The following is a 114675-nucleotide window of genomic DNA, read 5'->3' on the forward strand; positions in this document are numbered from 1 at the left end:
GTCGGACCCGGCTGCTGCGGCGGCAAAGCCTCACCAAACTTGTTCTCGTACTCCCCCAAATACGAATTCAACTCCTCATAAAACCTGTTCACCGCCTCCGCGGCGTCATCACACGTCTGCGTGAAAGTCTCATACAAAGAATCATGCAAATCAACATTAAACGAATCACGAATCCACGCCTTACACTCCCGCCGCACATACTCCTTGTTCTCATCATTCAAATCACAGTCATCCGAACGAATCCGCCCCTCCAAATCCGTCCCACACTGCGAATCCACCCACGCCGCAACCTCAAGCACCCGATCATGATCATCCTCACCAAGATCAGCACTCGCCAACTCCACAACCTTACGAGCCATATCCGGCGTCGCACTACCCACCGTCGGCGAATACAACCCCATCACCGTATCCGCCTTCGCCTTACACTCAGCGAACACATTCTCCACCAACGCCGTAATCATCCCCGGCGCCGCCGACAAAAAATCAACCAAATCCGACGAATTCGGATCAATCTCCTGCGAATAAAACCGATACGACGCATTCGCCGCCGGACCCGACCACGACCCATACACCGTGTTCAACTCCGACTCCGTCGACGACCGCAACCCCGACAACACCCCATGCGCCGCCCGCAACCGCTCCGCATCCTCCAAAAACTTCCGAAACCCAATCCCCAACTGCTCATCAAACCGAGTACGAACATCCTCCATACTAATCCGACCATGCCGACCCAAAGAATCCCCCGGCACCACATCATTCACCGGAATAAAATTCTCAAACACCCGCAACGCCGGACGCGCCAACTCAAACAACTCATCCGACTTCTCCACCCCAGCAGAAGACGACGTCGGCGCACTCAACCCATCCAAATCCGCCGTATTCCGATCCAACTCATCCTGAACCAGCCGATGACTGTAACCACCCTCCTCAGACTCCGCCTGCGCATCCGCATACACATCGTCGAGGGACCCCATCGGAACAAACTCACCACGATCCAAATACTGATCGTGGTACCCCCGCATCTCCTCAGGCATATCCTCCGCGTCGGCATACCCGAGCCCGCCATACCCATTGTCCTGCAAATAGGCCGCATACAACCGCTGCTTCGTGTCCGCATCGACGAACGGATCGTCCAGCAGCGCCCTGACCTCGTCCCACGACCTGTCGCTCATCGAACTCCCCTAACACCGAGCAGCCGAACCACCACGGAACCGACCATGCCGTCCCGATCCACGGCGGTGGCCACGGCCACCCGCCCGTGCGCGTCGTCGGACCGCTCCGCGAGCGCGAACAGCCCGGTCAGCCCGAACACGCCGCCGACAGCGCCGGTGTCCCCGACGAGCCGCCCCGGCGCGACCACCCGGTCTATCCGCGTTCCCAACACCTCTCGCACCGCGTCGCTCTCCATCGTGTCCATCCCGGACACCGCGAGCCCCCACACCTCGTCCGGCGCCACCCCGACCAACGTCTGCCGCAGGCACTCGACCAGCGCGCGCCGGACCTCCCCGTCCGCCGCGAGCCGCGTGCCCGTGGCTACGACCTCCGCCACCGCCGATCGGTTCCCGTTCGACGCCGGTCGCAGGAACAACACCGCGGCGCCCTCGCCCAACCGGGCGGTGTTACCCACCTCGCGTTCCAGCAGCGCACGGGCCCCGCTGTGCTCCTCGACCGCGCCGGCGAACACCCCGCTCGCCCGGCGGGCTCGCAGCAACCGTCCGGCGTATCGCAGCACCGCGACGCCCGACAGCCTGCCGGCGGCCAGCGTCGTGTTCGGACCGGTCAACCCGTGCCAGCCGGCGCTGCGCGCGGCGGCGGAGTTCATCAGCGCGAACGGCATCTGCGCCGGGTTCACGAAGTACGGCCTGCGCCGGGTCAGCGAGTCCGCGGTGAAGCCGAACTGGGTGAGCGTGCTCCCGCTGGTGGTGCCGAGCACGACGCCGGTGCGCCCGTCGGCTCCGACCTCCGCGCGCAGCAGCCCGACCGTGTGCACGGCGAGCGCGGTACCGCGGTCCATCGAGCCGGTTCCCTTGCGCCCCAACACGTCCTCGATGTCGAAGTCGGGCACCAGGTGCGCCGGTTCCGGCTCGGGGAACCAGTCGTCCGCGCCGCGGACCGCCGGAGCGGGCACACCAGAGCGCACGCCGTCGGCGAACGCGCCGGCGCCGCGCCCGTACGGGGAGGTCGTGGCCCAGCCGGTGATGATCACGGTGCCCTGCCGAACAGCACGACCGAGTTGTTGCCGCCGAACGCGAGCGCGTTGTTTTGCACCACCCGCAGGTCGGCCGCCACCGCCTCGTTCGGCACGCAGTCGACGCCGCACTCCGGGTCGGTCTCGACGTGGTTGATCGTCGGCGGCACGAACCCCTCGGCCAACGCGATCGAGCACGCGGCGGCCGACAGCGCGCTGGCCGCGCCCATCGTGTGCCCCAGCATCGACTTGACCGACACCGTGCGCGGCGGCGTCGCCCCGAACACGTCGCGGATCGCACCGCACTCGGTGACGTCGTTGGCCTTCGTCCCGGTGCCGTGCGCGGAGACCAGGTCGACCTCGCCCGGTTCCACCCCGGCGTCGTCAAGCGCGAGACGCATGCACCTGGCGACCGAGCTGCGGTCCGGCGCGACCGGGTGTCCGGCGTCGCAGTTCAGCCCGTACCCCAGCACCTCGGCATAGATCCGGGCCCCTCGGGCGAGCGCGGTGTCGAGCGGTTCGAGCACCAGCACGCCCGCGCCCTCGCCGGTCAGGATGCCCTGGCGGTGCGTGTCGAAGGGCCGGCACCGCTCCGGGTCGACCGCGCCGAGCCGGTAGAAGCCGGTGAACGTCATCCGGCACATGGCGTCCGCGCCCCCGCACAGCGCCACGTCCACGTCCCCGGCGGCGACCGCGTCGAACCCGTCGCCGATCGCGTAGTTCCCCGCGGCGCACGCCGTGGCCACAGTGGACACCTCGGCGCCGGCCAGTCCCAGTTCCCGGGCGACGCCCACCGACAGCAGCGCCGCCGGCACCCGCGCGGCCTCGCCCGCCGGCACACCCGCACCCCGCACGACGGCCTCCGCGATCCGCTCGCCGCGGTCGCCGCCGCCGTCCGTGGTGCCGACGGAGACCATGGTGCGGGCGTCACCGAGCCCGTCCAGGCCGGCGTCGCGCACCGCCATCGTCGCGGCCGCGACCGCGAACTGTCCCGCACGCGGCAGGGTCTCCGGCCGGGTCAGCCACCGCTCCGGCTCGAACCCGACGACCTCACAGCCCGTGGCGTGCGCGAACCCGGTGGTGTCGAACGCACCGATCGGCCGGGCCCCGCTGCGCCCGGCCCGCAACCCGGCGGCGAACTCACGCGCGCCGACCCCGATGCTCGACACGACGCCGAGCCCGGTGACCGCCACCCGCCGCACGCCGTCACCCGTCCAGCGCGTTGCTCAACACGTCGTAGACGCCGTCGAGGGAGACGAGCCGCTCGAACTCGGCGGAGTCCACCTCGACGTCGAACTCGATCTCCAGGTTCGCGAGCAGTTCGATGAGCTTCATGGAGTCGGCGCCGAGGTCGTCGACGAAGTGGTCGGCCGGCCCGACCGCGTCCTCGTCGACCTCCAGCACCCGGGCGACCACGGCCTTGATCTCGGCGGCCCGCGCGGCGATCAGCGCGTTCACTGCCGGTTCATCCAACTCGACTGGTTGGAGAAGTCGTCCTCGTCGTCGAGCACCTCGGTCGGACGGGCCGGACGACGCACCGGTGGCGGCGGCTGGACGGGCTTCTGCACCGGCTTCGGCGGTTCCGGGGCCGGCGCGGGCGTGTCGTCCTCGATGGCGCCGAGCCCGCCGGGCGGCGGCTCCTCGCGCGGCCGGGTTGCCCGGAACACGAACTCCGGTTTGGCCTCGGCGTCCTCGCCGCCGAAGCCCATGATGTAGTCCTTGTCCCGCTCGGTGCTCTCGGTGGCCCAGCCACCGGCCTGCGCGCGACGGCGGCCGAGCTCACCCATGTGCTTGGCGACCTGCTCGGCGACGGGGCCCTGCTTGCTCAGGGCCTCGGCGGCGCGTTCGCGGGCCGCGCGGGCGTTGCGGGTGCGCAGCGCGCGGCGTTCGGCCATCTCCCGGCGGACCTGATCCATCCGCGCCCGCGCCTTGGCGGCCTTGTCGTGAGCGCTCATCTTTCCTTCCCTCCTACCGGCCGCCCTCGCCGAAGGCGCTGCGGACCTGGGCGTCGGTGACGTCGTCGAACAGGTCGCCGGTGGTGCGCCACTGGGAGCCGGCTCGTTCCTGGTCGCCGCCACCCGCGCCACCGCCGCCGGCCCCACCGGCCATCATCGGCATGCCGCCGGCCATGCCGTGCTGGCTTTGTCCGCCGCCGCCGCTGCCGCCGCCGTCGCTGGTGTCACCACCGTCGCCCCCGTCCGCGGCGGACGCGAGCCCCGCTTCGCCCGGAGCGTCGGACGGGGTGCCGGTGTAGTTGCTGGAGTCGGGAAGGCCGAAGGAGCCGGCCTCACCGGTGGCATCACTCGGATCGGCGAAGAACGAGCCACCGGCGACACTGGACTGGGCGGAGGTGCCGCCGTGCTCGGGGTTGACGGCGAACTGGCCCTGCGGGTCGGGCAGGTTCCCCGGACCGAACTGCTCACCAGGAGCGAACTGACCACGCGGATCCGGCAAGCCACCCGGACCACCGAACTGCTCACCAGGAGCGAACTGACCACGCGGATCCGGCAAGCCACCCGGACCACCGAACTGCTCACCAGGAGCGAACTGACCACGCGGATCCGGCAGGCCTCCCGGACCACCGGCGGGTGCCTCGCCCGGCGCGAACTGACCTCGAGGATCCGGCAGGCCTCCGGGACCACCGAGTTGCTCACCGGGAGCGAACTGTCCACGCGGGTCAGGCGGACCACCTGGCCCACCACCCATCTGCTCGCCAGGGGCGAACTGACCACGCGGATCGGGCAGGCCTCCCGGACCACCGAACTGCTCACCAGGAGCGAATTGACCACGCGGATCCGGCGGACCACCTGGCCCACCACCCATCTGCTCACCCGGAGCGAACTGACCACGCGGATCCGGCAAACCGCCCGGGCCACCGCCCACCTGGTCACCCGGGACGAACTGACCATGCGGGTCGTTGCCGACGAGGCCCGCCGGTGTGGCCGGCGCTTCGGCGGGTAGGGGGCGCGGCTGGGGAGTGGCGGTGGGGCCCTCCTCGCCGGAGTAGTCGAGGTCGTAGGTGACGGGTTCGCCGGTGCCGTCGTCGACGGTGACCACGACGGTGTCGGTGGAGCCCTCGGGACGCTCGGCGGTGATGGTCAGGTCGCCGTCCTCGATGACGCAGGTGCCGTCGGGGCCCGCTTGGATCGGCTGACCCGGTTGGTTCGGCTGACCCGGTTGGTTCGGCTGGCCGGGCTGGCCGGGCTGGGTCGGTGAGGTGGGCTGGGTACCGTCGGCGCCGGGGCCGGTGGGGGTGGCTTCGTCGAAGTTCAGCGTGTACGTCTTCGGCTGGCCCGAGCCGTCGTCGACGGTGACCGTCACCTGGCCCTGGCCGTCCGGGCTGGTCACCGAGATCGAGCGCTCGCCGTCGTCGATCGTGACGGTTTCCTGTTCGCCCGGGGTGTTCGGGAGCAGGTTGCTCTGGTCGCCCGGGGTGGGCGCGTCCGGGAGTGGGGTGTCCTCCGGACCCGGCATCTCGGGCACTGAGGGTGGCGGGGGCGGAGCGGGCGGGGGCGGCATGGACGGGCCCCCGGGTCCACCGGGGCCGCTCGGACCACCGGGGCTTCCCGGGCCGGTCGGGCCGGGACCCGAGGGACCGGGACCGGTCGGACCTGGGCCAGTCGGGCCGGGACCGGTCGGACCCGGCTGCTGCGGCGGCAAAGCCTCACCAAACTTGTTCTCGTACTCCCCCAAATACGAATTCAACTCCTCATAAAACCTGTTCACCGCCTCCGCGGCGTCATCACACGTCTGCGTGAAAGTCTCATACAAAGAATCATGCAAATCAACATTAAACGAATCACGAATCCACGCCTTACACTCCCGCCGCACATACTCCTTGTTCTCATCATTCAAATCACAGTCATCCGAACGAATCCGCCCCTCCAAATCCGTCCCACACTGCGAATCCACCCACGCCGCAACCTCAAGCACCCGATCATGATCATCCTCACCAAGATCAGCACTCGCCAACTCCACAACCTTACGAGCCATATCCGGCGTCGCACTACCCACCGTCGGCGAATACAACCCCATCACCGTATCCGCCTTCGCCTTACACTCAGCGAACACATTCTCCACCAACGCCGTAATCATCCCCGGCGCCGCCGACAAAAAATCAACCAAATCCGACGAATTCGGATCAATCTCCTGCGAATAAAACCGATACGACGCATTCGCCGCCGGACCCGACCACGACCCATACACCGTGTTCAACTCCGACTCCGTCGACGACCGCAACCCCGACAACACCCCATGCGCCGCCCGCAACCGCTCCGCATCCTCCAAAAACTTCCGAAACCCAATCCCCAACTGCTCATCAAACCGAGTACGAACATCCTCCATACTAATCCGACCATGCCGACCCAAAGAATCCCCCGGCACCACATCATTCACCGGAATAAAATTCTCAAACACCCGCAACGCCGGACGCGCCAACTCAAACAACTCATCCGACTTCTCCACCCCAGCAGAAGACGACGTCGGCGCACTCAACCCATCCAAATCCGCCGTATTCCGATCCAACTCATCCTGAACCAGCCGATGACTGTAACCACCCTCCTCAGACTCCGCCTGCGCATCCGCATACACATCGTCGAGGGACCCCATCGGAACAAACTCACCACGATCCAAATACTGATCGTGGTACCCCCGCATCTCCTCAGGCATATCCTCCGCGTCGGCATACCCGAGCCCGCCATACCCATTGTCCTGCAAATAGGCCGCATACAACCGCTGCTTCGTGTCCGCATCGACGAACGGATCGTCGAGGAGGGTTTTTACCTCGTTCCAGGAATGGCTCACAGCCCACTCCCGGGCGTGGTCACCGTGCTGGTGGCACCCGTGTCCGTGCTCTCGTAGGACTGCCCGGCGCCCCCGAGCTGGCCGGCGAAGGACATGATGTTGGTGCACATCGCGGTGGCGCCGGCGCCGATCTGCTCCATGGCGGTGGAGTAGTCGGCATGCCATTCGGTGTGCGCCTTGCCGAAGTCGGCGGCGGCGACCTCGGTCGTCTGGAGGTCGTCGACCTCGCCCTGCGCGTCCTCGGCGGCGTTGCTGATGTTGCGGCCGGACGTGGACATCTGGCCGGTATCGGTGGTGTAGCCGTCAGGAGGCGCGACCCCGCTGGACCCCGGATCGTTGGTGGTGTTCGAGGTGGTGCTGGGCGGTGGCGTGGTCATGGTCCGAAATCCCCCTTTTGGAGCAAGAGGCCACTGGAGTGCGTGACTCCCCGTTAGGACGCACCGAGGCGACGGCCGGTGCCAACCAGAATGTACCTATCCGCAGGTGACGGCGGTGCGGGCACCAGGAATTTGCTTCCCCAAACGTTGCGCGGCTCGCAACTTCAGCGCAGCCAGGAGCTGCCGGAGAGGTCGTCGGGTTCGTCGGTGGGCGAGGTCGGGCGGCGGGGCGGGGCCTGGCGAGGTTGGGGTTCGGGGGTTGCCTCGCGGTCCTCGGGTGCGCCCAGCTTGAGGGTCTTCCGCGGGGCGGGACGGGACGGCGGCTGCGAGGTCCTGCCGGCCGCGGATGCTGTGTCACCGGCGGGTCGTGGCGGGTTCGGCTCAGCACGCCGAGGCTCGTCGGACTGTGACCGTGTGGGTTGCCGGCGCTGGTCGGCCCGCGCGGTCCGGTCGGCCTGCACGGTCGGGGACTGCCGCTCGGCCCGATCGCCGGGTGAGCGCGCGAACCGCCGACTCTGCTCGGCTCGATCGACCGGTGACTTCAGGGTCTGGCTGCTCCGCTCGACCCGGTCAGCCTCCGCACTCGTGAACGGCCGGCTCTGGCCAGCGGGCTCACCTCGGCCAACCTGTGAAGGCCCTAGCTGACCACTCCGCTCGACCCGGTCAGCCGCCGCATTCGTGAACGGCCGGCTCTGGCCAGGACGCTCGCCCCGGGCAGCCTCCGCGCTCGTGAACGGCCGGCTCTGGCCAACACGCTCGACCCGATCAGCCTCCGCAGAGGATTGCCGACTCTGGGCGGCACGTGCGGCTCGGTCAACCTGTGCGTTCATCGGCTGGCGGCTCTGCTCAGCACGCTGGGATCGGGCGGCTTGGGGCTGCACGGGCTGTCGGTTTCGTGCGCTTTGCCCGTCTGTCGAGTCCTGGCCGGGCCAGATGCCTTGCCCGCCGGTGACACCTCGCCGGGTCTGCCCGTCCAGATGGCCGGCGGCCCCCGACTCGCCGCTGCGCGCACCGGACGGAGTGGCGCGCGCGGGCGCGGAGCGCTCGACCGGCCTGCCTCGCCGGTCGGGCTCGCGGGTCGTCCGGAACTCGTCGGCGCCGAGGGCGAGGGTGGCGGGTTTCGGGGGGACGCGGGTGGGTGGCTCCGGCTCGGCGGGTTTGGCCTGGGCGATGCGCTCGTCCATCGCCTGCTTTTCGCGTTCGCGGCGTTCGAGCAGGTCCTTGACCTGCTTGTCGATCGCCTCGGAGCGGGTGGCGGTCTCGCCCAGTGCGCGCAGGCCCGCGGCGGCGGTGGCCTCGATGCGGCGGCGGGTCGCGTCGGGATCGAGCTCGTACAGGGACACGCTCACCTCACTGGGACTTGAGATCGTCCTCGCCGAGCACGCCGTGCATGCTGTGGACGGGATCGCCGGAGTCGAAGAGGTCGCCGTGCACGCTCCAGCCGGTGCCGGCGCGGCCGACGGTCTCGGTGTCGCCGTTGACTCCGGAGCCGGCCGCGCCCGCCGCGGCCATCACCGGCACGGCGGAACCGGTCGCGCCGGCCGGCTCGCCGTCGGCGGCGCTGGCCAGGCCCGCCTCGCCGGGCTCGGGCGGGTCGGACAGCAGTACGCCGGACAGGCGGCCGCTGGGGTCACTCTGGGTGGCGGTTGCCTCAGCGGTGCTCGAGTTGGCGGGGGCTGTCGTGTTGACCGGCGGCGAGTCGGGAGCGGGTGGATCGGAGACGTCGGTGGGCGACGTCTCGGCGGGGTTCGCGGGTTCCGTGGGCGCGGAGCGTGCGGGGTCGGGGTCGGGGTCGGTGGAATTCCTGGCGTCGGGTGTGGAGTCGGGGGAATCCGGATCCGCGGACCGCGGCGCGCCGGGAACGGGGTCTACGGCATCCGGAACAGCGGACTCCACCGCGCCGGGCACGGAACTCTCGGCATCCGGAACCGCGGGCTCCACCGCGCCGGGCACGGAACTCTCGGCATCCGGAACAGCGGACTCCACCGGGCCACGCACGGAACTCTCGGCATCCGGAACAGCGGACTCCGCCGAGCCCGGAACCTCCACGGGCTCCTCCGAGACAGGTGCGGAACCCGTGGCCCTCGAGTCGGGAGCGGAGTCCGCGGAGGCCGGTGGCTCGGGCTCGGCGGTGAAGTCGACTGTGTACGTGGTCGGCTTGCTGGTGCCGTCGCCGACGGTGACGGTGATGGTGTCGGCGTCGAACAGGGACCGTTCGGCGATGATGGTGACCTGGCCGTCCCGGATGACGCACTTGCCGTTGGTTCCGGCGGGAACATGCTCGGTGTCGGGGAGCGGCTCGGCCGCGGGCGTCAGGCCACTCGCGGCGTCGAAGTCGAGCGTGTAGGACCTGGTCTCGCCCGCCGGGGTGTCGACCGTGATCTTGATCTGGCCCTCATCGGTGGGGTTGTTCACCGCGATGGTTCGGTCGGCGTGCTTGATCTCCACCGACTCGGGCTTCGGTTCGGGAGCCTCGGACGCGGGCGACGGGACTGGTTCGGGAGCCGACTCGGGTGCTGGTGGCGGGGCGGACGGGATCGGGGCCTGGCTCGGGGTCGCCGGAGCGCCACCGGCGGGCGGGCCGGCGTCCACTATCGACAGCGTCTGGAACGGCTTGGTCTCGGCGATGATCCGCAGGGTGTCCAGGGCGTCGGCGAGGAGCTTGTCCACATCGGAACGGAGCTGGTCGGTCGCCTCGTACCAGTTGTTGATCTTGCCGCTGATCGCCGAGCGTTCCTCGTCCGCCCAGCGGGTGATCTGCTGGTACTGGCCGATGACCAGGCCGGCGTTGTCCTGGCAGAGCCAGCCGGCCACGTCGTCGTAGTTCTGCTGGGTGATGATCCGGCCGACGATGTACGACTTCTGCTCGTCGTTGTTCTTCAGGCACCCCGAGGCGAACCCGTGCAGGGTCTCGTCGCAGCGGTCGGCGAAGTGTTCCACGTCGGCGTCGTCGACCTTGCGCCACGAACCCGGCTCGGTGAGGCCGGTGAACTTCAGGTGGGTGTTCACCGCGTCGTCCCGGTACGTCGCGTACTCGGTGCGGATGGCGGACAGCGCCGCCTCCAGGTTGCCGGCCGCGCCCCGTACGGCACCCGCGTAGTCGTCGAGGGTGCGCTCCACCTTCTCGATCGACGTGCGGAACGCGTCGTACGCCTCGCCCTTCCAGTCGTGGGCGAGACGCTCCCGGCCGGCCCGCACCACACCGGCCACGTTCTCGATCGCCGCCGCAAGGCCGTGGAGGCGGGCGGCGTCCTTGCCGATCCTGCCCCAGTGCAGGCCGGCGACCTCCAAGCGCTTGTCCTCGGGGGCGGGCGCCAGGTCCAGCTCGAGCTTGCGGCCGTACTCGGGCGCCACCTCGCCCACGGCGTGGTCCAGCGGCGCGCCGATGACGTCCCACGCCTCGCCGTCGGCACCGGCGGCGGCCACCTTCTCGTTCATCGCGGAGGTGGCGTCGGGGAGCTCGAACCTCATGCGCCGGTCGCCTTCAGGTCGCCCAGCGCCGTGGTGTCGGCGGTGACGATCAGGTCCGTGCCCTGGTTCAGCTTGCCCGCCACCTCGGCCAGGCCGGTCGTCAGGTTGCCCAGGTCCTCGGCCAGCGCCGCGATGTACGACTCGAAGTCACTGCCGTGCTCGGCCCAGGAGGTGCCGAAGTCGGCCCGCTTCGCGCTGGTGTCGGCCAGGGTCGCCGTCACCCGCTCGAGCTGGGTACTCGCCTGCTCGAAGACCTCGGCGTAGGCCCGGATGGCCTCCGGGTCGTACTCGAACCCTGCCGGCATTACCGACCCCCTGGCTAGTCAGCGCTGAAACACAGACACGGATCGTACGCCCGGGATGACCCCCCGTCAGCCCGCCGTGGCGACGATTCCAGCGAGCCGCCGCACCGCCGCCTCGGCCTCCTCCTGCGACGGGGCCTCCACCATCACCCGCACCAGCTGCTCGGTCCCGGACGGGCGGAGCAGCACCCGGCCGGTGTCGCCGAGTTCCGCCTCCACCGCGGCCACCGCCTCGTTGACCGTCACCGACGTCGCCACCGCGGCCTTGTCGCCCACCTTCACGTTCACCAGCACCTGCGGCAGCCTGGTCATCACGGCCGCCAGGTCCGCCAGCGACCGGCCGCTCGACGCCATCCGCGACATCAGGCGCATCGCGGTCAGCAGGCCGTCGCCGGTGGTGGCGTGCGCGGGGAGCACCAGGTGGCCGGACTGCTCGCCGCCCAGCGACAGGCCGCCCGCGCGCAGCTCCTCCAGCACGTACCGGTCGCCGACCGCCGTGGTCCGCAGGGTCACGCCGTGCTCGCGCATCGCCAGGTGCAGGCCCAGGTTGCTCATCACGGTCGCGACCAGCGTGTCCTCGGCGAGCTCCCCGGACTCCTTCATCGCCAGCGCCAGCACCGCCATGATCTGGTCGCCGTCGACGACCTCGCCCGACGCGTCCACCGCCAGGCACCGGTCGGCGTCGCCGTCGTGCGCGATGCCCAGGTCGGCGCGCTCGGCCAGCACCGCCTCGCGCAGGGCGTCGAGGTGGGTGGAGCCGCAGCCGTCGTTGATGTTCTCGCCGTCCGGCAGCGCATGGATCGCGATGACCTCGGCGCCCGCCTCCCGGTACACCTGGGGTGCGGCCGCCCACGCTGCGCCGTTCGCGCAGTCGACCACCACGCGGAGGCCGTCGAGCCGGTGCGGCAGGGCCTTGAGCAGGTGCGCGATGTACCGGTCGAGCGCGTCGGAGATGTCGTAGACGCGGCCGATGCCGGCACCGGTCGGGCGGTCGGCCACCACGCCCACGGCGGCCTCGATCTCGTCCTCGATGGTGTCCGGCAGCTTGTGCCCGCCCGAGGCGAACAGCTTGATGCCGTTGTCCGGCATGGGGTTGTGCGACGCGGAGATCATCACGCCGAAGTCCGCGTTCAGCTCGCCGACCAGGTGCGCGACCGCCGGCGTCGGCAGCACGCCGACCTGCATGACGTCGGCGCCGGCCGAGGTGAGCCCGGCCGCGACGGCCGCCTGCAGCATCTCCCCGCTCGCGCGCGGGTCGCGGCCGACGACCGCGACCGGCCGGTGCGAGCTGTCGTGCTCGGCCAGCACGCGGGCGGCAGCGGCGGCGACGGACAGGGCCACCTCGGGACCGAGGTCGCCGTTGGCGAGTCCGCGAACTCCGTCGGTGCCGAACAGGCGCGCCATCGTGGGGAACCTCCAAAAGGGGGGGCGAAAAGCAGCGAACGCCACGCCCCGTGCATCGTTCGCACAGAGCGTGGCGTTCACCGCACTGGATTCAGCGCTTGCTGTACTGAGGCGCCTTCCGGGCCTTCTTGAGGCCGTACTTCTTGCGCTCCTTGACCCGCGGGTCGCGGGTGAGGAAGCCGGCCTTCTTCAGCGTCGGCCGGTCCTCGGAGTCGATGTCAATGAGCGCGCGGGCGATCGCCAGGCGCAGCGCACCGGCCTGGCCGGTGGTGCCGCCGCCCTTCAGGTTCGCGCGGATGTCGAACGACTCGGGCTTCTCGAGCATGACGAGCGGCTCGCGGACGAGCTGCTGGTGCACCTTGTTCGGGAAGTACTCCTCGAGCGACTTTCCGTTCAGCACGAACTTGCCGGTGCCCGCCACCAGGCGGACGCGGACGACCGCTTCCTTGCGGCGGCCGACGGTCTGGGCGGTCTCCCCGGTCACGCGCGGCGTGGCGGGCTGGGCCACCGGCTCGGCGGCGTCGGTCTCAGGGGTAGTCAATGGTCCTCAATTCGTGCTGGTGGCTGGCCTGTTAGCGGCTGACCTTGGCGATCTCGAACGGCTTCGGCTGCTGGGCGGCGTGCGGGTGGTCGGGACCCGCGTAGACCTTGAGCTTCTTGCCCTGGGCGCGGCCGAGCTTGTTCTTCGGGAGCATGCCCTTGACGACCTTCTCCAGCAGCCGCTCCGGCTTGGTCTCCAGCAGCTCACCGAAGGACTGCTTGCGCAGACCGCCCGGGTAGCCGCTGTGCCGGTAGGCGAAGGCCTGGTCGCGCTTGTTGCCGGTCAGCACGACCTTCTCGGCGTTGACGATGACCACGAAGTCGCCGGTGTCCACGTGCGGCGCGAAGGTTGGCTTGTGCTTGCCGCGCAGCAGCGTGGCGACGTTCGACGCGAGCCGGCCGAGCACCACGTCCTCGGCATCGATGACATGCCAGGTGCGGTCGACCTCGCCGGGCTTCGGGCTGTACGTGCGCACGGATCTACCTCGTCGTCAATCGTCTGGGTGCCTGCGCGGGCGTCAGCGGGCAGCAGCCCGCGCCGCGCAACAACACAGAAAGATACCCGCCGCCCACGAGCAGGGTCAAAGCGGCCCCCCACACACCCGGGACGCTACCGTGCACGCGGGTTATCAGGAGGGTGCGATGGCGATCCGACGAGTCATCGCCGGCCTGCTCGCCGTGGGCGTGCTGGCCGGTTGCGCGCGACCGACGGCCGGGACGCCGTCGCCGGACCGGGCCGAGGCCGACCGGATCGCGCGGGAGACCGCGATCACCGCGTTCCAGGAGCACTTCAAGAACCTGGGCGACGAGCACGCGCGGGTCCACAACTTCCTCAACCACGGCGACACCCGGATCACCACGGTGCACGAGTCGTACAAGTACGGCGACCCGCCGATCACGCTGCTGATGCGCCAGCAGGACGAGGACGCCGACCAGTCGGCGATCCTGCACCCGCCGGACTCGCCGCTGGACTACGTGCGGCTCGACGAGCGGCACGCGGACCTGGCGCCGACGCCGTGGGTGTCGGTGCCGACCCTGTACCAGGGCGGGTTCAACACCTGCTTCCTGCTGACCGCGTGGGTGGCCTGCCACCTGGACAACGCGCTGGCGCAGACGAAGCTCGAGGCACCGGACCGGCTGCCGAACGAGGTCGTGCGGACCGACGACGGCGTCGAGGTGACGACCGGCGCGCTGCTCGGGCTGATGATCGACGAGGGCTTCATCTCGATCCCGGAGGAGCAGCGGGACGAGGTCACCGACGACATGCTCGACCAGGTGGTGCCGGTGACGATCCAGCTGGACCGGAACATGGACTTCACCGGGTTCGAGATCCGGGGCAAGGTCTCCGACGGCGAGGCGACGCCGCTGGAGCTGCAGATCGGCTACGAGGTGCTCGGCGAGGCGACCGAGGAGGACTTCCCGGAGGTCCCCGAGGCGGACGACCTGACCGACATCACCGACCCGGCGAAGGTGGACGCGTTCTGGGCGGCGTTCAACTCCAGAGACACGGACGAGTAGCGAAGACAGCGGCGGGGCCCGGGAATCGATCTCCCGGGCCCCGCCGCTCGTGTTCGCTGTGGCGCGTCAGCTCACCAGCGGCCGGCGTTGTTGCGCTCGCCGTCGCGGTAGTCGTCGGCGGCGCGCTGCACGGCGGTACCGATCGCGGCCAGGACCTGCTGCAGGTCGGCGGCGGCGGTGTCCCACTGGCGCTGGTGGTTCTGGTAGGCCTCGGACGCCTCACCGGTCCAGGTGGCGACCAGCGGCTGCAGGTACGACTTCAGGTCGTCCAGCGAACCCTGGACCTTCTGGGCGTTCGACGTGATGCTCGCCGAGGCGGCCTCGAGGCCACCGAATGTAACCTTGATCTCCGACATTTCAATCCCCTTGGTGCTTGGTCTTCAGGTGGTCAGTGGAAAGAAGCGCGCTCAGCCGTCCAGCTGCGCGGACAGACCGCCGAAGACGTCCTGCTGCGAGGCTTCCTTCTCGTCGTAGGTGGAGCCCGCGGCCATCAGCTGCTCGGCGATCGCCTCGAGGGCGGCGTTGAGGTTCTTGGCGTTGTTGTCGAACCGCGTCATCATGTTCGTGAACGCGGTGGCCGCCTGGCCCTTCCACTGCCCCTGCAGGCCCATGACCGTGTCCCACACCTGCTTGAGGGTCGCCTCGACGTCCTCCTTGACACCCACGGTCTTCTGGTGGGCGTTGGTGAACTCTGCAACTGTCCCTGTGTAACCGTCAGCCATTGGGAGTTGCCCCCTTCTTGTCTTTGGATCGAGCCGTACGTTTCTTGGTTCGTACGCCTCCTGCGACGTAGACCCTGCCATGTCCGGTTCCGCGTTGTCGCCACCTGATCAGAGGTCGTTGCTAGCGTGAACGCCTCCGTTGCTAGCGCAACCCTGGCGAATGCGTGACTACCTGGGGTTTTCCGGTTCCGGGAGCTCGAAGATGCCGGTTCCCAACGATTCCGGGCGGTAGTGCTCGTCCGTCACGTCGAACAGAACTCGCTGCCGGGAGAAGTCCTCGTCGTCGCGGGTCGGGGCGGTTTCCGGCTCGGGTTCCGGTTCCGGTTCCGTCCGGTCGGGTTCCGGTTCCTCGCGCGGCGCGGCGTCGACCATGATCTGGTGCTGGGAGAAGTCCTCGTCCTCCGGCTCCGGAACGGGCGCCGGCTCCGGCTCGCGTGGGCGGCCGGAACGCGCCCGCTCGGCGAGTTCGGCGGTGTCGCGGCGGAACTCCCCGGACTGGGCTCTGGCCTCGCTGGCCGCGCGCCGGGCTCTGGTCAGCGCGGCCTCCACCTCAGCCGAAAAACGCGCCGCCGCCCCGCGGAAACCGTCCTGCCCGGTCATGTCGGCCACCTCCGGGCCCGAGCGTATCGGCGAAGGTCAGCCGATGACGGTCAAACTGCGCACAACGGTCTCGCACGCGGCGTCGACCGGCTCGCGCCTGCCGTCGGTGCCGTACTGGCAGCCGACACTCACCTGTGCGCGACCGTCGAAGATCACGTACCAGCGCACGAGGGCGTCGGACAGCTGCTCGCGGTAGTGGATCACGTCCCGGCCGGCGAACCGCGCGTCCTCGTCGAAGCCGGTGAACCGGCCGTCGGACCGCTCGTAGTCGGCGCGCAGCCCGCCGACCGCGCGGGCCCGGTCCTCGGTGCTGTCGAACGCGAGCCGCTTCTGCTCGACCAGCAGCCGGTCGGCCTCGCGTTCGCGGCCGACCGGTTTGAGCTCGGTGCGCAGCAGGTCGCCGTCGCCGCCGGTCTGCCGCCAGCCGTCGGGCAGCGCGAACTGGTACTCGTACTGCGCGATCACCCGGCTCGGCCGCTGCGGCGGCTGCGTGGAGGTGGTCGGCGTGGCTCGCCGGACCGGGTCGTCGTCGCTGGTGAGCGCCAGCACCGCCACGGCGACCGTGGCCGCGACGACCAGCAGGGCGCCGGCGGCCAACAGGCGGCGGACGCGCGGGGTCGGGCCGGGTGGCGGCGGTGGCGGAGCGGGCGCGGGAGGCGGCGGCGGGGGTGGTCTCGTCGGTCGGGCCGGCTCGGCGGGCGCCGAGGTGTCGGCCGTGGCGCGCAGGGCGCCTCTGGCCACCACCGTCTCCGGCTGGTCGAGCGTGGTCGGCACGACGCCGGTGCGCTGGTGCACCAGGCGCGACACCAGCGGGATCCGGCTCGATCCGCCGACCAGGAAGATCCCGGCGAGGTCGGGCGGCCGCACCCCGGACTCGCGGATCGTGGCCGCGGTCAGCTCGGCCGCCCGGTCGACCGACGGGCCGATGAGCCGCTCCAGGTCGTCCCGGGTGACGTGCACGTCCGGGAACGGCGGCGGCATCGGGACGTCGGTGTAGGCGTGCCGGGACAGGGTCTCCTTGGCGCCGCGCACGTCCTGGTGGATCACCCGCCGCCGGCGCCGGTCGGGCAGCTCGCGGCCCTCGATGAGCGCCCGCCACGCGTCGTCGTCGACGCCGCCGACCACCGAGCCGACGTGGTCGAGGAGCAGCTGGTCGACGTCCGCGCCGCCGAAGTGGGGGTCGCCGCGGGTGGCGAGCACCTGGAACGCCGGCGTCCGGGTCGCGCCGGGCGGGCGGGGGACGGCGCGGACCACGGAGACGTCGACGGTGCCGCCGCCGACGTCGAGCACGGCGAGCGCGAACGGGGGACTCGCGGGACGGGAACGTACGACTCGCGGGTCGGGAGCGTACGACTCGCGCGACGGGAAGGTACGGCTCGCGGTGTGGAAGACGGTGTGGAAGACGGCGGCGGCCACGGGTTCGGGGATGAGGGTGGTGCGGTGGGCCAGGGCGACGGCGGACTGGCGGAGGACCTGGGTGCGGACGCCGCCCCAGTCGGCGGGGTGGGTGAGGACGAGCTGGTCGACCTCGGCGCCGCCGGCGAACCGGCGGGCCTCGGCGACGGCACGGGTGAGTACGGCGCGGATCGCGTCGCGGGCCGGGACGACGCTGGCGCCGAGCAGGAGCTCCCGCTCGTCGATCCGCCGCTTCGGGTGCGGCTCGTAGCGGGACGGGTCGACCGCGGCGTGCCGGTCGGCCTCCTGCCCGACGAACAGCGTGCCGTCGACGTCCGCGTACACCGCCGAGGACATCAGCGGGTGGCCGTCGACCGCCACGACCTGCGGGTCGCGGCCGTGTACCGAGACCGCGACACAGGTGCTGGACGTGCCGAAGTCGACGGCCACCCGCAGTGTCATGTCGCCGTCATGTCACTCTGGCTGGATCCAGGCCACCTGCATCAGCTGCTGGCCCGACTTGCGGCTGACCAGGGTGCCCCGGCCGGGCGGCAGCACCTTCGGCCGGACGGTGCCGATCAGGACGCCCTCGTCCTTGCTGCCGGAGCCCTGCAGCGCGGGGCTCGCGATCTCCTTCAGCTTGCCGAGCACCGGGTCGTACATCGCGCGGCCGGCACCACCGGTACGCCGGGTGGCGACGATGTGCAGGCCGACGTCCTTGGCCTGCGGGATGAACTCGGCGAGCGGCTGGAGCGGGTTGTTGCCCTGCGGACAGACCAGGTCGTAGTCGTCGACGACGACGAACAGCTCCGGGCCCTTCCACCAGGACCGGTTGCGCAGCTCCTCCTGGGTGACGTCCGGGCCGGGCAGGCGCTTGCGCATCGACCCGGTGATCTCCTTGACCATCCCGCCGAGCTGGTTGCTGGACACCGCGTAGCCGAGCAGGTGGTCGGTCTTGATGAAGCCCAGCATCGTGCGCCGGTAGTCGATCAGCAGGATCAGGGCTTCCTTCTTCGTGTACCGGTCGCAGATGCCCTGCACGATCGTGCGCAGCAGGTTCGTCTTGCCGGACTCGCCGTCCATCAGCGCGAAGAAGTGCGGGTCGGCGTCGAAGTCGAGGTACACCGGTGCCAGCGCGTCCTCGTTGACCCCGATCGGCACCCGCCGGGTGCCCCGCTGGTCGTCCTGGGCGATCAGCTCCTCGTAGGGCAGCGTGTCCGGCAGCAGCCGCACCTGCGGCGCTCGCCTGCCCCGCCACGCGCCGCCGACCTTCGCGATCGCGTCCTGCACGCCGGCGGCGACGTCCTGGTCGTTGCTGGAGCCGTCGATGCGCGGCAGGCCGACGAGGAAGTGCAGCTTGTCCCTGGACAGGCCGCGGCCTGGCTGGCCGGCCGGCACGTTGACCGCGACGCGGCGGTCGACCTCGGACTCGCTCGGGTCACCGAGACGCAGCTCGAACCGGGTGCCGAGCAGGTCCTTGAGCGCCGGGCGGATCTCCGCCCACCGGTTGGCCGACACCACGAGGTGCACGCCGTAGGACAGGCCCTGCGCGGCGAGGTTGAGCACCTGCGGCTCGACGGCCTCGAACTCCTGGCGGAAGTTCAGCCAGCCGTCGACGATCAGGAAGACGTCACCCCACTTGTCCTCCTGCAGCTCGCCGCGCCGCTTGCGGTTGCGGAAGTCGGTCATCGAGTCGATGCCCTTGTCCCGGAACAGCTGTTCGCGCTCGGTCATCAGCGCGGAGACCTCGGCGACCATGCGGCGCACCTTGTCCGGGTCGAGCCGGCCGGCGACGCCACCGACGTGCGGCAGGCCCTGCAGCGACGCCATGGTGCCACCGCCGAGGTCGATGCAGTAGAACTGCACCTCCTCCGCGGTGTGCGTGAGCGCCATCGACATGATCAGCGTGCGCAGCAGCATCGACTTGCCGGACTGCGGACCGCCGGCGACCGCGGCGTGGCCCGCGGCACCGGAGAAGTCGGCCCACAGCAGGTCGCGGCGCTGCTCGAACGGCTTGTCGATCAGGCCGAGCGGCGGCTGCAGGCGGCCGTTGCCGAAGAAGCCGACCGGCGAGAGGCCGCGGTCCTCGGTGGGCTGCAGCGGCGGCAGCAGGGTGTCCAGCGAGTTCGGGGTGTCCAGCGGCGGCAGCCACACCTCGTGCGCGGGCGGGCCCTGACCGATCAGCCTGCTGACGATGACGTCGAGCTCGCTCGGTTCGGTCGGGTTGTTGCCCTCCGGCTTCGGCGCCTCCTTGGGCTGCTCGACCGGCTTCTCCGGCTCCTTGGGGATCTCCACGAAGTCGGGCACGAACAACTTCGCGCGCCGGTCGCCGCTGATCGGCGCGGCCGGGCCGACCGCGGCCTGGATGCCGGCCGGGCGGTAGGCGCCGGAGACGTAGGACGCCTTGAACCGGACCATCGTCGAGGTGTCGAACTTGAGGTAGCCGGAACCGGGGATGGACGGCAGCTCGAACGCGTCCGGCACGCCGATGGCCGCGCGGGACTCGGCGGCGGAGAACGTCTTCAGACCGATCCGGTAGGACAGGTGCGAGTCCAGGCCGCGCAGCTTGCCCTCCTCGAGCCGCTGCGAGGCGAGCAGCATGTGCATCTGCAGCGAGCGGCCGAGTCGGCCGATGGCGACGAACAGGTCGATGAAGTCCGGCTTGGCCGACAGCAGCTCGGAGAACTCGTCGACCACGATGAACAACGCGGGCAGCGGGTCGAGGTCGGCGCCGTTCTCGCGGGCCTTCTCGTACTCCCAGACGTTCTTGAAGTTGCCGCCGTTCTTGAGCGCCTCCTGGCGCCGGTTCATCTCGCCGGCCAGGGCGTCCTTCATGCGGTCGACCAGGGTCAGCTGGTCCTGCAGGTTGGTGATGGTCGCGGCCACGTGCGGCGCGGAGTCCAGTCCGAGGAACGTCGCGCCACCCTTGAAGTCGACGAGCACGAAGTTCAGCGTCGACGACGAGTGCGTGGCCAGCATGCCCAGCACGAGCGTGCGCAGGAACTCGGACTTACCGGAACCGGTGGCGCCGATGCACAGGCCGTGCGGGCCCATGCCCTCCATCGCGGCTTCCTTGATGTCCAGCTCGACCGGCTGACCGAACTCGCCGACACCGAACGGCACCCGGTAGCGGTCGCGGATCGGCCGGGGCCGCCACGCCTGCTGCACGTCGAAGGTCATCGGGTCGCCGGGGATGCCGAGCAGCTCAAGCAGCGTCGGGTTGGACAGCAGCGGCTCGTCGCCGCCCTCGTCGGCGGACGCCGCGCCGAGCCGGTACGGCGAGAGCTTGCGGGCCAGCGCCTCGGCCTCGGCGATCGTCATCGTGTCCGGCTTGGCGAACCACTCGACGCCGCTGGCGCTGCGGGCACCGAGCCGGTCCCGTTCGACGACCAGCCGCAGGCCGCGGCGGGCGGTGAGGTTGCCGAGGCTCTCGGACAGGTCCATCAGCGTGACGCCGACCAGACCCTCCTCCAGGATGATCTGCTCCTCGCGGGTGACCTCGCCGTCGTCGAGGACGATCAGCACCTGCGGCTGGTCGGGCTGCGGCGGGGCGTTGCGGGTGAACCGCTGCCGGTCGCGCAGCTCCTCGTCGAGCCAGGCCTCCACCTGGGCGAGCGAGCCGGCCATCATCCGCAGCGCGCCGATGCCGTCGACCATCGTCGGGTGCTGGGTGTGCGGGAGCCACTTGGCCCACTCCCACTCCTCCTTGGCCCGGCCGGAGGTGACGACCGCGATCAGCACGTCGTCGGGGGTGTGGAAGGTGACCAGCTGGGCGATCAGCGCCCTGGCCAGGCCGCGGGTCAGCTCCTTCTCGCCGGTCAGGCCGACCGCGGCGAACCCGCGGACGGCGACCTGGATCGGCAGCTCGGGCACGATCGAGTGGGCGCGGACGAACCGGCGCAGCGCCAGCGTGGCGATCGGCTCCAGCTCGTCGACCGGGCCGGTCTGCGGCGGCACCAGGCGGGTGGCGAGGCGCTGGGAGCCCCGGCCGGCGCGCAGGTGGCAGAAGTCGGGGTCGGACTGGCGGCGCTCCCACATCCGGCGGCTGGTGGCGATCGACCACAGCGCCTGCGGGTCGGGGTGCACCCACTCCAGGGCGGCGCGCTGGTCGAGGGAGGCCTCGCGGGCGCGGTCGCGCATCTGGCCGAGGTAACGCAGGTAGTCCTTGCGGTCCTCGTTCATCTCGGCCTTCTTCTGGCCGCCGCCGCGGTTCTGGCCCATCATGCCGACCATCGAGAACATCATCATCATGGGGAACAGCAGCGTCATCGGGCTCCGGCCGATCGCGCCGCCCGCGGTGAACAGCAGCGCCATCATGCCGAGCATCGCCACGACCATCACGACCGGCATCAGCTTCATCAGGATGTTGCCGGGGATGACGCGGGGTACCTCGGGCGGCGGCTCGAGGTGGACCTCGCCGCCGGGCTGGCGAGGCGCCGCCAACCGCGGTGACCGCTTGAACTGAAGCGTGCTCACAGGTCCGCCTCCCCGGAATCAACCCTGTCCGCCTCGCAGGCTCGGTGTCGCCGCTCGCGGTCGCCCTGCGTCAGTGGTTCGCTCGCAAGCGCGCTCACCTTAATGTGCCCCCGTACGTCTTCAGACCGTTTCTTGCGGAACCCGCGCACGCGCCGGAACCGGTACGGCCATACTAGGGGCCGCCACCGACGGCAAGAGGTGGTTATCGAAGTACGGGACAGTGAGGGGGCTCGCGGTGGCAACCGGGACGACGGTGTTCAGCCGAGTGACGGTGGTGGCGCCGAGAACACGGATCGACGTCGCGCTGCCCGCCGGGGTCGCGGTGGCCGACCTGCTGCCGATGCTGCTGGAGATGGCCAAGGAGACCACCCCGGACGGCGGCGCGCGGCACGGGGGCTGGTGCCTGGCCAAGCTGGGCGACAACCCGCTGGACCCGAGCCGGACGCTGGCCTCGCTCGGTGTGGTCGACGGCGAGCTGCTGCAGCTGCGCAAGCGCGCCGAGAACCCGCCGCCGCCGCTGTACGACGACGTGGTGGACGCGATCGCGGAGTCCTCTCCGGACAGCTACCGGCCGTGGACCAAGCAGACCGCGAACCGCATCGGCTACATCGCCGGGGCGCTCGCGCTGGTGGTGGCCGCGGTCACGGTGCTGATGGCCGGCCCGATGTTCGGCGGCTCACATGTCGGCGCCGCGGTCGCCGCGGGGGCGACGGCCGTGGTCGCGGTCGCGCTCGGTGCGGTGATCGCCCGCGCGTACCAGGCCCAGACCGCGGGCGTGCTGATCGCCGCGGCGGGCGGACTGCCGATGGCGTTCGTCTCCGGCCTCTACATCGTGCCCGGCGCGACCGGACGGGCGAGCCTGCTGCTCGCGAGCGCGCTGGTGCTGATCGTGGCCTCCGCGTCGATCATGGTGATCGGCGCCGGGGTGACCGCGTTCGTCGCCGCCGGAACGGCCGCGCTGATCGGGGTGATCGCCTTCGCGATCGCGACCCTGATCGCGCACCCGGCACCGGGCATCGCCGCCGGCACCACCGCGGTCGCGCTCGCCGGGTTGTCGGTGCTGCCCCGGCTGACCATCCAGCTGGCCAGACTGCCGCTGCCGAACGTGCCGGGCAGCGCCGAGGACCTCAAGGAGGACACCGGCTTCCCGGACTACCGCTCGATCGAGCGGCGTGCGGGCCTCGCGCACGAGTACATGACCGGAATGATCATCGGCTGCGGCACGGCCTCGGCCATCGGCGCGATCATCACCGCCGGCAAGGGCGACTTCTGGGCGATCGCGATGGCGATCGCGGCCACCCTGGTGCTGTTGCTGCGGGCCCGCACCTACGCCAACGGCAGCCAGGCGATCGCGCTGCTGGCGACCGGCATGTTGTCCGCGGCCGGCATCCTGGTCGGCTGGATCCTCAGCATGGACACCGTCGGGCGGCTGCTGTGGGTGTTCGGCACGCTGGTGCTGATCGGGGCCGCGGCCCTGGTGCTCGGCGTGATCTTCCCCGAGCAGCGGTTCTCGCCGCCGCTGCGCCGCACGGTGGAGATCATCGAGGCCATCTGCATCGCGGTGCTGCTCCCGCTCGCGCTGGCGGTGATGAACCTCTACGCCGTGCTGCGCAGCGTCAACATCCTGCCGAGCCAGTGATGGCACGGGGCCGACTGACCGCCCGCCTGCTCGCGGCCGCGCTGCTGGCCGTGCTGGTGCCGGCCGCCCCGGTGGCGAACGCGCAGCCGGACGACGCCACCGACCCGACCCCGGCCGGCCCGCAGCCCCCGCCGCTCGGCGACGACCGCGCGGTTCCCGACGACGACGGCAAGCCCGACCTCACCTACACCAGGACCGACGAGGGCTGTGTGCAGGCCCTGGACGGCAGCGTGGAGTTGGAGGACAAGGCCTGGGGCCAGGACGTGCTGCAGTTCGGGGAACTGCAGCAGTTCGCGACCGGCGCGGGCCAGACCGTCGCGGTGATCGACACCGGGGTGAACGCGCACGACTACCTGGCCGGCCGGCTCAAGGGCGGCGGCGACTACGTGGCGGACGGCGGCGACGGGCTGGACGACTGCGACGGCCACGGCACCCAGGTCGCCGGGATCATCGCCGCCAAGCCGACCTCCGACAACATCGGCTTCCGGGGCATCGCGCCGGACGCGACGATCCTGAGCATCCGGCAGTCCAGCGAGTACTACGAGTTCAAGCCGCCGGAGGGCTCCAACCTGCCGGAGAAGCCGTCGGCCGGCAGCCTGAAGACGCTGGCCAAGGCCGTGGTTTCGGCCGCGAACCAGGGCGCCGACGTGATCAACATGTCGGTGGACAGCTGCCGCCCGGCGACCGCGCCGATCACCGAGGACGAGCGCAACCTCCAGCGCGCGCTGCGGTACGCGGTCGAGGACCAGAACGCCGTGGTCGTCTCGTCGGCCGGCAACATCCCCTCCAAGGACTGCCCCGACCAGAACAGCTCCGACCCGACGAACCCGGACTACATCGTCACCCCGCCGTGGTTCTCCGAGTACGTGCTCTCGGTGGCCGCCGTGGACAAGCAGGGCAACCCGGCCGACTTCTCCATGCACGGGCCGTGGGTGAGCGTGGCCGCGCCGGGCACCGAGATCATCTCGCTGAACCCGGGCGACCCCCGCGGACTGGTCAACGTGACCGCGGGAGCGGGCGGCCAACAGCCGAGCCTCATCCGAGGCACGAGCTTCGCCGCGCCCTACGTGGCGGGGCTCGCGGCACTGGTCGCGGAGCGGTTCGAGAAGCTCGGCGAGCCGCTGACCGCGAAGCAGATCATGGATCGGATCAAGGCCACCGCGGCCCACCCGGCGGCCGAGGGCGGGCGCAACGTCCAGATCGGCTACGGCATGGTCGACCCGGTCGCCGCGCTGACCAGGATGCTTCCGTCCGAGGAGGGCATCCCGGCGGACGAGGCCATCGAGGTGCCGTTCCAGATGCCGCCGCCGCACGAGCGGAACTGGGTGCCGGTGCAGGTCGCGGTGATCGGCGCCGCGGGCGGGGTCGGGCTGCTGCTGCTGACGCTGTTCATCGTGCACACCGTCCGCCGCCAGCGGCGCGACCCCTCGGACATGATGTAGGGCTCAGCGGCTCCGCGCCGCCAGTCGCCGGAGTTCGGCGCGGAGGGCGGCGTGGGGCAGCGGGTTCACGCTGACCCAGTCCGCGTCGGCGGTCAGCCGCAGCCGGCCGTGTCCGGTGTCGAGCCAGCGCAGCTCGTCGCCGTCCCGCCGCCACTGGGCCGAGGAGTCGTCGCGGCGGGCGTTGCCGGCCTGGCCGTTGCCGAGCACGGACCCGAGCAGCGAGACCATCCGTCGGGCGACCCGGTCGTCGACCTCCTCTTCGCCGTCGAGCGCGCGCCGGGGCAGGTGCGACGGCGCGGTCGTCGGCGCGTCCAACCGGGGAACCAGGGTCGTGAGGTCGTCGGCCGCGCCCATCCGCAGCACCCGGTCGGGGCCGGCGAGGTCCTGGGTGGCCGCTGGTCAGGGCGCCGATGGCCGCGCCGAGGCCGCCGCCGGTCACCAGCCCGGCCGCGGCGGCCGCGCTCGCGGTGACGAGCAGGTCGAGCGCCGGCACGCCGGGCATCGTGGTGCGCGCGGACTGCAGGGCGCCGCCGGCGTCCTGGACCGGCTCGGCCGTCTGGCCAGCGGTGGCGGCGAGCTCGTCGATCCTGGTCACGGCGTCCTCGACCGCCAGCACCGCGCGGTCGGCGGGGGAGCCGGACCAGTACCCGGTCAGGGTCGCGAGCGAGTGGCGCAGGTCCTCGGCGAGGCGGGTGAGGGAGCTGGCGCGGTGGGTCCACTCGTCGGCGAGCGCGTCGAGCTGGGCCGGGTCGGCGTGCTCGACGACCATGACGATCAGGGTGTCGAGGGGGTAACCGGCGCAGTGGACGCCGCCGGTGACGTAGCGGTCGTGCTGCACGGATTCGGCGTTAGGGACGGCGGTCCTGCGCGGGCAGGGGAAGTTTCCTCAGGCGCGGAGCGCTCCGGCCAGGCGGCGCAGGGCGGTGGCGAGGTCGGCGGCGTGCATCGGGTTGACGCTGGTCCACTCGGCGTCCTCGCCGGCGACGAGCTGGAGGCGGCCGCGTTCGGTGTCCAGCCAACGGATTTCGTCGCCGGCGCGCTGCCAGGCGTTGGCGTAGCCACCTCGGGTGGCGAGGCCGGCCTGCCCGTTGCCGACGACGGGCTGGAGGTGGGTGACGAGCCGGCGGGCGAGCCGGTCGGTGACGCCGTGCGCGGCGAGCAGTTCGTCCCACGCGGTGGGGCGGCGGCGGGCGTCCTGGTAGACGCGGCCGAGCAGCCCGGTGGGGAGGGAGAACGGGGAGGTCAACGCGGCCTCGCGCGGGGGGACGACGGCGATCAGCTCGTCCACGGCGTCGTCGAGGGGAAGCTCGGCCATGGCGACGGTGTCGTCGTCGCCGGTCAGCCGCTGGGTGACGAGGACGGCCAGGTCCCGCCGGGCGAGGAGGACGACGGCGAGCACGTCGGTGCCGGTGGACAGGAGCAGGTCGAGAACCCGCGCGGAGTCCTGCAGCAGGTAGGCGAAGGCCTCGGCGACGCCCAACGGGCCGCGTTCGTCGGCGAGGCCGCGGGCGGCGAGCTGCTCGCCGGCCTGACGGAGCACGACCCGCCGCTCGGCGACGCTCGTGCCGTGGGTGGGGACGCGGAGGGGGTAGGGCGGCGAGGAGTCGGCGGTCGCGCAGAGCAGGTCGACCTCGGCCACGGTCAACGGCACCGCGGAACGAGCGCTGATGGACATCTACGCGGGCTGGCCTTCGGTGGCACGTCCCAGCTCGGACTCCTGGTCGCGGTCGCCGGAGCGCTCGTTGCCGGGCTGGCCCCCTGGCTCGCCGCCGGCTTGACTCTCGTCGGGCCGCTGGTCCGGGCGCTCGTCCGGGTCCTCACCCGGCCACGGGCCGTGGTTCTCGCCGGGGTTCTGGCCCTCGTCCGGGTGTTCGCCCGGTGGATCGTCGCCGTCGCCGCCCGGTCCTGTGCCACGGCCCTGGTCGTGGCTCTGGTCGTGGCCACCGTCCTGGCCACCGTCCTGGCCACCGTCCTGGCCACCGTGGCCGTCGTGCGGCCGGTCCTCGTGGCCCTCGCCCGGCTTGTCGTCCTGGCCGCCGTCGTGGTCGCCGTCCTGGCCGTTCCCGTGGCCGCCGTCCTGGCCGCCCTCGTGACCGGACTCGTGGCCGCCCTCGTGGCCACCGTCCTGGCCGTTCCCGTGGCCGCCGTCGTGGTCGCCATGGCCACCGTCGTGGTCGTCGTGGTGGTCCTCGTCGTTGTCGTCGTGATGATCGCCGTGGCCATGATCATCACGATGGTCGTCGTCCCAGTCGTGGTCCCAATCGTGGTCCCAATCGTGGTCGTCGTCGCCGTACCTGCCGTAGTCGTCGTACCGGTAGTCGTCCTTCTCCGGCTCCTCGGCGGAGTCCGGGGAGTCCGGGGAATCCGGCGCGTCCGAGGAGTCCGGGGAGTCCGGTGAGTCGGGCTTGTCCGGCTTGTCCGGGGAGCCGCCCAGTCCCAGGCCCGATCCGATCTCGCTGACCACGTCCGTCAACAGCCCCCCGACGTCCGGGAGGATGCCGTCGTAGGACGCCCGCGCGGTCTCGTCCATCTCCTCGTACGACCGCGCCGCCGCCTCCGCGCTCGCCACGAAGGTCTGCATCCGGCGCATGGCCTCCTCGAGCATCGCCCGCAGGCCGTACGCGGAGTTGAGCCGGTCGTCGAACTTCTTGGCCAGCTGCTGGCCCACCGGGCTCGTGCCGAGCTGCGGAGTGAGCTCCGCGCCCTGCATCCGCTCCACCTTCATCTGCACGGCGTCCAGGTACGACCGCGCCCTGGTGACCGCGTCGGCGAACGCGCGTACCCGGTCGGTGTCCACGGCCCAGCCGTAGGACGGCTCGGACGGCTCGGCCGGAGCCGCCATCGCCGTCGGCATCGCCTCCGGCATCGGTGGCGGCGGCACCGTGGCCTGGGTGAGCTGCTCCTGCTCCATGACGCTCCCTTGGTCCCGCGCTGCGGCTCAGCTGGTCAGAGGCCGATCACCGGTGGCGACGCCTTCTGCCCGGTGTCGAACGGGTCGTCGGCGTCGAAGGGGAACCTTCTGCGGTGCGGCTGGGTCGCGTTGCCCATACCCATTCCGGCTCCCATCGGCGCGGCCATCGGACCGTAGTGCCCGCCGGCCGAGCCGCCGCCCGGGCCGCCGATCACCGCGCCGGCCGGACTGGTCGGCATCCCCCGGCCGGGCAACCCGCCCAGCTCGGGCCGGCCGCCGGTGCGCAGGCCGGTCCGGCCGCTCCCCGGGCTCATCGGGAGCGCGCCGACCCCGACGCCGCCGCCCGATCCCGTCCCGCCGAGGCCGCCGCTGCCGTACGAGCCGTAGCCACCGCTGCCGTCGAAGCCGCCGGTGAAGCCGCCGCCCGGGTACGGGGCGCCGCTGCTCGGGTCGGTCACGCCGGTGAGCAGCTGCCAGCGCAGGTCGACGCCGGAGGTCTGGCTGATCGTGCTGATCCAGACCGACTCGCTCGGCTCCACCTCGACGTCGTCCGGGTCGGGCCGCAGCTCGGTGTCCTGCCCGAGGAACCGCGGCGTGGTGCGGTCGATGCCGACCGCGGCGGTCTCGAACCGCTGCATGGTCTCCACCGCGATCCGCTTGAGCTCCTCCTGCCGCGCCTGGGCGGTCAGCCCGCTGCTGGTGCCCTCCGCCGACGCCGCGATGGCTGCGCCGAGCGGGCTGCCGGTCAGCTGCGACATGTCGGCGGCGGCCCGCGGCGCGGCGCCGGGGACGAACGCGGCTGTCTCGGCCGGGGTGTCGGTGGGGAGCGGGGGCATCGCCTCCTGGGCGGCCTTTAGCGCGCCGGCGGCCTCCTCGATCGGACCGGACATCTCGCGTGCGGTGGTGCCGAGGTCGGACACCCACTGGGCGTTGAGCGCGACGACGTGCCTGGCCTTGTCCGCCGAGGTGCCGGTCCAGTAGTTCATCAGGTCGTCGAGCGCGTCGGCGAGGTAGTCGGACGCGGCGACCACGCCCTCGCCGGTCTCCCGCCAGTCCTGTGCGAGACGTTCGAGCTGCGGCACGCTCGCCTGGTTGTCGACCATCGCCACCAGCTCGGCGAGGGTGAAGCCGGCCCAGTTGACTCCGCCGCTGACGTAGTAGTCACTGGAGTCGCTCGTCTGCCCCACCATTCGTGTCAGCGCTCCCTCTGCATCCCCGACAGTCGTACCTGAGGGTAATGGGTGACGCCTGGCAACGGCACTAGCCCGAGTGGACGCCTGTATGCGCTGCCATTGGCCGCGTCCGATCGGGCCGTACGCTTGCCGGTGTGCGCAAGGTGCTCACCGTCGCGGACGAGATCGTCGACTCGTTGTGGACCGACTGGATCCACAAGCGGGCCGGCGACGTCGACCTGGTGCTCGCGGCCGGCGACCTGCCGTTCGACTACCTCGAGCACCTGTCCGACGCGCTGGACCGGCCGTGTGTGTTCGTGCCGGGCAACCACGACGTCGACCTGTCCGGCTACTCCCGCTCGCGGGGGTTGTCGGTGCGGGACGGGCTGCCGGCGGAGTACCCGGGCCCGGCGGGCTGGGTGAACGCGGACGGCCGGGTGGTCGACGTGGCGGGTGTGCGGATCGCCGGGCTGGGCGGTTCGATCCGGTACAACGACGGCCCGAACCAGTGGACCGAGCGGCAGCAGGCCCGGCGCGCGGCGAAGGTGACACGGTCGGCGGCCCGGCGCGCGCGCCGCGACGGCCGGCGGGTGGACGTGCTGCTCACCCATTCCCCACCGCTCGACCTCGGTGACCGGGACGACCCGCCGCACCGCGGCTTCGCCTGCCTGCGTACCGCGATCGAGCGGATGCGGCCCGGCCTGATGCTGCACGGGCACATCCATCCGCACGGCCAGCCGGTGCCCGACCGCGTGCTCGGCGACACTCGGATCGTGAACACCGTCGGGCACCGGATCCTGGAACTGCCGGGAGGAGGCGACGATGAACCGTGACACCGGGTTCCCGCGCGCGGACGCGGAGAACGACTTCCTGCGCGCCCGCCGCCAGCAGGTGCTGTCCCGGCTGGCCGGGTGGATGCGGCGCGCGCCGGACGACGTGAACATCATGCTGCCGTTCGACGAGGTGGTGGCCGCGCTCGGCCGCGCGGGCGAACGACGGCTCGGCCTCGAGGTGATCGCGCTGGACTCGATCGTCGGCAGCGTGGACCGCGACCGCGAGTTCGACCGCCGGTTCCGGCCGACCTCCGGGCAGGTCCGGGAGCGGTGGCAGCGGCTGGCGCTGGCGCAACGCCGCGGCGAGTCCATTCCCCCGATCGAGGTATATCGAGTGGGTGACATGCACTTCGTGCTGGACGGGCACCACCGGGTGTCGGTCGCGCTCGCGCTCGGCCTGCGGACGATCGACGCCTTCGTCACCGAGGTGCTGACCCGGCTGTCCCCCGAGGGCGTGCGCTACCGGGGCGACCTGCTGGTCAAGGACTACCGGCGGATCTTCCTGGAGCGGGTTCCGCTGACCGGCGACGCGCGCCGGGCGATCATGCTGACCGAGCCGGAGAACTACGGCGAACTCGCGGAGGCCGTCGAGGCGTGGGGCTTCCGGCTGATGCAGGACGAGGGCGTTTTCCTGGACCGGGCGACGGTGGCGCGGCGCTGGTACGAGGAGGAGTTCGTGCCGGTGGTGCGGATGCTGCGGCAGGCGGCGCTGATCGAGACCCAGACCGAGGCGAAGGCGTACATGTCGGTGGCGTGCGAGCGCTACCGGCTGATCCGCAGCCACCGCTGGGACGACGACGTGATCAACACGATCCAGGAGACGAAGCGCAGATAGCAAGCCCGTCCCGCCGATCTGTGGACAACTCCCCCTCCCGCACTGCCTGTGGACAACTGGTTGGCTCCCCTCGCGCCTTCCCACGATCCTCGAAGCAGCCGGCCAACAGGGCCGACACTTCGAGGAAAGGAAAGCACGATGTGGAGCACCGTCCTGCGGGCACTCGGAATCGCCGCCGTCGTCGCCGCGCTCGTCGGCGCGGCCGGAGTGGCCGGAGCCGAGCCCGAAACCCGGAGACCGTGCGAACGGGGAGAGTTCTGTCTCTGGCCGGCCGAGCACTACGAGGGCGACGTGTACCGGGTGGCGCTGGAGAACACGAACCCCGGCGAGTGCGCGCCGTTGCCGGACGGGTTCGACGCGCGGTCGTTCGTCAACCGGTCGACCCGTCCGGTCACCGTCTACCAGGGGCGTGGCTGCGCCACCGAGGGCGAGTTCGACACCTATCCCGGCGGCGGCACGTTCGTGCCGGCCGCGCCGTACGTGGTCCGGGGGGTGCAGATCTGGGCATACTGAGGCCCCTCTCAGCTCCGGTGCGGGAATCTGTTGCCGGTCTCGGACGTTGACCGGTCACGAGGCGAACCGGTTGGGGAGCGATGGGCGGGGTTGGTGACGGCGTTCCGGGTGTCCCGGGTTTCGTGCGGCGCGCGCTGGACGGACTTGAGATCCTGGTGAGGAAGGCCCGCGCAGTAGGCCGCCTGCGGGGCGCCTTGCTACTGCCCGACCCGTCCCACCCGCCCTACGACGCCCGTGACCGTCCGCGGCCAGTGAGAGCCGAGGTCACCTGATGGTCGCGCTCGCCATTACGTTCGCCGTGCTCGGTGCGTTGTGCAGTGCGATCGGCGCGCAGCTCCAGCACCAGGGCGTCCAGACCGAGACGAAGGACCGCGACCTCGGCCTGCGTGGGATCGGCCGGCTGGTGCACAACCGCAAGTGGCTGCTGGGCGTCGGCGTGCTGACCGCGTGCGCGATCCTGCAGATCCTGGCGCTGGCGCTGGCCCCGGTGACCGTGGTGGCGCCGATCGTGGTGCTCGCGCTGCCGGCGGTGGCGCTGCTCAACGCGCGGGCGTCCGGCACCAGGCTCGACACCCCCGCCACGATCGCGGTCGTGGCGAGCACCCTGGGCGTCGCGGTGTTCGTGGCCCTGGCGTCCGGTCCGGCGACCGCGGTGGCGTTTCCCGACTCGTCGATCCTGCTGGCCTGCCAGCTGGTGGGTGGGGTGGTGCTGCTGTTCGGGATCGTCGGTGCGCTGCGCAGCGGCATCGTGCGCTGCGTGGTGCTCGCCACCGGCGCGGGTGCCGCGTACGGCCTGGTGTCGATCCTGGTCCGGGACGTGACGTACACGTTCCAGACCTCGGGTTTCGCCGGCGTCTCCCCGCTGTCGGCGACGGGTTTGGTGGCCACGTTCGCGGTCGGTTCGTGGTTCATCCAGCTCGCCTACGCCAGCGGACCCCCGGACGTCGTGGTCGGCTGCCAAACGGTCCTGAGCCCCATGGTCGCCACCGCGATCGCCATCGGCCTGCTCGACGAGACCGAGGAAGCGGGTGGCTGGATCGGCCTGGGCCTGGTGGCGGGTGCCCTGACAGCCGTCGTCGGCGTGCTCCTCCTGGCCCGCCACCATCCGGAGGCCACGTCCCGGGCGACGCCACACTCCGCGGAGCGTCGCCTGTTCCGCACCGCCTCGCGTCACTGACCCCGGACGACCGGAGTGGCCCGGAGCCGTAGCGGCGCGGTCGCGGCTTGGTAGCGTCGGAAGCCGAACGCGAGAAGGAGCGCCGGGTGGACTTCCGGATCCTCGGCCCGCTCGAGGTGTGGCACGACGGAGCACACGTGCCGGTCACCGCGCCGATGCAGCGGGCCGTGCTCGCCACCCTGTTGGTCCGCCCGGGACACACCGTGTCGGTCGACTCGATCGTCGATCAGTTGTGGGGGCCGCAGCCGCCGCATACGGCGCAGGTCACCATTCGCAACTACGTTCAGCGGCTGCGGCGCGTGCTGCCCGAGCCGGTGCTGGAGACCGTGGCTCCGGGCTACCGGTTGGCCGTGCTACCGGACCAGGTCGACGCGAGTCGGTTCGCCGGGCTGGTGGAACAGGCACGTACCGTCGCCTCCCCCAACCCGGTCCGGGCCGCGCAGCTGTTCGACGAGGCTCTCCATCTCTGGCGCGGGAGCCCGCTGGCCGATCTGGGCGACGTGCCGATGCGGCTGGTGCACGCCCCGCGGCTGGAGGAGCTGTACCTCGGCGCCCTCGAGGAGAGCTTCGAGGTCGGCCTGCGCCTGGGCTGGCACGCGCGGCTGATCCCCGAGCTGACCGCCCTCACCAACACCTACCCGCTCCGCGAACGCCTCTGCCGCCAGCTGATGATCTCCCTCTACCGCACCAGACGCTCGGCCGAGGCGCTCACGCACTACCAGCACATCCGCGCTCGGATGATCGCCGAGCTGGGGGTGGAGCCCGGGCCGGAGCTGCGCCGCCTGCAGGAGTCGATCCTCCGCGAGGACCTGACCCTGTCGGTGCCGTTCATCCGGGTCAACGCGCCGGCCGAGCGCCCGGCCGCCGATCCGCCGCCGCGGCTGGCGACGTTCACCGGGCGGGACGCCGAACTCACCGAACTGCGCGAACGCTTCGCGGCGCCCGGGCCGGTGGTCTTCTTCGTGCACGGCCCCGCCGGCGTCGGCAAGTCCACCCTCGCCGCCCAGTTCGCGCACGAGCTGGCCGCCCGCTTCCCGGACGGCACCCTGTACGTGGACCTGGCCGGCAACCAGCCCGGCGCCCCGGCCACTCCCGCCGCCGTTCTGACGGCCTTGCTGGGCAGCCCGCACTCGTCGCCCGGCTCCGCGGAAGCGGCGGTCCGGGCGTACCGGGCGCGGTTGCGGGGTCGTCGGGTGCTCGTGGTGCTGGACAACGCGACCAGCGCGTCCCAGGTGCTTCCCGCGATCCCGGACGAAGACGGCTGCGCGGCCATCGTCACCAGCCGGCGTCCCGTCGCGGGGCCGGACGGCACCGTTCACCTGCACGTCGACGCGTTGTCCACCAAGGAGTCCGTCGACCTGCTGGGGCGCATCGTCGGGCCGAGGAAGGTGGACGGGGAGCCCGAGGCCGCGGCCGAACTCGCCGAGCTGTGCGCGAACAACCCGCTCGCGCTGCGCACCATCGCCACCCGCGCGGCGAGCCGGCCGCACTGGTCACTGGCCGCCTGGGTGGAACTGCTCACCGATCCCGGCCGCAGGCGCACCGAACTCGCCGACGTGCTCGGCGGCCTCCGGGTCAGCGTCGACCAGCTCGCACGCGGCGGGACCGAGGCCGAGCAGACGGCCGCCGAGCTCCTGCCGCGCCTCCAGCACGCCACCGAACTGACCCCGGCCGCGGTGGCGGACCTGACCGGGTGGCCGGAAACGCTGGTCGGGCAGGCACTCGAAGAACTCGTCGACGCACAGCTGCTCTACAGCCCGACCCCGGGCGGCTACGCGCACTACGGGCTCACCGCCCTGCTGGACACGGAAACGCCCGCCACGCCCGGGTAGGCGTGGCGGGCGGAAACCGTCGACTCAGCCGGCGTAGGTCAGGTTCTTCCCCGACGACGGGTCGAACAGCTGCACCTTGTCCGCGTCGAACCACACGTCGGCGGGCTGGCCCTCCACCGCGGTCGAGGCCGCGGACAGCCGCGTCACCAGCTGCGCACCGCTGTCACCGGTCTCGGTCGAACCCGAGTCCGCCGCCAGCTCGGCCAGCTCCTGGGACGTCGCCGTCTCGCCCTCCACGGTGAAGTAGGCGAACTTGTCCGAGCCCATCGACTCCAGCACGTCCACCGTCGCGGTGAACGTGGTGCCGCCGGCCTTCGCGGACTCGTCCATCAGCTTCGCGTCCTCGAAGTGCTCCGGCCGGACACCGGCGATCACCTCGCGCGGGGCCTTCGCCTCCTCCGCGAGCGTGCGCACCCGGTCCGACAGCGCGAGCGTGCCGAGGCCGGTGGACAGCTGGCCGTTCTCCAGCGTGCCGGGCAGGAAGTTCATCGCGGGCGAGCCGATGAACCCGGCCACGAACAGGTTCGCCGGGTTGTCGTACAGGAACTGCGGCGAGCCGACCTGCTGCACCAACCCGCCGCGCAGCACCACGACCCGGTCGCCGAGGGTCATCGCCTCGGTCTGATCGTGGGTGACGTACACCGTCGTCGTGGCGAGCTGCTTCTGCAGCTTCGACACCGACGTGCGCATCTGCACCCGGAGCTTGGCGTCCAGGTTGGACAGTGGCTCGTCCATCAGGAACGCCTTGGGGTTGCGGACGATCGCCCGTCCCATCGCGACCCGTTGACGCTGCCCGCCGGACAGGTTCGCCGGCTTGCGCTCCAGGTGCTGCGTGAGATCCAGGATCTTCGCCGCCTCGTCCACCTTGGACTTCACGGTCGCGTCGTCCACCTTGGCCAGCCGCAGCGGGAACGCCATGTTCTCCCGGACGCTCATGTGCGGGTACAGCGCGTAGGACTGGAACACCATCGCGATGTCCCGGTCCTTGGGCGCCTTCTCGTTCACCCGCTGGCCGTCGATACGCAGCTCGCCGGAGGAGATGTCCTCCAGCCCGGCGATCATGTTCAGCATCGTCGACTTCCCGCAGCCGGACGGGCCCACCAGGATGATGAACTCGCCGTCCGCGATCTGGATGTCCGCCTCGGACACCGCGAGGGCACCGTCTGGGTACCGCTTGGTCACCTTGTCGAGGATGATTTCTGCCATTTGCTCAGCCCTTCACGGCACCGGACGTCAGCCCCGCGACGATGCGGCGCTGGAAGAACAACACGAACACGATGATCGGGATCGTGATCACCACGGCGGCCGCGGAGATCGACCCGACCGGGGCCTCGAACTGGGACGCCCCGGTGAAGAACGCCAACGCCGCCGGCACCGTCCGCGACGCCTCGGTGGACGTCAGCGAGATGGCGAACAGGAAGTCGTTCCAGCAGAAGATGAACACCAGGATCGCGGTGGTGAACACGCCCGGCGCGGCCAGCGGCGCGATCACCCGCCGGAACGCCTGCGCCGGCGTCGCCCCGTCCATCTTCGCCGCCTTCTCCAGCTCCCACGGGATCTCGCGGAAGAAGGCCGACAGCGTGTAGATCGCCAGCGGCAGCGCGAAGGTGATGTAGGGCAGGATCAGGCCCGGCCAGGTGTCGAACAGCCCGAGCTGGCGCTCCATCTCGAACAGCGGCGACACCAGCGACACCTGCGGGAACATCGCGATCAGCAGCGACACCCCGACCAGCGCCTGCTTGCCGGGGAAGTCGAGCCGGGCGATGGCGTAGGCGGCCATCGTGCCGAGCACCACGGCGATGAGCGTGGCGATCAGCGCGATCCCGATCGAGTTCACCAGTGCCCGGACGAACTGGTCGGTGGTGAAGATCGCCTTGTAGTTGTCGAACGTCCACTCGCTGGGGAAGAAGTTCTTGTCGGTCTGGGCTTCCGCGGTCTTGAACGACAGCGACATGGTCCACAGCACCGGGATCAGCGCGTAGGCCACGACCGCGATGTCGACGAACGTCCACCTGGCCTTGCGGCCCGTGGTACTGCCTCCGATGACGGCCATCAGCGCCTTCCTTCCTGGTCGCTACCGGGCGCTGAGGCACCGAAGAGCTTGACGAAGATGAACGCGATGATCGCCACCGCGATGAAGATCAACACCGACATGGTGGACCCGATCCCCAGGTTCAACCCCTTGATCAGGTTGTTGTAGGTGATCATGGACACCGACGACGTGTCGTTCGCGCCCTTGGTGAGCACGAAGATGTTGTCGAAGATCCGGAACGCGTCCAGCGTCCGGAACAGCAGCGCCACCAGGATCGCCGGCTTCATCACCGGCAGCATCACCTTGGTGAACCGCTGCCACGCGGTCGCGCCGTCCATCGACGCGGCCTTGAGCAGGTCGTCCGGCACCAGCGCGAGCCCGGCCATCAGCAGCAGCGCCATGAACGGCGTGGTCTTCCACACCTCGGCGAGGATGATGATGAGCAACGACGGGATCTGCTCGGTCAGCGGCGCCTGCGCCCCGAACATGTCGGCGAGGTAGCCGGTGTCGGCGTTCCACGCGTAGAACCAGGAGAACGCGGCGACCACGGTCACGATCCCGTACGGGATCAGCGACACCGTGCGCACCAGACCCCGGCCGACCAGCGTCCGGTGCATCACCAGCGCCAGCAGCATGCCCAGCACCAGCTCGATCGCCACCGACACCACGGTGAGCAGCACGGTCACCCCGAACGCGGTCCACCAGTAGCCGTCGGACAGCACGGCGACGTAGTTCTCCAGGCCGACGAACTCCCGCTGGTCCGGGAACCGCAGGTCGTAGCGCTGCAGCGACAGCCACACCGAGTAGATGATCGGCCAGCCGGTCACCGCGAGCATCACGATCGCGGCCGGCGCGCAGAGCAGCCAGCCGAGCCGGCGCTCGGCCCGCTTGCCCTCGCTCAGCGCCGGCTTTCCCTTGCGCGGCGCCGGTTCCGCCGGCGTCGCCGCCGGTCCACTCTCGACAGTCTGCTGACTCACGGCAGCACTCCCTTCGATTCGAGTGCCTTCTGCAAGCCGTCACGCAGTTCCTGCGCGGTCTCCTCGACGTCGATCTCCGCCGGCGGGGACAGCACCTTCGCGGTGATCGTGGACAGGTTCTGGTACACCGGCGTCAGCGGCCGCACCGCGGCGTCCTCGAGCTCCTCGAGGATGACCTCCTTCATCGGGTACGCGGTCGCCATGCTCGGGTTGTTCGCCGCGTCCTCCGGCTGGTCCGGGTCGAGCGGGGTCTCGTCGGTGTAGACCGACTCGATGGTCGGCGGCACGCCGTCCTTGATGGCGGAGAACTTCTGGCTCTCCGGGCTGCGCAGGCACAGCGCGGCCTCGAACGCCTCCGGCTTGTGCTGCGAGTACTCGCTCACCGCGAGGTTGTACCCGCCGACGGTGACCCGGCTGGGACCGTCGATGCCCGGGTAGCGGGCCCACGCGAGGTGCTCGGCGCGCTCCGGGTTCGCCTCCTGGATGGCGGCGTAGACGTACGGCCAGTTCAGCTCGAACGCCGAGTTGCTGTCCGGCGCCTCGAACGCCTGCTGGACCTGCTGCTCCTGCGCGTTGGTCAGCGACGGGTCGGTGATGCCCGAGCTGGCGACCTCCTTGAGCAGCTCCAGCGCGTCGATGGCGCCCTGGTCCATGACGACCTCGGTGCCGTCGTCGGACAGGATCTTCCCGCCGGCGGAGGAGACGAGGGTGTTGTAGGTGACCACCAGGCCCTCGTACTGCGCGCCGGTGAACAGGATCTCGTACGGCTCACCGCGCGACTTGAGGTCCTTGGCCATGTCGATCATCTCGCGCCACGTCTCCGGTGGTTCCGGGGTGACGCGCTCGTCGTACCAGAGCAACTGGACGTTGGTGTTCTTGGTGGCCGCGTAGAGCTTGCCCTCCCACATGGCGGTCGACAGGGGCCCCTCCAGCACGCCCGCCTCCGCGTCGGACCGGTTCTCCCCGGTCCACTCCTCGAGCCACTGCGCCTCGGCGAACTCCGGCACCCACGTGACGTCCAGCCCGAGGATGTCGAGGTCGGAGTCCTCGGCGGCGAGGCGCCGCACCATCTGCTCGCGCTGGCCGTCGGCGTCCCGGGGCAACGTGCGGTAGACGATCTCGTAGCGGTCGCCCGCCTGCTCGTTGCACTTGTCGATGACGCTCTGGAAGTTCTGCTCCGGCGCGTAGTACACGTTGATCTGTATGCCGTCCTCGGACCCGCAGGCCGCGATGGTCGGCGCGGCGACGAGCGCGGCACAGGTCGCGGCGGCGGCACGCCACCGGACCCCGCTTCGGCCGCCCGTCCGGGTACTGCCCATCAAAATCCTGCCTTCCCTCCCGCGCGGCACGGGAGGGGAGCGTCGTGGACAGCCGCACCTCGACGTGCCTCGGGAACGCGTGTGATACGCCACACCTGATGCGTCGGTGCAATGAACCTAGGCCTCATGATCACGGGCCGCAAGCGACTCGCACAACGATTCAGACAAGGCGTGTAACGCGGGAGAAGTCAGTCCGTACGGGGGCGCATCGCGAGCTTCGCCAGCAGGTCACGGCCCTTTTCGGCGTTCCTCGGTTGGGCCAGGACATCGTACCGGCCGGCGACGAGCTGGCTGGCCGAGGCGATCTCCCGTCCGGCGCTGCGGGTGGTGGCGTAGCCGACCGCGGCGAACACCAGCCCGAACACGACCCCGGCCCCGAGCCCGACCAGGATCGGCGCGAACGACATCGGTTCGGGGCTGAACAACCCGAGCAGCAGGCCGACGAACAGGCCGAACCAGGCGCCGGACAGCGCCCCGGTGCCGAGCACCTTCGGCCAGCTCAGCCGCCCGATGACCCGCTCGACGAGCATCAGGTCGACCCCGACGATCGTGACCTCCTGCACGGGGAACTCGTTGCCGGCCAGGTACTCGACGGCCCGGTGGGCCTCCTTGTAGGTGTTGTAGGACCCGATCGGCCAGCCCGACGGAGGCGTCGGCACCTTGGGAAGACCCTGACTCCCTCGTCCCGCGCCGGAGAACGCACCGGTCACCGTTGCTCACCTCGTTCTGCAGTTGACACCATCCTGCCAACAACCGACACGCGCCGCTAATACCGCGGGGTCAGCGGTCGTCCATGGCCACGTCGAAGAGCACGTCCTCGAAGTCGTCCGAGTAGTAGGTGACCATGCCGGCACCGTTGTGGTGCCCGACGGTCTCCAGCCCGCCCACCGGGAGCGGCCGCCACCAGTACACCCGCGAACTGAGCTGGTGCGGGCTCTCCGCGTGGCACTCGGCGACGAGCTGTCCGACCTGGTCCAGCGCCGCCAGCACCCCCTCGGTGCCGCCCGGGCCGATGACGTGGAAGATCAGCTGGTCGCGGGCCGGCAGGGCGACCAGCGCGCCGTGCGGCGTCTCGGTCATGCCGGTGACGGCCTCGATCACCCACGGGATGATCAGCACCAGGGAGGCGACGTACTCCGAGCCCTGCAGGAAGTACACGCCGTCCTTCTCCCGGTACTGGTCCGGGAGCTGGGTGGTCAGGTTCTGCGTGCCGGCGTCGTAGAGCAGGTCGATCCCGTGCCGGGCCACGTCCTCGTCGCGCATGACCGCGATCGCGTCGGGCAGGTCGAAGGCCAGCACCCGCTGCAGGCCGGGCACGAGCTCGTCGGCGTACGACGCGATGGCCGACACGTCGGGGTCGGTCGGGACGACGCGCGCGTAGGTGCGCGGCAGCACGTCCTCGGTCGGCCCCTCCAGGTCGGACCGGTCCTCGGTGCCGGCGGCGATCACCATCCGCAGGTAGTCGTCGACCAGGTCCGGCCACTGCCCGGACGGCGCGGCGGCGAGGATCGCCGACAGCGACTCGTACCCGAGCACGAGCTGCTCTGGCTGGGTGACCTCGACGTGGTCGTCGTGGACGACGATCCGCATGCCGACGAACGCGGGGCTGCGCCGGACCAGGTGCCGCATCCGGTCCCGCTGGGCCGTGGTGAGAAGGTGCACCGCGAGGACGGTACAAGTTCGGATCAGGACTTCGTGCGGTATTCGCGCAGCAGGCCCCGGCTGATGATGGTCTTCTGGATCTCGCTGGTGCCCTCGCCGATCAGCAGGAACGGGGCCTCGCGCATCAGCCGCTCGATCTCGTACTCCTTGGAGTACCCGTAGCCGCCGTGGATCCGGAAGCTCTCCTGGGTCACCTCGACGCAGTACTCGGACGCGATCAGCTTCGCCATGCCGGCCTCGACGTCGTTGCGCGCGCCGGAGTCCTTGAGCCGGGCGGCGTTCACCATCATCAGGTGCGCGGCCTCGACCTTGGTCGCCATCTCCGCGAGCTTGAACGCGACCGCCTGGTGCTCGGCGATCGGCTTGCCGAACGTGTGCCGCTGCTGGGCGTAGTCGACGGCGAGCTCGAACGCGCGGATCGCGATGCCGCACGCGCGGGCGGCGACGTTCACCCGGCCGACCTCGACACCGTCCATCATCTGCGCGAAGCCCTTGCCGGGAGCCTCGCCGAGGACCTTGTCCGCGCCGATCCGGTAGCCGTCGAACACCGCCTCGGTGGTGTCGACGCCCTTGTAACCCATCTTGTCGATCTTGCCGGGGATGGTCAGGCCGGGCGCGACCTCGCCGAAACCCGCCGGCTTCTCGACCAGGAACGCGGTCAGGTTCTGGTGCGCCTTCGCCGCGCCCTCGTCGGTCTTCACCAGCAGGGCGATCAGGTTCGAGCTGCCGCCGTTGGTGAGCCACATCTTCGCGCCGTCGACCACGTAGTCGTCCCCGTCGCGCCGCGCCCTGGTCTTGATCGCCGCGACGTCGGAGCCGAGGTCGGGCTCGGACATGGAGAACGAGCCGCGGACCTCGCCGGTCACCATCCTCGGCAGCAGGTCGCGCTTCTGCGCGTCGGTGCCGTGGTGGCGGACCATGTGCGCCACGATGAAGTGGGTGTTGATCACGCCGGAGACGCTCATCCAGCCCCGGGCTATCTGCTCGACCACCAGCGCGTAGGTGAGCAGGGACTCGCCGAGCCCGCCGTACTCCTCCGGGATGGTGAGGCCGAACAGGCCCATCTCCCGCATCCCGTCGACGATGTCCTGGGGGTAGGCGTCGTCGTGCTCCAGGTGCTGGGCGTGCGGGATGATCTCCTTGTCCACGAAGTCGCGGACCGTCGCGAGGATCTCCTGCTGGATGTCGGTCAGTCCGGCGGTCTGGGCAAGGCGGGCCATGGCGGGCGCTCCCTCGGCGGAGTCACGGACAACTGGTTACCGGCCAGTATCACGTGGTCGACGTCCTGGTGCGGGCCGAAGGTGGGCGGCGCCACTCGCTTGCACGGTTCAGCCGACGCGGGCCTCCACGCGGGTGCCGCAGCCGCGGCAGTCATTGGCGAGCACGTAGACGTCCTGGCCACAGTGGTCGCAGGACTTGAAGCTCCGCTCGAACAGGTCATCACGGGAGGCGCGGCCGAACAGGCCTCTTCGCCCCTCCTTGCTGATCCGGTGCTTTGCCATGGCCACACTCTCACCCGAAGAGGTGGCCAAACGCCAAGGAATCGCCGTTATCTGTGCGTTATATCACCGCAACCTTCGCGTATTGTCACGGCATCTTTCCGCTGCGTACGGGGAGGTGGCAGGAAGGCGACAACGGGTATCCACTCGACCACGGCGGTCACCACCATGACGGGCATGAAACGGGTTGGAGTGTTCGTAGCCACCGGCGTGGTCGTGACGGGTGCACTGGTCGGGGTGTCGCTCCTGGCCACCCAGTCCCAGCAGGCCCCGGCGACCGAGGACGGCGCGCCGGAGGGGCAGGTGATCCAGGCCATGCGCGCGGGAGCCGCGGCCTGTGACCTGCCGTCCCAGGTGCTCGACCTGAGCAACTGGAAGATCCAGCTGCCGATCGGCGAGGAGGAGAGCCCGGACGAGGTCACCCAGCCGGAGCTGGACGGCTACCGGGTGGACCCGTGGTTCGTGCCGAACCCCGCCTGCGACGGCGTCCGGTTCCGGTCCGCGGTGAACGGGGTGACCACCGGCGGCTCCAACTACCCGCGTTCCGAGCTGCGCGAGATGAACGGCGGTGAGGAGGCGTCCTGGTCGTCCTCCGACGGGACGCACAGCATGACCATCGACCAGACCGTCACCCACCTCCCCAACGACAAGCAACACCTGGTCGTCGGCCAGATCCACGGCGGTGACGACGACGTGTCGGTGTTCCGGGTGGAGGGCACGAACCTGTACGTCACCAACGGAGACGACGCGAACTACCAGCTGGTGACCGACGACTTCCAGCTGAACACGCGGTTCCAGGTGCGGTTCGAGGTGTCCGACGGCACGATCAACGCGTTCTACAACGGCCAGCCCGCGGCCACCCTGAAGGTGGACTTCAGCACCGGCTACTTCAAGGCGGGCGCGTACACGCAGGCCAACTGCTCGAACTCGAGCCCGTGCGACGAGAGCAACTACGGCGAGACCATCATCCACAACGTGACGCTGAACGGCAGCGCCCCGCAGCCGCCGCCGAGCGATGCTCCGGCCCCGCCGACCAGCAGTGCCCCGGCGCCGACCAGCGACGCTCCGGCCCCGCCGCCGGTCGAGAACCCGGCCCCGCAGCCCCCGCCGGTCGAGAACCCGGCCCCGCCCGCGGCCGGCCCGCTACCGGTCGCCACGGTGGCCGCGAGCGGCCACGACGGCAACGAACCGGAGAACACCCTGGACGGCGACCGCGACACCCGCTGGTCCGACGAGGGCGACGGCGTGTGGATCGGCTACGACCTGGGCGCGGTCAAGAAGGTCGGCTCGGTGCGCCTGGCGTGGCACAAGGGCGACACTCGGCACCACACGTTCCAGATCCGGACCTCGACCAACGGAACCGACTGGACGACGAGGTTCACGGGCAGGAGCGGCGGCACCACGTTGCGGTCGGAGACCTACGACCTGGCCGACGCCAACGCCCGGTACGTGCTCGTGGTCGGCTTCGGCAACACCGGCAACGACTGGACCAGCATCACCGAGACCGCCATCTACCCGGCCTGACTTGTCCACAACCTGACCAGTTGTCCACATGTCGATCTTCGTACCCAGCCCCGTGACCTTCGACCGATAGACTGGCAAGGCGGGACGCCCCCTGGGTCTGGGTGGGGGTTTGTGTAGGGGCTGGGGCGAGGCGAACAGTGCTGTGGGAGCGGGCGCGGTCTCGTGCTGATCGCTCGGGGCCGCGCCTGCGTGGTGGTCGTGGGAGGGGCTGCGCGTTCACGTGATCGTGGCGGCGAGCGACGGCCTGTGACGGGGGCACGGATGCTCGCCCGCGTTGTTCGGCATCGACGGGTTCGGGCACGTCAACTGGGGTTTGGGCTCGCGTTGGACACGGCTGCGGCCAGGGCCAGTACGCGGCGGGCGTTGTCCACGTGCAGGTTCTCGATCATGCGGCCGTCCACGGTGGCCACGCCTCGACCCTCGGACATCGCGGTGTCGAAGGCTTCGATGACCCGGTTGGCGTGGGCGACGTCCTCGGCGGACGGGGCGAAGATCTCGTTGCACGGGGCGAGCTGGCCGGGGTGGATCAGGGTCTTGCCGTCGAAGCCGAACGCGCGGCCCTGCCGGCACTCGTCGGCGAAACCGTCCGGGTCGCGGACGTCGTTGTAGACGCCGTCGAGGATCGCCTTGCCGGTCGCGCGGGCGGCGAGGACGCAGGTCGAGAGCGCACCGAGGAGGGGCGCTCGGCCGGGGACCTGCCCGGCACGCAGCTCGTTGACCAGGTCGTTCGTGCCGAGCACCAGGACGGTCAGCCGGTCGCTCGCGGCCGCGATCTCCGCGCAGCGCAGTACCGCGGCCGGAGTCTCGATCATGGCCCAGATCGCGATGGGCTCGGGTAGGGCGTCCTCGATCGCGTGTACCTCGGCGGGCGATCCCACCTTCGGCACGACCACGGCGGCGGGGCGGGCTTCGGCGACCGCGCGGAGGTCGTCGGCGTGCCAGGGGGTGCCGGCGGCGTTCACCCGGATGGTGACCTCGTGAGCGCCGTAGTCACCGGACGTCACCGCGGTGCGGACGCGGTCGCGGGCGGCCGGCTTGGCGTCGGGGGCCACGGCGTCCTCGAGGTCGAGGATCAGCGCGTCGGCGGGCAGTGTCTTCGCCTTCTCCAGTGCGCGCTCGTTCGCGCCGGGCAGGTAGAGGGCGGAGCGGCGGGGCCTCATGCCTTGGCCTCCTCGTAGGCGGCGGCGAGTTCCGGGTCGCGGGCGGCGAGGTCGTCGGCGAGGGTGGCGATGACCTGGCACTGCTTGACGGTGGCGTCGTCCTGCATCTTGCCGTCGAGCATCACGGCGCCGGTGCCGTCGCCCATCGCGGCGATCACTCGGCGGGCCCAGGCCACCTCGCCCGGGTCCGGGGAGAAGACCTTCCTGGCGATGGCGATCTGTGCCGGGTGCAGGCTCCACGCGCCGACGCAGCCGAGCAGGTAGGCGTTGCGGAACTGGTCCTCGCAGGCGACCGTGTCCCGGATGTCGCCGAACGGGCCGTAGTAGGGCAGGATGCCGGCCGCGACGCAGGCGTCGACCATCCGTGACACCGTGTAGTGCCACAGGTCCTGCTGATAGGTGACGCGTCCCTCGGAAAGGTCGTCACCCACCGGATCGGTGCGGACGAGGTAACCGGGGTGGCCGCCGCCGACCCGGGTGGTCTTCATCCGCCTGCTCGCGGCCAGGTCGGCCGGGCCGAGGGAGATGCCCTGCATCCTCGGGCTCGCCAGCGCGATCTCCTCGACCCGCGCCACCCCGCTCGCGGTCTCCAGGATCGCGTGCACCAGCAGCGGTCTGGTCAGGCCGGCACGGGCCTCGAGCTGGGCGAGCAGCCGGTCGACGTAGTGGATGTCCTCCGGCCCCTCGACCTTCGGCACCATGATCACGTCGAGCTTGTCACCGACCTCGGTGACCAGCGTGATCAGGTCGTCCAGCACCCACGGCGAGTCGAGGCTGTTCACCCTGGTCCACAGCTGGGTGTCGGCGAAGTCGACCTCGCGGGCGATGCGCACCAGCCCGGCGCGGGCGGCCTCCTTGCGGTCGGCGGCGACCGCGTCCTCGAGGTTGCCGAGCAGCACGTCGGCCTTCGGCACCATCTCGGGCACCTTCGCGGCCATCCGCTCGTTGCCCGGATCGAAGAAGTGGATCATCCGGGACGGGCGGAACGGGATCTGCCGCACCGGTTCCGGCGCCCCGACCGCGAGCGGCGCGAAGAAGTCCTTCGGTGAGCGCATCGTTGCCTCCAACCCTGGGCTACTTGCCGGTAACCCTAGGGCGCGTCCGGTCCGGTCGCCGTGCTCGTGTCGCGAAGGCCACGCCGGGTGGGCGGGCGCCGGGACGGATAGCCTGATCGTCGTGGGTGCCGGGAACAGGGTGTTCGTCGCGCAGCTGACCGGCCTGCCGGTGTACGGGCCGGACGGCGAGTCGATCGGCAAGATCCGCGACGTCGTGGTCACCCTGCGGCCCGACCACCAGCCGCCCCGAGTGCTCGGCACGGTCGTGGAGCTGGCCACCCGACGCCGGATCTTCGTGCCGATGCTGCGGGTGACCTCGATCGACGCCACCGCCGTGACGCTCGCCACCGGCTCGGTCAACCTGCGCCGGTTCACCCAGCGCCCCAACGAGGTCCTCGTGGTCGGCCAACTGCTCGACGCCCGCGTCACCATCACCGAGGACGGTGCGAACGCGGTCGTCGTCGACGCAGCCATGGAGCTGGCCCGCACCCGCGACTGGCTGCTCGGCCGGGTCGCGGTGCAGTCCCGCAACGGCCGGCTCGGGCGGCTGAGCCGGCGCGGACCGGTGCGGGTGCTGCGCTGGGAGGAGGTACGCGGGCCCGGGGTGACCGACCTGGCCCGGCTTCCGCAGGGCACCGCGCAGCTGCTGGCCGTGTTCGACTCCATGCGCGCGGTCGACGTCGCCGCCGCGCTGCGCGAGCTGCCGGCCAAGCGCCGCTACGAGGTGGCCGACGGCCTGGACGACGAGCGGCTGGCCGACGTGTTCGAGGAGCTGTCGGAGGACGACCAGAAGGACCTGCTCGCCCATCTCGACGAGGAGCGCGCGGCCGACATCCTGGGCGCGATGGACCCCGACGACGCCGCCGACCTGCTCGGCGAGCTGCCCGAGGACGACAAGGACCGGCTGCTGGAACTGATGGAGGCCGAGGAGTCCGACCCGGTCCGGCGGCTGCTGGCGTACTCGGCGGACACCGCGGGCGGGCTGATGACGCCGGAGCCGATCGTGCTGTCCCCGGACGCCACGATCGCCCAGGCGCTGGCAATGGTGCGCAACCCGGACATCACCCCTGCGCTGGCGAGCATGGTGTTCGTCTGCCGGCCGCCGTCGGCCACGCCGACCGGGCGTTACCTGGGCTGCGTGCACCTGCAGCGGCTGCTGCGCGAACCGCCGGGCGAGCTGGTCGCCGGCGCGCTGGACACCGAGCTGGCCCGGCTGCCGCCGACCGCGACGCTGACCGACGTCACCCGGTACTTCGCCGCCTACGACCTGGTGTGCGCGCCGGTCGTGGACGACGCGGACCACCTGCTCGGCGCGGTCACCGTGGACGACGCGCTGGACCACCTGCTGCCGTCCGGCTGGCGCGACGAGGGGCTGTGGGAGCCGCACGGCCCGACCGAAGGCGAGGCCTGACGATGCCCGAACCCCGCCGGCGGCTCGACCAGCCGCGATCGACCCGACGGCTGCGGCTGCGGGTGTCGGTCGACCCGGAACTGGTCGGCCAGGTGTCCGAGCGGCTCGCCCGGTTCCTGGGGACCGGGAGGTTCCTGTTCTGGCAGACACTGCTCGTGATCACCTGGATCGCGTTGAACCTGTTCGCGGTCACCCTTCGGTGGGATCCGTACCCGTTCATCCTGCTGAACCTGGCGTTCTCGACCCAGGCGGCGTACGCGGCGCCGCTGATCCTGCTGGCGCAGAACCGCCAGGACAACCGGGACCGGGTGTCGCTCGAGGAGGACCGGGCGCGGGCCGCGCAGACCAAGGAGGACACCGAGTTCCTCGCCCGCGAGCTCGCCGCGCTGCGGTTGGCGGTCGGTGAGGTCGCCACCCGCGACTACCTGCGCGGTGAGCTCGAGAAGCTCCGCAAGGACCTGAAGCGGCGGCCGACGCCGGAGTCGATCCGCGAGGACGCCCGCTGGGCGGATTCGCCCTAGTCGGCCCTGGTCGGCCCTAGTCGGACAGCCGGGCGCACAGCTCGCCGAAGGCGGCCAGCTCCTTGTCGTCGAAGTGGTCGATGAAGTGCCGGACCACGCCGGACAGGTGCGTACGCGCGGCGTCACGGAGCGTGTCCACGCCCTTCGTGGTGAGCACCGCGACGATCCCCCGGCCGTCGCCGGTGAACCGTTCCCGGGTGACCATGCCGGCAACCTCGAGTCTGTCGACCAGTCGAGTGACACCCGATCGCGACAGGAGTACGGCGTCGGCGAGCTCGGCCATCCGAAGCCGGCGTTCGGGTGCCTCGGCGAGCTGGACCAGCACGTCGTAGCCGCCGAGGGAGAGCGGGTGCTCGGCGACGAGCTCGGTCTCCAGGACACGGATCAGCCGCGCGTGGGCGCGCAGGAAGGCACGCCAGGCCTCGAGTTCGCTGCTGTTCGGCAACCGGTTCACGGCTGGGTCCGCCACGATCGTGATGTTACGGAATGCGTCTGTCCACCCGCATGACGACGATCGCGGTCACCGGACCGACTGTAGAGGATTGCCCGTAGCATGAGGGTGTGACGACCAGCGAGCCAACTCGGGTTCCCGCCGTCGAGGCCGTGCGTGCGGCGCTGGCCACGGTGCAGGACCCCGAGATCCACAAGCCCATCACCGATCTCGGCATGGTCAAGGACGTGACCATCGGCGAGAACGGCACCGTTCACGTGGAGATCTTCCTGACGGTGTCGGGCTGTCCGCTCCGCGACAAGATCAACCGAGATGTGACCACAGCGGTCTCGGCTGTCGAGGGTGTGCGCCATGTCACTGTCGAGATGGACGTGATGAGCGACCAGCAGCGCACCGAACTCCGTCGGAAACTGCGCGGCGACGCCGAGGAGCCGAAGATCCCGTTCGCTGAACCGGGGTCACTCACTCGGGTGTACTGCGTGGCGTCCGGCAAGGGCGGTGTCGGCAAGTCCAGCGTGACGGTCAACCTGGCGGTCGCGATGGCCGCGCGGGGCCTGTCGGTGGGCGTGGTCGACGCGGACATCTACGGCCACTCGGTGCCCAGGATGCTCGGCGCCGACGGCCGGCCGACGCGGGTGGAGAAGATGATCCTCCCGCCCGAGGCCAACGGCGTGAAGGCCATCTCGGTGGCGATGTTCACCCAGGGCAACACCCCGGTCGTGTGGCGCGGGCCGATGCTGCACCGCGCGCTGCAGCAGTTCCTGGCCGACGTGTTCTGGGGCGACCTCGACGTGCTCCTGCTGGACCTGCCCCCGGGCACCGGTGACATCGCGATCTCTGTCGCGCAGCTGATCCCGAACGCGGAGATCCTGGTGGTGACGACTCCGCAGCAGGCCGCGGCGGAAGTCGCCGAGCGGGCCGGGTCGATCGCCCTGCAGACGCGGCAGCGCGTGGCGGGCGTGATCGAGAACATGTCGTGGCTGGAACTGCCGGACGGCACCCGGATGGAGCCGTGGGGATCGGGCGGCGGCCAGACCGTGGCCGACTCGCTGTCGCGGTCGGTCGGCGCGGAGGTGCCGCTGCTGGGCCGGGTACCGATGGACCCGAGGCTGGTCGAGGCCGGTGACCATGGCACCCCGCTGGTCACGTCGGTGCCGGACGCCCCGGCATCGGAGGTCCTGACCGAGATCGCGACGAAGCTGTCCACTCGTGCCCGCGGCCTGTCGGGCCGAATGCTGTCGGTCTCCCCCGCCTGAGCCGGCCGTCCCGCGCCTCGACCCCGAGCGACCCCGCGGCGACGGGCGACTGAACGTACGGGCTCGCCGGCCGGCCACGAGGTGGGACCGGTGCTCCGGGCACACCGCTCCGGCCGGACACGACGGATCCCGACAGTCCATTGCGATCGCAAATTACCCACGTCAGACCGCCCCCTCAGCCGCAAGGGGGACCCCTGGCTTTACCTTACCGGCGAACACCGACGAACTGGATCACGCGGAGCCATTCCTGTGGACAACTCCGCATGGTTGTGGACAACTAGGGTCGGCTACTGGTTTGACCAGCATGGCGTGCATTGGGGAACCGCTGACTCCCGAGTGCGGATCCGAGGACGCGGCACGGAAACCGAGAACCCCACAGGCCCGGGTCGAGCACCCACCGCACGGCGGCCTCGGGCTTACCCAGCCCCGAACGGGAGACGCGTGGCTCGATCACCGCGGGCGACGGGTCCTGAAGCGAAACCCGCGTCAGGTGGCGTCGGGGTCGAAGGGGGCGGACTTTTCGCCGGCGGTGGGTTGGGGTGGGGTGTCGCGTTTGGGGGTCGACGGGGGTGGCGGGGTGTGGCCGTTGGGCTTGGTGTGGCCGTTGCCGGAGTCGACGTCGTCGAACAGGTGGCGGGTGACCGCGCGCCTCGGGTCGAAGTTGCGGAGTTGCTGCAGGTCCTCGAGGGGCTTGCGGAGCTCGTCGAAGTCGTCGCCCATTTCGTTGCGGAGTTGGTCGCGGGCGCCGGTCGCGTACTCGCGAACCTTGCGGACGTTGCGGCCCAGCCACGCCGCCGCGCCGGGCAGGCGTTCCGGACCGAGGATGAACAACCCGGCCACGATGATGATGAGGATCTCGGCCCAGCCGATGCTGTCGAACACTGTGGCCTTCCTCCGCCGCGCGTACCTTCTCGGGACCAGGGTAGCCAATCAGTCGGACTGCAGGGTCACCTGAACGGTCAGCTCACGTCCGCTGCGCGCGAGCACCACCGGTACCCGCTCTCCGACCTCGTGTTTGCGGACCGCCACGATCAGTTCCGCCGCGTCGGCGATCTCGCGGTCCCCGACCTTGCGGATCACGTCGCCCTGGCGGATACCCGCCTTCTTGGCGGCACCGTCGTCGCGGACGTTCTGCACGCGTGCGCCGTCCGCGGTCTCCGCCGACACCGACGCCACGTTGACGCCCAGGTCGGCGTGGCTCACCTCGCCGTCGCGGATCAGGGCCTCGACGATGCCCCGTGCGTCGTCGATCGGGATGGCGAAGCCGAGGCCGATGCTGCCGGTGCTGTTCCCCGCCGGGAGGATCGAGGAGTTGATGCCGACCAGCGCACCGGCCGAGTCGACCAGGGGGCCACCCGAGTTGCCCTGGTTGATCGCCGCGTCGGTCTGGATCGCGTCGTAGACGGCCGGCTCGCCGTCCTCCTCGCCGGCCAGGACCGGGCGGTTGAGCGCGCTGACGATGCCCTCGGTGACCGTGTCGGTCTGCCCCAGCGGGGAGCCGACCGCGAGAACCGTGTCGCCGACCTCGAGGTCGGACGAACGGCCCAGCTGGATCACCGTCGGGTTCTGCACGTCGACCTTGATCACGGCCAGGTCGGTCTTCGCGTCCCGGCCGACCAGCTCGGCCTCCGCGCGGGTGCCCTCGTTGAACAAGACCGTGATCTCCTGGCCGGTGGTGACCGTGCCACCCGCCGTCACCACGTGCTCGTTGGTCACGATGTAGCCGTTGCTGTCGATCACCGCGCCGGAGCCGGACACGGCGTTCTGCCCGAACCGCACCTCGATCGTCACGACCGCGGGGCGCACCCGCTTCGCGATGTCGGAGATCGAGCCGGCCGGGCGCTCCTTGCCTGGCGACACCTGCGCCAGCGTGACGTCCTGGTTCAGCCGCTCGCCGCCTCGGCCGAGGTAGTAGCCGGCCACCCCGCCCGCCACGCCGAGCAGCACCGCCACCAGCACGAGCGTGAGCAGCGCGGTCACCTTCACCCGGCGCCCGAACAGCAGCTCGGGCAGGCTGAGCTGCTCCCCGGCCGGGCGCTTGGCCTTCCGGTCGCCGTCCCGGTCGTCGTTCTCGGCGCCGATCGCGGGCGGGCCGATCACCGCCCCGGTCCCCGGGTCGCGCCACGGGTCGGCTGCGGCCTCGTCGTCCCACGGGTCGACGCCGTTCGGCGATTCCTCGCGGGGCGGGCGCTGGAGCAGCTCGGTGGTGCCCTCCGGCCGGCCGAACGCGGTCGCGAGCGACTCGGGGGCCGGCGGCGCGGTCCTGAGCTGGTCGAACGCGGCCCGCGTGCCCGCCGTTCCACCCGGCGGCGGGGAGAACGCGCCCTCGACACCGTCGGGCCGGCCGAACGCCGCCGCGCTGGACGGGTCGACCTGGGGCCGGTGCAGCGGACGTGGCCCCAGCCTCGGCCGGTCGTTCGACGGCTCGGGGGTCTGCTGGTCGTTCATCGCTGCTCAGCCTGCCTGATGACCGGTGAAGTCGGCGTAGCGGGGAAAACGAGGACGACGCCTCCCTCGCGCCGCGCGCGGGAAAGGCGTCGTCTGGAAACGAGTTCTCGGACCGGCTCAGCGGCCGGTGGTGTGCAGCACGTAACCGGCCTGCTGGATGTGGTCGGCCACGCGCGGGCGCTCCGGTTGCGGGCTCGCGGGTGCCGGATGCTCGTCGCTGTTCGTGGTGACCAGGGCCAGCGCGCCGAGCACGAGGCCGGACACGACCACGCCGGCGCCCTGTGCGGTGCGGCGGCCGGGCCGCCGGCCGAGGACCGCCTGGCCCTCACCGAGCTTGGCGGAGGAGCCGAGCGGCGGGCTCGACCCGAAAGGGGTCGGCATGCGCTCCGGCTTCTGCACCACCACCAGCTGGCCGTCGTCGGTCATCGCCAGGCCGTCGGGGGCGGCTGGGGTTTCGACCTGCTGGGGGATGGCGCGCAGGGTGGCGAGCAGACCGGCCGGCACGGACGGCGAGTCGGCGGACTGGACCGCGGACGCGGCCTGCCGCTGCGCCACGATGTCGGCCAGACACTGCGGGCACCGCGCCATGTGGGACGACGCCCGGTCGTGCGCGGTGGCCGACAGTTCGCCGTCGACGAACGCCACCACCACGTCCGGCAGAAGGTGCTGTTCGGACAGACCCCAACCGCGCTCGTCGGTCACGACCTACCCTCCCGTACCAGTTCCCGGCGCCGCTCGAGCGACGCGCGCAACGCCTGCCGCCCACGGTGGATCCTGCTTCGGACAGTACCCAACTTCACGCCGAGGGTGGCGCCGATCTCCTCGTAGGAGAGTCCCTCCACGTCACACAGCACGACCGCGGCACGGAACTCGGGCGGCAGCTCGTCCAGCGCGGCCTGCAGGTCGGGGTCGAGATGGGTGTCGACATAGACCTGCTCCGGGCTCGGGTCGTCGCCCGCGAGCCGGTCGGTGTCCTCGGGCAGGCCCTCCATGCGCAGCCGGGACCGGCGGCGGGCCATGTCGAGGAAGAGGTTGGTGGTGATGCGGTGCAGCCAGCCCTCGAAGGTGCCCGGCTTGTAGTTCGACAGCGAACGGAACACCCGGATGAAGGTCTCCTGGGTGAGGTCCTCGGCGTCGTGCGCGTTGCCGGTCAGGCGGTAGGCGAGCCGGTACACCCGGTCGGCGTGCTCGCGCACGACCTCGTCCCACGACGGCGGGGTCCAGTTGGCCTCGTCGAGCTGAACTGGCTCGGCAACAGCGGTGCCGGTCGACTGGGTCTGCATCGGGCGGGTTGCCACCTCCTCGGGGCGCTCTGCCCCACTGCCATGCACAACGTCCGTGGCGCTCATCGTGTTCCCCACCCCTGCCGTTCCGGTCCAGGCACTGACCTGTACCGCCTGATCGTCCCCGTCAAACCTGATTCTGGATGCCTCCGATATGAAGGTAGTGAGAGCCGGCTGAGAGGCGGCTGAGAAACCGGCGGGCGGTACGTGCACCCGATTTCGCCCGGACAACGCTAATCTCACACGTCGTGGCATCCGATACGCCGACGATCGACTCGGACGCGCTCAACGCCTACGTCGAGGGCTACCTGTCGGAGGACGACGCCCTGACCGGCGCGCGGGCCAGGGGCGTCGAGCTCGGGTGCTCGCCGATCTCCTGCGGCGGCGGGGCGGCGCTGCGGTTCCTCGCGACCACGCTGCGGGCAAGAGCGGTGGTCGAGATCGGCACCGGATCCGGCGTCAGCGGCCTGTACCTGCTGCGTGGGATGGCCCCGGACGGCGTGCTGACCTCGATCGACGTCGAGCCGGAGCACCAGCGCGCCGCCAAGCGCACGTTCGCCGACGCCGGCTTCGGGCCGGGCCGCGCGCGCTTGATCATGGGCCGGGCGCTGGACGTGCTGCCGAGACTCACCGACGAGGGCTACGACCTGCTGTACGTCGACGGGGCCAAGGCGGAGTACCCGGCCTACCACGAGCAGGGCGTGCGCCTGCTCCGCCCGGGCGGCGTGCTCGCGTTCGACAGCGTGCTGTGGGCGGGGCGGGTGGCCAACCCGGCCCGCCGCGACGCCGAGACCGTCGCCCTGCGCGAGGTCGCCCGCGCCGTCCGCGACGACGACCGCCTGGTCCCGGTGCTGCTCCCGCTCGGCGACGGCCTCCTGATCGCGGCCAAGGTGCCCTGAAGGTGACCTTCAGGGCGCTCAGCTGCTCTCCGAGGCCACGAACGCCCCCACGGCGAACCCCGCGGCCAGGCCCATCACCAGGATCGCCCAGCCACCGCCGCTCCACGACGACTCGCCCTGCCACCAGCCCCACACGGCCGTGGTGACCAGCGCGAACGGCATCAGGGTGACCACGCCGCCGATGATCCCGGCGCCGAGACGCAGGCTGCTCCTCCGGCGCGCGGCCGGGCCGCCCGCCCGCGCGTCGGAGACCGGGGACATCTGCCACATGGCGCGGTACGGGTCCTGCTCGGGCGGCGGTTGCGGCTGCATACGTCAACGGTATGCGCCCACGGCGGGAAGGGAACCTACTTGGCACGTTCTCCCTTGCCGAGTACCACGACCCCGCCCGGGCTGACCGTGTACCGCTCGCGGTCGACGGCCAGGTCGACCCCCACCTGGGCGCCGTCGAGCACCGCCACGTTCTTGTCCAGGATCGCCCGGCGCACCACCGCGCCCCGGCCCACCCGCACGCCGGGCAGCAGCACACTGCCCTCGACCACGGCGCCGTCGGCGACCTGCACGTCCGAGCTGATCACCGAGTCCTTCACCGACGAGCCGGAGACGATCGAGCCCGGCCCGACGATCGACTCCACCGCCGACCCCGTGTTCACGAACTTCGCCGGCGGCAGCGGCGGCGTCGCGGTGCGAATCGGCCAGCGCTGGTTGTAGAGGTTGAACACCGGGTGCACCGACACCAGATCGATGTGCGACTCGTAGTAGGCGTCCAGCGTCCCGACGTCGCGCCAGTACCCTCGGTCGCGCTCGGTGGCGCCGGGGACCTCGTTGTCGTCGAAGTCGTAGACCATCGCGCCGCTCTCGGCGACCAGCATCGGGATGATGTCGCCGCCCATGTCGTGCATCGACTCGGGGTTCGCCGCGTCCGCGCGCAGGGCGTCGAGCAGCACCTCGGTGCGGAAGACGTAGTTGCCCATCGACGCGAACGTCACGTCCGGGTCGTCCGGCACGTGCGGCGGCTCCGCCGGCTTCTCCAGGAACCGGGTGATCCGCCCGTCGGCGTCGGAGTCGATGCAGCCGAACGCCTTGGCCTCGGTGCGCGGCACCCGGATCCCGGCGACCGTCACGCCCGCGCCGGACTCGACGTGCTGGGCCACCATCTGCGACGGGTCCATCCGGTACACGTGGTCGGCGCCGAACACCACGATGTGGTCCGGGCTCTCGTCGTACACCAGGTTCAGCGACTGGAAGATGGCGTCCGCGCTGCCGGTGTACCAGCGGGGGCCGAGCCGCTGCTGGGCCGGCACCGGGGTGATGTACTGCCCGAGCACGCTGGACAGCCGCCAGGTGGTGGAGATGTGCCGGTCCAGCGAGTGCGACTTGTACTGGGTCAGCACGCACAGCCGGTGGTAGCCGGCGTTGACCAGGTTCGACAGCACGAAGTCGATGAGCCGGTAGTTGCCCCCGAACGGGACGGCGGGTTTGGCCCGGTCGGCGGTCAGCGGCCAGAGCCGCTTCCCCTCACCACCGGCGAGCACGATCGCGAGCACATGTGGCTGGGCCTTCACGTGCCGACCCTAACCGCGCGCCGTCGCTCCCGGCTACCGTGACGGGCGTGCGTATCGGCCTGTTGACCCGAGAATGGCCGCCTGAGGTCTACGGCGGCGCCGGCGTGCACGTCGAGTACCTGGTGCCGGCGCTGCGCGAGCTGGTGGACGTGGACGTGCACGCGTTCGGCGCGCCCCGCTCGGCGGAGGGGGTGCACTCGCACGAGGCGGCGCCCGGGCTCGAGCACGCCAACCAGGCGCTGCGCACGCTGTCGGTCGACCTGTCGATCGCGGCCGCGGTCGACGGCGTGGACCTGGTGCACTCGCACACCTGGTACGCCAACCTCGCCGGGCACCTGGCGAAGCTCCTGCACGGGGTGCCGCACGTGGTCACCGCGCACTCGCTGGAGCCCCGCCGGCCGTGGAAGGCCGAGCAGCTCGGCGGCGGGTACCGGCTCTCGTCCTGGGTGGAGCGGACCGCCTACGAGGCCGCGGACGCGGTCATCGCGGTCAGCGAGGGCATGCGGGCCGACGTGCTGTCCTGCTACCCCGCCCTGGACCCGGCGCGGGTGCACGTGGTGCGCAACGGCATCGACTCGGCCGCGTACCACCCGGTGACCGAGGACGACGCGCTGCGGCACTACGGGGTCGACCCGGACCGGCCGTTCGTGGTGTTCGTGGGGCGGATCACCCGGCAGAAGGGCGTCGGTCACCTGGTCGCGGCGGCGCACCAGTTCGACCCGTCGGCGCAGCTCGTGCTGTGCGCCGGCGCGCCGGACACGCCGGAGATCGCCGAGGAGACCCGCGCGGCGGTGTCCGAGCTGGCGGCCGCGCGGCAGGGCGTGGTCTGGATCCAGAAGATGCTGCAACCGGCCGAGGTGCGGCAGCTGCTCAGCCACGCGGCGGTGTTCGTCTGCCCGTCGGTGTACGAGCCGCTGGGCATCGTGAACCTGGAGGCGATGGCGTGCGGGACGGCGGTCGTCGCGTCGGACGTCGGCGGCATCCCGGAGGTCGTCGCGGACGGTGAGACCGGGCTGCTGGTGCACTACGACGAGGCCGATGAGTCAGCCTTCCGGGTGAACTTGGCGGACGCGGTGAACACGCTGCTCGCCGACCCCGCGCGGGCGCGCGCGATGGGCACGGCCGGCCGGGCGCGGGCGGAACGCGAGTTTTCCTGGGCCGGCGCGGCCACCAGGACGGTGGACGTCTACCGGTCGATCCAGCCCTGATCTCTTCCGGGCGGACTCCGGGTGATCTCGGGGTGATTCCTGAGAGCGCGTTCAGCGAACCAGGACTAGCTTGGCGTTGTGGCTGAGACATCGACGACGTCCCGACTCCGGATCCGCTTCGCGCGGTTCACGGTGGCGTCCGCGATCGCCACCGGCATCAGCCAGGTGGTGCTGCTGACCGTGTACTGGGTGGGCTGGAGCGAGGACGCGGCGGCGGCGAGCACCATCGCGTTCCTGGCCGGCTCGGTGCCGCACTTCCTGATGGTCCGGTACTGGGCCTGGCGCGACACCGACCCCGGCCGGTTGCGCCACCAACTGACCACGTACTTCACCGTCACGCTGATCAGCGGGATGGCGTCGATCGGCCTCACCACGGTCGCCGAGCAGGCCTTCTTACCCCTGGTGTCCGACCAGGGCTGGCGCGCGGTGATGCTCGTGGCCAGCTACCTCGCGGCGAGCGGCCCGGTGTTCCTGGTCAAGTTCGCCCTGTTCGACCGGGCGTTCGCTCACCGCTCGTACCCGGCGACGAGCTCGACCAGGGTGCGCGCGGCGAACCCCGTGGCGCCGGCCGTCACCTCGTCGTAGGTGCTCTCGGCCCTGGCCGGGCCGGCGATGTCCAGGTGCGCCCATGGCAGGCCGTCGGTGAACTCCCGCAGGAACATCGCGGCCGCGATCCCGCCGGGACCGTCGGGGCACTGCGAGACGTCCGCGAGGTCGCTGCGCAGGGTGTCGGCGAACTGGTCGTCGACGGTGTCGAGGTCCGACGCCAGCGGCATCCGCCACCAGCGCTCACCCGCCCGCGACCCGGCCGCCGAGACCCGGTCCCAGACCGCGTCCCGGCTGGCGAACGCGCCGCCGGTGCGCAGGCCGAGGGAGACCTTCATCGCGCCGGTGAGGGTGGCCACGTCGACGAGCAGGTCCGGCGACAGCCGCGTGACGGCGTAGGCCAGCGCGTCGGCCATGACCATCCGGCCCTCGGCGTCGGTGTTGGTGACCTCGGTGGTCCGTCCGCCGAAGTGCCGCACGACGTCACCCGGCCGGTACGCCGAGCCGGAGACGTGGTTCTCCGCACACGGCACGAGCCCGGTGACCCGCACGTCCGGTGCCAGCGCGGCCAGCGCCTCCATCGCGGCGATCACCGCCGCGCCGCCGGACATGTCGGTACGCATCAGGTGCATCCCGTCCGCCGGCTTGATCGAGATGCCCCCGGTGTCGAAGGTGATCCCCTTGCCGACCAGTACGACGTGCGGCGCCCCGTCCCGGCCGGCCAACGCCAACTCGACGAACCGCGGCGGCCGGCTCGACCCGCCGCCGACCGCGAGCACGCCACCGAAGCCCTGCTGGGCGAGCCACCGGTGGTCGCGCACGGTCACCCGCACGCCGGGGGCGCGCCCCGCCGTGCGTTCGGCCATCCGCGCGAGCCACGCCGGATCCTTGACGTTGGACGGCGTGTTCGCGAGATCCCGGGCCAGCGCGGTCGCCTTCGCCAGCACACTCGCCCGCCGCACCGCCGCCGCCAGGACACCCTCCTCCGCACCGGTGACCAGCTGGATCGTGCGCAGCCGTGGTGGTGCGGGCTCGCCGGTGACCACGTAGCCGTAGCCGCCGAGACGCAGCCCGAGCACCAGCTCACCGACCTCGTCCGCGCCGAGACCGGCGGGCAGTTCGAGCGCGAGCGTGCGCGCGACGACCTCCCGTCCGGCGTCCGCGTCGCGGGCGAGGGCGGCGTGCACCGCCCTGGTCAGCGCCGCGCCGGCGGTGCGCCAGTGACCGGGATCTCCCTCCCCGGCCCCGACGACCCACCGCACGGACGAACCGCCTGGTCCCGGCTGGACCTCGCCGGCCCGCCCGGTGAGGGCGACCGACTCCATCCACTCCCCGCTGAGCTCGGTCTCCCGGCCCGGCACCACCGGCGTGGGGTCACCGCTGTGAGCCACCACGGCCAGCGGTACGCCCCGCCGGACGGTGGCGCGGAGCTCTACGTCGGGCAGTGCCGTCGGTAGTGCGGGTACCGACGTATGCACATGTCCTCCACTCTGGACAGCTGGACGGCAGGGGTCAGCCCGTGGTGGCCTTCAACGCGTCCCCGAGAGCGCTCGCCTCCTCCGCCGACATCTCGACCACGAGGCGCCCACCACCCTCGAGCGGGACGCGCATCACGATGCCCCTACCCTCCTTGGTCACCTCGAGGGGACCGTCACCGGTCCGGGGCTTCATGGCCGCCATAGCGTGCTCCCTCCGTCATAGCCTGCCTCTTCGCCCGGGGCCCACCCGCACGAAGACGGTGACATTCTCCCCTATGCCATCTCGGCGGTGAAATCGAACCGATCAACTGCGTGTCGATGACCGGCAATTATGCGCCGGGAACCCACTGGCGCGGGGCACGTACCGGCTGACAGACTCGAAAATCGTGCGAGCCAGGTCCGCGCTGTTCGACGTGTACGGCAGCTACCTCAGGGCGCGTGGCGGCGCTGCCGCCATCGCGGCTCTGGTGCGCCTGCTCGAGCCGCTCGGCTTCGAGCCGCCGGCGATCCGCACGGCCGTGTCCAGAATGGTGCGTCAGGACTGGCTGCGCCCGGTCCGGCTCGCCGACGGTCCAGGATACGCGCTGACCAGCCGCGCGGAGCGACGGCTCGACGAGGCCGCGGCCAGGATCTACCGCACCGGTCCCTCCACTTGGGACGGTCGCTGGCAGGTGCTGGTGCTGGAGGAGCTGCCGACCCGGTCCGCGCGGGAGCGGCTCGACTCGTCGCTGCGGCTGCTCGGCTACGGCCCGCTCGGCCCGACGACGTGGGTGGCGCCCCGGCCGTCGGCCGCGCTGACCGAGACGCTGGCGGCCGAGGGTCTGGCCGGGCGGGTGTTCCTCGGCGCGCACGACGGCGACGACACCGAGCTCGCGGCCAGGGCGTGGGACCTGTCGGCGCTGGGGGCCGACTACGCGGCTTTCGTCACCGAGTGGTCACCCAGGGTGTCCGCTGTGGACGGTACGGTGCCGGCGCTGGCGTTCGCCGCGTCCCAGCGGCTGCTGCACGCGTGGCGCAAGTTCCTGTTCCGCGACCCGGGGCTGCCGGCGTCGCTGCTGCCGGCGGACTGGCCGGGCACGGTGGCGGCGGAGTTCTTCGACCGGGAGACCGCGCGGCTGGCGCCGGCCGCGGACGCCTTCCTCAACGACTGCCTGACCAGAGGTACCCGCGCGCGATCGAGCGCCTGACCATGTGGAGGTAGAAGCCTTGCCCGCTCTGCTTGTCGAGGACCGCGACGGGGTGCGCACGCTGACGCTGAACCGGCCGGAGGCGTTCAACTCGCTGACCGTGGAGCTGAAGGAGGCCCTGCTGGCGGCGCTGACCGAGGCCGGCGCGGCGTCGTCGGTGCGCGCGGTCGTGCTGACCGGGGCGGGCAAGGCGTTCTGCGCCGGCCAGGACCTCAAGGAGCACGTGGCCGCGCTGCGCTCGGACGACCCGGAGCCGTTCCGGACGGTGGCGGAGCACTACAACCCGATCGTGCGCGCGCTGACCGGGATGCCGAAGCCGGTGATCGCCGCGGTGAACGGGATGGCGGCCGGGGCCGGCGCGTCGTTCGCGTACGCGTGCGACCTGCGGGTGGCGGCGCCGTCGGCGAAGTTCCTGATGGCGTTCGCGACGATCGGGCTGACCGCGGACTCGGGGGCGTCGTGGACCCTGCCGAGGCTGATCGGCTACGGGCGGGCGATGGAGATGATGCTCCTGGCGAAACCGGTGACGGCCGAGGAGGCGCTGTCGCTCGGGATGGTCACCTCGGTGGCGGAGGACCCGCTGGGCGCGGCGCAGGAGTTGGCCGGCCGGATGGCGACGGGGCCGACGACGGGGTACGGCAAGATCAAGGAGACGCTGCTGGTGGGAGCGGGTGCGGACCTGGAGGCGGCGCTGGCGTGCGAGGGCGCGGGGCAGAACGCGCTCGGGCGGTCGCCGGACCACCGGGAGGCCGTGGACGCCTTCGTCGACAAGCGCAAGCCGGTGTTCACAGGCCGGTGACCAGGCGCGCGAGTGGCGCCCAGTTGTCCACAGGCACCGCGCACCCCCGCTCCCCCCACGTTTCACGCGCTAGTGTGGATCTTGGGGTCCCCCTTGCGGCGGCGGACACGTGTGGCGGCGGGTGTTTGCGATCGCACTTGCCGGTTCGGGTTCCGCTCTGGTGCGACGACGGAGACCTCCGTGGCACTCACGGCTCTACGCGATGAAGGCGTCCTTGGTGGCGCTCAGTGCGACGAAGGCGTCCTTCATCGCGTCGTGGGGTCGCCTTCGGACTCGGCGGCGGCCAGGGCGTTCTCGATGCGTTCGCGGGCGCCGGCCAGGTGGCGGTCGCAGAGTTTGGCCAAGGTCTCGCCGCGTTCCCACAGGGCCAGGGAGTCCTCCAGGGACAGGCCGCCCGCCTCCAGTTTGGTGACCACCTCGGCCAACTCGTCGCGGGCCTGTTCGTAGCCCAGGGTCTCGTCCAGGTCGTCGGTCACGGAGCGGGGGTCTCCAATCGGCTGTGCGAGTTCACCAGCACCGTAGCCACCGCCTGGTCGTAGCCGACGAACGCCTCCGCGAAGTCCGCGCCGTCGCGTTCGGCCACCGCCTCCTCGATGCGCGCCAACGCGCTCGACAGCCGTTCGCGGTGCTGTGAGCCCCGGCCGAACCACCACCGCGTGCCGGCGTAGTCGGACGTCGCCTCGGAGAGCTCGCGGAGGCGGTTCGGCAGCGCGCGCCGGCCGGGGGCGTCGCAGCCTGCGCACAACGCCGCCCAGCATTCCGCGGCGGCGGCGTCGGCTCGGCGGGCCCGGTCGCGGACCCGCTCGGCCGGCGCGCGTAGGGTCGGGGTGCGGGCCGTGGCCGCCGCGACCGCGGACGTGGCGCTGATGGTCAACGGCAGGAAGGTCGGGTCACGCTCCAGTCTGGCCACCGTTACCTCCACTCGCGCTCGGCTCGCGGGCGGACACCGTCGCGTGCACCGCGCCGTCCGCGACGCGCACCCGGAGGCGGGTTCCCTCCGGCGCCTCGTCGGTCGAGCGGAGCACCCGCGGGTCGCCGTCGGTGTCGACGCGCTGCACGACCGCGTATCCGCGGGCAAGCGTGGCGGCTGGCCCCAACGTCGTCAAGCGGGCCCGGGTGTGCGACAGGGCCGCCTCCTCGCCGGACACCATCGCGCGCACAGCGCGACGCGAGCGATCCACGAGCGCGCTGACCTGCGTGCTCCGCTGCGCCAGCGGCGTCAACGGATCACTCAGCACCGGCCGGGTCCGCAGCGCGTCGAGCAATCGCCGCTCCCGATCCACCCAACCGTGGAGGGCCCGGCGCGCCCGGTCCCGCAGCTGGCGGACCCGCGCGAACTCCTCGGCGATGTCGGGCACCACCCGCTTGCCGGCGTCGGTCGGGGTCGAGCAGCGCACGTCGGCGACGTGGTCGAGCAGCGGTGTGTCCTGTTCATGCCCGATCGCGGACAGCACCGGCGTGCGGCAGGCGGCGACCGCGCGGCACAGCGTCTCGTCGGAGAACGGCAGCAGGTCCTCGACGCTGCCGCCGCCGCGGGCGATCACGATCACCTGCACGTTCGGGTCGCGGTCCAGCGCGCCGAGGGCGTCGACGATCTGCGGCACGGCGAGCGCGCCCTGCACGGCGACGTTCTCCACCCGGAACCGCACCGCCGGCCAGCGCGCCCGCGCGTTGGTCAGCACGTCCTTCTCCGCGGCCGACGCGCGGCCGGTGACCAGGCCGACCGTGTGCGGCAGGAACGGTGGCCGCCGCTTGCGTCTCGGGTCGAAGATGCCCTCGGCGGCGAGGAGCTTGCGCAGCCGCTCGATGCGGGCCAGCAGCTCGCCGATCCCGACCGCGCGGATCTCGTCGGCGCGCAGGGACAGCGTGCCTCGGCCGATGAAGAACGCGGGCCGCGCGTGCACGACCACGCGGGTGCCGTCGCGCAGCGGTTGGACCCGGAGCAGGTCGGTGGCGCAGGTCACGGTCATCGACACGTCGGCGGCCGGGTCGCGCAGCGTGAGGAACGCGGTGCCGGTGCCCGGACGGTTCGAGATCTGGGTGACCTGGCCCTCGACCCAGATGTCGCCCAGCCGGTTGATCCAGTCGGCGATCTTGCGCGAGACCGTGCGAACCGGCCAGGGGTTCTCCGGTGTGGTGGCCGGCTCAGTCACTGGTGTCGCGCAGGTTCGCGATCCGGCGGGTCAGCATGCCGACGAAGGACGGGCGGTTGCCGTGCGCGCGTTCGTGGGCGAGCAGCTCGGTGAGCTCGTCGATCGAGAAGCGGCGCAGGCGGGCGCGCAGCTGGGGCAGGGACAGCTGGTCGTAGCCGACCGCGGTGGGGAGGTCGGGCTCGTGGTTCTCGGTCTCCTCGGTCAGCGCGCGTTCCTCCGCGGCCCACGGGTCGGTGTCCGCGAGCGGGTCGCGGAACCCGTTGCGCCGGTCCGGCACGTCGTCCACGTCGTCCACGTCCTCCACGACCTGGTCGAACGCGGACTGGCGCTGGGCGGTGTCCGGACGTGGGGCCGGTTCGGTGTCGTCGTCGAGGTCCTCGTCGAAGGTGGCCCACTCCGGGGTCTCCTCGACCGGGCGGAGGCCGGCGAGCACCTCGTCGCCGCGGATGGCCAGTTCCGTGACCTGCTGCTGGACCCGCATGGAGGCCTGTAACGCCTGACTCACCACGGTGACCGGCAGGCCCGCGAGTTTGGCGGGCAGGGTGCGGGCTTGCTCGACGGCGGTGACGGCGAGCCCGGCGGCCACGCGCACCGGGAGCGGGATCGACTTCATGGCGTCCACCCTGCCCGAGTCCGGGCGATCTGCCTACCGGCCGGTCCGGTCCGTACCCTGGACGGCATGACCAAGCGAGTCTTGCTGGCCAAGCCACGCGGCTACTGCGCCGGCGTCGACCGAGCGGTGGTGACCGTCGAGAAGGCGCTGGAGACGTACGGGCCGCCGGTGTACGTGCGCAAGGAGATCGTGCACAACAAGCACGTGGTCGAGACCCTGTCCGAGCGCGGTGCGATCTTCGTCGAGGAGGCCGACGAGGTGCCGGAGGGCGCGCTGGTGGTGTTCTCCGCCCACGGGGTGTCGCCCGCGGTGCACGAGCAGGCCGCTGAGCGCGAGCTGCGGACGATCGACGCGACGTGCCCGCTGGTCACGAAGGTCCACCAGGAGGCGAAGCGGTTCGCCCGGGACGACTACGACATCCTGCTGATCGGCCACGAGGGCCACGAGGAGGTCGAGGGCACGGCCGGCGAGGCGCCGACCCACATCCAGCTGGTGGACACGGCGGAGGATGTGGACAAGGTCACTGTTCGCGACCCGGCCAAGGTGGTGTGGCTGTCCCAGACCACCCTGTCGGTGGACGAGACCCTCGAACGGGTGAACCAGCTCAAGGGCCGCTTCCCGGAGCTGCAGGATCCGCCGAGCGACGACATCTGCTACGCGACGCAGAACCGGCAGGTCGCGGTGAAGGCGATGGCGGCCGAGTGCGACCTGGTGCTGGTCGTGGGTTCCCGCAACTCGTCGAACTCGAAGCGGCTGGTGGAGGTGGCGCTGCAGGCGGGGGCGCGGGCGTCGTACCTGGTCGACTACGCGCGCGAGGTCGACCCGGCCTGGCTCGACGGCGTCGAGACGGTGGGCGTGACCAGCGGCGCGTCGGTCCCGGACATCCTCGTGATGGACCTGCTGACCTGGCTCGCGGACCGCGGCTGGGCCGACGTCCAGGAAGTGACGACGGCGAACGAGAAGGTCGCGTTCGCGCTGCCGAGGGAACTGCGGCAGGCACTGAAGAACAACGACCTGAAGGACGCCGTTCGCTGACCAGGCTGTCCGGCTTGCCGGACGGCGCTGGGTAGCCGGCCCAAGTGGCGGCGCGGGCTTCGGCCCGACGGAACGGGCCTGCCGCGGGATCAACGGCACTCCTCAGCGGTGCTGGCCCGGCGGACGGGAGCGGGGACCGGGTAGCCGCCCACGCGGCGGGGCAGGCTTCGGCCCGACGGAACGGGCCTGCCGCGGGGTCACCGGCACTGGTCAGCGGTGCTGGCCCGGCGGACGGGGGCGGGGGACCGGGTAGCCGGCCCAAGTGGCGGGGCAGGCTTCGGCCCGACGGAACGGGCCTGCCGCGGGATCAACGGCACTGCTCAGCGGTGCTGCTCCGGCGGACGACGACGGGGGCGGGGAGTGCCGCGGCCACCCTCGTCTCGGTCGCGGCGGGAGGGAGCGCCGCGGTCGTCCCGGCGAGGGCGGCGGTCCTCGGCGTCGCGGCGGCGCGGGGGTTGCTGGTCGCGGCCTCGGGAGCCGCGGGAGGAGCGGTCGCCAGCGCTTCGGTCGCGGCGGTCCGCGGAGCGGTCGGCCGCGCGGTCACGGTCGCGGTCCCGGGGTGGGCGGCCGCGTTTTCCCTTCTCGGGCGCCGGATCGGGGCGGCCGCGTTTCGCCTTCTCGGGAGCCGGGTCGGGGCGGTCGCGGGTGGGCTTGCGGGACGCGGGCGGCACGCGGTCCCTGCTCGGGCGGTCGCGGCGGGGGTCGGGAGTCTCGGCGCGGTTCTTCGTGTTCTTCTTGCGGTCCTTCTCCGCGGCGCGGACCGGCGGGTTGGGGTCCCGCTCCTTCCACAGCCGGTAGAAGCCAACGGCCACCGCGATCGCGGTGGCGATCGCCATCGTGGGGAACTTCTTGGTGAGGTCGAGGGCGATGGCCAGCAGGCGCTGCATGGTCCCGCCGTTCGTCTCCTCGCCGAACAGGATGATCGCGCCGATCGCGGTGACCGCGTACACCAGGGGTGGCTGCACCATCGGGCCGAACAGGCTCCGGCGGCGCACGGCCACCACCGCACCCACGCAGCCGACCAGGTACGTGCCCTGGTAGATCAGGCCGAGCGAGCCCGCCATCAGCATGTCGACGACCGCGCCGACCACAGCCAGGCCGAAGGCGAGCGCGACCGCACCCCACCACGGCAGGCCACGAGACGTGCCGATGATCGGACGGTCGTCCCACGCCGTCTCGGCGTCTTCTGCAGGATCGCTCCGGCGATCGCGGGTCGCGGTCACGGCGCACACGTTAGTAGGTCCGTTGCGCCTGTTGACCGCCGTTCTGGAAACGACGCTGTCCACTCCACACGATGATGTGAAGCAGGACACATCGCGCCTACTGTCCGCTGCCGGCCTCTCGGGACGGTCGCTGTTCGGTTATCAGTGGTCGACCAGTGGATGACACCTCCGGTTCGGACAAATCGGTTCCCACTATCGAGGGACTTGTGGTCACAGCGGGTACACGGAATTTCTGCCAGTTCTTGCCAGCGTCTTGCGTCAGTACTCGGGGTCGCGCACCGCCACGACCTCGTCGGCCCGCCGCACCACCGGAACGGGGGTGGGGCTGGCGGCGGCCTCGGTCAGCGGGGCGACCGCGCCGGTGAACTGGGTCAGCGCGTCCAGCTCCCGGCGCCGCGCCTGCAGGAACCGCTGCAGGTGCGTCGTCGACACGTTCACCGCGTCGACCGCGCCCTCCGCGGCCCGGTGCGCGGCCGCCGCGTGCGCCCGCACCGCCTCGATGTCCTCGACCAGGACCCGCTCGCTCGCCGCGAGCATCGCCGCGGACGCGATCACCGCGAAGCCCGTCGGCCCGCACACGAACACCCGGCGGTCGAGCAGCCAGCGGAGCAGGTCGGGGTCGGCGTCCATCGCGGCCACCACCGCCGCGTCGGACGGGACGAACATCACCGTGCCGTAGATCGCGTCCGCCCAGCGCTGGTAGCCCTTGCCGGCCAGCTCGGCCGCCCGCGAGCGGATGTTGCGGACGTGCACGCGCAACGCGTCCATCCGCTCGTCGGCGTCGTCGGTCTCCACCGCCTCGATCCAGCACGCGATGCTCATCTTCGCGTCGACCGGCACCCGGCGGCCGTCGCCGACGAGCAGGAGCATGTCCGGGCGCACCGAACCGCCGCCGCCGACGTCGGTCTGCACGGAGAAGTGCAGGCCCTCGCGTAGACCGAGTGCGCGGGCGGTCTCCACGAGCGCGCGCTCGCCCAGCTCGCCTCGGCCGTGGATGGAGGCGAACGTGACCTCGTACCGGCGCAGCGCGGCCGCGTGCGCGTCGGTGCGGTCGCGTTCCTGCCGCACGGCGAGCGTGGCCGCGTCCAGCCGGCGCTGGCTGTCGGCGTAGAGCCGGTGGAACAGCGCCGCACCGGCGACGATCAGCAGCAACAGCACGACGGCGACGGTGCCGAACACAGCGGCCACCGGTGGTCTCCTCTCCTGGCCGGGGCGGACGCGCTCCATCATCGCGCGGGGCACCGACAATCGGCGTGGCGTGCCTCCCGCGTTTCGCGGGCCGGCGGGCCTAACTTGTCCGGCATGCGGGTGCTGCACACCTCCGACTGGCACGTGGGGCGGATGTTCCACGGCCGCGACCTGCTCGCCGACCAGGAGGCGGTGCTCGGCGGCCTGGCCGACCTCGTCACCGACGAGCGGGTGGACGTCGTGGTGGTGTCCGGCGACCTCTACGACCGCGCGGTGCCGTCCGGCGAGGCGGTGGCGGCCTGCACCCGGATACTCGACCGGATCAGGTCGGCGGGCGCCGAACTGGTGATCACGCCCGGTAACCACGACTCGGCGCCCCGGCTGGGGGCGTTCGCCGGGTTCGCCGCCGCGGGCGGGTTGCACCTGCGCACCAGGGTGGCCGAACTCGGCCGGCCGGTGCTGCTCGCCGACGCCGACGGACCCGTTGCCCTGTACGGGATCCCGTACCTGGAGCCGGAGCCGTCGCGGCACGCGCTCGAGGTCGAGGCCGGCGGGCACGCCGGGGTGCTGACCGCGGCGATGGACCGCGTTCGCGCGGATCTCGCCGCACGTGGCGAAGGCACCCGGTCAGTGGTGCTCGCGCACGCGTTCGTCACCGGTGGTAGTCCGAGCGCGTCGGAGCGGACGATCGCGGTCGGCGGGGTCGAGCAGGTTCCGTCGGCGGTGTTCGACGGGGTGGACTACGTGGCGCTGGGTCATCTGCACGGGCCGCAGCGGTTGGCGGAGCACCTGCGGTACTCGGGCAGCCCGCTCGCGTACTCGTTCTCCGAGGCCCGGCACCGCAAGTCGGTGTGGCTGGTGGAGCTGGACGCCGGCGGACTCGCCGGGGTGGAGCGGCGGGAGCTGCCGGTGCCGCGGGCACTGTCGACGCTGCGCGGCACGCTGGCCGACCTGTTGGCCGACCCGGCGCACGAGGCGGTGCGCGAGCACTACCTGTCGGTGGAGCTGACCGACCACGTGCGGCCGACCGACGCGCTGCGCCGGCTGCAGGAGCGGTTCCGGCACGCGGTGCACCTGGACTGGCGGCCGGCTGGCGGCCCGCTGGCGGCGTCCCTGACCTACACGACGGCCACCCGCAGCCGGTCCGACCACGACGTGGCCTGCCAGTTCGTCGAGGACTGCCGGGGCGCGGAGCCGTCGGCCGGCGAGTCGGCGCTGCTGCGGGAGGCGCTGGCGGCGGTGGCGAACGAGGAGCGCGCGGAGCTCGCCCGGCAGCGCGCGAACCGAGCGGCGTGAGGCTGCACCGGCTGGCGGTGACGGCCTTCGGGCCGTATCCCGGGCACGAGGTGGTGGACTTCGACCGGCTCGGCGCGGACGGGTTGTTCCTGCTGCACGGGGACACCGGCGCGGGGAAGACGACGCTGCTGGACGCGGTGGCGTTCGCGCTGTTCGGCGGGGTGCCGGGGATGCGGGACCAGGCGAAGCGGCTGCGGTGCGACTACGCGGACCCGCACGTCGCGACGGAGGTGCGGCTGGAGTTGACGGTGCGGGGGCACCGGTTGCGGCTGGTGCGCTGTCCGGAGTACGAGCGGCCGAAGAAGCGCGGTGGCGGTACCACCCGGCAGCAGGCCCGCGCGTCACTCACTTGGGTGGGTGACGCGCCGCGTGGGCACGCGCCGGACGGCGTGACCCGGCTCGACGAGGTCGGCCGGACGGTGGAGCGGCTGCTCGGGATGAGCAAGGAGCAGTTCTTCCAGGTGGTGCTCCTGCCGCAGGGGGACTTCGCGCGGTTCCTGTTGGCGGAGACCGCGGAGCGGGAGAAGCTGCTGGAGAAGCTGTTCGGTACGCAGCACTTCGCGCTGGTGGAGCAGTGGTTCCGGGATCGCCGGGCGGAGCGGGGACGGGCGCTGGCGGACCGTCGCGTCGAGTGCGGGCGGTTGGTGGCGCGGTTGGCGCAGGTGGTCGGTGCGGAGCCGCCGGAGGACGCGGGGCCGGCGTGGCTGGCGGAGCTGGTCGCGTCGACGGAGACGGCGGCGTCGGAGGCGGTGACCAAGGAGCTGGCGGCCGCGGCGGAGCGGGATCGGGCGGAGGCGGAGTTCCTGGCGGTGCGGGAGCTCGCGGAACGGGTGCGGCGGGCGCGGGTCGCGCGGGCGGAGCTGGTGGCGCTGGAGTCGGGGGCGGCGGAGCGGGCGGCGTGGCGTGCCGAGCTGGCGGCGGCGCGGCGGGCGGCGAGTGTGGTGCCGGTGGCGCGGGAGCTGGAACGGGTGGAGGGGCTGGCGGGCAGAGCGGGGGTGCTCGTGGAGAAGCGGTTCGCGGAGCTGCCGCCGTGGATCGACGCGGACCGGCTGTCCCGGGGCGGCTCGGCGGGCGACTCGACACGGAACGAGGCGCCGCTCATCGACGCCCCGGACCTCGGTGAAGCGGGACCGTCGGCGGCGGGCGACTCGACACGGAACGAGGCGCCGCTCATCGACGGCCCGGACCTGGCGGATGGCGACGAACCTTCGCCCGGGGGTTGGGCGCGGGACGAGGCGGGGCGTCTGCGGGAGGAGGCGGGGGCGCTCGCGGCGCTCGTGGCCGAGGAGGAGCGGCAGGGGGTCGACCAGGGCGCGGTGGGGGAACTGTCCACTCGGGTCGGTGCGGAGCGGGAGGTGGTGCTGGCCTGCGGTGAGCGGCTTTCCGCCCTACCGGAGGAAATCGAGGAGGCTCGGGGGCTGGTCGCCGAGGCGAGCCGGGCGGCGGACTCGTTGGCCTCGTTGGCGTCCAGGAAGGTCCAGCTCGCGGCCCTGGCGGCGGACGTGGCGACGCTGCCGAGCGCGCGGGAGGCTGTGCGGTCGCTTGGCGCGACCCATGCGGACGCCGTCGACGACTACCAGGACGCGCGGGAGGCGTTGCTGGACATCCGGCAGCGGCGGCTGGACGGGATGGCGGCGGAGCTGGCTGGCGCTCTGGAGGACGGAAACCCTTGTCCTGTCTGCGGGTCCGGGGAGCATCCGGCGCCGGCCGAGGGGGAGGTCGGACGGGTCACCGCCGAGGACGAGCGGGTGGCGGTGCGGCGCGAGCAGCGGGCGCAGGCCGCCCGGGACGCGGCGCGGGAGCGGCTCGCGGAGGCGGAGCGGCGGCTCGACGCGGTGCTGGAGCGGGTCGGGGATCGGGACGTCGACTCCGTGGCGGGTGAGTTGGCGGCGGTGTCGGCGGAGCACGACGCGTGCGCGGCGCGGGCGGCGGGGCACGGCGCGGCGGCACGACGGGTCGCGGAGTTGGAGCGGGAGGCGGAGGACGTCCGGGAGCGGCGGCGGGCCGCGGAGACCCGGGCGGCCGGCTACGAACGGGAGCGGGCGGTGCTGGCCGAACGGATCGCCGAGCGGGCGGCGCGGTTGGCCGAGGCGCGCGGGTCGCACGCGGACGTCGGGGCGCGGCGGGGGTTCCTGCTGGACGCGGCCGAGCGACTGGACGCGGTGGCGGCGGCGATCACGGCGTTGGACGCGACCGAGCGGCGGGTCGCGGAGCAGCGGGAGGCGGTGGCGGAGGCCGTCACCGCGGCTGGGTTCGACGGGCTCGCGGCGGCGGTGGGGGCGGCTCGGTCGGACGCGGTGGTGGCGCGGCTCGAGCGGGAGCTGGACGACGCGCGGGGTCGGGAGGTCGCGGCGCGGCGCGAGTTGGCTTCGCTGTCCGATGTGGACCCTGAGCTCGACGTGCCGGTGGGTGCGGTGGCGGAGGCGTTCGCGCGGGCGCGGGAGGCGTACGAGCAGGCCGTGGTGGACGAGCGGGTGGCGCGGCGGGCGCGGGCGGACGTCGCGGAGTTGGCGGGGCGGCTGGGGACGATGTGGGCGGAGCTGGCGCCGGCGGAGGCCGAGCACGCCGAGTTGTCGGCGCTGACCGACGTGGTGAACGGGCGGGGGCAGAACGCGCGGAAGATGTCGTTGCGCGCGTACGTGCTGGCGGCGCGGCTGGAGGAGGTCGCGGTGGCGGCCACCGCCCGGCTGCGGCGGATGAGCGACGACCGGTTCTCGTTCGTGCACAGCGACGCGGCGGGGCCGCGGGGGACGCGCGGCGGGCTGGGGCTCGACGTGCTGGACGACTACTCGGGGCGGGTGCGGCCGGCGAAGACGCTCTCCGGCGGGGAGACGTTCCTCGCGTCGTTGGCGCTCGCGCTGGGGCTCGCGGACGTGGTGGCGGCGGAGACGGGCGGCGCGCTGCTCGACACGCTGTTCGTGGACGAGGGGTTCGGCATGCTCGACGCGGACACGCTGGACGAGGTGATGAACACGCTCGACGAGCTGCGTGCCGGTGGGCGGGTGGTGGGGCTGGTGTCGCACGTGGAGGAACTCCGGCAACGCATTCCGACCCGGCTGCGGGTGCGGAAGTCGCGCACGGGGTCCACCGTGGAGCTGATTTCCTGACCCGGGCGGCCCGCGCGAGCGCGTCGAAAGCACCCCGGGGCCACCGGGGGCCCCCCCGGTTTCAACGCTACCGGGTGGGACCGACGGTTTCGGGGCGGAGCTAGGTGGTTATCACCAGGTCGGCGTAGTCGCGGGTGGTGTGGACAAGTGCGGCGTTGCGTTCGTCGGAGCCCAGGGTGCGGTGGGTGGCCTCCTCGGGGGTGCGGCCGAAGGACTCGTGGCGGGCGCGGAGGCGGGTGCGGCGTTCGTCCTCGTCGGGGGCCAGGAACCAGGACTCGGTCAGCAGCGGGCGGACCGCGTTCCACGGGGGGTCGGGCAGGAGCAGGTAGTTGCCTTCGGTCACCACCAGCCTGACCTCGGGCGGGACCGGGACGGCACAGGCGATCGGTTCCTCCAGGTCGCGGCGGAACACCGGCGCGTAGACGACCTCGTCGGGGCGGGCGTGCAGGCGGGACAGGAGGTTGACGTAACCGGCCGCGTCGAAGGTGTCGGGGGCGCCCTTGCGGTCGGTCCGGCCGAGACGGTCCAGTTCGACCTGGGCCAGGTGGAAGCCGTCCATTCCCAGGTACACCGCGGCCGGGCCCAGGTCGGCCACCAGGAGCTCGGCCAGGGTGGACTTGCCGGCGCCGGGCGCGCCGCAGATGCCGAGGATCGCGCGTTCGGACCGCATCAGCTCGCGGGCGCGGGCGACCAGGTGGGCGACGTTCACGACGCCAGCCCGCGCATCGGGAGCACCCACGTCCTCGGGCCCTCGTGGGCGACGCGGATCGCCGCCGCCTCGTTGGCGTAGGCGATCAGGGACGGCAGGTCGGCGGCGCCGGGGACCCGGCCGAGGCGGGCGACGGCCAGCGCGGCGGCACCGTGCCAGACGTCGCCCGCGCCCACGGTGTCGCGGGCGTCGGTGGCGCGGACCGGGACCTCGCCCGAGGAGGACGCCGTCGACCAGTGGACGGGTTCCGGGCCGGCGGTGCGGATCACGACCGGGTTGGTCAGCTCCGCCCGGGGCTCGAACGCCGCCGAGCACGCGCACACGTCGACCAGGGGCAGCAGCTCGGCCAGCACCGGTTTCCAGCTGCCGGCGTCCAGGACCACCGGAACACCCGCCGCGCGGGCCGCGGTCGCCGCCCGGAGCGCGAGTTCGGGGTGGTGGCCGTCGAGCAGGAGCGCGCCCGCGCCGGTGACGTCGATGTCCGCGGTGGCCGTCACGCCGGACGCGTTGTGGGACACCACGGTGCGCTCGCCGTCGGACTCGCGCACCGACACGGCGCTCACCGCGGGCGGCGCCACCCGGTACGGGAGCACGTCGGTCACCGTCACGCCGCACGCGGTCAGATCCTGGAACGCCAGTCGTGCCAACGGGTGCGAGCCGAGCACAGTGGACAACCGGGAGTCGCCGCCGAGCGCGGCCACCGCGACGGCGGCGTTCGCGGCCGGACCGCCCGCGGCGAGGTCCACCGACGCGGACTGCACCTTCTGGCCCGGTTCGGGCAGTCGCTCGACCCGCTGGACCAGGTCGACCGTGCACAGGCCGACGGTGACGACGGGACGCATGGGTACCTCCACGGCGAGGCGGTTTGCGGGGAAGTTATTGATCTCTGTACGGTTGCGCAACCGTTTGCGCAACCGCTTGCGGCCGTATCGATCCAGGAGTCCGACGTGGTCACCATGAAGGACGTCGCCGCGCTGGCCGGCGTGTCCATCACCACGGTCTCGCACGTGGTCAACTCCACGCGCTCGGTCGCCCCGGAGACCAGGACCAAGGTACTCGACGCCATCGAGCGCACCGGCTACACGGGGGACGCCATCGCGCGCTCCCTGGTCACCGGCGGCACCCGCACGCTCGGGGTGGCGATCTCCCTGGTCACCAACCCGTACTTCGCCGACCTGATCCGCGCGATCGAGCACGAGACCACCCGGTCGGGGTACACGCTGGTGCTCGCCGACACGCACGACGACCCGGGCGCCGAGCAGGCCGCGGTGCGCACGCTGCGCTCCCGGCGGGTGGACGGGCTGATCCTCACCCCGTCGCCCGGCGCGTCCGGCGCCGTGCTGCCGGAGCTGCGCCGGCTCGGGTTCCCGGTGGTGCTGCTCGACCGGCTGACCACCAGCCAGGACATCGACCAGGTCGGCCCGGAGAACGTCTACGCCACCTCGGGTCTGGTCCGGCACCTCGCCGACCTCGGGCACCGGCGGATCGGGATGGTCAGCGGCGCGCCCGGCCTGGCGACGACGTCCGAGCGGGTGCTCGGCTACCGGCTCGGGTTGGGCCGCTCCCGGCTCACCTGGGACGAGGAGCTCGTGGTGACCGGCGCGGGGCTCGATGCCCTGCTGGACCTGGACGACCCGCCGACCGCGGTGGTCGCGGGCAACAACGCGACGCTCTCCGCCGTGCTGCACGAGTGCCGCCGGCGCGGGCTGAAGGTCGGGCACGACCTCGCGGTCGTCGGCTACGACGAGGTCGACTGGGCCGAACTGCTCGACCCGCCGGTGACGACCGTGGCCCAGCCCGTCGAGGAGATGGGCCGCCTCGCCGTGCGCCTCCTGCTGGACCGCATCGCCGACCCGGACCGCCCCCCGGTCACCAAACGCCTGCCGACCACGTTCGTGCACCGGAACTCCTGCGGCTGCCCGTGACCAGTGCGATGAAGGTGTCCTTCACCGCGTTCAGCTCGCGCGCCAGAGGTGCATGCCGGCGTACGAGCGCCAGGGGCGCCAGGCTTCGGCCCGGGCGGTGAGGGCGGCGGGGTCGACGGGGAGACCGAGGGCGGCGGCGCCCTTGCGCAGGGCCACGTCGGTGGACAGCAGCACGTCCGGGGCGCCCAGCACCCGCATCAGCACGTACCCGGCGGTCCACGGGCCCACACCGGAGAACGAGCGCAGGGCCGCCGACAGCTCGTCGGCGTCCGCGCCGACGTGCACGTCCAGGTCCCCCGCCGCCAGCGCCGCGTTGACCGCCAGCACCGTGTCGATCCGCCGCCTCGGCCCGGTCAGCACGGACTCGCCACCGGTCGCGATCGCCGACGGCGCCGGGAACAGCGTCGTCAGCGCACCGTCCGGGCTCGACAGCGGCTCCCCCAGCGCCGCCGCCAGCGCGCCCAGGGCCGTGCGGGCCGCCGCCACCGTGACCTGCTGCCCCAGCAGCGCCCTGGTCACGATCTCCGCGCCGTCCACGCTCCCCGGCAGCCGCAGGCCGGGCACCGCCGCCACCGACGCCGCCAGCGCCGGGTCCGCGCCGAGCACCTCACCGACCGCGCCCGGGTCGGCGTCCAGGTCGAACAGCCGCCGCAGCCGGGACACCGCGCTGCCCAGGTCGCGCATGTCGGTCAGCCGCAGCGTGCACAGCAGGTGCCCGTCGGCCGGCCGCACCCGCGCGGTCCCGGTGCCGTGCGCGAGCCGCAGCGTCCGCGCGTACTCGCCGTCCTCGACGGACTCCACACCCGGCACCGCCCGCGCGGCCAGGAACGCGAGCACCCCGGCCGCGTCGTAGGGCTCCCGGTACGCCAGCCGCAGCGTCACCTTCCCCGGCGCGGGTGCCGCCGACCGCGACCGCCGCCTGGCCGCCAGCCGCAGCCCGGACGGCGTGGTGGCGAACACCGCGCGGATGGTGTCGTTGAACTGGCGCACGCTCGCGAACCCGGCCGCGAACGCCACGTCGGCGAACCCCAGGTCGGTGGTCTCGATCAGCAGCCGCGCCGAGTGCGCCCGGTGCGCGCGGGCCAGCGCCAGCGGGCCGGCGCCAAGCTCGGCGGCCAGTACCCGGCTCAGGTGCCGCTCGGAGTACCCGACCCGGCGGGCGAGCCCGGGCACGCCCTCGCGCTCCACCACGCCGTCGCTGATCAGCCGCATCGCCCGGCCGGCCAGGTCGGCACGCAGGTTCCACTCCGGCGAGCCGGGCACCGAGTCCGGCAGGCAGCGCCGGCACGCCCGGAACCCGGCCTGCTGCGCGGCGGCCGCTGTCGGGAAGAACAGCATGTTCCGCCGCTTCGGGGTGATGGCCGGGCAGGACGGCCGGCAGTAGATCCCGGTGGTCCGCACGCCCACGATGAACTGCCCGTCGAACCGGGCGTCCCGCGACGCCGACGCCCGGTAGCCCTGCTCCTCGTCGATTCGCACGTGCCCATGCTGCCCCCGCGCCCGCACCCGAGCTAGCGGGAAACGGACATGCACCAGGGCCGCCCCCGGCGTGCGGGAGCGGCCCTGGAGTCGCCGGAACCTACGAGGTGACCGACTCGATGATCACGTCACCGGTGCCCACGAGCGAGTCCGCGTCCGTGCGGACCTGGACGTTGCCGTACAGCACCCGGCCGTCGGCCGGGACGACACCCGGCGTGACCGTGCCGGTGACCGTCCACGACGAGCCGCCGGGGCGGTCCGCGTCGGCGTCGTCGATCTCGATCGCGCCGTAGGAGGGGCTGGTGAACACGTCGACGTAGTCGTACGTGGTCTCCCCGGCCGGGACCGCGTAGGCGAACACCAGCACGACCCACTGGCCGGGCGTGGGGTTCGCGATCCTGACCTCCTCCTCGGAGTCGCCGTCCGCGGTGACGCCGGCCTGCACGCACGACCCGCTGGTGCAGTCGAACACGTACAGGTCGAGGTCGGCGCCGAGGTCGGCGGTGTTGCCGATCTTGGCCCGCAGCTCGGTCGCGCCCTCCGCGACGGTGACCGGGAACTGCTGCTCCTCGCCGTCGGCGATGGTCGGCGTGTCGATCAGCGCGCTGCCCAGCGGCGTGCCGGTCGCCCGGCCGTTGAACTGGCCGAACGCGTTGGTCAGCGTGTACTCCCGCTCGACCGGCTGGCCGAGCTGTGCGGACGGGATGACGTCCTGGCTCGGCTCGACCGTCGCGCCGAGCACCGACATGGTCAGCGTGTACGGCGCGAACGCGGCGTCCGAGGTCCGCCTGGCCTCCACCGCGATCTCCCACACGCCCGGGAGCGGGTTGGTGACCGTCCGGCTGGTCGGGCTGCCCGCGTCACACGCGTTCGCCGGCGGCACCGGCGGGTTGTAGCAGTTCGGCGTGGTGTTGTTCTCCAGGCCGACGCCGTACGGGTGGAACCGCAGGAACCGGACCTGGCCCGCGCCGTCCGCCTCGCCGCCACCGGCCAGGTCGACCTTCAGCGCCGGGGTGTTCGCCGGCACCCGGACGAAGTAGCTCTCCGTCTCGTTGCGGCCGATCTCGCCGCCGTGGCGGATCTGGTAGCCGCCCGACTCGGTGAAGTCCTCGGCCGCGATCACCGTGTTCAGCGTCTGGAACTCGATGCCCGTGCTCGTCGGGCTGTCCAGGTTCATGATCGCCGAGTGCACGCCGGCCGACCTCGGGTTGACGGTCACGCGGAACTTCACCGCGCTGTTCAGCGGCAGCGTGACCCGGTTGTCCGACCGGAACGTGCCGTCGTTGCCGACCCAGCGGACCTTGTAGGTCAGCGGGTGCGCCGGGCCCGAGGTGCGGGTGAGCGTGTAGTCGCGGGTGTACCGGTCGCCGGACGTGACGCCCTCGCGGTCGTAGATGCCGGTGCCGACGCCCGGGGTGGCCAGGAAGTCGGACAGCACCGTGTTGACCTCGACCGACGAGGTGATGTCGACGGTGTCGATGTTCGCCCGCAGCGCCTTCCACGCCTTGTTCGTGTCGATCAGGCCGTTGCCCTGCTCGAAGGCCGCGTAGCCGGGGATGAACCGGGCGGTCGAGATGAGAGCCTGGCGCAGCTGCGCCGGGCTGTGCTCGACGTCGCGCTGGATCGCGGCGCTGAGCAGCAGCGCGGCGACACCGGCGGACTGCGGCGAGGCCATCGAGGTGCCGTTGAGCATGCCGTAGCCCGGCGGGAGCTCGTAGGTGCCGCCGACCGGCTCGCCGGCCATGAACGTCGGGATCGGCGCGATGGCCGCACCCGGCGCGATGATGTTCGGCTTGAACCCGCCGTCCTCCCGCGGGCCGCGCGAGGAGAAGCCGTGCAGGTTGTCCTCGTCGGCGGCGTCCGAGCCGTAGTTGCGCTGCCAGGTCGCCTTGGAGATGTAGGAGCCGACGCTGACGACCTTGCTGGCCGCCGACGGCGAGCCGAGGGTGTTGAGGCCGGGGCCGCTGTTGCCGGCGGAGATGAACATCTGCACGTCGTAGGTCTCGATCAGCTCGTTGTAGAGCAGCTCGCGGACGGTCTGGCCGTCGTTGATCAGGTCGAGGCCGCCGATCGACATGTTGATCACGTCGACGTTCGCGTCGCGCGCGGCGTAGATCATGCCCTCGTCCAGGGCGTGCGCGGTGCAGCCGGTGACGAACAGGCACGCGCGGACCGAGACGAGCTTGGCGCCGGGGGCCGCGCCGGACATCTCGCCGCCGAACATCTCGTTCGCGGCGACGATGCCGGCGACGTGCGAGCCGTGCGCGCCGGAGACGATGCCGATGTTCACCGACTCGGTTTCCGGGCTGGTCTGGACGACGAACGGCATCTCCTCGGCGACCGGCGTGGACGGGTCGTCCTCACCGAAGGTGCCGATGTCCTTCTTGACCTTGTAGTCGGTCATGCCGGTTTCGTCGTCGAAGCTCTTGTTCTGGTTCGTGTCGACCCAGACGGTGTTGGTGGCCGGGTCCCACAGCACGCCGAAGGTGCCGATGCTGCCGTTCGGGTTGCCGTCGCGGTTGACGTCGTTGCCCAGCTCGCCACCCAGGCGCGGGTCGCGCTCGTCGAACACGCCGTAGCGGTAGCCGTCCGGCTGGCCGGGCGCGGGGCTGGACATGTCGATCCACGTCGGGTCGTCGTCGTTGTTGACGCCGTTGGTGAAGCCCGGGTCGGTGCCGGTGACCCAGTCGACGATCTTGTCCTCGCCGGTGCTGGTGGTGTTCAGCGACGGGTGGGCGAGGTCGACACCGGTGTCGACGATGCCGACGGTCACGCCGCGGCCGTCGAGCTTCGGGTTGCGCTCGACGAACTGGGCGGCGCCGGTGTCGCCGGTGGGCATGTACGGGTTGACCCTGGGCGTGTCCGCGCCGGGCGGCGGCTGCGGCGACGGGTCGTCCATGCCGGCCGGCCGCGGGTCGTCGAGCTCGATGACCCGGTCGACGTTGAGCGCGTCGACGCCGGGGATCTTGACCATCTTCTCGACCGCGTCGATCGGCACCTCGGCCCGGAGGTACCCGAGGTCGTCGGCCCGGTACCGGATCTTCGCGCCCTGGGCGGTGAGCTCGGCGGCCGTGCCCTTGTCGGCCATCACCTGGATCTCGACGGTGCGCTTGCCCTCGCTGCGGGCCACGTCGAGCATGTCGCGGTCCTGCTTGCCGAGCTCGGCGCCGACGTCGGGGGTCTGTGGTGGTGGAGCGGCCGGCGCGGCGGCCGCGGTGGTCGGCAGCGCGGCCAGCGAGACGCCGACCACGGCGGCGGTGAACGCCGCGGCGAGGCCGGTTCTGCCTCGCCCGCGCGAGTCACGATGGGTCATCCCACGTCCTTCGTACGAGATCAGAGGTGCTCACGGAGTGTTGTTGAGTAACACCACACTGACTAGCGTCCAAACGGGGTAATCCTGCTTTCTGTTCTGCAACAACGAGAACACTCCGTCTACTGGGTCGCTCTGTGTAGCGCTTCCGCTACACCTGATCGGGTAACGCATTGGCGCACGCAGACCGCCGGACCCGTGTCCGTAGACTCACGCGTCGTGAGTTTGACCCTCGGGATCGTCGGCCTGCCCAACGTCGGCAAGTCGACCCTATTCAACGCCCTGACCAGTAACGACGCATTGGCGGCGAACTACCCGTTCGCGACGATCGAGCCCAACGTCGGAGTGGTTCCGCTGCCGGATCCGCGACTGTCCGTGCTCGCCCGGATGTTCGAGAGCGCGCGTGTGGTCCCCGCCACGGTGTCCTTCGTGGACATCGCCGGTCTGGTCAAGGGCGCGTCCGAGGGCGCGGGGCTGGGCAACAAGTTCCTGGCCAACATCCGCGAGGCGGACGCGATCTGCCAGGTGATCCGCGTGTTCGACGATCCCGACGTGGTGCATGTGGACGGCCGGGTGGATCCGTCGAGCGACATCGAGACGATCAACACCGAGCTGATCCTGGCCGACCTGCAGACCCTGGAGCGCGCGCTGCCGAGGCTGGAGAAGGAGGCCCGCACCCGCAAGGAGGCGCGACCGGCGCTCGAGGCGGCGCAGACGGCGAAGACCGTCCTCGACTCCGGCCGCACCCTGTTCACCGCCGGGTCCGAAGTGGACACGGCGGTGCTGCGCGACCTGACGCTGCTGACCACGAAGCCGTTCCTGTACGTGTTCAACGCCGACGAGACGGTGCTCTCCGACACCGCCCGCCGCGCGGAGCTGACCGACCTGGTCGCCCCGGCGGACGCGGTGTTCCTGGACGCCAAGGTGGAGGCCGAGCTGCTCGAGCTGGACGACGAGGCGTCGGTGCGCGAGCTGCTGGAGTCGATCGGGCAGGAGGAACCCGGCCTGCACTCGCTGGCGCGGGCCGGGTTCCACACGCTGGGCCTGCAGACGTACCTGACCGCCGGCCCGAAGGAGTCGCGGGCGTGGACCATCCACAAGGGATGGACGGCTCCCCAGGCGGCCGGCGTCATCCACACCGACTTCGAACGCGGCTTCATCAAGGCGGAGATCGTCTCCTACGACGACCTGGTCGAGGCCGGCTCGATGGCCGCGGCCAAGTCGGCCGGCAAGGTCCGCATGGAGGGCAAGGACTACGTCATGACCGACGGCGACGTGGTCGAGTTCCGCTTCAACGTCTGATCAGGTGCTGGACCCGTCGCGTACGTTCGATTCGTGAAGTTCGAGATCGTCGACGTGTCCGACTGGCTGGTGATGAGCCAGGAACCGGGAGGCGCCGAGCCCAAGGACTGGATCGCGCGTCCGAGCGATGTGAAGCGCTCCGAACTCGACCGGTTCTGGCTGTACAAGGCGGCGAAGGTCGGGGAGCTATCCAAGTACCGCCGCCACGACGACGTGGCCGAGCTACTGGCGAGCGCTTTAGCCGAGGCGATCGGACTGCCTGCGGCGAAGGTTGAACTCGCCTGCCGGCACGACACCGAGGGAATCATCTCCAGGAACATCACACCGCCGGGGTGGGAGCTCCACAGCGGGGATGTCCGGCTTTCGGAGTGCCCCGGCTATGAAACCTGTTCACTCGACGAACGACCGAAGAACCGGGTAGGACACAACCTGGTGAATATCGGAGAGGTTTTACGTGGCTGCGGCGGACCGGCCACCCTCGCCAACGAACCGGCGTTCTCGGTGTTCGCCGGCTATCTCGTGTTCGACGCCTGGATCGCCAACACCGATCGGCACGCGATCAACTGGGCAGTGCTGGAGCGGGACGGCGAGCGCCGCCTCGCTCCGACGTTCGACCACGGCTCCGCGCTCGCCTCTGGCCTCCGGGAAGACGACCTATCTCGTCACAATCCGGTCACGTTCGCTCGCAGAGGGATGGCACGCTGCTTCGAGAACGGACGCCGGCTGCCTCTTGTCGACCTCGCGTTGAAAGCCGTTGACCTCGGCGGCACGCAGGCGCGAACGTGGCTGGACCGGATCGCGAGTTTCGCCCCCGCGCGGGTCGGAGAACTGCTCGATGCCGCAGAAGCCACGATGAGACTGTCGGTGGCTCGACGTACATTTCTAGAGACGGTCCTGCAGGAGAACCAGAGGAGGTTGACGGCATGACCACTACAGCTGCGGACTCCACCGATGCCGGGCTCGCTGCGCCGGTCTCCTCCCGCCTGCTCGTGACCCGTCGGGATCCTGAGACGACCAGCTACCAGCCCTTGGGGTTCCTGACCTTCAACGGCCACACCTACACCTTTCGCTACCTGCGCAAAGCTGTCATCGAGGATGGATTTCGAGCGCTGCCGGGTCTGAGCGACGCCACCCGCTCCCATACCTCCGACCGCCTGTTCCCGATCTTCGCCGAACGCGTGATCTCCGCGCGGCGGCCCGATCGAGAAATGTCGATGACAGCTCTCGGCCTGCCGGTTGATGCGGCACCGTTCGAGGTGCTGCAGCGGAGCGGCGGCCGCCGAGTCGGAGACACGATCGAGGTGGTGCCGGCACCCACTATCTCGCCAGACGGCACGGTGTCCATCGACTTCCTGGTCCACGGTGTGCGCTACCAGTCGAGTGAGGCACAGGAACGGATCACCCGGCTCCGCACGGGCGAGCACCTCCGCATCGTGCACCAGGTGGACAACCCGGCCGATCGCCGTGCGCTGCTCGTCACCGACCAAGACGCACTTCCGTTGGGCTACGTCCCCAAGCCTCTCCTCGAACTCGTGCACAACGTTACCGATTCGAACGCCGTGGTTCTGCGGGCCAATCCGCCAAAGGTGGGTTTCCATTTCCGATTGCTCGCACGGGTCACCGGGCGGATGGCTAACGATCACCAGCCGTTCACCGGTCCAGACTGGGAGACGATCAGCTGACCGACGGCGACGTGGTCGAGTTCCGCTTCAACGTCTGACGCTCATGGCACGCCGCGGAACCGGTCGGCGTTCTCCTCGGCCCAGAGCGCGAAGGTCCGGGCGGGACGTCCCGTGACGTCTTCGACCGTGGGCAGGACGACCCCGGCGACCCCGGGTGGGCTGGTCGCGAGCTGGATGCCGAACTCCACGTAGTCGTCGTCGTATCCGTAGCCGCGCAGCCTGGCGCGTTCGCCTTCCTCGTCGAGCTGGACGAAGGTGATGTCCTGGCCGGTGGCCTCGGCGAGGATCCGGGTTCGCTCCTCGGGGGTCAGCGCTTCCGGGCCGCTCAGCGGGTAGTTCCGGCCGCCGTGTCCGTCCTCGGTCAGCGCGCGGACGGCGACGGCGGCGATGTCGGCCTCGTGCACGACGGCGCTGGGGTAGTCGGCGAGCATCGAGACGGTGCGGTTGGCGCGGATCTCGTCCGCCCACTCGAGGGCGTTGCCCATGAACTCCTTGGGTTGCACGATCGTCCAGTCGAGGTCGCCCGCGGCGAGGGCGCTCTCGACGCTGGTCGGGGACCAGCCGCCGAGCACGGTCGCGCGCCGGGCACCGCTGCGTTCGGCGAGGGCGACGAGGTCCGAGCCGTTGGTCAGGTCGTCCTGACCGTCGCCGGCGAAGGTGATCAGGTGGACGGCCTCGACGCCGTGGAAGGCGTCCTCGAGCGTGCCGGCGTCGCTCAGGTCGCCGGCGACCGCTTCGACTCCGGGCGGCAACGCGGCCTTCGCCGGATCGCGGGTGAGGGCGCGAACCTCGTGACCCGCGTCCTGGAGCTGGGCGACGATGTGCCGGCCGACGTTGCCGGTGGCTCCGGTGACGAGAATGCGCATGATCAGCGGTCCTTTGTTCCTGTTTCGGTGGTACGTCCCATCGTCACCGGGCTTGTGGACAGGATGTGGCCACAAGTCGAGCTAGGCTCCCGGGGTGTCCACGAGCACCCGAGCGCTCGAACTCCTCGGCCTGCTGCAGCGCCGGCGCCACTGGCCCGGCGACGAACTCGCCCGCCGGCTCGGTGTCAGCCGGCGCACGCTCCGGCGCGACGTCGACAACCTCCAGGAACTCGGGTACCCGATCACCACGACGAGGGGAACCGGCGGGGGCTACCAGCTCAGCCCTGGCGCGTCGCTTCCGCCGCTGGTGCTCGACGAGGACGAGGCCGCCGCGGTGGGTCATGGGGCTCAAGGAGATCGCCTCCGGCCTCCACCCGACGTCGGCGGACGCCGCGGTCAGCGCGATGGCGAAGATCGTGCAGGTGCTTCCCGTGCGCATCCGCCGCCGCATCGACAGCCTGCGAGGTGTGACCACGCCTCGGGCGGAGCGACAGCGGACGGGCATCACCGATGTCGCGACGTTGACGACCGTCGCACTGGCCTGCCGCGACAACGAGACGCTGCGGTTGACCTACCGGACGCGGGACGGTCGGGCCGCCGAGCGGACCGTCCACCCGCACCGGACGGTCGGCGTGGACCACCGCCTGTACCTGATCGCCTGGGATCAGGACAGAGCGGACTGGCGCGTCTTTCGCATCGACCGGATCGACAACCCGATCCGGAGCGGCCGGAGGTTCGCGCCGCGGGAGCTTCCGCACCCCGATCCGGTCGAGTACGTGCGTGCTCGGATCAGGTCGATGCCAGCGAGATATCCGGTCCGCGCGACGGTTCAGGCACCGGCCGAACGGGTCGAGCGGGAGGTCGGGCGGTACGGGACCGTGGAGCGCATCGACGACACGTCCTGCGCGGTGTACATCCCGGCGGCCGCTCTCGACTGGGCCACGTTCTGCCTGGGAGCCGTCGAAGCCCCCTTCGTCGTCCACGGCCCGCCCGAAGCCGTCGACTACGTGCGCGGCTGGGGAGAACGACTCCTCGCCGCCACGGAGAGCGGAACCTCCTGTCCCTGATCGGGCAACAGTTCTTCGCACCGCGAGCGGTCGGTTGCATGATGGCGGCCATGGAACACGCTCAGCCGAACCCGAGGGCCAGGATCCACGCGCTGGGTCTACCGGAGACCGTCGCCCGGGTGGCCGTCGACGGCGGCGACGCGGTTCATCCGGCCCTCTCGTACCGGGCGGAGCCGATCGGGGATCCGGCGTGGTCGGTCATCACGGAATCCGGGCGGACCGACCTCACTCCGCTCTGGGCATGTGGAACGACGACCGCGTTCGCCTGCGACGACGGCACGTTCCTCGAATGGGATGCCGAGGAGGACGAACCGTGGCGGACCTTTCCGGACTTCGAGGGGCTCGTGCGGTCCCTGCTCACCGACCTGTACGAGGACGAGGAGCCTGAGGCGGCCCGACAGGAGATCGCTCGAGCCCTGTTGCCCGGCCGCCCGACGGATCGGGTGCTCCGGCCTGAGGACCGCGACGCCTCGGAAGCATGAGGCTGGTCGGGCCAGGGCCGTGCTTCCGCGGGGTGTCGTCCTGGTTCGGCAGGCGCACGCCCTTCCTCAACACGCTCCGGGTGCGTTCAGCGCCACCCCTCGGCGGGTGTGTCGCAGGCGGGCACCACGTGGAGGTCGCCCCGGCGCGGCGTGCGCTCGGTGGCGGTACCGGTGATCACGCGCAGCTCGTAGCGGCGCTGGAAGTGCGCCACGCTACCCCACACGCGCGTACGCCACTCGACCGCTCGCTCCGCGCCCATTCGGCTCTCCCGGGTCGGCGTGCCGCCTTCTGGACACGCCAGCTCACCTTTTCTACCGGAAAGCACGACGACAAGAGAATCCACCGAACGGACGTACGCCGAATTCGCAAATTGCGGTTTTCATCTCGCCGCTCGGGCCGTCTCCGGCGGCGTGCGGTCCATCCCCGCGGCCACCAGCGCCGCCGCCCGGATCGCCTCGTGCAACTGCCAGATCGACTGCGGGGGCAGGTAGAAGCCCTCGCCGGGCGGCGGGAGCACGGCCACTCGCCCATCCGACACCGTGACCACCAGGCTGCGCTGGCGATCCAACCCGTCCACGACCGGAACGTCCCAAATCATCTGCGGCTCCACCGGGCCCACCTCCGATGCACTTGGCACGGGGGTCGCGTCGAAGGGCCTTCGCGTTACTACCGCACCAGCGAACGACCGGTGGGGTTCAGGTGCAGCTGCTCCGGCGGACGGGCCAGGTGCTTGGTGAGCAGCGGCAACAGGTCGTGCGTCCACCTCGTGGAGCGGCCGAGCAGGCGGACGTGCTCCAGGTGCGCGTCCTGGTCGGCGAACGCGGCCACCCAGGCGAACACGTTCTCCCCGGTCCGCACCGGCAGCGCCGGGAAGTTGTTCTCCGCCGGCTCGGTACGCAGGCACGCCAGCGGCTCGGCGCCCGTCTCGGCCAGCAGCGGGCGGACGTCGTCGAGGAAGAACTCGGCGAAACCGTCGGCCGACCCGTTGCCCGGTGGCAGGTGGTACAGGGTCACCGTCACCAGCGAGCCGGGTGGCTCGGCGCCGGCCGGTGGGCGGGTGCCGGCGGCGAGGTCGAAGCCGGAGTCCGGGGCGGCCGGTCGGAGCAGGAGCACGTCGTCGGAGTCGGCCATCGTGGCGTTGGCCGCGTCGCGGTGCGCGGCCCAGACCGGGCCGCCGTAGAAGGCGGCCAGCGCTTCCGCCCGCGCCGGCAGGTCGGCGAAACCGCGCAGCCACACGAACCGTTCCTCGTCGTCGAGGTCGCGGAACTGGCCGTACAGGCTGATCCCCAGTTCCTCCTGGCTCTCCACGAACTCCCGGTCGAACAACTCGATCAGCTCCTCGCGCCGACCGGGGTGCAGGGTGTACTGCCGGAGCTCGAGAACCTCGGTCATCGCGGCGCCGCTCCTTCTGCGGGGGGAGACTCGGGCGAGCGACACCCTATTGGGGCACGCCCACAACTCAGCCCCGGGGGATCGCCACGCAGGGCGCTCGGCCGCACGTGTCGATCACCTCCCCGGTGGCGAGGAAGTGTGCCGCCTGCGCCCGGGCCGCGGGGGTGTTCCCGGGGTCGCCGTGCGGGTCATGACCGGCGGTCGGCGGCACGTTGCCCAGTGGCGGCGCCGGCGTTCCGGAGTCCCACACCACCAGCGCCGAGCCCCGGTACGGGAACCTCGGCACCGCCCGCAGACCCCACTGCGGCTCGACGGCCGGGTCGCGGCCGGGCGCGAGCGTCGGGCGGACCACCCGGACCCCGAGCGTGCGCGCCTCGGTCTCGGTGGCCACGTTCGCCACCTGGTGGTCGCCGAACGCCAGGTGCAGCAGCACCCGCTTGGCCGGGGTGCGCGGCAGCGGGTCGCGGGTGACGTGCCGGACGTAGCCGTTGCCCTCGCCCCGGTCCCACAGCATCTGCATCAGCGCGAACGCCACCTGCTGGTCGAGCCGGTCCGGGTAGGCCTGGTCCAGGATCGGCTGCAGGGCCGCGAACGGCGACGCGCGGTTGAGCATCGTGGAGAAGTTCGTCGCCGGCACGACCAGCACCGAGCGGGTGAAGTCCTGCGCGAGCGCGGTCAGCGCGGTGCCCTGGATGCCGCCGAGGCTCGCGCCGGCGTAGCCGAGCCCGGCCCGGACGTCGATCAGCGGGCGCCCGTCGACCCGGAACTCCGGCAGCGCGGCCAGCCCGCCCGGGTGGATCATCGCCCGGCCGAGGAACAGCATGTTCAGATACGCCTGCTGCATCCGGTCCGGGGTCGCGGGGAACGCCGACAGGTCACCGAGCGTGGTGACCAGGAACGGCACGTCCTCGCGCGACATGCCGAGCCAGCTCGCCCCGCACGGCATCGAGTTGCTCTCGTTGGCCGTGGCACCGAGCCCGTTCACCGCGGTGTGGTCGCCGAACAGCCCGTGCCCCCACAGCAGCGGTTTCGCCGCGCCCTCGGCGAACGCGCTGCGCGGGACGTTGCACTGGAAGGTCGCCCGGTACACCCCGTCGGCCTCGGGTCTGCCGTCCGGCCCGTACGCCAGCCGCGAGCCGGGACCGCCGGCCGGCGTGTCCAGGTACTTCGGCACCTCGATCGTGCCGACGACCTTGCGCGCGAACGACGGGTCCTGCTCCGGGGTCGGGTTCTCGACACCGGTCACGGTGACCTTCGGTGCCGCCCGCCCCAGGTCGGCGAACGCCTCGTCGCGCAGGTGCAGCGCGCGTTCGGTCAGGCTCCTGGTGCTGGCCACGGTGAAGTCCCAGGCCAGGTACAGGTCGTGCGGGCGGACGCCGGAGCGCCACAGCTGGATCATGGCCGGGCGCAGCTGGAACCACCTGGCCCGCAGCGCCGGATCGCGTGGCGGCAGCCAGCGCAGCATCCGCTCGAACGCCGGTCCGGCCGGGATCTCCCGGCCCTCGGCGTCGCGGAGGTCGCGCAGGGCGACGATGTAGCGGTGGCCCTCGACCAGGTTCCGCGCCGGGCGGATGATCATGGCCTGGCGGTCCGGGTCGGTGGCGCGCGAGTCCAGCTCCACCCAGTACGGGTGCCGGCGGCCGGTGGTCGCGTCCAGCAGCACGACCGGGGCGTCGCGGCGCAGCGACGCGCCGATGTCCGTGATCGGCGCCACTCCGGTCTCGGCCAGGTCGACCCCCGGCACGGCCGCGAGCAGCATGGATCCGGGTGAGAACCCGTCGTTGCGGTTCCACTCCGCCGGGTCGATCGGCACCCCGCCGACGTTGCGCGGCATCATCTCGGGGGCCAGACTCACCCGGCGACCGGTCGGCGTGGACCGGTCGGGGACCGTGAAGAAGTCGTTCGGGAACGGCAGCAGGCAGGCCGCCGGGTCGATCGGGTCACATCGGGGCGTGGATCGTGGCGGTGCCGCGGCAGCGCTCGGCACGATGACGACGAGCGAGGCGACGAGCGCCATGACCAGCGCCGTGAGGACTGGCAACACCGACCGCTTCATGACCGCTCCCAGCTGGACGACCGGACCAACGCAGAACGTGGCACGCGGTGACCCAAGCCGCTAGCGCCGAACGGGCGAAGAAGCGGGCGGAGAAGTCGAAGGAGCCCTGTGTGACCGAACAGCTCGACCGGCTGCTCGACGAGGTGGCCGAGCACGGCTGGGACCTGAACAAGCCGGCCGCGCCGAACGCGCTGGCCCGCGCAGGCACGTGGTTCCGTACGCGTACCGGGGTGGCCCTGCCCGCCGGGCACCGCGACCTGCTCGCCCGCACCGACGGCCTGGACTTCAACGGCGCGGTGCTCTACGCCACCCAGGACGGCCGCACGACCGGCGGCCTGTTCGTCGCCGGGCTCGCCGAGTCCAACGAGCGGCTGGCCGACAGCGGCGGCACCTGGATCGGTGAGGCCAACGGCGACCTGTTCGGCCTGGCCGCGGGCGCGTGGGTGGTCGCGGACAAGGTCTCCCGCCAGGTGTTCTCCCAGTACGAGGACTGCACCGCCCTGCTCGCCCACGTCCTGCGCAAGTACCTCGACGCGTGATCACTCGTCTGTGAAGGAGCTGGTTCCATGCCGGAGCTGATACTCGGGCCCATGCTCAGACACGTCGGCACGAGGTCCGCGACCGTGTGGGTGGAGACCGACCGGCCGTGCACGGTGCGGGTGGCGGACGCGTCCGCGCACACGTTCACCGTCGCCGGGCACCACTACGCGCTCGTGCCGGTCACCGGGCTCGAACCGGGCACCAGCACCCCGTACGAGGTGTCGCTCGACGACGAGACGGTGTGGCCGGTGCCCGGATTTCCGCCGAGCCGGATCCGCACGTTCCCCGAGGGCGGCGACCCGAGGTTCCTGATGCTGTTCGGCTCCTGTCGGATGCCGGACACCGACGACCCGGCCGAGCAGCGCAAGATGGGCACCGACGCGCTCGCCGCGTACGCACGACGGATGTTCGACGAGGACGAGCGCGAGTGGCCGGACTCGCTGCTGCTGGTCGGTGACCAGGTGTACGCCGACGACACCAGCAAGGCCACCCGCGAGTGGATCGCCAGGCGACGGGACCTGAAGCAGGCGCCCGGGCACGAGGTGACCGACTTCGAGGAGTACACCCGGCTTTACCACGAGTCGTGGTCGGCGCCGCTGTTCCGCTGGCTGACCTCGACCGTGCCGACGTCGATGATCTTCGACGACCACGACGTCCGCGACGACTGGAACACCTCCCAGACCTGGCGCGACGAGATGGCGGCGACCGACTGGTGGCAGGACCGCGAGCGGGGCGCGCTGGCGACGTACTGGATCTACCAGCACATCGGCAACCTCGCCCCGGCCGAGCTGGCCGAGGAGGAGATCTACGACAAGGTGCTGGCGGTCGGCCGGGACGGCGACGCGGCGGAGGTGCTGCGTGACTTCGCCGACCGGGCGACCAAGGAGGTCAACGGCCGCAAGGGCACCCGGTGGAGCTACCGGCGCGACTTCGGCAACGTGCGGCTGCTGGTGATCGACACCCGCTCGGGCCGGATCCTCAGCGGCGGCGCGCGCTCGATGGTCAGCGACAGCGAGTTCGAGTGGATCGAGCAGCACGCGGACGGGAACTACGACCATTTGTTGATCGGTTCGTCCCTGCCGTGGCTGATGCCGCACGCGATCAGCCACATCCAGTCGATGAACGAGGTGGCGTGCCGGCGGCCGGGGTGGCGGGGGCGGCTGGCGGAGAAGTTCCGGCAGGCCAGCGATCTGGAGCACTGGCCTGCGTTCCGGGCGTCGTCAGACCGGTTGTCGCGGCTGATCCTGCGCATCGCCCAGGGCAACGCGGCGACGGTGTGCGTGCTGTCGGGGGATGTGCATCATGTGTACGCGGCGCGGGCGAGCTTCCCGGAGAAGGTGAACGCGGCCGTGTTCCAGCTGACGTGCTCGCCGGTGCACAACAAGGTGCAGCGGGTGCTGCGGCCGTTCTTCACGCTGGCGTGGTGGAAGCCGCTGGCGGCGGTGTTCCGGTGGCTGATGCTCCGCTCACCGCACATCGACCCGATGCCGGTGGACTGGGCGAAGGTGTCCGGACCGTACTTCGGCAACGCGATCGCGGCATTGCGCACGAACGGCAGACACGCGGAGATGGTGGTCGAACGCGCCGAGGGCGGCCGAGACGCGCCCCGCCTCGAACCACTGACAACGGTAGTGCTCACCGCCTCCGAGGACTGACCAGCACTTTCTCGGCTCGCGCGCACACGTCAAGGACATCCCCCGCCTGCGGCGCGCCACCGCTTGGTCAACCGATGACCCACACCCACCCGACGAGCCGCTTCCCGAAACCCCACACCCGCATCCACCAGCGCAAAGCGCACAACTGTCGTGCTACGGGTTCCGAGGACTGACCAGCACTTTCTCGCCTCGCGCGTACACGTCAAGGGCATCCCCCGCCCTCTCCGGGGGCACCCCTCAGGGCCATCCTATCGGTTGTTGGGGTGGGAAAGGGCTGGTCGGCGTGGGCTGTGGACAACTCGGGGCACGGATGGCGCGAGTGGGCGCTGCTCCGTTCGTACTACGTCGATGGTCGCTGTTCGCTGCCGAGTGGTCGCGTTACGTTGCTGGGTATGGAGCGACGGAGCTTTCTTCGGGTGTCCGTGGTCGGGACCGCGGCGGCGGCGTTCGGTGGGGCCTCCTGGCTGAACGCGTTCTCGGCGGCGGCCGACCCGGGTGACGGGCCGTACGGGCCGCTGCTTCCGGCGGACGGCAACGGGCTCCGCCTTCCCGATGGCTTCACCGGGCGGATCGTCGCCGAGAGTGGGCGGCGGGTGGGGGCCTCGGACTACGTCTGGCATCCGGCGCCGGACGGCGGTGCGTGCTTCGCGGCGGCCGACGGGGGCGGTTGGGTTTACGTGTCCAACAGCGAGGTTCCCTCGACCGGCGGCGTGGGGGCGATACGGTTCGCCGGCGATGGGTCCGTTGTGGACGCCTACCGGATCCTGGACGGCACCGACGTGAACTGTGCGGGGGGCGCCACGCCGTGGGGGACCTGGCTGTCCTGTGAAGAGGTCGACCGGGGCGAGGTGTACGAGACCGATCCGTTCGGGGTCGCCGATCCGATCGTGCGGCCCGCCATGGGGGTGTTCAAGCACGAGGCGTGCGCGGTGGACGCCGACCGGCGGGTCGTGTACCTCACCGAGGACGTGCCGGACGGGGGGTTCTATCGGTTCACTCCGTCGAACTGGCCGGATCTGTCGGCCGGGACGTTGGAGATCCTGATCGGCGAGCCGGGCCAGACCAGCGGAGCGGTCACCTGGGCCCGGGTGCCCGACCCGTCCGCGGCCGACGAGGACACCCGGCACCAGGTCGACGGCGCGAAGCCGTTCGACGGCGGTGAGGGCTGCTACTACGCCGCCGGCACGTGCTGGTTCACCACCAAGGGTGACAACCGGGTCTGGGCCTACGACGCGGACGCCGGCACCATCGGCCTCACCTACGACGACGACAGCCCGCTGGCCGGCGTGGACAACGTGACCGGCGCGGCCAGTGGCGACCTGTTCGTCGCCGAGGACGGTGACAACCTGGAGATCTGCCTGATCACGCCGGACGGGATCGTGGCGCCGTTCGTGCGGGTCGAGGGGCACGAGAACTCCGAGATCACCGGGCCGGCATTCAGCCCGGACGGCACGCGGCTGTACTTCTCGTCCCAGCGCGGCCCGTCCGGGCAGTCCGAGGACGGGGTCACGTTCGAGGTGCGCGGGCCCTTCCGGACCTGACTACGCGAGCGCCTCGAGCACACCGTCGATCTGCTCGGCCAGGGTCACGTCGTTCTGCGTCACGCCGCCGGCGGAATGAGTCGTGCAGCGGAACGTGAGGGTGCGCCAGCGGATGTCGATGTCCGGGTGGTGATCGCTGTTCTCGGCGATCTCGGCCACCCGGTTCACGACCTGGATGGCCTCCGGGAAACTGCCCAGCTCGACGGTCCGCTCGAACGAGCCGTCGGTCAGGTGCCAGCGCCGGAGGCGACCGAGCGCCTTTCCCTTGTCTTCGTCGGTGAGGAGTTCAGGCATGCCTCCATGGTGACGCGTGCACCTCCGCGACGCACCGGTAAGGTGGCTGTTCACCACGGGAGTCCGGTGCCGCGCCGGGCTGAGAGGAGGGCGCGCAGCCCTCGACCGTCGAACCTGATCCGGGTCATGCCGGCGCAGGGAGGAGGAGTGTCATGCGGAAACCGCTGCTCGGGGCCGTCCTGGTCGCTTCGCTCACCGCCTGCACGCTGTCCTCGGGCGAACCGGAGGAGGACGGCGAGCGCCGCGTGGTGCTGGTCACCCACGACTCGTTCGCGATGAGCGAGGACGTGCTCACCGCCTTCCGCGAGGAGTCCGGCATCACCATCGACGTGCGCAAGCTCGGTGACGCGGGCGCGCTCACCAACCAGCTGGTGCTCACCAAGGACAGCCCGGTCGGCGACCTCGCCTACGGCATCGACACGACGTTCGCGTCCCGGGCGCTCGACGAGGACGTGTTCGAGGCCTATCGCAGCCCGGCCGCCGCCGAGGGCCCGCAGCGGTACGCGGTCGACGACACGGACCGGCTGACCGCGGTCGACGTCGGCGACGTGTGCGTCAACATCGACCCGGCCGCGCTGGCCGCGAAGGGCGTGCCCGAGCCGGCCAACTACGCCGACCTCACCCGCGCCGAGTACCAGAACATGCTGGTGGTCGAGGACCCGGCGACGTCCTCCCCCGGCCTGGCGTTCCTGCTCGGCACGATCGCCTCGCTCGGCGACGGGTGGCGGGAGTACTGGATGGCGCTGCGCGGCCGCGGCGTGCAGGTGGTCTCCGGCTGGGAGGAGGCCTACACCCAGGAGTTCTCCGGCTCGTCCGGCGAGGGCCCCCGGCCGATCGTGGTGTCCTACGCCTCGTCGCCGGCCGCGGAGGTCGCCGAGGACGGCACGCCGACGACGAAGGCCGCGCTGGACACCTGCTTCCGGCAGGTCGAGTACGCCGGCGTGCTGCGCGGCGCGGCGAACACCGAGGACGCCCGCGCGGTGCTCGACTTCCTGCTGTCGCCGGAGTTCCAGTCGCAGGTGCCGGAGCAGATGTACGTGTACCCGAGCCGCGCCGACGTGGAGCTGCCGGAGACGTGGCAGGCGGCGGCGCCGCTGCCGGAGTCGCCCGCCGAGATGGACCCGGCGACGATCGCGGAGAACCGGGAGCGGTGGATCGACGAGTGGCGCGCACTCGTTCAGGGCTGAGCCCGCGGTCCGGGCCGCTGCTGGTCGCGCTGGTCCCGCTGGGGTTCCTCGCGGTCTTCTTCGTGTGGCCGGTGGTCGCGATCGTGCGGCTGGGGTTCGGCGAGGGCGGCGTGCTCGCGGTCCTCGGGTCGGCGGACACCTGGCAGCTGGTGGCGTTCACCGTCGGGCAGGCCGCGGCGTCGACCGCGTTGGCGGTGCTGGCCGGGCTGCCGGTGGCCTACCTGCTGGCGCGCACCTCGGTGCCGGGCCGGGGTCTCGTGCGGGTGGTGATCCTGGTCCCGTTCGTGCTGCCGACCGTGGTGGTGGGGCTCGCGTTCCGGACGCTGCTGCCCGACGGCGGGGTGCTGGCGATCGTGCTGGCCAACAGCTTCTTCAACGTGGCGGTGGTGGCGCGCACGGTCGCCGGGCTGTGGTCGCACCTGGACGGCCGGGCGGCGGACGCGGCCCGGTCGCTGGGTGCGTCGCCGCTGCGGGCGTTCACGTCGGTCACACTGCCCGCGCTGGCGCCGGCCCTGACGTCGGCCGCGGCGGTGGTGTTCCTGTTCTGCGCCACCAGTTTCGGCGTGGTGCTGATCCTCGGCGGGTCCCGGTACCGGACGCTGGAGACGGAGATCTACCTGCGCACGGTGGAACTGCTCGATCTGTCCGGCGCGGCGGCGTTGTCGCTGGTGCAGCTGGTCGCGGTGGTGGCGGCGCTGTCGGTGGGGGCGCTGGCGCGGCGGCGGCGGGAATCGGCGCTGCGGCTGCGGGGCCGGGCGAGCGTGGCGCGGCGGCCGCGCGGGGCGCTGTCCTGGACGGTGGTCGGGGTCGCGCTCGCGGTGGTGACGCTGCTGCTGGTGCCGGTCGTGGTGCTGGTGGCGCGGTCGTTCGACGGCGGGCTCGCCGGGTACCGGGCGCTGGCCGGGTTCGGGCACGAGGAGTCGCTGCAGGTGTCCGGTTGGGAGGCGGCGGCGAACTCGCTGCGCGCGGCGACGGACGCGACGGTGCTGGCGGTGGTGCTGGGGACGCTGGCGAGCGTGGTGCTGGTGTCGCTGTCGCGCGGGCGGACGCGGCGGGGCGTGGTGGAGACGATGGACACGGTGCTGATGCTGCCGCTCGGGGTGTCGGCGGTGACGGTCGGCTTCGGGTACCTGGTGACGTTGGACCTGCTGCCCGGCGACCTGCGGACGTCGCCGGCGCTGGTGCCGTTGGCGCAGGCGCTGGTGGTGACGCCGCTGGTGATCCGGATGCTGCTGCCGGTGCTGCGGTCGATCGACACGCGGCTGCGCCAGGCGGCGGCGTCGTTGGGCGCGTCGCCGTGGCGGGTGTGGCGGGAGGTCGACGTGCCGGTGGCCGGCCGGTCGCTGCTGACCGCGGTCGCGTTCGGGTACGTGGTGGCGCTGGGCGAGTTCGGCGCGACGAGCTTCCTGGCCCGGCCGGACACGGCGACGCTGCCGGTGGCGGTGGCGCGACTGCTGGCGCGGCCAGGGGAGCTGAACAACCAGATGGCGTACGCGGCGTGCGCGCTGCTGGTGGCGGTGACGGTGGCCGCGGTGGCGATGGTGGAGTCGGTGGGTCGGTCGAGAGTCGTGGAGTTCTGATGGCACTGACGGTTTCCGGCCTGACCGTCCACTACGGAACCGTGGCCGCGGTGTCCGATGTGGACCTTGCGGTGGCCGACGGTGAGGTGCTGGCGCTGCTGGGGCCGTCCGGGTGCGGGAAGTCGACGCTGCTGCGGGCGGTGGCGGGGCTGGAACCGGCGTCCGGTCGGGTGTGCTGGGACGACGTGGATCTGGCCGGTGTTCCGGTGCACCGGCGCGGGTTCGGGTTGGTGTTCCAGGACGGGCAGCTGTTTCCGCACCGGGACGTGGTCGGCAACGTGGAGTTCGGACTCCGGATGCGGGGCGAGCCTCGGACGGACCGGGTGGCGGAGCTGCTGGAGCTGGTCGGGCTCACCGGGTACGAGCGGCGGCGGGTGCACGAGCTGTCCGGCGGCGAGCAGCAACGGGTCGCACTGGCGAGGGCGCTGGCTCCCCGGCCGCGGCTGTTGTTGTTGGACGAGCCGCTGTCGGCGCTGGACCGGGCGCTGCGCGAACAGCTGGCGATGGACCTGGCGCGGGTGCTGGAGACGACCGGCAGCACCGCGCTGGTGGTCACCCACGACCACGACGAGGCGTTCACCCTGGCCGACCGGGTGGCGGTGATGCGGGCGGGGCGGATCATCCAGGTCGGCGAGCCGGCGGAGGTGTGGCGCCGGCCGGTGGACGAGGACACCGCGCGGTTCCTGGGCTGCGGCGAGGTGCTGTCGGCGACCGTGGCGGGTGGGGTGGCTCGGTGCGCGCTGGGCGAGGTGCGCCTGCCGTGGGCGGCCGACGGGCGGGCGCGGCTGGGCCTGCGTCCGACGGCGTTGCGGCCCGCCGACGAGGGGGTGCCCGGCGAGGTGGTGCACCGGGTGCACCGTCGGGACCACGTGCGGCTTCGGGTGCGGGTGGACGGGCGCCTGGTGGACGCGGTGGCCGGGATGGGGGACGCGCCGCCGGTGGGCGCCGAGGTGCGCCTGGCGATGGACGAGGACGGGGTCGCCCTGCTGCCGGCGTGAGGTCCCGACCCGCTCCACGGGCCGGTATGCCGATCGTCGCCGGAACGCGGTGCCCGTGGTCAGCCGTCGCGGGTGGTGAGGCGGGCCAGGGCCAGGGAGTAGCCGATCAGGATGTAGCAGGTGGCGCGGAAGGCGTTCTCGACGAGGCCGTCGGCCGGGAGGGGGTCGCGGACGACATCGGCCATGTCGAGCCAGCCGTCGGTGAGCAGGACGGGGTGCAGCCAGGAGAGGGTGTCGATCCCGCCGAGGACGGTGAACAGGACGATGCCGCCGGTGGTCGCCGCCAGGACGATCAGCGGGTGGTCGGTGGTCGACGAGATCGCCAGGGCGATCGCGGCCACCGCCCACACCTGGATGGTGACCAGCAGCGTCAGCAGTGCGATCCGGCCGAGCGAGGCCGGGACCGACATGGTGGAGCCGGACAGCGTGAGCATGCCCTCGCCGCCGAGCAGCACGATGCCGGCGAGGATCGCGGTGACCGCCATGATCGTCACGGCGAGCAGGGACACCGCGGCGACGCCGAACGCCTTGACGGCCAGCAGGCGGGGTCGGCTCACCGGGGCCAGCAGCAGGTTGCGCAGGCCGCCGGTCGATGCCTCGCCGGCGAGGGCGTCGGCCGACCACATGGCACCGCACAGCGGCAGCATCATCGGCATCGCCAGCAGCAGGACGAAGATCGGCAGGATCAGCCCGTTGTCGGCCACCAGCATGGCGATGCCGGCGATGTCGTCCCGGCGGCCGCCGCTCATCGACCCGGCGGCGATGGCGACGCTGATGCCGGCGATCACCGGAGTGAACGCGAGCGCGGCCAGCGCCACGAGGGTGCGGGGGCGGCGCAGGATGAACCGGAGCTCGGAGCGGAGCACCCGGCCCAGCGGGGCGGTGGCGCGGGTGGTGGTCCGCACGTCGGACATCGCGGCCGTGGGCACCGTGGTCATCGTGTCGGGGTCATGTCGGGTCCTCGGTCGAGGGCTGGGGTTCGGCGACGTCGGACAGCCGGGCGGTGGTGTTCTCCGCCTCGGTGAGCCGGGCGAAGAGGTCCTCCAGGCCGGTGCGCTGCCGGCGGACCTCGTGCACGGCGACGCCCGACCGGACCAGGGTCGCGACGACCTCGGGGGCGGTGGTGGTGGTCAGGTCGACGTGCACGCCGTCCGGCGTGGCGCGGGCCGGCATCCGGTTGTCGCGCAGGGCGTCGACGGCGACCGGGACGTCCGGGGTGGACACCAGGAGGCCGGCGTTGCCCGCTTCCAGCAGTTCGCGGAGCTCGCCCTGGGCCACCAGCGACCCGCGATGCATGACGGCGACGTGCGTGCAGGTGGCCTCGACCTCGGCGAGCAGGTGGGAGGACACCAGGACGGTGGTGCCGGCGGCGTGCAGGTCGGCGATCACCGCACGGACCTCGCGGGTACCGGCCGGGTCGAGGCCGTTGGTCGGCTCGTCGAGGACCACCAGGCGGCGGGGCAGCAGCAGCGCGGCGGCCAGGCCGAGGCGCTGCTTCATGCCCAGCGAGTAGCCCCGGTACCGGCGGCCGGCCGCCGAGGCGAGGCCGACGCGTTCCAGGGCGTCGTTGACGGCGCGGGGGATGTCGGAGGTGACCATCCTCGGCTCGGCGGCGGCGCAGCGGAACAGGTTCTCCCGGCCGGAGAGGAACGGGTGGAAGCCAGGGCCCTCGACGAGTGCGCCCACCTCCGGCAGGGCCCAGTTCGCGCCGCCCGGCATGAGGTGGCCGAGCAGTTCGACCGAGCCCGCGGTCGGGGTCACCAGGCCGAGGAGCATCCGGATCGTGGTCGTCTTGCCGGAGCCGTTGGGCCCCAGCATGCCCAGCACCGCGCCGACCGGCACGTCCAGATCGACGTGATCCACGGCGACGGTCTTGCCGTAGACCTTGCGCAGACCACGGGTGCGGGCGGCCACGGGGTCGGCGCTGGTGTCGGTCCTCGGGGGGAAGTCGTCGAGCATCGTGGAGCTGTCGGGCTGGGCGATGTCCTTGCTCATCGGGCGCCTGCCGGGTGGTCGGCGGCCGTCCTACCGGGGTTCGTGCGGGTGCCGGCCAGGTCGGGAGTACCGGCGCCGTGCCGAGACGGCGCGGTTCGCTGGTTCATGCCGCACCTCCTGGTCTCGTGGTCCGCTCGCACCCGGCGAGCGCTCGGCGTCTGACGGTACGTCCTGCGCGGCGGCCGTCCGGAGGTGGATCGGGCGTGGGTCGGCAGGGCTCTTGCTGGTCGACCGGCGGCTCCGCCATCGGGGATCGTCTCACCCGTACGCCGCCGGTGCACAGGCGCTGGGTGGGTGGGGCCGGAGCATCGGCGACGGGCCGAGCTCGCTGTTGTGGCGGGGCTGGGGTGCTTTCTTTGTTCATCGATCGTGGCTGCGCGGGGTTGGTGCTCTTGGACGTGCGCGCTGTGGGTGGTTGGCCGGCAGGTCGGGGTGGCGGAGAGACGTCTGGCGCGTTGGGCTTGCTCGGACCTGCCTGTGGCTCGTAGGTCCGCGGAGGGCAGGTGGGCTGCTCGCTGCGGGCATGGGTTGAGCGCCAGGTTGAGCGCTGGCTCGGTGGGCCGAGCGCTGCGCGGTGGGCAGAGCACTGGGTCGGTGAGCTGAGCGCTGTCGATGAGCAGAGCACTGTCGATGAGCAGAGCACTGAGTCGGTGAACTGGCCGCTGCGCGGTAGGCAGAGCACTGAGTCGGTGAACTGGCCGCTGCGCGGTAGGCAGAGCACTGAGTCGGTGAACTGAGCACTGCGCGCCGAGCCGAGACTGGGCCGGTGAACTTGAGCACTGCGTCGTCGATAGAGCGCTGCACGCCGGGCTGAGCGCTGAGTCGGTGGGTAGGGCACTGAGTCGGTGGGCATAGCACCAGGTCGGTGGACATAGCACCAGGTCGGTCGGCAGAGCACTGGGTCGGTGGGCAGAGCACTGGGTCGGTGAACTGAGTGCTGCGCGGTGGCCAGAGCGCCGAGCGGTGGGCCGAGCGGTGGGCTGGGACGAGACGCCGCGGGAGCGGGTCGGGAGCTGGATGCGTGCCCGGGGCGGGCGATTCGCATCGGCGCGGGCGGGGAGTTGGTGCTGGTCGCCGACCAGCTCCCGAACTTGGACAGTTGGCTTGTCGTACCGACGGCCAGTCGCGATCGCGCGAGGTGTTGGTCGGGGCTGATGCGCATGTGCGTCTCCCCCTGCTCCCCTGCGTTTTCGCTCCCCCGCGTTCTCCCCGTGCTCGCTCGCGGTGGAGGACGCCTTTGCTTGGGCGGTGGCTGTCCCCGCCCGACCGGGCGGGGACAGCCGACCTGGGTGACTACTTCATCTGCTCGGCGGCTTCGATGACGACCTGCTCGGGGACGGCGCCGATGGCGACCTTGCCGTCCTCGGTGATGAGGGCGGTGCCGACGTTGGCGCTGATCACGTAGCCGGTGCCGAAGTCGCCGCTGACCTGCTTGCCGAGGGTGCCGAGGAGCTCGAGCGGGTTGTCCGAGCCGTTGGCGAAGCCGCCGCGCTCGCCACGGTCACCGCGGTCGCCTCGGTCACCGCCGGGGCGGGCCTCGTCGAAGGGCATGGTCAGCATGTCGTTCGGGATGGTGGCGGTGAGTACCGTGTCCCAGCCCTCGCCGTAGGTGTTCAGGTCGAGGTCGCCGAACAGGTCCTTCGGGGCCTGGCCGCGGAACTCCTCGTTCGGGTCCTGCTCGGTGACCGTCGCGCCCTCGGGCGGGGTGAACTGGAACAGGCTCGCGTCCTGCGGGCCGTCGGCGAACTCGGTGAAGCCGGCCTTGACGGCGGGCTCGGCCTGGCCGTTGGCCAGGACCTCGACCTGCAGCGGGACCCTGGTCTCGGAGTCGACCGACACCCGCACCTCGCGCAGCAAGGTGCGCTCGGTGGGCTTCGGGGTCAGGACCAGCTGGTACACCGGGCGGTCGGCAACCCTGGCGGTGCCGTCGACGTCGACCTCGCTGTCCTTCTGCATGGCGTCGACCAGCTCGCGGGCGGCGGTGGCCGGGTCGGCGAAGCGGCTCTCGAGCGGCTTCTCGTGCGCCTTGCCGTCGGCCCCGTGCGGAACCTTGGTGACGCTGCGCTCGGAGGAGTTCCACACCCAGACGGTCTTGCCGTCGTCGATCACCGTGGTCTCGGTGCCGCTGTCCGGCAGCTGGACGCGGTGCTTGCCCTCGCCGTCGGTGAAGACGCGGATCTCGGCACCGTCGGTGGAGCCCGGCATACCGGGGAGCGGCAGGCCGAGGTTGTTCTCGAGCGCGACCGACCCGGACAGCGCGGGGATCTCGGTGTTCAGCACGGACTCGACCAGGTCGTCGGGGCTGATCGCCGGCAGTTCGGGCGGCGCCTCCCCGGCGCCGGCCGGCGAGGCCAGCAGCACCAGCCCGGCCACGCCCGCGACGGTCCCGGCCGCCGCGAACGACAGCACGGTCTTCTTGGTCTCCATGTGGTACCCCTCGTTTCAGCTCCGTGTTTCTTCCCGGTGATGTCGAGGTTGCCGGATGGCAGCTGAGATGACGCTGAGAGTGACGGGTTGGTGGGGCGGTGGCTGAGAATGTACTGAGAGTGGGCTGCCGCTTTCGGTGCGAGCGGGCATGCTTGCCGCATGAAACCGCGTGTGCTGGTGGTGGACGACGAGCTCGGAGTGCGCAGGGCGCTCCAGCGTGGGCTCGGCGCCGAGGGCATGGAGGTCGTCGTGGCCGCCGACGGCCCGAGCGCGCTCGACCTCGCGCGCACCGGCGCGTTCGACGTGATCCTGCTCGACATCATGCTGCCCGGTCTGTCCGGCTACCGGGTGCTGCAGCGGTTACGCGCGGAAGGGGTCGGCACGCCGGTGCTGCTCGTGTCGGCCAAGGACGGCGAGATCGACCAGGCCGACGGGCTCGACCTCGGCGCCGACGGGTACTTAGTCAAGCCGTTCTCCTTCGTCGTGCTGGTAGCGCAGGTGCGGGCGGTGCTGCGGCGCGGTGCCGGCGACGGGGCTGAACGGCGGCTGAGAGTCGGCGACCTGGTGGTCGACCGGGCGACACGCGAGGTGCGGCACGCGGGCGAGGTCGTCCCGCTCTCCCCGCGCGAGTTCGCGGTCCTGGAGGTGCTCGCCGGCCGGGCCGGTGCGGTGGTCACCAAGGACGAGCTGCTGCGCACCGTGTGGGGTGACGAGCTGGCGGCGACCCGCAACGCGGTCGAGGTTTACGTGGGGTACCTGCGGCGCAAGTTGGACGCGGCGGGCGCGGGTGGGATCGTGCGTACCGTGCGTGGACACGGATACGTCGCCTCCAGCAGCGAGCTGGACGCGGTGCTCGAACCCGGTCCCGGGCGTTGAGAGGTGCGCTCGGGCGGCTCGTCGGGCTGCTGTGGCTGCGGCGGACGCTGCGGTTCCGGATCACCATGGTGGCGACGGCGGCCACCCTGGCGGTACTGCTCCTGCTGGCCGTGCAGACCAGCCGGCTGATCGGTCCGCTGCTGGTCAGCTCGGCCGACGAGCAGCTGCAGGAGATCCTCGACGCGGCCGTCACCGAGGTGCGGGCCGGGAGTGCCCCGGCGGACGATCCGGTCGGCGTGCGCGCGCGGGTGCTCGACACGGCCGGCGCGCCGGTCGACGGGCTGCCGGTGCCACCGCTCGACGCGGCGGACGTCCGCACGCTCAAGGCGGGCACGCCGGTACTGCGGAAGTCGGAGGAGCCGCCGCAACGGTGGGTGGGCACGGTGGCGACGGCGCCGGACGGCTCGCAGCGGCTCGTGGTCGTCGGCACCACGCTGACCGGGTACTTCGTCGCGCAGGAGCGGGCGCTGAACTGGCTGCTGGTGGCGGCCCTGATCGCCACGGCGGCCACCGGGACGGCGACGTGGTTCGCGGTGCTGTCGTCGCTGCGGCCGGTGGAGCGCATGCGCAGCGCGGCGACGCGCCTGCCCGCCGGGCACCGGTTGCCGCTGCCGACCGCGCACGACGAGCTGCGTTCGCTGGCGGCCGCGCTGAACGGCCTGCTCGCCCGGCGCGACGAGGCGACCGACCGGCTGCGCCGCTTCACCGGGGACGCCGCGCACGAGTTGCGTTCGCCGGTGGCGTCGATCCGGGTGCAGGCCGAGGTGGCGGTGGCCAACCCGGACGCGGACTTCGCGCACGAGGTCCTCGCCGACGTGGTGCACGAGTCCGAGCGGCTGTCGACGCTGGTCGAGGGCCTGCTGACGCTCGCGCGCTCGGACGCGGGCGAACTGCCGGCCGCGCAGCCGGTGGACGTGTGCACGGCGGCGCGGGACGCGGTGGGCCGGGTCGACCGGCGGGGTCTGGTCGTCGGCGTGAACACGCCCTCGACGGCGTGCTGGGTGCTGGCCGCGCCGGCCGAGGTGGACCTGGTGCTGGACAACCTGCTGCGCAACGCCGTGCGGCACGGCCGGGCGATGGTGACGGTGACGGTGCTGCGGCGGGCGGACACGGTGTGGCTGATGGTGGACGACGACGGTCACGGGGTGGCGGAGGAGCACCGGGAGAAGGTGTTCGACCGCTTCTACCGGGTGCAGGACGACCGCTCGCGCGACTCGGGTGGTGCGGGGCTCGGCCTCGCGCTGGTCGAGGAGGTGGTGCGCAGGCGGGGCGGCTCGGTGCGGGTCGGCGAGGCGCCGGAGGGAGGTGCCCGGTTCCAGGTGCGGTGGCGGGCGTTGCGGACGTGACGGTGTTGCGGACGACCGCGCTGGTCGACGCGCCGCCGAGGGCGGTGTCGGCCGCGCTGACCGAGCGGTCGCTGTTCGGCGGCACGGGGGTGCTGGCGCCCGGGGCGGAGGTGCGGGTGCTGGGCGCCCGGCTCCGGGTGGCGGAGACGACGGTGTCCGGCCTGCGCCTGGTGCCGGTCGGCGTGGTGCCGGTCGCGGTACCGGTCGGCGCGGTGCCGGTGCCGATCGCGCTGTCGGTGCGGCTGTCGGCGACGGCGGGCGGGGTGCTGGTGACGTGCTCGGCGACGTCGCGATGGGCGCGGCGGCGGGTGCTGGGCGTGCTGGAGACGGTGGTGGACCGGGTGCGGGCGCGGGCGGAGGCGCTGGTCGGCGGGTCGCTGGTGGTGGGGGCGGCGATCCGGCGGGGGCGGACGGTGCTGGCGCAGCAGCGGGCGTACCCGGCGACGGCGGCCGGGCGGTGGGAGCTGCCGGGTGGACGCGTGGAGCCCGGGGAGTCCGATGTGGACGCCGTGGTGCGGGAGTGCGCGGAGGAGTTGGGGGTGGGGGTACGGGTCGGCGCGGCGGTCGGCCCGGACGTGGCGCTGTCCGAGCGGAAGGTGTTGCGGATCTACCGGGCGGAGCTGGTGGACCCGCTGGCCGAGCCGCATCCGCACGACCACCAGGCGCTGCGGTGGCTCACGGCCGGCCGGCTCGGCCAGGTCGACTGGCTGCCGGCCGACCGGGTGCTGGTCCCGGCGCTGCGCCGGCTGCTTCGGGCGAACGGACAGGGGGCGGCGGACGGCTGAGGCCGGATGCGGCACCTCGCGGCGGCGGACCGCACCAGACGGCTCGCCTGGCGAGGCGACCGCAGCCTCCTGGTCGCACGCCGGGCCTCGCGAACGGGCGGGGTCCCGCTCGCGAGGCCGACGGCACACGCGCGATTCCGCTCACGAGACCGACGACCGCACTGGCACCCGGGATTCCGCTCGCGAGATTGACGACCGCACTGGCACCCGGAATTCCGCGCTCGCGAGATTGACGACCGCACTGGCACCCGGGATTCCGCTCGCGAAGCCGACGATCCGGTGTCCGCCGGACTAGCCGACGCCGGCCAGGCGGAGGACCGTGGACAGCCGGTCGGCGCCGCGTTCGGTGGCGCGTTCGGCGCCCTGGCGGCGGATTCGGTCGAGCTCCGGCGGGTCGGCCAGCAGCTCACCGGTTCGTTCGCGGATCGGGCGTAGTTCCTCGATCACCAGGTCGGCGACCGTGTCCTTCAGCTCGCCGTAGGAACCGAAGGCGTCGGCGACCTCGCGGGCCGGTTTGCCGGTGCAGGCGGCCACGATCTCCAACAGGTTCGCCAGGCCTGGCTGCTCGTCGGGGTGGTACTCAAGGCGATCAAAACTGTCCGTCACGGCTCGCTTCACCTTGCGGCGCAACAGGTCTGGCTCGTCCATGACGAACAGGACGCCGGCCGCGTCGGGGGTCGACTTGGCCATCTTCCTGGTCGGATCGGACAGGTCCTTGACGCGCGCCGCGGCCGGCGGGGTCACCGCGCGGGGAACCACCAGGGCGTCGCCGAAGGTGGTGTTGAAGCGTCTGGCCAGGGAGCGCGCCAGTTCGACGTGCTGGGCCTGGTCGTCGCCCACCGGGACCTCGTCGGCGCCCTGCAGCAGGATGTCGGCGGCCATCAGCACGGGGTAGGTGAACAGACCGACCCGCACGGGCGTCTCGGCTAGTTCGCGGGCGGCGCTCTTCTCCTTGAACTGGGTCATCCGTGCCGCCTCGCCGAACGAGCACGTGCACTCGAGGACCCAGGTCAGCGGGCCGAGCTGGGGCAGCAGATCGGACTGCACGAAGATCTGGTCCGGCTCGATGCCGGCGGCCACGAGCAGGGCCAACAGCTCGCGGGAGCGGTGCCGCAGGCGTTGTGGGTGGTAGGACGTCGTCATTCCGTGCAGGTCGCTGACGAAGTACAGATCACCGGGACGGCCCTCGCGTGCCCAGCGCCGGATCGCGCCGAGGTAGTTGCCGAGATGCGCCGGGCCGGACGGCGTGATCGCGGAGAGGCGGGGCATGGGGTCCTCCTTCGGGTCGTCGCCCGCCGGTGGCCCCCGGACACAACGAAGGCCGCCCGCTGCGGGCGGCCTGTTGGTCTCAACGCGTGCGCGTCACAGCCGCCGGTCGGCGGCCCACCAGTTGAGACTTGTGACGTTGCGCATGCCCCTCAGTCTAGGGGTCGCGGCTGGGACAACGGAACGAGCTAGGCGGCCTTCTTGTACTCGGCCTTCGCACGCTTGAGGGCCAGCACCGGACACCGCTTGCACCGCGACGACGACCGGCAGCACTTCTTCTTCACCTTGCCGGCCTTCATCAGCTTGCGCACGGTCTGCGCGGGCGTACGGTCGCCGTGCTTCTTGCCCATAGCCACTTAGGTTAACCTTACCTTCAACCAGGGTTCCAGGGCCGGCAGCTATCCTGTACACCGCCGCGGTTCCGCGCGCGACCAACGACGCCACACCTACAGGAGCACGTGCGTGCCTGCCACCGATACCGGAGCGCCTGCGATCGCCAGGACCGACCTCCGCAACGTCGCGATCGTCGCGCACGTCGACCACGGGAAGACCACCCTCGTCGACGCGATGCTCCGCCAGTCCGGGGCCTTCTCCACCAGGGCCGAGCCCGTCGACCGGGTCATGGACTCCGGCGAGCTCGAGCGCGAGAAGGGCATCACGATCCTCGCCAAGAACACCGCCGTCCGCCGGGAGACCCCCACCGGACCGATCACCATCAACGTGATCGACACCCCGGGCCACGCGGACTTCGGCGGCGAGGTCGAGCGCGGGCTGTCCATGGTCGACGGCGTCCTCCTCCTGGTCGACGCCAGCGAGGGGCCCCTGCCGCAGACCCGCTTCGTCCTCCGCAAGGCGCTCGCCGCCGGCCTGCCGGTGGTGCTCGTGGTCAACAAGGTCGACCGGGCCGACGCGCGCATCGCCGAGGTCGTCTCCGAGACCCACGACCTCCTGCTCGACCTCGCCACCGAGCTGGACCACCTGGACGCCAACATCCTCGACCTCCCGGTGGTCTACGCCTCCGCCCGCGCCGGCCGCGCGAGCCTCGAGCAGCCGGCCGACGGGGGCCTGCCGGACCAGGACAACCTCGACGCCCTGTTCGCCACCCTCCTCGAGCACGTCCCGCCGCCGGCCGGCGACCCGGAGGCCCCGCTGCGCGCGCTGGTCACCAACCTCGACGCGTCCAGCTTCCTCGGCCGGATCGCGCTGTGCCGGGTGCACGCCGGCACCATCCGCAAGGGCGAGACCGTCGCCTGGTGCCGGGCGGACGGCTCCATCGACAACGTCCGGATCACCGAACTCCTGCTCACCGAGGCCCTCGAACGGATGCCCGCCCAGCGCGCCGAGGCGGGCGACATCGTCGCCATCGCCGGCATCCCGGACATCACCATCGGCGACACGCTCGCCGACCAGGACGACCCCGAGCCGCTGCCCCGGATCAGCGTCGACGAGCCCGCGATCTCGGTCACCATCGGCATCAACAGCTCGCCGCTGGCCGGGCGCGGCGGTGGCACGAAGCTGACCGCACGCCTGCTCAAGAACCGGCTCGACGCCGAGCTGGTCGGCAACGTCTCCGTCCGCGTCCTGCCCACCGAACGGCCCGACACCTGGGAGGTCCAGGGCCGGGGCGAGCTGGCGCTGGCGATCCTGGTGGAGACCATGCGCCGCGAGGGCTTCGAGCTGACCGTCGGCCGCCCGGAGGTCGTCACCCGCACGATCGACGGCACCCTCTGCGAGCCGTTCGAGCGGCTCACCGTGGACGCCCCCGAGGAGCACCTCGGCGCGATCACCCAGCTGCTCGCCGCCCGCAAGGGACGCCTGGAGCACATGGGCGGGCACGGCACCGGCCGGGTCAGGGTCGAGTACGTGGTGCCCTCCCGCGGGCTGATCGGGTTCCGCACCGACTTCCTCACCGAGACCCGGGGCACCGGCATCGCGAACGCCATCTTCGAGGGCTACTTCCCCTGGGCCGGGCAGATCCGCGGCCGGCACTCCGGCTCGCTGGTCGCCGACCGCACCGGCTCGGTCACCAGCTACGCCATGCTGCAGCTCGCCGACCGGGGCACGTTCTTCGTCGAGCCGGGCGCGGACGTCTACCAGGGCATGGTCGTCGGCGAGAACCCGCGCGCGGAGGACCTCGACGTCAACGTCACCCGGGAGAAGAAGCTCACCAACATGCGCTCCTCCGCCGGCGACGAGCTGGAGCGGCTGGCCCGCCCGCGCAAGCTGGTGCTGGAGGAGGCGCTGGAGTTCTGCGCCCCGGACGAGTGCGTCGAGGTCACCCCGAACGTGGTCCGCATCCGCAAGGTCATCCTGGACAGCGTCCAGCGCGCCCGCGCCCGTTCCCGCGAGAAGACCCGCAACGCCTAGCGGAACCGCCGGTCGCTCCGGCACGTCACCTGAAGGAGGGAGCGCGGGGGCGGTCTGGCAGGGTCGAGCTCAGGGAGGCGAACGGGGAGGTGAACCGGGTGGCGCGCGGAACACGGCTGGTGCCGCTCGTGGCGGTGCTCGTGCTCGCCGCCTGCACCCCCGAGCCCCGGCTGGTCGAGACGCCGGTGACCTCGCCCGTACCGGAGCGGGTCGACACCGGCGAGCTCGTGGTCGCCGTGAGCGGCGTGGCGGGCGGCTACAACCCGCACCACATCAGCGACCAGTCCGTGGTCACCACGGCACTCGCCAACCTCGTCCTCCCGTCGGTCTTCCGCACCGGCCCGGACGGGGTGCCCCGGCTGGACCGCACGGTCATGTCGTCGGCCGACGTGACCAGCTACGACCCGTACACCGTGACCTACCAGATCCGCTCGGACGCCTCCTGGTCGGACAACGCGCCGGTCGCCGCCGAGGACTTCGTCTACCTCGCCGAGCAGGTCGCCTCCTCGCCGGGCGCGCTGGACGCCGCCGGGTACCGGCTGATCGAGGACATCAACGCGGCCGACTCCGGCAAGACCGTCGAGGTCGTGTTCGCCGAGCCCTACCCCGGCTGGCGCTCGCTGTTCGCCAACCTGCTGCCCGCGCACCTGCTCAAGGACGCACCCGGCGGGTGGGACGGCGCGCTGCAGGACAACTTCCCGGCCGCCGCCGGGCCGTACGCGGTCAAGGCGCTGGACACCGACCGCGGCGAGGTCGTGCTCGAACGCAACGACCGGTACTGGGAGGACCCGCCGACGCTCGACCGGATCGTGCTGCGCCGCACCGACCAGCCCGGCGTCGTCGACGCGCTCGACGCCGGGCACGCCCAGGTCGCCCTGGCCCGGCTGGACGCGGTCGGCGTGAACTCGGTGGGCAAGCTGACCCCGCCGGTCGCCACGCACACGGTGGCCCGGCCGACGGTCAGCACGATCGCCATCCGCCCGGACCGGCCGCAGCTCACCGAGCGCGAGGTACGCCAGGCGATCGTCGCCCTGCTCGACCGGGAGCAGCTGGTCACCGTCGGAACCGGCGACGGTCCGGCGGCCGAGCTCCTGGCGAACTCCCACGTCCTCGCGCCGAGCCAGCCCGGCTACCGGCCGACCGCGCCGGCCGAGGCCGGCCACGCGCCGCAGCGGGCCGGGCAACTGCTCCGCGGCGCCGGCTACACCAAGACCCCCGCCGGCTGGACCCGCGGTGGGGAGCCGCTCGACCTGGTCATCGGCGCGCCCGAGGAGCGGGAGCCGGCCAAGCGGATCGCCGAGGAGACCCAGCGCCAGCTGGTGGCGGCCGGCATCACGGCCGAGGTCGTCACGCTGCCGGCCGACGAGCTCTACGCCCAGCTCCACGCGGGCGCCGACGCCGACGCCGAGCAGAACGGCGGCGAGCCGGTCGACCTCGCGGTCATCGGCCAGCCGGTCGGGGCCGACCCGGCGACCTCGCTCGCCAGCAACTTCGGCTGCGTTCCCGGCGAGGACGGCCAGCCGCCGGCGCCGGCCAACCCGCTCGGCTTCTGCGACGCCGGGCTGCAGCCGACGATCGACGCCGCGCTCACCGGAGCACTCTCCGTGACCGACGCGCTGGCCGCCGTCGAGCCGGCGCTGTGGCGGGCCGCGGTGTCGGTGCCGCTCTTCCAACAGGCGGAGACCCTGGCCATCCGCGGTGATGTGTCCGGCGTCACTCCGGGGCCTCCGCTCGCCGGTCCGTTCGCCGGCGCGGCGGAGTGGCGGCGCACCGAGGGCTAGCGGTTTCGCCGGTTCGTCTTCCGGACATGTTTCGGCCATCACGCCGGTAGCGGAGCGGGCTGGGGTACCCGCCGAAAGTAGGGGTTCACCTGCGGTTTGGTGCCGTGCGGTAATCGTTGGATCGCAAGCCGCCACCGCCGTGTCACCCTTTGGTCACGATCGGCCGGGAGCGCGTGACGAGGGGGTTGGGAGTTCCTACCGTCCTGCAACGGTGCGTCGGCGATTTGGCTCCGGCGCGTCACAAGATCGGCTGACACGAGGTTCCATGACGGCGTGCGCCCAGGAGGAGACGTGACGCGACGCCACGGGGCACACCCCGACCCGCCCCCGCCGCGCGACGTCAACCGGCTCCGTGCACGATGTGTCACGACAACTAAGGGAGCACACCCCGGGCAGGGCGTGCTCGCCCATGGAGGATCGACTTGAGAAACAAATCCGTCCTGCTGCGTGCGGCAGCCGGGCTGGCCGTGGCCAGCCTGGCGCTGACCGCGTGCTCCCAGCAGAGCAACACGGGAACCGACGGTGACGGCGGCGGCGGCAACGAAGAGCCGTCGGCCGGCTACCCCGAGGTCTTCAACGACGAGGTCACCGAGGATGGCACGCCGGGCGGCACCTTCCGGCTCGGCATCGTCGAGCCGGCGGCCATCGACCCGTACACCGCGTACGAGTCCGAAGGTCTCCTGGTCACCGACAACCTGTTCACCGGTCTGGTGCACACCACGTCGAGCGGCGAGACCGTGCCGGCGCTGGCGACCGAGTGGTCCTCCAACGACGACTGCTCCGAGTGGACCTTCAACCTGCAGACCGGGACGAAGTTCCACAACGGCGAGGAGGTCACCTCCGCCTCCTTCAAGCGGGGCTGGGAGCGCGTGACCGCCAAGGCCTCCGCCTCCGACGTCGCGTACCACTTCGACCAGATCGAAGGGTACGACGAGATGCAGGCCGGCACGGCCAACCAGCTCTCCGGTGTCGACGCGAGCGACCCTGCCGTGCTGAAGGTGTCGCTGGCCTCGCCGAGCTGTGAGTTCTACCTCCGCACCGCGCACACGGCGTTCAGCCCGGTGCCCGAGGTCGCCGGTCCCGGCCAGAACGAGGCCTACAACAACCAGCCGATCGGCAACGGCCCGTTCATGATGGACGGCCCGTGGCAGCACGACCAGGGCATCAAGCTCAAGCGGTTCGACGACTACAACGCCGGCCCGAAGGCGTACCTGGACGCCGTCGAGATCACCATCCTCGTCGGTGACGACGCCCAGCAGAAGGAACTGGACGGTCTCAACAACGGCCAGTTCGACTGGGCCCGGGTCCCACCGAACCAGCTCGCGGTCACCCGCGAGAAGTACGAGCCGCAGGACGGCTGGATCTCGAAGAAGACGTTCGGCATCGACTACCTGCAGGTCGCGGTGACCAAGCCGCCGACAGACTCGGCCAAGGCCCGCAAGGCGATCTCGATGGCCATCGACCGGCCGTCGATCATCGAGGGCGTCTTCGACGGCTCCCGCGCGCCGGCCACGGCGTTCGTGCCGGGTGGTTTCCAGGACGCCTACCAGCCGGGTGTGTGCGACGCGTGCGAGTACAACCCCGAAGAGGCCAAGAAGCTGGCCGAGGAGGCCGGGCTGACCGAGGGCACCGAGCTGAACTTCCAGTTCAACACCGGTGGTGGCCACGAGCAGTGGACCGCCGCGGTCAAGCAGCAGCTGGAGAAGAACCTCGGCCTGAAGGTCAACTACTCGGGCGTGGAGTTCAACGACATGCTGGAGAACCAGCAGAGCCCCGACTCGGCCGGCATCTACCGCCTGTCGTGGGGTGCGGACTACGCGACCCCGGGCAACTTCCTGCAGCCGCTGTTCTCCACCGCCGCCATCGGCACGGACGACCCGAACGCCCCGGCGACCGGTGACAACCCCGGCCGGTACTCGAACCCCGAGTTCGACGACCTGATCAAGCGGGCCGCGGCGACCAAGGACGAGGCCGAGCGGATCAAGCTGTACCAGCAGGCCGAGCAGATCTGCATCGGTGAGGACCTGGCCGCCATTCCGATGTTCGAGCGCCAGCAGTTCCGGGCGTTCGACAGCTCGAAGTGGGCCAACGCGGGTGACATGGACTTCCACGAGAACCCGAAGCTCGACGTGATCTACCAGAAGTAAGCAACGCGTGACGGTGGTCGGCGGCCTCGACGTGGAGGTCGCCGACCACATCTACGAGAGAGGTCGAACCGGACGTGGCGAAGTTCATCACCCGGAGGCTCGCCCACGCCGTCCTGGTCATCATCGCGGCGACGTTCCTGATCTACCTGGGACTGTTCGTTCTCGGTGACCCGTTCGCGTCGAGCGGCGAGAAGACGGTGCCACCGGAGATCCAGGAGGCCCTGCGCGAGAAGTTCGGCATGAACCAGCCGTTCTTCATGCAGTACCTCACCTACCTGCAGAACATGTTCACGTTCGACTTCGGCATCGACTTCGAACAGCGTCGCGACGTGGGCGACATGCTGGCGGCCGCGGTACCGGCCACCGCCCGGCTGGCCGTGATCGCGATCCTGATCGAGATCGTCATCGGACTGACCGCGGGCGTCATCGCCGCGGTGTCGCAGTACACGTTCCGCGACGTCTTCATCACCATCATCACCACGCTGGGCATCGGCATCCCGGTGTTCGTGATCGGCATCGGCCTGCGCGCCGGGCTGTCCGGCGAGTGGATCTTCCCCGCCGTGCCACGCAGCTTCACCGTCGAGACGCCGTGGTGGCAGGAGATCATCCTGCCGGCGTTCACCCTCGCCATCCTGGACGCGGCGTTCATCGCGCGACTGATGCGCGGTTCGATGCTCGAGGTGCTGCGCGCCGACTACGTGCGCACCGCCCGCGCCAAGGGCCTGTCCGAGCGGAAGGTGATCGGCAAGCACGCCTTCCGGAACTCGGTGATCCCGGTGGTCACCTACACCGGCGTCAGCCTGGGCGTGCTGCTCGGCGGCGCGCTCATCACCGAGACCATCTTCGAATACCAGGGACTCGGGTTCCTACTGGTCAGAGCGATCCAACAGCACAACAACCCGGTGATCGTGCCGATCGTCGTGTTCGCGGTGCTGACCTTCGTGGTGCTCTCGACCCTGGTCGACATTCTCTACGCCTACCTTGATCCGCGAATCAGGCTGCACTGAGGGAGGACGCTGTGACAACACCACCCCAGAGCGGGCGCGAGCCGGACACCCACGTGCCGGCCGAAGCACTGATGACGCGGTTCGAGGCGCCGGAGCCGGGAGCCGCCGACGCGACCGACACCACCGGCAAGGGCAAGAAGGCATCCGGTCAGCTCCGCGACATCTGGCGGCGCTACAAGCGCAACAAGCTGGCCGTGGTCGGCCTCGTGGTCGTGGCGTTCCTGATGATCCTCGCGATCCTGCAGCCGTGGATCACCCCGTACGACCCGATGGAGCAGAACCTGCTGAACACCAGGAAGCCGCCTTCGGACGGTCACTGGTTCGGCACCGACGTGCTCGGCCGGGACATGTTCTCCGCGATCATCTACGGGGTGCGGCTGGCCATGATCGTCGGCTGGAGCGTGATGTTCCTGTCGTTGATCGTCGGCCTCGCGCTCGGCGCCGTCGCCGGTTTCCGAGGGGGCGCGCTCGACTCACTGATCATGCGCGTCACCGACATCGTGCTGGCGTTCCCCGCGCTGATCGGCGCGATCCTGGTCGTGCAGATCTTCGGCAACGGCATCTGGCAGGTGGTCATCGCACTGGCCATCCTCAGCTGGCCGACCGCGGCGCGGCTGATGCGCGGGTCGACGCTGTCGCTGCGTGAATCCGAGTACGTCGAGGCCGCCCGATCGATCGGAGCCTCGGACACCCGGATCGTGACCAGGCACATCCTGCCCAACGCGATCGCTCCGACGTTGATCTACTCGTTCAGCCACATCGGCGTCGCGGTCGTGGCGATGGCATCCCTGGCCTTCCTGGGTATCGGCGTGCCGCCGGACATCCCGGAGTGGGGAACGATGATCGCGAACGCGGTGCCCTCGCTGAACGTCGAGGGCGAGTCCCACATGTGGGTCTTCCCCAGCCTCGCGATCGTGGTGACCACGCTGGCCTTCGCCTTCGTCGCCGACGGCCTGCGCGACTCGATCGACCCGAAGCTTCGGTAAGGAGATACCCGCGCATGGCGCGCACGGACAGTACGGGCAGTACCCCCGACTTCGACCTCGACGGCCAGGCCGCGCCGCTGCTCGAGATCGACGACCTGCGGGTGCACTTCAAGACCGACCACGGCGTGGTGAAGGCGGTCGACGGGGTCAGCTGGCACGTCGACGAGGGCGAGACGCTCGCCATCGTCGGCGAGTCCGGCTCCGGCAAGTCGGTGTCGGCGATGAGCATCCTCGGCCTGGTGCCGACCCCGCCGGCGACCTTCCCGTCGGGCGACATCCGGCTACGCGGCCGGTCGATCCTGAAGATGCCGGAGAAGCAGCAGCGCAAGCTCCGCGGCCAGGAGATCGCGATGATCTTCCAGGACCCGCTGACCGCGCTGAACCCGGTGTTCAAGGTCGGCGACCAGATCGCCGAGATGATCCGCACGCACCAGGACGTGACCAAGACCGTGGCCAGGCGCCGGGTCCTGGACCTACTGGGCGAGGTCGGCATCCCCAACCCGGGGGTGCGGATCAACCAGTATCCGCACGAGTTCTCCGGCGGCATGCGGCAGCGCGCGATGATCGCGATGGCCCTGGCCAACGACCCGAAGGTGCTGCTCGCGGACGAGCCGACGACGGCGCTCGACGTCACCATCCAGGCACAGATCATGGCGCTGCTGGAGAAGCTGCGCCAGGAGCGCAACACCGCGATCGTGCTGATCACCCACGACCTGGGCCTGGTGGCCAGCCACGCCGACCGGATCAACGTGATGTACGCGGGACGCATCGTCGAGGCCGGCAGCTGCGACGACGTGTTCTACCGCCCGCAGCACGCCTACACCTTCGGCCTGCTGTCCAGCCTCGCCAGGATGGACAAGCAGCGGCAGGACCGGCTGCTGCCGATCAAGGGTGTACCGCCGAGCCTGTCGAAGGTGCCGCCGGGTTGCCCGTTCCACCCGCGCTGCCAGTTCGCGACCCAGGGCTGTGTCGAGGCCGTGCCCACGCTCGAGACCGTCGTCACGGACGAGACGATGAACGGCGGGCTGCACCGCGCCGCGTGCATCCACAGCGACCAGGTCGAGATCGCGTACTCCGAAAGGCTTGCTCCATGACCTCGCCGAGCTCCGCATCCTCGTCCGGCGGGACCTTGCTCGACGAGGCCCCCTTGCTCGAGGTGAACAACCTCGTCAAGCACTTCCCGATCCGCGGCGGCCTGATCGGCCGTCGTCCGACCGGTTTCGTCCAGGCCGTGAACGACATCTCACTGACCGTCGGTCGCGGCGAGACCGTGGCGCTGGTCGGGGAGTCCGGCTGCGGCAAGTCCACCACGGCGCGCTCCGTCCTGCGGCTGCTGGAGCCGACGAGCGGCGAGGTCCGGCTGGACGGCGTCGACGTGATGGCGCTCAACCAGAGAGATCTGCGCCGGGCGCGGCGGGACATGCAGATCGTGTTCCAGGACCCGTACGCCTCGCTGAACCCGCGGATGACCATTCGGCAGACGCTCACCGAGAAGTACGAGCTGTTCGGCCACCAGGTCACCAAGTCGACGATCTCCGACCTGCTCGACACCGTGGGTCTGGCCGAGGAGTACGCCGACCGGTACCCGCACGAGTTCTCCGGCGGGCAGCGCCAACGGATCGGCATCGCCAGGGCGATCGCGCTGAACCCGAAGTTCATCGTGCTCGACGAGCCGGTCTCGGCGCTCGACGTGTCGATCCAGGCGCAGATCATCAACCTGCTCGAGGATCTGCAGGACGAGCTGGGCCTGACCTACCTGTTCATCGCCCACGACCTCTCCGTGGTCCGGCACATCGCCGACCGGGTGGCGGTGATGTACCTGGGCAGCGTGGTGGAGACGGCCGATCGCGACGAGCTGTTCGACCGGCCGCACCACCCGTACACCCAGGCGCTGATCTCCGCGGTGCCGATCCCGGACCCGAGGGTGGAGCGGCGTCGGGAACGCATCGTGCTGCGCGGCGACGTGCCGAACCCGGCCAACCCGCCGTCCGGCTGCCGGTTCCGCACCCGCTGCTGGAAGTTCGAGCAGCTGTCGGAGACCGACGCGCGCCGGTGCATCGAGGAGCCGCCGCCGCTGTACGAGATCGACGGCAACCCGGCGCACCAGGCCTCCTGCCACTACGCATCGCTGCGTGACGTGGTGAGGTCCTGACCTGGCCAGGTTCGCCGCACGGCGATTAGCCCAGGCCGTAGCGGCCATCGTCATCACGACGATGCTGACCTACTACGGCCTGTTCGTCATGCACGACCCGTTCGCGACGAACAACGGCCGGGTCGTGCCGCCGGAGATCAAGGCGGCGCTGGACGCCAAGTTCGGCATGGACGAGCCGTTGCCGGTGCGGTACGTGACCTACCTCGCCAACCTCGTCACCGGCGACCTCGGCATCGACTTCCAACGCCGCCGGGAGGTCTCCGACCTGATCGTCGCCGCGCTGCCGAACACCGTGCGGCTGGCGCTGATCGCGATCATGCTGCAGCTGGTGATCGGGCTCGTCGCCGGGGTCATCGCCGCGATCCACCGCAGCCGGTTCCTGGACGTGCTGATCTCCACCAGCACGGTCCTGCTGCTCGGCATTCCGAT

General features: G+C 71.5%; 104 protein-coding genes, 3 pseudogenes and 1 riboswitch (1 of these 108 only partly in view). Of the genes and pseudogenes, 44 read left to right on the top strand and 63 right to left on the bottom strand.

Features of this window, described 5'->3' with window-relative positions:
- The 13 genes and pseudogenes from JT362_RS30325 to rplM all read right to left on the bottom strand — a co-directional run.
- Nucleotides 1-1172 (bottom strand): annotated as a pseudogene (locus JT362_RS30325) (WXG100 family type VII secretion target); the annotation flags it as partial.
- Complete coding sequence (locus JT362_RS30330; RefSeq protein ID WP_260195272.1) at nt 1169-2206, bottom strand: beta-ketoacyl synthase N-terminal-like domain-containing protein; 1038 nt, start codon at nt 2204-2206, stop codon at nt 1169-1171. The gene JT362_RS30330 and the pseudogene JT362_RS30325, both read right to left, overlap by 4 nt.
- Nucleotides 2203-3390, bottom strand: a complete 1188-nt coding sequence (locus tag JT362_RS30335; protein WP_260195273.1) for a beta-ketoacyl-[acyl-carrier-protein] synthase family protein — start codon at nt 3388-3390, stop codon at nt 2203-2205. The genes JT362_RS30330 and JT362_RS30335 overlap by 4 nt, the downstream gene beginning before the upstream one ends.
- Before the next feature lie 4 nt (nt 3391-3394).
- Nucleotides 3395-3646: an acyl carrier protein gene (locus JT362_RS30340; RefSeq protein WP_260195274.1), complete on the bottom strand. Its 252-nt coding sequence runs from the start codon at nt 3644-3646 to the stop codon at nt 3395-3397.
- On the bottom strand, nt 3643-4143 hold the full coding sequence (locus JT362_RS30345) for a hypothetical protein (protein ID WP_260195275.1): 501 nt from the start codon (nt 4141-4143) through the stop codon (nt 3643-3645). Before JT362_RS30345 ends, JT362_RS30340 begins: the two co-directional genes overlap by 4 nt.
- A gap of 13 nt (nt 4144-4156) precedes the next feature.
- On the bottom strand, nt 4157-6991 hold the full coding sequence (locus JT362_RS30350; protein WP_260195276.1) for a hypothetical protein: 2835 nt from the start codon (nt 6989-6991) through the stop codon (nt 4157-4159).
- Nucleotides 6988-7368, bottom strand: coding sequence for a WXG100 family type VII secretion target (locus JT362_RS30355; protein WP_260195277.1), 381 nt, complete (start codon nt 7366-7368; stop codon nt 6988-6990). Before JT362_RS30355 ends, JT362_RS30350 begins: the two co-directional genes overlap by 4 nt.
- Nucleotides 7369-7532: 164 nt before the next feature.
- Nucleotides 7533-8711: a hypothetical protein gene (locus tag JT362_RS35485; RefSeq protein ID WP_311202768.1), complete on the bottom strand. Its 1179-nt coding sequence runs from the start codon at nt 8709-8711 to the stop codon at nt 7533-7535.
- A 7-nt stretch (nt 8712-8718) separates the two neighbouring features.
- Nucleotides 8719-10839 (bottom strand): hypothetical protein, encoded by a 2121-nt coding sequence (locus JT362_RS30365; protein WP_260195278.1) that lies wholly within the window; start codon nt 10837-10839, stop codon nt 8719-8721.
- Nucleotides 10836-11144, bottom strand: a complete 309-nt coding sequence (locus JT362_RS30370) for a type VII secretion target (RefSeq protein WP_260195279.1) — start codon at nt 11142-11144, stop codon at nt 10836-10838. The genes JT362_RS30365 and JT362_RS30370 overlap by 4 nt, the downstream gene beginning before the upstream one ends.
- A gap of 66 nt (nt 11145-11210) precedes the next feature.
- Complete coding sequence (gene glmM / locus JT362_RS30375; RefSeq protein ID WP_260195280.1) at nt 11211-12545, bottom strand: phosphoglucosamine mutase; 1335 nt, start codon at nt 12543-12545, stop codon at nt 11211-11213.
- Nucleotides 12546-12636: 91 nt separating this feature from the next.
- Nucleotides 12637-13086 (bottom strand): 30S ribosomal protein S9, encoded by a 450-nt coding sequence (gene rpsI, locus JT362_RS30380; protein WP_375546582.1) that lies wholly within the window; start codon nt 13084-13086, stop codon nt 12637-12639.
- 31 nt (nt 13087-13117) lie between these two features.
- Entirely contained in the window at nt 13118-13561 is a 444-nt protein-coding gene (gene rplM / locus JT362_RS30385) for a 50S ribosomal protein L13 (RefSeq protein ID WP_260195281.1), read from the bottom strand.
- A 166-nt stretch (nt 13562-13727) separates the two neighbouring features.
- Between rplM and JT362_RS30390 the strand changes: the two genes are divergently transcribed.
- A complete protein-coding gene (locus JT362_RS30390; RefSeq protein ID WP_260195282.1) occupies nt 13728-14603 on the top strand; it encodes a hypothetical protein in 876 nt (291 codons plus the stop codon).
- A gap of 71 nt (nt 14604-14674) precedes the next feature.
- Here JT362_RS30390 and JT362_RS30395 read toward each other — a convergent pair whose 3' ends face one another.
- The 5 genes from JT362_RS30395 to eccCa all read right to left on the bottom strand — a co-directional run bounded on the left by JT362_RS30395 (nt 14675) and on the right by eccCa (nt 21796).
- Nucleotides 14675-14959 carry a WXG100 family type VII secretion target gene (locus JT362_RS30395; protein WP_260195283.1) on the bottom strand — a complete coding sequence of 95 codons (285 nt, stop codon included), beginning with the start codon at nt 14957-14959 and terminating at the stop codon, nt 14675-14677.
- A gap of 51 nt (nt 14960-15010) precedes the next feature.
- The gene (locus tag JT362_RS30400) at nt 15011-15406 is read right to left on the bottom strand and encodes a WXG100 family type VII secretion target (protein ID WP_311202769.1); all 396 of its coding nucleotides are present in this window, start codon (nt 15404-15406) and stop codon (nt 15011-15013) included.
- Nucleotides 15407-15493: 87 nt separating this feature from the next.
- Nucleotides 15494-15925 (bottom strand): hypothetical protein, encoded by a 432-nt coding sequence (locus JT362_RS30405; protein ID WP_260195285.1) that lies wholly within the window; start codon nt 15923-15925, stop codon nt 15494-15496.
- A 36-nt stretch (nt 15926-15961) separates the two neighbouring features.
- On the bottom strand, nt 15962-17782 hold the full coding sequence (locus JT362_RS30410) for a type VII secretion-associated protein (protein WP_260195286.1): 1821 nt from the start codon (nt 17780-17782) through the stop codon (nt 15962-15964).
- A gap of 12 nt (nt 17783-17794) precedes the next feature.
- Entirely contained in the window at nt 17795-21796 is a 4002-nt protein-coding gene (gene eccCa / locus JT362_RS30415) for a type VII secretion protein EccCa (protein ID WP_260195287.1), read from the bottom strand.
- Nucleotides 21797-22031: 235 nt separating this feature from the next.
- Between eccCa and eccD the strand changes: the two genes are divergently transcribed.
- Complete coding sequence (gene eccD, locus JT362_RS30420) at nt 22032-23435, top strand: type VII secretion integral membrane protein EccD (RefSeq protein WP_260195288.1); 1404 nt, start codon at nt 22032-22034, stop codon at nt 23433-23435.
- Nucleotides 23435-24877, top strand: coding sequence for a type VII secretion-associated serine protease mycosin (gene mycP / locus JT362_RS30425; protein WP_260195289.1), 1443 nt, complete (start codon nt 23435-23437; stop codon nt 24875-24877). Before eccD ends, mycP begins: the two co-directional genes overlap by 1 nt.
- Before the next feature lie 3 nt (nt 24878-24880).
- On the opposite strand, the gene JT362_RS30430 is transcribed toward mycP, so the two are convergent.
- The 5 genes and pseudogenes from JT362_RS30430 to JT362_RS30450 form a co-directional block, all read right to left on the bottom strand.
- A complete protein-coding gene (locus tag JT362_RS30430) occupies nt 24881-25231 on the bottom strand; it encodes an ESX secretion-associated protein EspG (RefSeq protein WP_260195290.1) in 351 nt (116 codons plus the stop codon).
- A 118-nt stretch (nt 25232-25349) separates the two neighbouring features.
- Nucleotides 25350-25646: pseudogene (locus JT362_RS35785) on the bottom strand (WXG100 family type VII secretion target); the annotation flags it as partial.
- Between the two features lie 117 nt (nt 25647-25763).
- A complete protein-coding gene (locus tag JT362_RS30440) occupies nt 25764-26552 on the bottom strand; it encodes an ESX secretion-associated protein EspG (protein ID WP_260195292.1) in 789 nt (262 codons plus the stop codon).
- Nucleotides 26553-27788, bottom strand: coding sequence for a hypothetical protein (locus tag JT362_RS30445; protein WP_260195293.1), 1236 nt, complete (start codon nt 27786-27788; stop codon nt 26553-26555).
- Nucleotides 27789-27823: 35 nt separating this feature from the next.
- Entirely contained in the window at nt 27824-28978 is a 1155-nt protein-coding gene (locus JT362_RS30450; protein ID WP_260195294.1) for a hypothetical protein, read from the bottom strand.
- 137 nt (nt 28979-29115) lie between these two features.
- On the opposite strand from JT362_RS30450, the gene JT362_RS30455 reads away from it, so the two are divergent.
- From JT362_RS30455 to JT362_RS30475, 5 genes are all read left to right on the top strand, one after another.
- Nucleotides 29116-29793: a metallophosphoesterase family protein gene (locus JT362_RS30455; RefSeq protein ID WP_260195295.1), complete on the top strand. Its 678-nt coding sequence runs from the start codon at nt 29116-29118 to the stop codon at nt 29791-29793.
- Nucleotides 29783-30628 (top strand): ParB N-terminal domain-containing protein, encoded by an 846-nt coding sequence (locus JT362_RS30460; protein ID WP_260195296.1) that lies wholly within the window; start codon nt 29783-29785, stop codon nt 30626-30628. Before JT362_RS30455 ends, JT362_RS30460 begins: the two co-directional genes overlap by 11 nt.
- A 138-nt stretch (nt 30629-30766) precedes the next feature.
- Nucleotides 30767-31141 carry a peptidase inhibitor family I36 protein gene (locus JT362_RS30465; protein ID WP_260195297.1) on the top strand — a complete coding sequence of 125 codons (375 nt, stop codon included), beginning with the start codon at nt 30767-30769 and terminating at the stop codon, nt 31139-31141.
- 271 nt (nt 31142-31412) lie between these two features.
- On the top strand, nt 31413-32318 hold the full coding sequence (locus JT362_RS30470) for a DMT family transporter (protein ID WP_260195298.1): 906 nt from the start codon (nt 31413-31415) through the stop codon (nt 32316-32318).
- Nucleotides 32319-32404: 86 nt separating this feature from the next.
- Nucleotides 32405-34150 carry an AfsR/SARP family transcriptional regulator gene (locus JT362_RS30475; RefSeq protein WP_260195299.1) on the top strand — a complete coding sequence of 582 codons (1746 nt, stop codon included), beginning with the start codon at nt 32405-32407 and terminating at the stop codon, nt 34148-34150.
- Nucleotides 34151-34174: 24 nt separating this feature from the next.
- Here JT362_RS30475 and JT362_RS30480 read toward each other — a convergent pair whose 3' ends face one another.
- The 8 genes from JT362_RS30480 to JT362_RS30515 all read right to left on the bottom strand — a co-directional run bounded on the left by JT362_RS30480 (nt 34175) and on the right by JT362_RS30515 (nt 41642).
- A complete protein-coding gene (locus JT362_RS30480; RefSeq protein ID WP_260195300.1) occupies nt 34175-35356 on the bottom strand; it encodes an ABC transporter ATP-binding protein in 1182 nt (393 codons plus the stop codon).
- Between the two features lie 4 nt (nt 35357-35360).
- Complete coding sequence (locus JT362_RS30485) at nt 35361-36203, bottom strand: carbohydrate ABC transporter permease (protein WP_260195301.1); 843 nt, start codon at nt 36201-36203, stop codon at nt 35361-35363.
- Nucleotides 36203-37159, bottom strand: a complete 957-nt coding sequence (locus JT362_RS30490) for a carbohydrate ABC transporter permease (protein WP_311202770.1) — start codon at nt 37157-37159, stop codon at nt 36203-36205. Before JT362_RS30490 ends, JT362_RS30485 begins: the two co-directional genes overlap by 1 nt.
- Nucleotides 37156-38478: an ABC transporter substrate-binding protein gene (locus tag JT362_RS30495; protein ID WP_260195302.1), complete on the bottom strand. Its 1323-nt coding sequence runs from the start codon at nt 38476-38478 to the stop codon at nt 37156-37158. The genes JT362_RS30490 and JT362_RS30495 overlap by 4 nt, the downstream gene beginning before the upstream one ends.
- 188 nt (nt 38479-38666) lie before the next feature.
- On the bottom strand, nt 38667-39188 hold the full coding sequence (locus tag JT362_RS30500; RefSeq protein ID WP_260195303.1) for a YflT domain-containing protein: 522 nt from the start codon (nt 39186-39188) through the stop codon (nt 38667-38669).
- Between the two features lie 70 nt (nt 39189-39258).
- Nucleotides 39259-40140: a DUF1444 domain-containing protein gene (locus JT362_RS30505; protein WP_260195304.1), complete on the bottom strand. Its 882-nt coding sequence runs from the start codon at nt 40138-40140 to the stop codon at nt 39259-39261.
- Between the two features lie 23 nt (nt 40141-40163).
- A complete protein-coding gene (locus JT362_RS30510; RefSeq protein WP_260195305.1) occupies nt 40164-41360 on the bottom strand; it encodes an acyl-CoA dehydrogenase family protein in 1197 nt (398 codons plus the stop codon).
- Nucleotides 41361-41468: 108 nt separating this feature from the next.
- Nucleotides 41469-41642 (bottom strand): hypothetical protein, encoded by a 174-nt coding sequence (locus JT362_RS30515; protein WP_260195306.1) that lies wholly within the window; start codon nt 41640-41642, stop codon nt 41469-41471.
- Nucleotides 41643-41816: 174 nt separating this feature from the next.
- Between JT362_RS30515 and JT362_RS30520 the strand changes: the two genes are divergently transcribed.
- Complete coding sequence (locus JT362_RS30520; protein ID WP_260195307.1) at nt 41817-43163, top strand: polysaccharide lyase family 7 protein; 1347 nt, start codon at nt 41817-41819, stop codon at nt 43161-43163.
- A gap of 302 nt (nt 43164-43465) precedes the next feature.
- On the opposite strand, the gene JT362_RS30525 is transcribed toward JT362_RS30520, so the two are convergent.
- Nucleotides 43466-44323, bottom strand: coding sequence for an HpcH/HpaI aldolase/citrate lyase family protein (locus JT362_RS30525; RefSeq protein ID WP_260195308.1), 858 nt, complete (start codon nt 44321-44323; stop codon nt 43466-43468).
- Nucleotides 44320-45378, bottom strand: a complete 1059-nt coding sequence (locus tag JT362_RS30530) for an HpcH/HpaI aldolase/citrate lyase family protein (protein WP_260195309.1) — start codon at nt 45376-45378, stop codon at nt 44320-44322. The genes JT362_RS30525 and JT362_RS30530 overlap by 4 nt, the downstream gene beginning before the upstream one ends.
- A gap of 121 nt (nt 45379-45499) precedes the next feature.
- Between JT362_RS30530 and JT362_RS30535 the strand changes: the two genes are divergently transcribed.
- Nucleotides 45500-46789 (top strand): magnesium transporter MgtE N-terminal domain-containing protein, encoded by a 1290-nt coding sequence (locus JT362_RS30535; RefSeq protein WP_260195310.1) that lies wholly within the window; start codon nt 45500-45502, stop codon nt 46787-46789.
- Nucleotides 46790-46791: 2 nt separating this feature from the next.
- Entirely contained in the window at nt 46792-47310 is a 519-nt protein-coding gene (locus JT362_RS30540) for a DUF1003 domain-containing protein (protein ID WP_260195311.1), read from the top strand.
- A 16-nt stretch (nt 47311-47326) separates the two neighbouring features.
- On the opposite strand, the gene JT362_RS30545 is transcribed toward JT362_RS30540, so the two are convergent.
- Nucleotides 47327-47779, bottom strand: coding sequence for a MarR family winged helix-turn-helix transcriptional regulator (locus JT362_RS30545; protein WP_260195312.1), 453 nt, complete (start codon nt 47777-47779; stop codon nt 47327-47329).
- Nucleotides 47780-47871: 92 nt separating this feature from the next.
- Between JT362_RS30545 and JT362_RS30550 the strand changes: the two genes are divergently transcribed.
- Nucleotides 47872-49017, top strand: a complete 1146-nt coding sequence (locus JT362_RS30550; protein WP_260195313.1) for an Mrp/NBP35 family ATP-binding protein — start codon at nt 47872-47874, stop codon at nt 49015-49017.
- Between the two features lie 486 nt (nt 49018-49503).
- On the opposite strand, the gene tatB is transcribed toward JT362_RS30550, so the two are convergent.
- The 4 genes from tatB to sigE form a co-directional block, all read right to left on the bottom strand.
- The gene (tatB, locus tag JT362_RS30555) at nt 49504-49899 is read right to left on the bottom strand and encodes a Sec-independent protein translocase protein TatB (protein ID WP_260195314.1); all 396 of its coding nucleotides are present in this window, start codon (nt 49897-49899) and stop codon (nt 49504-49506) included.
- A gap of 48 nt (nt 49900-49947) precedes the next feature.
- Complete coding sequence (locus JT362_RS30560) at nt 49948-51465, bottom strand: S1C family serine protease (protein ID WP_260195315.1); 1518 nt, start codon at nt 51463-51465, stop codon at nt 49948-49950.
- Between the two features lie 117 nt (nt 51466-51582).
- A complete protein-coding gene (locus tag JT362_RS30565; RefSeq protein WP_260195316.1) occupies nt 51583-52167 on the bottom strand; it encodes an anti-sigma factor family protein in 585 nt (194 codons plus the stop codon).
- On the bottom strand, nt 52164-52814 hold the full coding sequence (sigE, locus tag JT362_RS30570) for an RNA polymerase sigma factor SigE (protein WP_260195317.1): 651 nt from the start codon (nt 52812-52814) through the stop codon (nt 52164-52166). Before sigE ends, JT362_RS30565 begins: the two co-directional genes overlap by 4 nt.
- A gap of 182 nt (nt 52815-52996) precedes the next feature.
- On the opposite strand from sigE, the gene JT362_RS30575 reads away from it, so the two are divergent.
- Nucleotides 52997-53647 (top strand): O-methyltransferase, encoded by a 651-nt coding sequence (locus JT362_RS30575; protein ID WP_260195318.1) that lies wholly within the window; start codon nt 52997-52999, stop codon nt 53645-53647.
- Between the two features lie 18 nt (nt 53648-53665).
- Here the strand turns inward: JT362_RS30575 and JT362_RS30580 are convergent, their stop codons facing one another.
- Together JT362_RS30580 and glgC are read right to left on the bottom strand one after the other, a co-directional pair.
- Nucleotides 53666-53959 carry a hypothetical protein gene (locus JT362_RS30580; protein WP_260195319.1) on the bottom strand — a complete coding sequence of 98 codons (294 nt, stop codon included), beginning with the start codon at nt 53957-53959 and terminating at the stop codon, nt 53666-53668.
- Nucleotides 53960-53994: 35 nt separating this feature from the next.
- Complete coding sequence (glgC, locus tag JT362_RS30585; protein ID WP_260195320.1) at nt 53995-55212, bottom strand: glucose-1-phosphate adenylyltransferase; 1218 nt, start codon at nt 55210-55212, stop codon at nt 53995-53997.
- 47 nt (nt 55213-55259) lie between these two features.
- Between glgC and glgA the strand changes: the two genes are divergently transcribed.
- On the top strand, nt 55260-56420 hold the full coding sequence (gene glgA / locus JT362_RS30590) for a glycogen synthase (RefSeq protein WP_260195321.1): 1161 nt from the start codon (nt 55260-55262) through the stop codon (nt 56418-56420).
- A 78-nt stretch (nt 56421-56498) separates the two neighbouring features.
- Complete coding sequence (locus JT362_RS30595) at nt 56499-57005, top strand: GtrA family protein (protein ID WP_260195322.1); 507 nt, start codon at nt 56499-56501, stop codon at nt 57003-57005.
- On the opposite strand, the gene JT362_RS30600 is transcribed toward JT362_RS30595, so the two are convergent.
- Both JT362_RS30600 and JT362_RS30605 read right to left on the bottom strand, forming a co-directional pair.
- Nucleotides 56927-58444, bottom strand: a complete 1518-nt coding sequence (locus JT362_RS30600) for a leucyl aminopeptidase family protein (RefSeq protein WP_260195323.1) — start codon at nt 58442-58444, stop codon at nt 56927-56929. The two genes, JT362_RS30595 and JT362_RS30600, sit on opposite strands and share 79 nt — an antisense overlap.
- A gap of 34 nt (nt 58445-58478) precedes the next feature.
- Entirely contained in the window at nt 58479-58646 is a 168-nt protein-coding gene (locus JT362_RS30605; protein ID WP_260195324.1) for a DUF3117 domain-containing protein, read from the bottom strand.
- Between the two features lie 184 nt (nt 58647-58830).
- Between JT362_RS30605 and JT362_RS30610 the strand changes: the two genes are divergently transcribed.
- Both JT362_RS30610 and JT362_RS30615 read left to right on the top strand, forming a co-directional pair.
- On the top strand, nt 58831-59631 hold the full coding sequence (locus tag JT362_RS30610) for a PaaX family transcriptional regulator (RefSeq protein WP_260195325.1): 801 nt from the start codon (nt 58831-58833) through the stop codon (nt 59629-59631).
- Nucleotides 59632-59650: 19 nt separating this feature from the next.
- Nucleotides 59651-60430 carry an enoyl-CoA hydratase-related protein gene (locus JT362_RS30615; protein WP_260195326.1) on the top strand — a complete coding sequence of 260 codons (780 nt, stop codon included), beginning with the start codon at nt 59651-59653 and terminating at the stop codon, nt 60428-60430.
- Nucleotides 60431-60675: 245 nt separating this feature from the next.
- Here the strand turns inward: JT362_RS30615 and JT362_RS30620 are convergent, their stop codons facing one another.
- The 4 genes from JT362_RS30620 to JT362_RS30635 are packed head-to-tail and all read right to left on the bottom strand — an operon-like array spanning nt 60676 to nt 63196.
- Nucleotides 60676-60906, bottom strand: a complete 231-nt coding sequence (locus JT362_RS30620) for an exodeoxyribonuclease VII small subunit (RefSeq protein WP_260195327.1) — start codon at nt 60904-60906, stop codon at nt 60676-60678.
- Nucleotides 60903-61340, bottom strand: a complete 438-nt coding sequence (locus JT362_RS30625; protein ID WP_260195328.1) for a sugar ABC transporter substrate-binding protein — start codon at nt 61338-61340, stop codon at nt 60903-60905. The genes JT362_RS30620 and JT362_RS30625 overlap by 4 nt, the downstream gene beginning before the upstream one ends.
- A complete protein-coding gene (gene xseA / locus JT362_RS30630) occupies nt 61321-62583 on the bottom strand; it encodes an exodeoxyribonuclease VII large subunit (RefSeq protein WP_260195329.1) in 1263 nt (420 codons plus the stop codon). Before xseA ends, JT362_RS30625 begins: the two co-directional genes overlap by 20 nt.
- On the bottom strand, nt 62576-63196 hold the full coding sequence (locus tag JT362_RS30635) for a lipid droplet-associated protein (protein WP_260195330.1): 621 nt from the start codon (nt 63194-63196) through the stop codon (nt 62576-62578). Before JT362_RS30635 ends, xseA begins: the two co-directional genes overlap by 8 nt.
- A gap of 66 nt (nt 63197-63262) precedes the next feature.
- Here JT362_RS30635 and JT362_RS30640 point away from each other — a divergent pair, with 66 nt between their 5' ends.
- The gene (locus JT362_RS30640; RefSeq protein ID WP_260195331.1) at nt 63263-64231 is read left to right on the top strand and encodes a 4-hydroxy-3-methylbut-2-enyl diphosphate reductase; all 969 of its coding nucleotides are present in this window, start codon (nt 63263-63265) and stop codon (nt 64229-64231) included.
- A 320-nt stretch (nt 64232-64551) separates the two neighbouring features.
- Here the strand turns inward: JT362_RS30640 and JT362_RS30645 are convergent, their stop codons facing one another.
- Entirely contained in the window at nt 64552-65454 is a 903-nt protein-coding gene (locus JT362_RS30645; protein ID WP_260195332.1) for a DUF6542 domain-containing protein, read from the bottom strand.
- 258 nt (nt 65455-65712) lie between these two features.
- Complete coding sequence (gene rmuC, locus JT362_RS30650) at nt 65713-66642, bottom strand: DNA recombination protein RmuC (protein WP_260195333.1); 930 nt, start codon at nt 66640-66642, stop codon at nt 65713-65715.
- Nucleotides 66643-66756: 114 nt separating this feature from the next.
- Between rmuC and JT362_RS30655 the strand changes: the two genes are divergently transcribed.
- Nucleotides 66757-67938, top strand: coding sequence for an exonuclease SbcCD subunit D (locus JT362_RS30655; protein WP_260195334.1), 1182 nt, complete (start codon nt 66757-66759; stop codon nt 67936-67938).
- A complete protein-coding gene (locus tag JT362_RS30660) occupies nt 67935-71045 on the top strand; it encodes an AAA family ATPase (protein ID WP_260195335.1) in 3111 nt (1036 codons plus the stop codon). Before JT362_RS30655 ends, JT362_RS30660 begins: the two co-directional genes overlap by 4 nt.
- 100 nt (nt 71046-71145) lie before the next feature.
- On the opposite strand, the gene JT362_RS30665 is transcribed toward JT362_RS30660, so the two are convergent.
- Complete coding sequence (locus JT362_RS30665) at nt 71146-71715, bottom strand: nucleoside/nucleotide kinase family protein (protein ID WP_260195425.1); 570 nt, start codon at nt 71713-71715, stop codon at nt 71146-71148.
- Nucleotides 71716-71750: 35 nt separating this feature from the next.
- A complete protein-coding gene (locus JT362_RS30670) occupies nt 71751-72596 on the bottom strand; it encodes a PfkB family carbohydrate kinase (RefSeq protein ID WP_260195336.1) in 846 nt (281 codons plus the stop codon).
- Between the two features lie 114 nt (nt 72597-72710).
- Here JT362_RS30670 and JT362_RS30675 point away from each other — a divergent pair, with 114 nt between their 5' ends.
- Nucleotides 72711-73679: a LacI family DNA-binding transcriptional regulator gene (locus tag JT362_RS30675; protein WP_260195427.1), complete on the top strand. Its 969-nt coding sequence runs from the start codon at nt 72711-72713 to the stop codon at nt 73677-73679.
- A 30-nt stretch (nt 73680-73709) separates the two neighbouring features.
- Here JT362_RS30675 and JT362_RS30680 read toward each other — a convergent pair whose 3' ends face one another.
- Both JT362_RS30680 and JT362_RS30685 read right to left on the bottom strand, forming a co-directional pair.
- On the bottom strand, nt 73710-75158 hold the full coding sequence (locus JT362_RS30680; protein WP_260195337.1) for an AlkA N-terminal domain-containing protein: 1449 nt from the start codon (nt 75156-75158) through the stop codon (nt 73710-73712).
- Nucleotides 75159-75258: 100 nt separating this feature from the next.
- Nucleotides 75259-78471 carry a S8 family serine peptidase gene (locus JT362_RS30685; protein ID WP_260195338.1) on the bottom strand — a complete coding sequence of 1071 codons (3213 nt, stop codon included), beginning with the start codon at nt 78469-78471 and terminating at the stop codon, nt 75259-75261.
- 216 nt (nt 78472-78687) lie between these two features.
- Between JT362_RS30685 and ychF the strand changes: the two genes are divergently transcribed.
- From ychF to JT362_RS30700, 3 genes are read left to right on the top strand one after another with little or no spacing between them, the layout of a single operon-like run.
- Nucleotides 78688-79770: a redox-regulated ATPase YchF gene (gene ychF / locus JT362_RS30690; protein WP_260195339.1), complete on the top strand. Its 1083-nt coding sequence runs from the start codon at nt 78688-78690 to the stop codon at nt 79768-79770.
- 33 nt (nt 79771-79803) lie between these two features.
- Entirely contained in the window at nt 79804-80697 is an 894-nt protein-coding gene (locus tag JT362_RS30695) for a HipA domain-containing protein (protein WP_260195340.1), read from the top strand.
- A complete protein-coding gene (locus tag JT362_RS30700; protein ID WP_260195341.1) occupies nt 80694-81452 on the top strand; it encodes an HIRAN domain-containing protein in 759 nt (252 codons plus the stop codon). The genes JT362_RS30695 and JT362_RS30700 overlap by 4 nt, the downstream gene beginning before the upstream one ends.
- 41 nt (nt 81453-81493) lie before the next feature.
- Here JT362_RS30700 and JT362_RS30705 read toward each other — a convergent pair whose 3' ends face one another.
- A complete protein-coding gene (locus tag JT362_RS30705; protein WP_260195342.1) occupies nt 81494-82318 on the bottom strand; it encodes an SDR family oxidoreductase in 825 nt (274 codons plus the stop codon).
- A 94-nt stretch (nt 82319-82412) separates the two neighbouring features.
- Here JT362_RS30705 and JT362_RS35680 point away from each other — a divergent pair.
- The 3 genes and pseudogenes from JT362_RS35680 to JT362_RS30715 all read left to right on the top strand — a co-directional run.
- A pseudogene (locus tag JT362_RS35680) lies at nt 82413-82583 on the top strand (helix-turn-helix transcriptional regulator); the annotation flags it as partial.
- A gap of 76 nt (nt 82584-82659) precedes the next feature.
- Nucleotides 82660-83385: a helix-turn-helix transcriptional regulator gene (locus JT362_RS30710; protein ID WP_260195343.1), complete on the top strand. Its 726-nt coding sequence runs from the start codon at nt 82660-82662 to the stop codon at nt 83383-83385.
- A gap of 50 nt (nt 83386-83435) precedes the next feature.
- Nucleotides 83436-83867, top strand: a complete 432-nt coding sequence (locus JT362_RS30715; protein WP_260195344.1) for a hypothetical protein — start codon at nt 83436-83438, stop codon at nt 83865-83867.
- An 86-nt stretch (nt 83868-83953) separates the two neighbouring features.
- Here the strand turns inward: JT362_RS30715 and JT362_RS30720 are convergent, their stop codons facing one another.
- The 4 genes from JT362_RS30720 to JT362_RS30735 all read right to left on the bottom strand — a co-directional run bounded on the left by JT362_RS30720 (nt 83954) and on the right by JT362_RS30735 (nt 87316).
- On the bottom strand, nt 83954-84127 hold the full coding sequence (locus tag JT362_RS30720) for a hypothetical protein (RefSeq protein ID WP_260195345.1): 174 nt from the start codon (nt 84125-84127) through the stop codon (nt 83954-83956).
- A 120-nt stretch (nt 84128-84247) separates the two neighbouring features.
- On the bottom strand, nt 84248-84466 hold the full coding sequence (locus JT362_RS30725) for a hypothetical protein (RefSeq protein WP_260195346.1): 219 nt from the start codon (nt 84464-84466) through the stop codon (nt 84248-84250).
- Between the two features lie 68 nt (nt 84467-84534).
- On the bottom strand, nt 84535-85260 hold the full coding sequence (locus JT362_RS30730; protein WP_260195347.1) for an NIPSNAP family protein: 726 nt from the start codon (nt 85258-85260) through the stop codon (nt 84535-84537).
- A gap of 67 nt (nt 85261-85327) precedes the next feature.
- Nucleotides 85328-87316: a hypothetical protein gene (locus JT362_RS30735; RefSeq protein WP_260195348.1), complete on the bottom strand. Its 1989-nt coding sequence runs from the start codon at nt 87314-87316 to the stop codon at nt 85328-85330.
- A 110-nt stretch (nt 87317-87426) separates the two neighbouring features.
- Between JT362_RS30735 and JT362_RS30740 the strand changes: the two genes are divergently transcribed.
- The 3 genes from JT362_RS30740 (at nt 87427) to JT362_RS30750 (ending at nt 91052) form a co-directional block, all read left to right on the top strand.
- Entirely contained in the window at nt 87427-87855 is a 429-nt protein-coding gene (locus tag JT362_RS30740; protein ID WP_260195349.1) for a hypothetical protein, read from the top strand.
- Nucleotides 87856-87882: 27 nt separating this feature from the next.
- Nucleotides 87883-89511, top strand: a complete 1629-nt coding sequence (locus JT362_RS30745) for an alkaline phosphatase D family protein (RefSeq protein ID WP_260195350.1) — start codon at nt 87883-87885, stop codon at nt 89509-89511.
- A gap of 392 nt (nt 89512-89903) precedes the next feature.
- Nucleotides 89904-91052, top strand: coding sequence for an alkaline phosphatase PhoX (locus JT362_RS30750; protein ID WP_260195351.1), 1149 nt, complete (start codon nt 89904-89906; stop codon nt 91050-91052).
- Here the strand turns inward: JT362_RS30750 and JT362_RS30755 are convergent, their stop codons facing one another.
- Nucleotides 91053-91346 (bottom strand): 4a-hydroxytetrahydrobiopterin dehydratase, encoded by a 294-nt coding sequence (locus JT362_RS30755; RefSeq protein WP_260195352.1) that lies wholly within the window; start codon nt 91344-91346, stop codon nt 91053-91055.
- 45 nt (nt 91347-91391) lie between these two features.
- Nucleotides 91392-91504, top strand: a riboswitch (TPP riboswitch).
- Between JT362_RS30755 and JT362_RS30760 the strand changes: the two genes are divergently transcribed.
- The 3 genes from JT362_RS30760 (at nt 91499) to JT362_RS30770 (ending at nt 95111) form a co-directional block, all read left to right on the top strand.
- A complete protein-coding gene (locus tag JT362_RS30760; RefSeq protein ID WP_260195353.1) occupies nt 91499-92533 on the top strand; it encodes a thiamine ABC transporter substrate-binding protein in 1035 nt (344 codons plus the stop codon). (Overlaps the previous riboswitch by 6 nt.)
- On the top strand, nt 92509-94113 hold the full coding sequence (locus JT362_RS30765) for an ABC transporter permease (protein WP_375546583.1): 1605 nt from the start codon (nt 92509-92511) through the stop codon (nt 94111-94113). Before JT362_RS30760 ends, JT362_RS30765 begins: the two co-directional genes overlap by 25 nt.
- Nucleotides 94113-95111: an ABC transporter ATP-binding protein gene (locus JT362_RS30770; RefSeq protein ID WP_260195354.1), complete on the top strand. Its 999-nt coding sequence runs from the start codon at nt 94113-94115 to the stop codon at nt 95109-95111. Before JT362_RS30765 ends, JT362_RS30770 begins: the two co-directional genes overlap by 1 nt.
- 59 nt (nt 95112-95170) lie before the next feature.
- Here JT362_RS30770 and JT362_RS30775 read toward each other — a convergent pair whose 3' ends face one another.
- From JT362_RS30775 to JT362_RS30785, 3 genes are all read right to left on the bottom strand, one after another.
- Nucleotides 95171-96049, bottom strand: a complete 879-nt coding sequence (locus tag JT362_RS30775; RefSeq protein WP_260195355.1) for an ABC transporter permease — start codon at nt 96047-96049, stop codon at nt 95171-95173.
- Between the two features lie 10 nt (nt 96050-96059).
- Nucleotides 96060-97070, bottom strand: coding sequence for an ABC transporter ATP-binding protein (locus JT362_RS30780; RefSeq protein ID WP_260195430.1), 1011 nt, complete (start codon nt 97068-97070; stop codon nt 96060-96062).
- Nucleotides 97071-98399: 1329 nt separating this feature from the next.
- A complete protein-coding gene (locus tag JT362_RS30785; protein WP_260195356.1) occupies nt 98400-99533 on the bottom strand; it encodes a LolA family protein in 1134 nt (377 codons plus the stop codon).
- 159 nt (nt 99534-99692) lie between these two features.
- On the opposite strand from JT362_RS30785, the gene JT362_RS30790 reads away from it, so the two are divergent.
- The 3 genes from JT362_RS30790 to JT362_RS35490 are packed head-to-tail and all read left to right on the top strand — an operon-like array spanning nt 99693 to nt 102540.
- Nucleotides 99693-100409: a response regulator transcription factor gene (locus tag JT362_RS30790; protein ID WP_260195357.1), complete on the top strand. Its 717-nt coding sequence runs from the start codon at nt 99693-99695 to the stop codon at nt 100407-100409.
- Nucleotides 100406-101755: a sensor histidine kinase gene (locus JT362_RS30795; RefSeq protein WP_311202772.1), complete on the top strand. Its 1350-nt coding sequence runs from the start codon at nt 100406-100408 to the stop codon at nt 101753-101755. The genes JT362_RS30790 and JT362_RS30795 overlap by 4 nt, the downstream gene beginning before the upstream one ends.
- Nucleotides 101752-102540: a (deoxy)nucleoside triphosphate pyrophosphohydrolase gene (locus JT362_RS35490; RefSeq protein ID WP_311202773.1), complete on the top strand. Its 789-nt coding sequence runs from the start codon at nt 101752-101754 to the stop codon at nt 102538-102540. Before JT362_RS30795 ends, JT362_RS35490 begins: the two co-directional genes overlap by 4 nt.
- 291 nt (nt 102541-102831) lie before the next feature.
- On the opposite strand, the gene trpS is transcribed toward JT362_RS35490, so the two are convergent.
- Both trpS and JT362_RS30810 read right to left on the bottom strand, forming a co-directional pair.
- Entirely contained in the window at nt 102832-103809 is a 978-nt protein-coding gene (gene trpS, locus JT362_RS30805) for a tryptophan--tRNA ligase (RefSeq protein WP_260195358.1), read from the bottom strand.
- Nucleotides 103810-103994: 185 nt separating this feature from the next.
- Nucleotides 103995-104156 (bottom strand): hypothetical protein, encoded by a 162-nt coding sequence (locus tag JT362_RS30810; RefSeq protein ID WP_260195359.1) that lies wholly within the window; start codon nt 104154-104156, stop codon nt 103995-103997.
- 112 nt (nt 104157-104268) lie between these two features.
- Between JT362_RS30810 and typA the strand changes: the two genes are divergently transcribed.
- The 8 genes from typA to JT362_RS30850 form a co-directional block, all read left to right on the top strand.
- Nucleotides 104269-106173 carry a translational GTPase TypA gene (gene typA, locus JT362_RS30815; RefSeq protein WP_260195360.1) on the top strand — a complete coding sequence of 635 codons (1905 nt, stop codon included), beginning with the start codon at nt 104269-104271 and terminating at the stop codon, nt 106171-106173.
- A gap of 98 nt (nt 106174-106271) precedes the next feature.
- Nucleotides 106272-107954: an ABC transporter family substrate-binding protein gene (locus tag JT362_RS30820; RefSeq protein ID WP_260195361.1), complete on the top strand. Its 1683-nt coding sequence runs from the start codon at nt 106272-106274 to the stop codon at nt 107952-107954.
- A 422-nt stretch (nt 107955-108376) separates the two neighbouring features.
- Nucleotides 108377-110101 (top strand): peptide ABC transporter substrate-binding protein, encoded by a 1725-nt coding sequence (locus JT362_RS30825; RefSeq protein ID WP_260195362.1) that lies wholly within the window; start codon nt 108377-108379, stop codon nt 110099-110101.
- A gap of 74 nt (nt 110102-110175) precedes the next feature.
- Nucleotides 110176-111108 (top strand): ABC transporter permease, encoded by a 933-nt coding sequence (locus JT362_RS30830; protein WP_260195363.1) that lies wholly within the window; start codon nt 110176-110178, stop codon nt 111106-111108.
- Between the two features lie 11 nt (nt 111109-111119).
- Nucleotides 111120-112094, top strand: coding sequence for an ABC transporter permease (locus JT362_RS30835; RefSeq protein ID WP_260195364.1), 975 nt, complete (start codon nt 111120-111122; stop codon nt 112092-112094).
- A 14-nt stretch (nt 112095-112108) separates the two neighbouring features.
- Nucleotides 112109-113188 (top strand): ABC transporter ATP-binding protein, encoded by a 1080-nt coding sequence (locus tag JT362_RS30840; protein ID WP_260195365.1) that lies wholly within the window; start codon nt 112109-112111, stop codon nt 113186-113188.
- Nucleotides 113185-114246: an ABC transporter ATP-binding protein gene (locus JT362_RS30845; protein ID WP_260195366.1), complete on the top strand. Its 1062-nt coding sequence runs from the start codon at nt 113185-113187 to the stop codon at nt 114244-114246. Before JT362_RS30840 ends, JT362_RS30845 begins: the two co-directional genes overlap by 4 nt.
- Nucleotide 114247: 1 nt before the next feature.
- A protein-coding gene (locus tag JT362_RS30850) for an ABC transporter permease (protein ID WP_260195435.1) crosses the window boundary here: on the top strand, nt 114248-114675 show its 5' portion. Its footprint extends 520 nt past the window's final position; the window shows 428 of its 948 coding nt (coding positions 1-428); it begins with the start codon at nt 114248-114250; its stop codon lies beyond the right edge, outside the window.

Origin of the sequence: Actinophytocola gossypii (assembly GCF_025165815.1) — a bacterium.
In the GTDB taxonomy this organism is placed as follows: Bacteria; Actinomycetota; Actinomycetes; order Mycobacteriales; family Pseudonocardiaceae; genus Actinophytocola; species Actinophytocola gossypii.

Bases quoted from the DNA above. Each gene is read 5' to 3' on its own strand.
- JT362_RS30345 (WP_260195275.1), bottom strand. From the start codon at position 4,143: ATGAGCGCTCACGACAAGGCCGCCAAGGCGCGGGCGCGGATGGATCAG.
- JT362_RS30355 (WP_260195277.1), bottom strand. From the start codon at position 7,368: ATGACCACGCCACCGCCCAGCACCACCTCGAACACCACCAACGATCCG.
- JT362_RS30365 (WP_260195278.1), bottom strand. From the start codon at position 10,839: ATGAGGTTCGAGCTCCCCGACGCCACCTCCGCGATGAACGAGAAGGTG.
- JT362_RS30370 (WP_260195279.1), bottom strand. From the start codon at position 11,144: ATGCCGGCAGGGTTCGAGTACGACCCGGAGGCCATCCGGGCCTACGCC.
- glmM (WP_260195280.1), bottom strand. From the start codon at position 12,545: ATGGCGCGCCTGTTCGGCACCGACGGAGTTCGCGGACTCGCCAACGGC.
- JT362_RS30390 (WP_260195282.1), top strand. From the start codon at position 13,728: ATGGCGATCCGACGAGTCATCGCCGGCCTGCTCGCCGTGGGCGTGCTG.
- JT362_RS30395 (WP_260195283.1), bottom strand. From the start codon at position 14,959: ATGTCGGAGATCAAGGTTACATTCGGTGGCCTCGAGGCCGCCTCGGCG.
- JT362_RS30400 (WP_311202769.1), bottom strand. From the start codon at position 15,406: ATGGCAGGGTCTACGTCGCAGGAGGCGTACGAACCAAGAAACGTACGG.
- JT362_RS30405 (WP_260195285.1), bottom strand. From the start codon at position 15,925: ATGACCGGGCAGGACGGTTTCCGCGGGGCGGCGGCGCGTTTTTCGGCT.
- JT362_RS30410 (WP_260195286.1), bottom strand. From the start codon at position 17,782: ATGACACTGCGGGTGGCCGTCGACTTCGGCACGTCCAGCACCTGTGTC.
- mycP (WP_260195289.1), top strand. From the start codon at position 23,435: ATGGCACGGGGCCGACTGACCGCCCGCCTGCTCGCGGCCGCGCTGCTG.
- JT362_RS30430 (WP_260195290.1), bottom strand. From the start codon at position 25,231: ATGGGCGCGGCCGACGACCTCACGACCCTGGTTCCCCGGTTGGACGCG.
- JT362_RS30440 (WP_260195292.1), bottom strand. From the start codon at position 26,552: ATGTCCATCAGCGCTCGTTCCGCGGTGCCGTTGACCGTGGCCGAGGTC.
- JT362_RS30445 (WP_260195293.1), bottom strand. From the start codon at position 27,788: ATGGAGCAGGAGCAGCTCACCCAGGCCACGGTGCCGCCGCCACCGATG.
- JT362_RS30450 (WP_260195294.1), bottom strand. From the start codon at position 28,978: ATGGTGGGGCAGACGAGCGACTCCAGTGACTACTACGTCAGCGGCGGA.
- JT362_RS30460 (WP_260195296.1), top strand. From the start codon at position 29,783: ATGAACCGTGACACCGGGTTCCCGCGCGCGGACGCGGAGAACGACTTC.
- JT362_RS30465 (WP_260195297.1), top strand. From the start codon at position 30,767: ATGTGGAGCACCGTCCTGCGGGCACTCGGAATCGCCGCCGTCGTCGCC.
- JT362_RS30470 (WP_260195298.1), top strand. From the start codon at position 31,413: ATGGTCGCGCTCGCCATTACGTTCGCCGTGCTCGGTGCGTTGTGCAGT.
- JT362_RS30480 (WP_260195300.1), bottom strand. From the start codon at position 35,356: ATGGCAGAAATCATCCTCGACAAGGTGACCAAGCGGTACCCAGACGGT.
- JT362_RS30485 (WP_260195301.1), bottom strand. From the start codon at position 36,203: ATGGCCGTCATCGGAGGCAGTACCACGGGCCGCAAGGCCAGGTGGACG.
- JT362_RS30495 (WP_260195302.1), bottom strand. From the start codon at position 38,478: ATGGGCAGTACCCGGACGGGCGGCCGAAGCGGGGTCCGGTGGCGTGCC.
- JT362_RS30510 (WP_260195305.1), bottom strand. From the start codon at position 41,360: ATGGCCCGCCTTGCCCAGACCGCCGGACTGACCGACATCCAGCAGGAG.
- JT362_RS30515 (WP_260195306.1), bottom strand. From the start codon at position 41,642: ATGGCAAAGCACCGGATCAGCAAGGAGGGGCGAAGAGGCCTGTTCGGC.
- JT362_RS30520 (WP_260195307.1), top strand. From the start codon at position 41,817: ATGAAACGGGTTGGAGTGTTCGTAGCCACCGGCGTGGTCGTGACGGGT.
- JT362_RS30525 (WP_260195308.1), bottom strand. From the start codon at position 44,323: ATGAGGCCCCGCCGCTCCGCCCTCTACCTGCCCGGCGCGAACGAGCGC.
- JT362_RS30530 (WP_260195309.1), bottom strand. From the start codon at position 45,378: ATGCGCTCACCGAAGGACTTCTTCGCGCCGCTCGCGGTCGGGGCGCCG.
- JT362_RS30540 (WP_260195311.1), top strand. From the start codon at position 46,792: ATGCCCGAACCCCGCCGGCGGCTCGACCAGCCGCGATCGACCCGACGG.
- JT362_RS30560 (WP_260195315.1), bottom strand. From the start codon at position 51,465: ATGAACGACCAGCAGACCCCCGAGCCGTCGAACGACCGGCCGAGGCTG.
- sigE (WP_260195317.1), bottom strand. From the start codon at position 52,814: ATGAGCGCCACGGACGTTGTGCATGGCAGTGGGGCAGAGCGCCCCGAG.
- JT362_RS30580 (WP_260195319.1), bottom strand. From the start codon at position 53,959: ATGCAGCCGCAACCGCCGCCCGAGCAGGACCCGTACCGCGCCATGTGG.
- JT362_RS30605 (WP_260195324.1), bottom strand. From the start codon at position 58,646: ATGGCGGCCATGAAGCCCCGGACCGGTGACGGTCCCCTCGAGGTGACC.
- JT362_RS30635 (WP_260195330.1), bottom strand. From the start codon at position 63,196: ATGAAGTCGATCCCGCTCCCGGTGCGCGTGGCCGCCGGGCTCGCCGTC.
- JT362_RS30640 (WP_260195331.1), top strand. From the start codon at position 63,263: ATGACCAAGCGAGTCTTGCTGGCCAAGCCACGCGGCTACTGCGCCGGC.
- JT362_RS30655 (WP_260195334.1), top strand. From the start codon at position 66,757: ATGCGGGTGCTGCACACCTCCGACTGGCACGTGGGGCGGATGTTCCAC.
- JT362_RS30665 (WP_260195425.1), bottom strand. From the start codon at position 71,715: ATGCGGTCCGAACGCGCGATCCTCGGCATCTGCGGCGCGCCCGGCGCC.
- JT362_RS30670 (WP_260195336.1), bottom strand. From the start codon at position 72,596: ATGCGTCCCGTCGTCACCGTCGGCCTGTGCACGGTCGACCTGGTCCAG.
- JT362_RS30675 (WP_260195427.1), top strand. From the start codon at position 72,711: ATGAAGGACGTCGCCGCGCTGGCCGGCGTGTCCATCACCACGGTCTCG.
- JT362_RS30685 (WP_260195338.1), bottom strand. From the start codon at position 78,471: ATGACCCATCGTGACTCGCGCGGGCGAGGCAGAACCGGCCTCGCCGCG.
- JT362_RS30700 (WP_260195341.1), top strand. From the start codon at position 80,694: ATGACCACTACAGCTGCGGACTCCACCGATGCCGGGCTCGCTGCGCCG.
- JT362_RS30705 (WP_260195342.1), bottom strand. From the start codon at position 82,318: ATGCGCATTCTCGTCACCGGAGCCACCGGCAACGTCGGCCGGCACATC.
- JT362_RS30710 (WP_260195343.1), top strand. From the start codon at position 82,660: ATGGGGCTCAAGGAGATCGCCTCCGGCCTCCACCCGACGTCGGCGGAC.
- JT362_RS30715 (WP_260195344.1), top strand. From the start codon at position 83,436: ATGGAACACGCTCAGCCGAACCCGAGGGCCAGGATCCACGCGCTGGGT.
- JT362_RS30720 (WP_260195345.1), bottom strand. From the start codon at position 84,127: ATGGGCGCGGAGCGAGCGGTCGAGTGGCGTACGCGCGTGTGGGGTAGC.
- JT362_RS30725 (WP_260195346.1), bottom strand. From the start codon at position 84,466: ATGATTTGGGACGTTCCGGTCGTGGACGGGTTGGATCGCCAGCGCAGC.
- JT362_RS30730 (WP_260195347.1), bottom strand. From the start codon at position 85,260: ATGACCGAGGTTCTCGAGCTCCGGCAGTACACCCTGCACCCCGGTCGG.
- JT362_RS30735 (WP_260195348.1), bottom strand. From the start codon at position 87,316: ATGAAGCGGTCGGTGTTGCCAGTCCTCACGGCGCTGGTCATGGCGCTC.
- JT362_RS30745 (WP_260195350.1), top strand. From the start codon at position 87,883: ATGCCGGAGCTGATACTCGGGCCCATGCTCAGACACGTCGGCACGAGG.
- JT362_RS30750 (WP_260195351.1), top strand. From the start codon at position 89,904: ATGGAGCGACGGAGCTTTCTTCGGGTGTCCGTGGTCGGGACCGCGGCG.
- JT362_RS30755 (WP_260195352.1), bottom strand. From the start codon at position 91,346: ATGCCTGAACTCCTCACCGACGAAGACAAGGGAAAGGCGCTCGGTCGC.
- JT362_RS30760 (WP_260195353.1), top strand. From the start codon at position 91,499: ATGCGGAAACCGCTGCTCGGGGCCGTCCTGGTCGCTTCGCTCACCGCC.
- JT362_RS30770 (WP_260195354.1), top strand. From the start codon at position 94,113: ATGGCACTGACGGTTTCCGGCCTGACCGTCCACTACGGAACCGTGGCC.
- JT362_RS30775 (WP_260195355.1), bottom strand. From the start codon at position 96,049: ATGACCACGGTGCCCACGGCCGCGATGTCCGACGTGCGGACCACCACC.
- JT362_RS30780 (WP_260195430.1), bottom strand. From the start codon at position 97,070: ATGCTCGACGACTTCCCCCCGAGGACCGACACCAGCGCCGACCCCGTG.
- JT362_RS30785 (WP_260195356.1), bottom strand. From the start codon at position 99,533: ATGGAGACCAAGAAGACCGTGCTGTCGTTCGCGGCGGCCGGGACCGTC.
- JT362_RS30790 (WP_260195357.1), top strand. From the start codon at position 99,693: ATGAAACCGCGTGTGCTGGTGGTGGACGACGAGCTCGGAGTGCGCAGG.
- trpS (WP_260195358.1), bottom strand. From the start codon at position 103,809: ATGCCCCGCCTCTCCGCGATCACGCCGTCCGGCCCGGCGCATCTCGGC.
- JT362_RS30810 (WP_260195359.1), bottom strand. From the start codon at position 104,156: ATGGGCAAGAAGCACGGCGACCGTACGCCCGCGCAGACCGTGCGCAAG.
- JT362_RS30840 (WP_260195365.1), top strand. From the start codon at position 112,109: ATGGCGCGCACGGACAGTACGGGCAGTACCCCCGACTTCGACCTCGAC.
- JT362_RS30845 (WP_260195366.1), top strand. From the start codon at position 113,185: ATGACCTCGCCGAGCTCCGCATCCTCGTCCGGCGGGACCTTGCTCGAC.